Origin of the sequence: Oceanimonas sp. AH20CE76 (assembly GCF_039654065.1) — a bacterium.
Classification (GTDB): domain Bacteria; phylum Pseudomonadota; class Gammaproteobacteria; order Enterobacterales; family Aeromonadaceae; genus Oceanimonas; species Oceanimonas smirnovii.
In genome coordinates this window covers 475001-590343 of sequence record NZ_CP155481.1, presented here as the reverse complement: position 1 = coordinate 590343, position 115343 = coordinate 475001, and the positions used below count along the sequence as shown (strand labels likewise).

Sequence of the window (115343 nt, the reverse complement as noted above, 5' to 3'; positions counted from 1 at the left end):
CGCCAATAAGGTGTGAGTTCCAGCGCCTGACGGCGGGACTGCTCCAGTGCTTCCAGCAGAAATCCTCGCTTGCGGTCCAGCCACTGTTTCAGCTCGTCCGCCTCTGCCGGCTCCAGCTGCTCCACCAGTTCCGGCAGCGGCGAGAGCATATCGAGGTCTTCAATGCCCCGCAAAATATCCAGCCAGGGCATACGAAAGCCCAGCCGCTCCGGCTCTGAAAACAGCTGACTGAAACACAGCCCTATCATCAGATTGCGGCGCAGCTTACCTTTTTGCTGAATATATTGCTCAGCAGTCAGCTGCTCCGCCCCCAGGGCACTGTGGCGCAGTGTCTGCCAGCTGTCTTCCAGCAGCGGCCCGGCCAGCCCGGATACCGGGGCCATCAGGTTGGCCTGCTGTTCACGGCTGAGGCCAGCGCGCCAGTCCTGGCGATAAAGCCAGTGAGTCAGTCCCAGCACCAGGCGCGCATAGCGGGGGCTGTACAGCAGCTCCCGCAGTCGCTGCTCATCCGGCAGGCTTTGCTGCTGCTCTGTCAGCAACCGCAACAGATTTTTACGGCCGTCAAGGCGACGCAGATAATAGCCCTTGTCGGCGGTGAGATGAGCCAGCATCTGGGCCCGGTCGAGCCAGGCCAGCTGCTGCTGCAGCCACAAGAGATCATCTATCCAGCCACTGTTCACTCTCAGCGAGACCCGCTCGCCGAACATCAGCAGAATCTGGTGTACCAGGGCAGCGCCTTCCCGCAGCTGCACCAGCCAGTCAATACCGGGACGGGCCATCCAGCCCTCTTCATGGTGCTGCCAGTGGCTCAGTGCCTGATGCAACAGCGCCACCATGGCCTGCTCACAGGGCTCGTCAGGAGCTAATGGTGTGGGTTCCAGCGCACGCAGCTCGGGCATGGGACTCAAACCCGCCAGCTGATAGCCGCGCTGAGCCTTGGATACCGCCCCCAGCCGCAGTCCGCCCCCCTGCACCAGCTGCTCCGCCAGCTCAAACAACACAGAGGCATCACCGCGCACCAGCTCCAGCTCCAGTTCAAAAATAGGCTCGCGCCGCTCGCCGGCCTGTACTTCCCCTTCATCCAGCGCCAGCTCAATTTCAGTGCCATTAAGCTCTATCAGCCAGCGCTGCCGTACAAAGTCGGTACAAAACAGCGGCTGCAGTGCCTGCTGCAGGGCTTGCGGATCAGCCCCCTCAGGCCAGATGGACGCAGGAAACAACGACAGATCGGGGTTGTGCACATTCAGCGCTACGTTATATTCCGGTCGCTGATGCAGGCCGCCTACCTGACTGCCCGCCAGCTTGACCGTTTGTTCCATTTCACCGTTCTGGCTGCGAATGCGCAGACCAGCCCCGATTCGGCGCAAATCGAGCCCGGCAGTGTCGTAGTAGGTATTGGCCAGGTGGCGATGGTCATGCTGCAGAATTTGGCAGGCAGGCAGCAGCCCGGTCAGGCCGCCATTAAGTTCGCGTGAGACAAGAAACTTGATCTCGATTTCTGTATCCATAAGGAGAGTCCGGAAAAAGCAACCTTCTGTTTTAATTGTGAAAGCAAAAGCTCCCATCAGGGTAGCACGGGGGTTTTTGAAAAATGCTGTTTTCTTGCCTGTGGAGTTACGTTACCATTCGCGCCACATTAACGTATCGAGTGTTTTTTCACCGACACAGGGTTGGCTATGCCAGTTAATACTATTTTGGGACTCTTTGCCAAGTCTCCTATCAAGCCGCTGCAAAAGCATGTTGTGAAAGTTCACGAGGCTGCGCAGCAATTGGTTCCCTTCTTCGACGCCATGTGGGAGCAGGACTGGGAAAACGCCGAACGCATTCAGCGCCGCATTTCGCAGCTGGAACGGGAAGCCGACGCCCTCAAACGCGAAATTCGCCTCAAACTCCCCCGCGGCCTGTTTATGCCGGTGGAACGCACCGATATGCTGGAGCTGCTCACCCAACAGGACAAGATAGCCAACAAGGCGAAAGATATCTCCGGCCGCATTGTAGGCCGTCAGATGGCGATCCCTGTTGAGCTCAAGTCCGATTTTATGGATTACCTCCATCGTTGCATTGATGCCACCGCTCAGGCGGCCAAGGCCATTGACGAACTCGACGAATTGCTGGAAACCGGCTTTAAGGGCCGGGAAATGGATCTGGTTACCGACATGATCCATCAGCTTGACCTCATCGAGGACGATACCGATGTGATGCAGGCCAAGCTGCGCCGCCAGCTGCAGGCCATTGAAGATAAATATAATCCCATCGACGTTATGTTCCTTTACAAGATCCTTGAGTGGGTCGGCGACCTGGCAGATCAGGCCGAGCGGGTTGGTTCCCGTCTTGAGCTGATGCTGTCCCGTTCCTGAGCGAAACAACAAGGTAAATAAATGGATATCATTGCTAACTATGGCACCACGCTGATCCTGGTGGCGGCCGCGTTCGGCTTTTTTATGGCCTGGGGTATTGGTGCCAATGATGTGGCTAACGCCATGGGTACCTCTGTGGGCACGCGCTCACTGACCATCAAGCAGGCGATTATTATCGCCATGATCTTTGAATTCGCCGGTGCCTATCTGGCCGGCGGCGAAGTCACCTCCACCATTCGCAGCGGCATTATCGACTCTGCGGCGTTTAACGACACACCGGATTTGCTGGTATTCGGCATGATTGCCTCACTGCTGGCGGCCGGAACCTGGCTGCTGCTGGCTTCCTACTTTGGCTGGCCGGTTTCTACCACTCACTCCATTATTGGTGCCATTGTAGGCTTTGCCCTGGTTTCCATCGGCTCGGATGCGGTGCACTGGGGCAAGCTGAGCGGCGTGGTCGGCTCCTGGATTGTGACACCGGCGCTGTCGGGCCTGCTGGCTTACTTCACCTTTATCAGTGTGCAGAAGCTGATTTTCAATGCCGACAGTCCGCTGGCTGCCGCCAAAAAATATGTGCCGGCCTATATCTTCCTCACCGTCATGGTGATCTGTCTGGTGACCCTGAAAAAAGGCCTCAAGCACGTGGGCCTGGAGCTGTCCGATGTGCAGAGCTGGGGATTATCAGTGGTGGTTTCACTGATCAGCGCCGTATTGTGTGGCATTTACATCAAGGGCCGCAACTACAACCCCAACGATGACAAAGACATGCACTACTCCAACGTGGAGAAAGTGTTTGGCATTCTGATGGTGGTCACCGCCTGTGCCATGGCTTTTGCTCACGGCTCCAACGATGTGGCCAACGCCATCGGCCCGCTGGCAGCAGTGGTCAGTGTGGTACAAAGCGCCGGCCAGATTGGCGCCAGCTCCTCCATTGCCTGGTGGATACTGCCGCTGGGTGGCATTGGCATCGTGATTGGTCTGGCCTCGCTTGGTCATAAGGTGATGGCGACCGTCGGCACCGGCATTACTCATCTTACTCCCAGCCGGGGCTTTGCCGCCCAGCTGGCCACCGCTGCGACAGTGGTGATCGCATCGGGCACCGGCCTGCCCATTTCCACTACCCAGACCCTGGTGGGTGCGGTAATGGGGGTTGGCCTGGCTCGTGGGATTGCCGCGCTTAACCTGAACGTACTGAGAAATATCGTGGTTTCCTGGGTAGTCACCCTGCCCGCCGGTGCCATTCTGGCTATTGTATTCTTCTATATCATTCAGTGGATGTTTACCTGACAGCACTGAAACACAAGGGGCCTTGCGCCCCTTGTTCTTGTTCTTACCTTTTTGCGCTATTACCATGGCAGCATTATCAAGCGCCCCAAGGATTATCCGGTGAAAGCAAAACTCCTGCTGCTGTTATGCAGCCTGTTTTGGGTGAGCCAGGCCAATGCCGCCACCCGTTATGTTTCCGATGACGTGTATGCATTTCTGCATGCGGGCCCCAGCAACAAATACCGCATTCTCGGCTCCATTAATGCCGGCGAGAAAATCGAATTTCTGGACCGCGACGCCAACACCAAATATGTGCAGATAAAAGATGCTGAAGGCCGCACCGGCTGGATGGACGGCCGTTTTCTGCAAACCGAAGAGAGCTTTCGCTCCCGCCTGCCGGTGCTGGAAGCAGAGCTGAAGGAAACTCAGCAGCAACTGGCTACGGTGGACGAACGCCATGCTCAGGATGTGGCCGACAAGGTGAACCTGATTGAGCGCCAGCAACAGGAGCTGACCACCCTGAAAGCCGAGCTGAGCGAGATCAGCAGCAGCCATGAACAACTGACCACTGAAAATGCCCGCCTGACCAGCCTGATGGATGATAAAGAGCACCAGATGCGCCTGGACTGGCTGGTGCACGGCGGCATCGTAGCCGGCATTGGTGCTCTGGTGGGCTTTATTCTGCCCATGATTCCGCTGCGCCGGCGCAAACGCCAGGACAGATGGATGAACTGATAATCCGGGGATTAGGGATTAGGAAGTCTGCAGGTGCATCACTGTGCCTGCAGACTTTTTTGTTTTTGAAGGTTGGATAACCATATACGGCTCCGTGGCCGCGAATCGCTCAAGGCCTACAGGCATCGTCATTCCGGGCCTGACCCGGAATCCATGTAACATGTGATCCCGTAGCCCCGTGTAAAACGGGGCCTACAAAATAGCGGTCAGTCCTGATGCAAAGCAAAGTGCCGGTTGGGCTTGCGATAGACGATACCGTCCTGCTGCAGCCAGTGAAAAATGTCTTCCACCTCTTCTCTGGACTTGTTCAGCAATGCCGATACAGCACCTTTGGCACAGCGCAGCTCACCGGCTTTTAACCGTTCTACCAGCTCATGATAATAATCGGGCCTTGCTGCGGGCTCGGCAGGCAGGCTGATATTGACCGGCTCAGGCTGAGACGGCACCGGGGCATTCCCGCCCTGCTGGCGGAAACTGCGACGAAAGCGAATTTCTTCACCCAGCAGCGAGACAAAAAAGGCAGCAAAAAAGTCCAGCAGCATGGATAGCGCCGCCACTATACCAAACTGCACCCGGCTGAACGGCCAGCCCAGGCCATCCGCCAGGCTGGTCATCAGCCCCATCAGTGAGTCCTGACTATTCGCCGCTGCCTGGTCCCGTTCCCGGCGCAGCTCATCCTGCTGCTCCATCAGCGCCTGATTACGCTTGAGCATGCGAGTCATGCCGGTGGCAATGCGATCCATTTCAATATAGGCCTGGGCCGCCTGCTCATTGATCTGAATTTCCCGGTCCAGGGCAGCAATTTTGTCGTCATAGCTTTGCACCAGTGCCGCCTGGGCTTCATCGGCCTGCAGCAGCGTATTGGTAGCAGCATTAATGCCCCCCACACTGCCGGCAATGGATAACGCAGCCAGAATGCCATAAAAGCAAAACGCCTTGCCTGCACCCAGCCTGTCTTTGCGGTTCAAGCGCTCACCCATCTCATACCAGATGTAGAATTTGCCCACCTCAAACACCACCGCCAGGCTGCCGAACATCACCTTCATCAACAGGCCCTGATCCAGTGACAGAAATAACAGCAGAGAAAACACCATGGACGCAGCGATGGATGCGCCGGTAATAAGATAAATAACAAACAGGGCAAAATGCCCTTTGGGAAAGCGTTGATACTGCACAGCTGAATACCACAAACAGAATGAGCGGGCATTATAGAGACCAGCAGCGCTCAGGCAAGGGCTGAGCAGGTCCGGCCCCTGGGCTATATTCTTCTTCAGGTGTACCATCGCCATTTCGTATACAAAAATAAGAGTTAAATCACCTTAATCACTGAAGTGTGACGTAAAACTCGATGATCACCTCAAATATCGTATACATTATCTCTGTTCGGCGACCTGCCTGCAGGTCTTTTCCATTGCAACTTCAGGACTCCTTGCCATGTTTACTGTCGCCAATGTGTTTGCCTCCGATTACTCCCCTTCCGATTTGGCTGCGCTGCGCCAGGACATTACTCGCAACTATGCCGTTGATGAGAGTGCCTGGCTGGCCCGGCTGCTCGAGCAGATACCCGCGGCCGGACCGGAAATGGCACAGCTGACCGAACAAGCGCGCCGGCTGGTGACGCAGGTGCGCAAAGAAAGTGACGGCGGTGACGGCATAGACGCCTTTTTACAGCAATACAGCCTGGATACGCAGGAAGGCATCATTCTTATGTGCCTGGCCGAAGCCCTGCTGCGCATTCCCGACAGTCATACCGCCGACGAGCTGATTAAAGACAAACTCTCCGGAGCCGACTGGGCCAAACACTTTCGCCAGAGCGACTCCACTCTGGTGAACGCCTCCACCTGGGGGCTGATGCTGACCGGACGCATCGTACGCATGGACAAAAAGCTCGACGGCAATCCCGCCAATGTGCTGAGCCGCATGATCAACCGGCTGGGTGAGCCGGTGGTGCGCTCAGCCATGTACGGTGCCATGAAAATCATGGGCAAGCAGTTTGTGCTGGGTCGCACCATCAGTGAAGCGCTCAAGGCCAGCCGCAAGTCCCGGGAGCAGGGTTACACTCACTCCTACGACATGCTCGGCGAGGCCGCCATGACCGCCGCCGATGCCGAGAAATACCGGGCCGACTACGCCAGTGCCATTGCTGCCGTGGGTGCCGAAAAGCTCAATAATCCGGACGTACCCCGGCCGTCTATTTCCATCAAGCTGTCTGCGCTGCATCCGCGCTATGAAGAAGCCAGCCGGGAGCGAGTGCTGACCGAGCTGTATGCTACTGTGCTGGGGCTGCTGGAAACTGCCCGCAAACATGATGTATTTATCACCATTGACGCAGAAGAAATGGACCGGCTGGAGCTCTCCCTCGACTTGTTTGAGCAGCTTTACCGCAGCCATGTAAACAAAGGCTGGGGCGGCCTGGGGCTGGTGGTGCAGGCCTATTCCAAGCGTGCCCTGCCGGTGCTGTGCTGGCTCACCGCCCTGGCTAAAGAGCAGGGCGATGAAATTCCGCTACGGCTGGTAAAAGGCGCTTACTGGGACAGCGAAATCAAGCACAGCCAGCAGGCCGGACTGGACGGCTATCCGGTGTACACCCGCAAGGCGGGCACGGACGTGGCTTATCTGGTGTGCGCCCGCTATCTGCTGAGTGACGCAACTGACGGAGCCATTTATCCGCAGTTTGCCACCCACAATGCCCACACTGTCGTAGCCATACTCAATATGGCCGGCGAGCGGCGCTTTGAATTTCAGCGGCTGCACGGCATGGGTGAAGAGCTGTACGATGCCGTGCTGGCAGAAAACCCCGACAGGTGCTGCCGTATTTATGCTCCGGTAGGTGCTCATAAGGATCTGCTGCCCTATCTGGTGCGCCGGCTGCTGGAAAACGGGGCCAACACTTCCTTTGTGCATAAGCTGGTCGATCCGGATACCCCTGTTGATCATCTGATCACTCATCCGGTAACCAGCCTGCGTGCCTGCCAGAGTCTGGCCAATGACAACATTCCTCTGCCCCGCCATATTTTTGCCGATCGCAACAACTCCGCCGGCATCAACCTCAATATCGCCGCCAGCCGTGAACCTTTGTTTGAACGCCTGAGCGAACTGGCTGGCAAGCAGTGGCAGGCCGCGCCTTTGGTGGCCGGAAAGCCAGTGACCGGCGAAAAGCGTCCGGTATTCAGCCCGCAGAATACCGGACGGCAGGTGGGTGAGGTGGTGTTTGCTGACAAGGCTACTGTGAAGCAGGCTGTCGCCCATGCCGAAAAGGCGTTTAAAGGCTGGCGCGACACCCCGGTAGACAGCCGCGTGCAAGCACTGGAAAAGCTGGCGGACCTGCTTGAAAGCCACAGCGCCGAGTTTATTTCCCTGTGTACCAGAGAGGCGGGCAAGCTGCTGCAGGACGGCATAGACGAGGTGCGTGAGGCGGTAGACTTCTGCCGCTATTACGCCAATGAAGGCCGCAAACTCACCGGCGAGCCTACCAAACTGCCCGGTTACACCGGCGAGCTTAACCTGCTGCAGGCCCAGGGGCGCGGTCCTTTTGTGTGCATCAGCCCCTGGAACTTTCCCCTGGCGATTTTTCTCGGTCAGGTCAGTGCTGCCCTGGTAACCGGCAATACGGTGTTGGCCAAGCCTGCCGAGCAAACCAGCCTGATCGCTCATCTGGCGGTTACCCTGGCCCACCAGGCCGGCATTCCCAAAGACGTATTACAGCTGCTGCCCGGCGACGGAGCCTTGGTGGGTGCCGCGCTGACGGAAGATCCGCGCATTGCCGGGGTCTGCTTTACCGGCTCCACCGATACCGCTAGGCGCATTAACCAGACCCTGGCCAGCCGCGAAGGGGCCATAGTGCCGCTGATTGCCGAAACCGGCGGCCAAAATGCCATGATAGTGGACTCCACCGCCCTGCCCGAGCAGGTGGTGCGGGACGTGCTGCGCGCCGCCTTTCAGAGCGCCGGTCAGCGCTGCTCGGCACTGCGGGTGCTCTACCTTCAGGAAGATGTCGCCGAACGCGTACTGGACATTCTGAAAGGGGCCATGCAGGAACTGAGCGTGGCGGATCCGGCGCTCTGGTCCACCGATGTGGGTCCGGTGATCGACGCCGATGCCCAGAAAGGGCTGCAGGCTCACCTGGATGCCATGAAAGCCGCCGGCCACAAGATAATTGCCGAAGCGCCCATAAATAATGTCTGCGCCAGCGGCTTTTATATTCGCCCCACCGCCATTGAAATTGGCAGCATCAGTGAGCTGAGCAAGGAGCAGTTTGGCCCCATACTGCATGTAGTGCGCTTTAAAGCCAAAGATATCGACCGCATTATCGATGACATCAACGCCACCGGCTATGGCCTGACTCTGGGCGTGCACAGCCGCAACGAGTCGTTCGCCGCCCATGTGGCCAAGCGCATTGAAGCGGGTAACGTTTACATTAACCGGGATCAGATTGGTGCCATGGTAGGCGTGCAGCCCTTTGGCGGACGCGGCCTTTCTGGCACCGGCCCCAAAGCCGGTGGCCCCCACTACCTGACCCGCTTTATTACCGAAAAAACCATCACCAACAACACCACCGCCATTGGCGGCAATGCCACTTTGTTGTCGTTGGGTGAAGGCTGACCGTGATAATGCCCAAGAATTACAAAAATAACTGAATACACAGGAGAAAGTTAAGGTTATTGGCACTATCCTATGTAGTCTGTACAAACTGCAACTGCCGCTTCTCGTTTTGACGGGCGGCGGTTGTAATGACTGGCGACTGAGTCTTGCGTTACATAGGAGAGCGTAATGAGTAATCTGAGTCGGCGTGATTTTTTTAAAGTAACCGGGGCCACCCTGGCTACCTCGAGCATGGCATTGCTGGGCATGACCCCGGCTCCCGCCGTGGCCGCCTCGAGACAATATAAATTATCCCGCGCCACTGAAACCCGCAGCACCTGCCCTTATTGTTCGGTGGCCTGCGGCATTCTGGTTTACAGCATGGGAGACGGTGCCAAAAACGCTCGCCCCAGCGTCATGCACATTGAAGGTGACCACGACCACCCGGTAAACCGCGGCACCCTGTGCCCGAAAGGGGCCGGTCTGGTGGACTTTGTGCACAGCCCCAACCGCCTGAAATACCCTGAATACCGGGCTCCGGGCTCCGACACCTGGGAGCGCATTTCCTGGGAGCAGGCCTTTACCCGCATTTCACGGTTAATGAAAGAAGACCGTGATGCCAACCTGATCCAACAGACGTCCGACGGTAAAATCGTTAACCGCTGGGTCACCACCGGCATGCTGGCCGCATCAGCCAGCAGTAACGAAGTGGGTTACATTACCCACAAGGTGGTGCGTCCCATGGGTATGCTGGCGTTCGATAACCAGGCTCGCGTTTGACACGGTCCTACGGTGGCAGGTCTTGCCCCAACATTTGGCCGTGGCGCTATGACGAACCATTGGGTCGACATCAAAAACGCCGACATTATTCTGATCATGGGCGGCAACGCTGCTGAAGCACACCCCTGTGGGTTTAAATGGGTAACAGAAGCCAAGGCACATAACAATGCCAAGCTGATTGTGGTGGATCCGCGCTTTAACCGGTCGGCCTCGGTGGCAGACTTGTACGCGCCCATTCGCACCGGCACCGACATTGTATTCCTGGGCGGGGTTATCAAGTATTTGCTTGATACCAACCAGATCCAGCATGAATACGTGCAAAACTACACTGACATGTCGTTTATCGTGCATGAAGATTTCGACTTTGATGACGGCATCTTCTCCGGCTACGACGAGCAGAAACGCAGCTACAACAAGGAATCCTGGGACTATCAACTGGACGACAACGGCCAGGTGGTCACCGATCCCAGCCTGCAGCACCCCCGCTGTGTATTCCAGCTGCTGAAAAATCATTATCAGCGCTACACCCCGGAGATGGTGGAGCGGGTCTGTGGCACGCCGCAAGCCAAGTTCCTGCAGGTGTGTGAGCTGCTGGCCTCCACTCATACCCCGGACAGAGCCGGTACCATTCTTTACGCTCTGGGCTGGACCCAGCACTCCATCGGTTCTCAGATCATTCGTACCGGTGCCATGATGCAGCTGTTGCTGGGCAACATCGGCATTGCCGGCGGTGGCATGAACGCGTTGCGCGGTCACTCCAATATTCAGGGGTTAACCGATCTGGGCCTGATGAGTAATCTGCTGCCGGGCTACCTGACCCTGCCCAACGAGGCCGAGCAGGACTTTGACGCCTACATTGCCAAACGGGCGCAGAAACCCCTGCGGGAAAACCAGTTCAGCTACTGGCAGAACTATAAAAAGTTCTACACCAGCCTGAGCAAGGCCTGGTGGGGTGACAATGCCCATGCCGGCAATAACTTCGCCTATGACTATCTGCCCAAGCTCGACAAGGTCTACGACATGCTGCAGACCTATGAGCTGATGCATCAGGGCAAGCTGAACGGCTATATCTGCCAGGGCTTTAACCCGCTGGCCGCAGCCCCCAACAAAGCCAAAATGACGGCGGCTTTCTCGCGCCTGAAATTTATGGTGGTGATGGATCCGCTGGTAACCGAAACCTCCGAGTTCTGGCGCAATGCGGGCGAGTCGAACGACGTGAACTCAGCGGACATTCAGACCGAAGTGTTCCGTTTGCCTACCTCCTGCTTTGCCGAAGAAGACGGCACCCTGGTAAACTCAGGCCGCTGGCTGCAGTGGCACTGGAAAGCCGCCGAGCCGCCCGGAGAAGCCAAAACCGACATAGAGATAATGGCGACGCTTTATCAGCATATTCGCCGTCTCTATGAACAGGAAGGCGGTGCTCTGCCCGAGCCCATTACCCAGCTGAGCTGGCCTTATGCCAGACCGGAGCACCCCACCGCGGAAGAGCTGGCCAAGGAGCTGAACGGCCGTGCCCTGCACGATGTGCGGGATGGCAGTGGCCGCATTGTGCGCAAGGCCGGTGAGCAGCTCTCGGGCTTTGGCGAAATGCGCGATGACGGCTCCACTCTGGGTGGTTGCTGGCTTTATGCCGGCTCCTGGACCGAGGCCGGTAACATGATGGCCCGCCGGGACAGCAGTGATCCCACCGGCATTGGTCAGACCCTGAACTGGGCCTGGGCCTGGCCGGCCAACCGCCGGGTCATGTATAACCGCGCCTCCTGCGACACCGAGGGCAACCCCTTTGATCCGTCCCGAGTGCTGATTAACTGGAACGGCGAAAAATGGACCGGGGCCGACGTGCCCGACTACAAGGCCGACGAGCCACCGGAAGCCGGTATGGGCCCCTTCATCATGAACCCGGAAGGCGTAGCCCGCTTTTTTGCCCGGGATCGCATGGCGGAAGGTCCCTTCCCGACCCACTACGAGCCCTTTGAGAGCCCGTTGGGTTACAACCCGCTGTTCAAGGATAACGACAAGGCCACCAGCAATCCGGCGGCACGGCTGTTTGACGGCGACCGGGCCACTCTGGGCACGGCGGATGAGTTCCCCTATGTGGGCACCACCTACCGCCTGACCGAGCATTTCCACTACTGGAGCAAGCACGTATTGCTCAACAGCATTGTGCAGCCGCAGCAGTTTGTAGAAATTGGTGCTGAACTGGCCGATGAACTGCGCATTCGCGAAGGGGATACCGTCAAGGTGTCGTCCAACCGGGGCTACATCAAGGCCAAGGCGGTGGTGACCAAGCGGATTCGCGGGCTCGACATTGACGGCAAACGGGTGCATCACATCGGCATTCCCATTCACTGGGGCTTTGTGGGTGTGACTCAGCCGGGCTTTCTGGCCAACACCCTGACGCCCTCGGTGGGGGATGGCAACTCGCAGACCCCCGAGTTCAAGTCGTTCCTGGTTAACGTGGAAAAGGTGTAAGGAGATCTCATGGCTACACATGCAATGGATATCAAGCGTCGCTCGGCGACCACCACTCCTTCACCCGAGGTCCGGCAGTCTTCCGTGCAGGGAGGTGGCGTGGCCAAGCTGATCGACACCTCCCAGTGCATTGGCTGCAAGGCCTGCCAGGTGGCCTGCATGGAGTGGAACGATCTGCGGGACGATGTGGGTAATAACGTGGGGGTGTATGACAACCCCGCCGACATGACCGAAAACAGCTGGACCGTGATGCGCTTTGCCGAGCACGAGAAGGACGACGGCGATCTGGAGTGGCTGATCCGCAAAGACGGCTGCATGCACTGTGAAGATCCGGGCTGCCTGAAGGCATGCCCGTCTCCCGGTGCCATAGTGCAGCACGCCAACGGCATTGTGGATTTCAACCAGGAGCACTGCATTGGCTGTGGCTACTGCGTGACCGGTTGCCCCTTTGACGTGCCGCGCATTTCCAAGACCGACAAAAAGGCCTACAAGTGCAACCTGTGCGTAGACCGTGTGTCTGTGGGTCAGGAGCCCGCCTGCGTGAAAACCTGCCCTACCGGTGCCATTGTGTTTGGCTCCAAGGACGACATGAAGCACCACGCCGCCGGGCGTATTGCCGATTTGAAGTCACGGGGGTATGACAACGCCGGCCTGTATGATCCGGAGGGTGTGGGCGGCACTCATGTGATGTATGTGCTGCACCATGCCGACCGGCCCGGGCTGTACAGCGGTTTGCCCGAAGCACCTAAAATCAGTGGCATTGTCTCGGCCTGGAAAGGCCCGGCCAAGCCCATTGGGGTGGCAGCCATGGTGCTGACGGCGCTGGTGGGGGCGGCACACTACATACGCAACCGCCCGTCGGAAGTGAGCAAGGCCGATGAACAGGCAGCCGAGGAGGAAAGCAACAATGAACTCCGGTAAAGAGATTGTTCGTTACACGGCCAATCAGCGGCTCAATCACTGGCTGATTGCCCTGAGCTTTGTGCTGCTGGCCATTTCCGGACTGGCGCTGTTTCATCCGTCGCTGTTCTGGCTCAGCAACCTGCTGGGCGGCGGCACCTGGACCCGCATTCTCCATCCCTTTATCGGGTTGGTGATGTTTGTCAGTTTTGCCATCTTTGCCCTGCAGGTATGGCGGCACAATCGCATTACCGCCGAAGACAAGGAATGGCTGAAAGCCGTGCCCAAGGTCATCTCCCATCAGGAAGAAGGCGTACCCGAGGCCGACCGCTACAACGGCGGCCAGAAGGTACTGTTCTGGGCTCTGATAGTGCTGATGGCCGGGCTGCTGCTGTCGGGCATTGTGATGTGGCGGTCTTACTTCGACTTTCCGGTGGGGTTGATCCGGCTCTCATCCCTGCTGCATGCCCTGTTTGCATTTGGCCTCATTTGCGCCATTATCGTGCATATCTATGCGGGCATCTGGGTGAAAGGGTCGATACGGGCCATGACCCGCGGCACAGTGTCACCGGGCTGGGCCTGGAAGCACCACCGCAAGTGGTTCCGCCGCAAGGTGCGTAATGTATCTGAGGAATAAGCAGGCTGGCTAATTGTTATTAGCAGCGATATAGGCGCTGCCAAAGCGAAGTAGTAGCGGGGATTGCCGGAGCCGACCGTCATATGCCATGGATGGCATATGCCGAGCGTCCCACGGATGGGCTTGAAGCGTGTCGGCGGAGTGCAACCCCGCTGCTGCTTCGGCATATTGCACTTTGCCTGCTGCCGCCAAATGTTTGTGAGCATTTGGCGGCCTTTTTATAAGATGCACAAATTCAAGGAGTGGCCATGCAGCGAATTCTTACCCGTGGCGAAATAGAAACCCTGGATCGCACCAGCATAGTGCGGCTGATCCATGCCGATGCCAACACCTTTGGCCTCAGGGCTGAGCGGCTGACACAGCTGGCCAAAGACAACCCCATTCAAGACTATCTGGAGTTGATCGCCACACTGGCAGCAGCCCAGCAAACCGTGGCCGGACAAGGCTGGACACTGCCGGTGCCCGATGACGTACAGCTGGCTCAGGCACAGGCCCACGGCATGCCGTTGTTTAATGCCACCAATGATCGTGACCCGGTATGGCGCGATATGCTCAGCGCCCTGATTGCCGAGCTGCAGCAGCACGCCCTGCCCGGGCCGGTGCAGCAGATTCTGGCGGAGCTTGCCAACGCAGACGCGCCAGCGCTGGAGCAGGCCGCCGATGCCCTGCTGAACCAGCAGGACGAACACATTAACGCCGCTCAGGCCCCCTTTATCATGGCGGCGCTGCAGCTGTACTGGACCCTGAGAGTACAGACGGTAGCGCTTAAGCAGGTGCCCGCCGTCACGCCCTTTGGCGTCTGCCCCTGCTGTGGCAGCCAGCCGGTATCCAGCTCGGTGCAGGTGGGCGGCCCCAAGGAGCAGATCCGCTACGCCACCTGCAGCCTGTGCGCCAGCCAGTGGCATATAGTGCGGGTGGTGTGCACCCACTGTGAAGACACCAAAACCGTGGCTTATCACTCCCTGAACGAAGACAAGGCCATCAAGGCGGAGTCCTGCGACAAGTGCCGGCACTACCGCAAAATTTTCTATCTCGACAAAGACCCGAATGCCGATGCCTTTGCAGATGATCTGGCCAGCCTGCCGCTGGATATTCTGATGGGCGAAGCCCGCTTTTACCGGGCCAACAACAATCCTTATTTGTGGCAACCGGCAGGAGAACCATGACCGTTTCCGTTTCTTCCCAACTGAATGCCGCCCGCCCGGCGGATCTGCCCGCCATCGACAAGCTGCTGCAGCACGGCAAGACGGCCGCGCTTATGGCCGAATACGGCCAGACGCTGGTCACCGCTCAGCTGCGCCAGCTGATGGACGAGCTGCGCCAGAAGGCGCTGGCCGGGCAACTGACTCACGCCGAGCTGGCGCACGAGCCACTGCTGACCGGGCTTGCCGCCCGCTTAAGCGAGGTGACAGCCTCAAAGCTTAAAACCGTGATCAACCTGACCGGCACGGTGCTGCACACCAACCTGGGCCGGGCCCTGCTGCCCGACAGCGCAGTGCAGGCGGTGGTGAAGGTGCTCACTCAGGCCACCAATCTGGAATTTGATCTGGATACCGGCCGGCGGGGCGACAGAGACAGCCTGGTAGAAGACCTTATCTGTGAGCTGACCGGTGCCGAAGCCGCCACCGTAGTGAACAACAATGCCGCTGCCGTGCTGCTGATGCTGAACGCCCTCGCCGCTCAGCGTGAGGTCATCGTCTCCCGGGGCGAGCTGGTGGAAATTGGCGGCTCTTTTCGCATTCCCGACATCATGACCAGCGCCGGCAGCACCCTGGTGGAAGTGGGCACCACCAACCGCACTCATTACGCCGACTATGAGCGCGCCCTTGGCGAGCGCACCGCCATGATCATGAAGGTGCACTGCAGCAACTATGCGGTGGTGGGCTTTACCAAAACCACCAACATTGACGAGCTGGCCAGGCTGGGCCAGGAGCGCCGAGTGCCGGTGACGGTGGACCTGGGCAGCGGCACCCTGGTGGATCTGACTCAGTGGGGCCTGCCCCATGAGCCCACAGTAAGAGAAACCCTGGCCACAGGGGTGGACCTGGTCACCTTCAGTGGCGACAAGCTGCTCGGTGGCCCTCAGGCCGGTTTTATTGTGGGCCGCAAGTCACTGATAGACATTATTAAAAAGCATCCGCTCAAGCGCGCCTTGCGCACCGGCAAGCTCACCATGGCGGCCCTTGAAGCGGTGCTGTCACTCTATCTCAGCCCCGAGCGGCTGCCCGAACGGCTGACCACGCTGCACCTGCTGACCCGCGCCCGGAGCGACATTCAGGCTCAGGCCGGGCAACTGCAGCCGGTGCTGCAACAGGCGTTGGGCCGCAATTTTACGGTCACCGCCGAGCCCATGCTCAGCCAGATTGGCAGCGGTGCCATGCCGGTGGAGTCTTTGCCAAGCTATGGCCTGGTGATTCGCGGCACCGACAAGGCCGGCAAGCACATTATGCAGCTGGAGCGCCGGCTGCGCTGTCAGACCGAGCCGGTGATTGGCCGCATTCATAAAAACGCCCTTTATCTCGACTGCCGCTGCCTGAGCACCGGGCAGGCACAGCGGCTGCACACCCTGTGGAGTAACACCCAGTTATGATTATTGGCACAGCGGGCCATATTGATCACGGTAAAACCACGCTGGTAAAGGCCCTCACCGGCATCAATACCGACACCCTGAAAGACGAGCAAAAACGGGGCATTACCATCAGCCTGGGCTATGCCTATCAGCCGCTGAACGAGCAGCTGACCCTGGGTTTTGTGGATGTGCCGGGCCACGAAGGGCTTATTCATACCATGGTGGCCGGTGCCACCGGCATCGATTTTGCCATGCTGGTGGTGGCCGCCGATGACGGCGTGATGCCCCAGACTCTGGAGCACATTGCCATTTTGTCCTTGCTGGGGCTGTCTTGCGGCTGCGTGGTGATCACCCGCCGTGCCCTGGCACAACCCGAGCAGCTGGCCCGCACTCGGCAGCAGCTGCAACAGGCGCTGGCGGGCACCTTTCTGGCTGAGGCTCCGCAGTTTGTAACCGACAGCCTGTCCGGTGACGGCATAGCCCCGCTGCGTGAATTTTTACAGCAGCAGGCGGAACAACAGCAGGCGGTGTCTGATGCTGGTCCGTTCCGGCTGGCCATTGACCGCGCCTTTACCCTCAGCGGCCAGGGTACTGTGGTCACCGGCACGGTACACGACGGCCACTTCAGCCTGCACAGCAAGCACCAGCACCTGCGGCTGATGCCCTCCAACATACCGGTGCGGGTGCGCAGCCTGCATGCGCAAAATCAGGCCGGCACACAAGCCCGGGCCGGCCAGCGCTGCGCCTTTAACCTGGCCAATATTGCCAAGGATGCCATTGCCCGGGGCGACTGGCTGGCAGAAGCAGGCTGTTTTGAGCCCGGCCCGCGGCTGGATGTAGAGCTGCAGCTGCTGAACACCAGCGCTCCTCTCGGCACCTGGACGCCGCTGCATGTGCATATTGGTGCCGCTCATGTGATGGCCCATCTGGTGCCGCTGCAGGCAACCACAGTGCAGGCTGGCAAACCGGCGCTGGCCCAGCTGGTATTTGAGCAGCCTTTGTGTGCCCTGCCCGGGGATCGCTTTATTATTCGCAACGCTCAGGCCAAGCAAACCCTGGGCGGTGGCCGGGTGCTGGATGCCAATGGCCCGGATCGCAAGCGCCGCACACCGGCGCGGCTGACCTGGCTGAAGGCAGTGGCGGACTATCTTGATCAGAAAGACGTGCTCAGCCTGCTGCAACAGGCCCCTTACGGTATCACCCGCACCGCACTGCACCGGCTGGCCGGACAAGCGCCGGAGCAGATAATGCTGCCCAAACAGGCGCTGTGGCTTACACCCACCGGCAAAAATGAGCCGGTACTGATGCATGAAGCTCACTGGCAGCCTCTGCTGAGCCGCATTGAACGCGCCTTGCAGCAGGCCCATGAACGTTACCCCGACGAGCCCGGCATAGAAGCCGCCCGGCTGCGCCGCATGACGGATCCGACCATTCCCCAGCCTGTATGGCAATGTGCCCTGCACGCCCTGCAGCAACAACAGCGGCTGGCCCTGACCGGTGCCTGGTATCACCTGCCCGGCCACAGTGTGAGTCTGAGCGAGCCCGAGCAGGCGCTGGCCGGGCGTATTCTGGCCCTGAGTTATGACGGCCGCTACGATCCGCCCTGGGTGCGGGATCTGGCCGCCACCCTTGAGACCAGTGAAGACGATATTCGCCGGCTCGGTCGCAAGCTGGTGCGCCAGGGGCTTTTATATCAGGTGCAGCCCGACCTGCTTTACCACCATCAGCATGTGGAGCAACTGGCCACCCTGCTGCGCCAGCACGCTCCGGCCGAGGGCATCAAAGCCGCTGAACTCAGGGATCGGTTAGGACTCGGACGCAAGCGTACGCTGCAAATTCTGGAGTTTTTTCAACGCATAGGTTACAGCCGGCGACTAAAAGACCGGCATGTGATCCGCGCTGACAATATGATGTTTACAAGCCCCCCGAATGTTGGCAATGTTAACGACACTTTCGGAAAGTAATCGTATCCGGTGGTACGGCCGGGCTTCAAACCCGGTTGGGGGTGTCAGACATTCCCGGGTAGGTTCGACTCCTGCTACTTTCCGCCATCTTTCAGCTTGTGCAAGCATGGCCGGGGCAATCTAATGGACGACGCGCGCTTTGAACCTCTGCCGCCCAGCCATGGGGTTCGTACTCTGGCCGGCACCGAGCACACCCTGGCCAACGAAGTCCCCCTGGCCATTACCATCAATGGCGTAAACCACGCCGTTATGATGGTCAGCCCAGTGCAGCTGGATGCCTTTATTACCGGCTTTCTGCTGAGCGAAGGCATTATTGGCCATCACAGGGATATTCACGATCTCGAGTTCACCCAGAAAAATAACGCCCTGATTGCCGATGTGACCCTGGCCAACCGCTGCCATCAGCCCTGGCTGCAGCAAAAACGTAGCCTGGCCGGGCGCAGCGGCTGCGGCATTTGTGGCCTGGAGTCGTTGCAGGCAGCGTTGCCCGAGCTGCCCGAACTGCCTGAAACCCCTCTGCCCGATACTCACATGCTCGCCGGCCTGCGGGATCAACTGCGGCCATGGCAACCCCTCAACCGGGACTGCGGTGCCCTCCATGCTGCCTTTTTTGTGGACCACGCCGGGCAAATTTGCCATGCCAGTGAAGACGTGGGACGGCACAATGCCCTTGATAAACTGCTGGGCTGGCAGCACCAGCAGAGCGAGCGCCCGGAAGGCATGGTGCTGCTGACCAGCCGCTGCAGCATAGAGCTGGTGCAGAAAATGGTGCGCAGCCACAACCCCACCCTGCTGACCTTAAGCGCACCCACCCGGCTGGCGGTAGAACAGGCTCGGCACTACCGGCTCAACTTGATACACTTGCCCTACCAACAATCACCCAGAGTCTATGCCGCGTCTGCTCATTCTCAGCTGAAGTGAATGCGCCGGGCTGGCCCGTCTTGAGTGAGGACATTGCTTGAATATTTATCTGGTTGGCGGCGCAGTGCGCGATGCACTGCTGCAGCTGCCCGTGTACGACCGTGATTACGTAGTAGTAGGTGCCACCCCCGAGCAACTGCTGCAACAGGGCTACCAGCAGGTAGGCAAGGATTTCCCGGTGTTTCTGCACCCCGGCAACAAGCACGAATATGCCCTGGCCCGCACCGAACGCAAGGCCGGCACCGGCTACACCGGTTTTATCTGTGACTTTGGCCCGGAGGTCACTCTGGAAGAAGACCTGCGCCGGCGTGATCTCACCATCAACGCCATTGCCCGAAGCGACACCAATGAGCTGATTGACCCTTATGGTGGTGTGGCCGACATTCAGGCCCGGGTGCTGCGCCATGTGTCTGATGCCTTTGGGGAAGATCCGCTGCGAGTGCTGCGGGTAGCCCGTTTTGCCGCCCGCTTTCATCATCTGGGCTTTACTCTTGCCGAAGAAACCCAAACCCTGATGACGGCCATGGCCGCCGGCGGCGAGCTGGCCACCCTCACCCCCGAGCGAGTATGGAAAGAAACCGAAAAAGCGCTGGCCAGTGACAATCCTCAGGTGTTTTTTGAGGTGCTGCGCGAATGCGGCGCGCTGGCGGTGCTGTTTCCGGAAGTGGACGCCCTGTTTGGCGTGCCCGGCCCCAAAACCTGGCACCCGGAAATTGATACCGGCCTGCATACCATGATGGTGATCAAGCGGGCCACCGAGCTGGGAGCCGGCCTGCCCTGCCGCTTTGCAGCATTGTGCCACGATTTGGGCAAGGCGCTGACCCCGGCAGAAAAATGGCCCAGCCATCATCACCATGGCGAGCTGGGCATAGCGCCTATTCAGGCACTGAGCGCCCGGCTGAAAGTGCCCACCGAGCACAGAGAGCTGGCCGTATTAATGAGTCGCTGGCACATTTGCATGCACCGGCTGGCGTTGCCTTCGCCACAGCAGGCGCACACAGTGCTGGAGCTGCTGGATCATACCGATGCCTGGCGCAGACCCGAGCGCTTTGCCGAGCTGCTGCTGTGTGCCCAGGCCGATCTGCAGGGCAGAGCCGGCTTTCAGAGCCGGCCTTACCCGCAACGGGCATGGCTGTGGCAGTGGCTGCAGGAATTAAAGCAAATTACCGCTAAGCCCTTTGTGGCCCAAGGACTGAAAGGCCCCGCCATTGGCGAGGCCATTCGTGCAGCAAGGCTACTCCGGCTGGAGCAATTGCTGGCCGAAAAACAACAGGCTCAGTCAGACTGAGCCTTGAGGCTGCGCTGAGTAAAGCGTTCAATCTCTACGCCCACACCCGCAGCATTGGCCACAGCGGCGGGTTTGGTCAGCCGCACCTTGACCGACAACACCGGAAATTCCGCCAGGATCAGGCTGGCCACCTGCTCGGCCATGGTTTCCACCAGCTCTACCTGGTGCTGCTCGGCATAGGCCGTCACTTTGCTGGAAAGAGCCGCGTAATCCAGCGCCTTGCTGATATCATCGCCGGCGGCCGCAGGACGGTTGTCGTACCCCATTTCCAGATCAAAGCGGATTTTCTGGCGAATCCCTTTCTCCCACTCATAAACGCCAATGGTGGTGAGAACTTCAAGGCCCTGCACAAACACTTTATCCATCGTCTTCGTCTTCTGTTAAGCTGTCACTGACGCCATCATAACGGATTGGATCCGGGGTATAAACCGCGATGACCGCCCTTACGCTGTTCATGATAATACTGGCCTATCTGGGCGGATCCGTGTCCAGCGCCGTGCTGATCTCCAGGCTTTACCGGCTGCCGGATCCACGCAACCACGGCTCCGGTAACCCGGGTGCCACCAATGTGCTGCGCACCGGCAACCGCAGCGCGGCTGTGTGGGTATTATTGCTTGATATTCTCAAGGGTACCCTGCCGGTATATCTGGGCTGGTTTCTTGGCATCAGCCCGCTATATCTGGCCTTTATTGCCATGGCCGCCTGTCTGGGGCACATGTTTCCGCTGTTTTTTCACTTTCGCGGCGGCAAGGGCGTGGCCACGGCGCTGGGTGCGCTGCTGCCGCTGGGCATGGACATGGCAGGCCTGCTGCTGATCACCTGGCTGCTCAGCCTGGGGCTGTTTGGCTACTCGTCGCTGGCGTCACTGATCACCGCCCTGTTTGCTCCTTTGTTTGCCTATTTCATCAAACCGGAATACACACTGGCGGTGGCGCTGTTGTCGTGCCTGATAGTGGTGCGCCACCACGGCAATATAAGCCGGCTTTATCATCATGAAGAAAAGCCGATTATCGACCGCAGCCGGCGCAACCGGGAAGAATAAGCCTTACTCTACTGCCGGCAGTTCATCCAGCGGCCAGCGCGGCCGGGCTTTTACCCGCAGCGGCTCGGTCTGACCGGCTTTAAGACGCTGCAAACCGGCAAAGGCGATCATGGCACCGTTGTCGGTGCAGTATTCATTGCGCGGATAAAACACCTCGCCGTTCAGCTCGCTCATCATGGCTTGCAGCTGCTGGCGCAACGACACATTAGCGCTGACCCCGCCGGCCACCACCAGCCGGTTAAGTCCGGTCTGCTTTAACGCCCGCTTGCACTTGATGGCCAGAGTATCGACCACCGCCTGCTGAAAGGCATGGGCAATGTCGGCCTGAGTTTGCACATCATTACCTTCGGCGGCAATGGTGGTGGCAGTGGCGGTTTTAAGGCCGGAAAAGCTAAAATCCAGGCCGGGTCTGTCGGTCATGGGCCGGGGAAATTTAAAGCGCCCGGAGGTGCCCTGCTCGGCCAGTTTCGCCAGCCGCGGGCCGCCCGGGTAGTCGAGCCCCATCAGCTTGGCGGTTTTGTCAAAGGCCTCGCCGGCGGCATCGTCAATGGATTCACCCAGAATCTCATAACGACCAATGCCGTCTACCCGCACCAGCAGGGTATGGCCGCCGGACACCAGCAGCGCAACAAAAGGAAACGCCGGCATGCGCTCTTCCAGCATGGGGGCCAGCAGGTGCCCTTCCATATGGTGCACCGCCACCGCCGGCTTGCCCCAGGCAAACGCCAGGCTGCGGCCTATGGTGGCCCCCACCAGCAGCGCCCCCATCAGGCCCGGGCCGGCAGTGTAGGCCACGCCGTCGATGTCGTCTTTGCTGCAACCGGCCTCTTTCAGGGCCGCCTCAATCAGCGGAATGGTTTTGCGCACATGATCCCGGCTGGCCAGCTCAGGCACCACACCGCCATAATCGGCGTGCAGTTTCACCTGACTGTAAAGCTGATGAGAGAGAATGCCGAGCTTGTCATCAAAGATGGCAATGCCGGTTTCGTCGCAGGAAGTTTCGATGCCTAGTACACGCATGGGAAAATGAATAACACTGTCGAAAAATAGACAGTCATGTTACCCTGATCGGGCTTTTTTAACCAGCAAAGGGTTACCGGTCTTTACAGCCGGACCCGGTTAATAGTAGAATTTCGCACCATTTTATTGTCAGACTGGCTGGTAAACAGACCAGTTAACCGAGGTGAAAGGCACATGCCAGTAATTAAAGTACGTGAAAACGAGCCCTTCGACGTAGCTCTGCGTCGTTTCAAACGTTCCTGCGAAAAGGCCGGTATCCTGTCTGAAGTACGTCGCCGCGAGCACTACGAGAAGCCGACTACCGAGCGTAAGCGCGCCAAGGCTGCCGCTGTTAAGCGTCATGCCAAGAAACTGGCTCGCGAAAACGCACGCCGCACTCGTCTGTACTAAGCGTTGTTGATCTCATGTCTTTGAAAGACCAGCTGTCAGAGCAGCAGAAAAACGCCATGCGCGCCAAAGACAAGGCTCGCCTTGGCACCCTGCGTATGCTGATGGCCGAGATCAAGCAGAAAGAGATCGACAGCCGCGAAACCCTGGACGATGACGGCATCATTGTTGTGATTACCAAAATGGTAAAACAGCGCAAAGATGCCGCTAACCAGTTCGAGCAGGCCGGCCGCCAGGAGCTGGCTGACGGCGAACGCCAGGAAATTGCGGTGCTGCAGGAATTCCTGCCGCAACCCCTGACAGAAGACGAGCTGGATGCTTTGCTCACCCAGGCCATCGCCGACACCGGTGCTACTGGCATGCAAGATATGGGCAAGGTAATGGCGGTACTCAAGCCACAAATCCAGGGCCGTGCAGACATGGGCAGGGTCAGCGCCACCATCAAGGCCAAACTGGCCTGATAACTGCCGCTGAGCTGCCAACGGGCCGTGCTTCGCAAGAATGCACGGCTTTGTTTTTTGCTTTTACGGTGAATCATGGCTGGCAGAATTCCCCAACAATTTATTGACGATCTCCTCGCCCGCACCGACATCGTCGACTTGATCGACCAGCGGGTACGACTCAAAAAAGCCGGCAAGAACTACCAGGCCTGCTGCCCCTTTCATAACGAAAAAAGCCCGTCCTTTACGGTCAGTCCCGACAAACAGTTCTATCACTGCTTTGGCTGTGGTGCTCATGGCACTGCCCTTGGCTTTTTAATGGAATATGACGGACTGGAATTTCTTGATGCCATCGACGAAATGGCGTCTATGCATGGCCTGACCGTGCCCCGTGAAAATGCCGGCGGCAGCTCGCCCCAGCAACAGGCCGCAGCCCGGGCCGAGCGGCAGGATCTTTATAGCCTGCTGAACGACATTAACCGTTTCTATCAGCAGCAGCTGCGCAGCGCACCGGCAGCCATTGACTACCTCAAGAGCCGGGGCCTGAGCGGTGAAGTGGTCAAGCATTTCGGCATTGGCTATGTGCCCGATCAGTGGGACAGCGTAAAACGCCGCTACGCCAAAAACCGCGACACCGAACGCCAGCTGATTGACGGTGGCATGCTGCTGCAAAACGACAATGGCCGCATCTACGACCGCTTTCGTGACCGCATCATGTTCCCCATTCGGGACAGACGCGGCCGCACCATCGGCTTTGGCGGCCGGGTGCTGGGCGACGGCACCCCCAAATATCTGAACTCGCCGGAAACCCCAGTGTTCCACAAGGGCCGCGAGCTCTACGGCCTGTATGAAGTGCGCCAGACTCACCGCAACCCCGAGCGGGTACTGGTGGTAGAAGGCTATATGGACGTGGTGGCCCTGGCCCAGTTCGGCATCGATTATGCGGTGGCCAGCCTGGGCACCTCCACCACTTCCGATCAGCTGCAGCTGCTCTATCGCACCACCCGGGAAGTGATCTGCTGCTACGATGGCGACCGCGCCGGCCGCGAAGCCGCCTGGCGGGCACTGGAAAACGCCCTGCCGTTAATGCAGGACGGCCGCAGCCTGCGCTTTGTGTTTTTGCCCGACGGTGAAGACCCCGACAGCCTGGTGCGCACTCAGGGTAAGCCGGCCTTTGAGCAACTGCTTGATAGCGCGCAGGACTTTGGTGACTTTCTGTTTGAGCGGCTGGCCCAGGACAGCATGGACGGCGACGCCGGCCAGCACGAGCTGGCCCACAAGGCTGCCGAGGCCATTATGCGGGTGCCCGAGGGCTTTACCCGGGAAGGATTAATAACGCAGCTGTCGCGTCAGCTTAACTGGGGCGAGAACGAACGCCGGATTAAAGAACTGTTTCAGCGGCTTAAACCCACAGAAAAACAGGAAAAGCCCGCGCCCAACCGGCCGCAAAAACTAAAACTCACGCCGCTTCGACGGGCCATTGCCCTTGTGCTACAATATCCGGCTGTCGCAGCCCGGCTGCCGGAAATGCCGGCGCTGGAAGACCTGTCACTTCCGGGTATGGAGTTGCTGCTGGCCTTGCTGAACATGGTTCGCAAGCAGCCCGGCATGAATACCGCCCAGTTGCTGGAGCACTGGCGGGGGCACGCATCAGAAGCGGCCCTGTCGAAACTGGCCATGGCAGAAAACGCCTTTGCCGGCGACAACATAGAGCAGGAACTGCAAGATATTTTTGTGGTATTAATCAACGAATATCTGGCCAAGCGCATTGAACTGCTGCAGCAAAAAAGCAGCACGCGCGAAGGGCTGACACCATCGGAAAAACAAGAATTAGTGCTGCTGCTGACAGAAAGCAAGGGCGGCACGGTCTTATAAATTGAAAAACGGGCAAACTGCCCCAAGATTGTAATAAAGGCCCGGTGTACGGGTAAGTGAAATAACCAATGCAGGCTGCAGCACGCTTGGCCCAAGGGCGAGGTGTTGGCAAGCTCGGACCAGTTAGCCAGATTGGTCAAATTTTGTTATAATCGGCTACTTGCGCGCCAGAAAATGCCTGAGCGCCCCGGTATCCACACCCTCTCTCTTGCAACATCTAACCGGACGAGTTCTATGGAGCAAACCCCGCAGTCACAGCTTAAGCTTCTCGTAGCCAAAGGTAAAGAACAGGGCTACCTGACTTATGCCGAGGTAAATGATCATCTGCCTCAGGATATTGTCGATTCTGATCAGATTGAAGACATTATCCAGATGATCAACGACATGGGCATTCAGGTGGTAGAAAACGCCCCTGATGCCGATGATCTGATGATGACGGAAACCACTGCCGACGAAGACGCCGCCGAGGCCGCTGCTCAGGCACTGGCATCCGTTGAATCCGAAATTGGCCGCACCACAGACCCGGTGCGCATGTATATGCGCGAAATGGGTACCGTGGAGCTGCTGACCCGCGAAGGCGAAATCGACATCGCCAAGCGCATTGAAGACGGCATCAATCAGGTGCAGAGTTCGGTCTCTGAATATCCAGAGACCATTACCTCGCTGCTGGATCAGTTCGACCGCTTTGAAGCCGGCGACATCAAGCTGAGCGATATTATTTCCGGCTTTCTCGACCTTGATGAAGCCGAAGACGCCGCGCCCACTGCCACCCATATTGGCTCGGAACTGAGCGAAAAAGACCTCGACGACGAAGACGAAGAAGATAAAGAAGACGACGACGACGAGGAAGAAGAAGAAGCCGACACAGGCCCGGATCCTGAGCTGGCCCGTGAGAAATTCGGCCAGCTGCGTGAGCAGTATGAGCTGGTGCGCAGCACCATTGCCGCCAAGGGCCGCACCTCCAAAGAGGCTGCTCAGCAAATTGCTGATCTGGCCGATCTGTTCCGTCAGTTCCGCCTGGTACCCAAGCAGTTTGATCGTCTGGTTACCGCCATGCGCGACACCATGGAGCGGGTGCGGGTGCAGGAACGCATTATCATGAAGCTCTGCGTTGAGCAGTGCAAAATGCCCAAAAAGACCTTTGTGCAGGCCTTTGCCCATCACGAAAGTGAGCAGGCCTGGTTTGAGGCTCAGCTGGCCGCCGGCAAAACCTGGTCTTCGCGTCTGGAAGTGGTAGCCGAAGACGTACTGCGTGCCATCAGCAAGCTCAAGGTAGTGGAAGATGAAACCGGTCTGACCATTTCTCAGATTAAAGACATTAACCGCCGCATGAGCATTGGTGAGGCCAAGGCCCGCCGAGCCAAAAAAGAAATGGTGGAAGCCAACCTGCGTCTGGTTATTTCTATTGCCAAGAAATACACCAACCGCGGTCTGCAGTTCCTGGACTTGATCCAGGAAGGCAACATAGGTCTGATGAAAGCGGTAGACAAGTTTGAATATCGCCGTGGCTACAAGTTCTCGACCTACGCAACCTGGTGGATCCGTCAGGCCATTACCCGCTCCATTGCGGATCAGGCCCGCACCATTCGTATTCCGGTGCACATGATTGAGACCATCAACAAGCTCAACCGTATTTCCCGCCAGATGCTGCAGGAGATGGGCCGTGAGCCCACGCCGGAAGAGCTGGCACACCGCATGGCCATGCCGGAAGACAAAATCCGCAAGGTGCTCAAAATTGCCAAGGAGCCGATCTCGATGGAAACCCCCATCGGTGACGACGAAGATTCACATCTGGGCGATTTTATCGAGGACACCACCCTCTCCCTGCCGGCGGACTCCGCCACCAGCGAGAGCCTGCGTAACGCCACCCACGACGTGCTGGCCGGCCTGACCGCGCGGGAAGCCAAGGTACTGCGCATGCGCTTTGGTATCGACATGAACACCGACCACACCCTTGAGGAAGTGGGCAAGCAGTTCGACGTTACCCGTGAGCGTATTCGCCAGATTGAAGCCAAGGCCCTGCGCAAACTGCGCCACCCCAGCCGCTCCGAAGTGCTGCGCAGCTTCCTCGACGAGTAAGCACAACCGCACACAGTTCAAAGGGCACCTCGGTGCCCTTTTTATTGGCCGGGTCAACCGCTTAAAAATCAAGCGTATAAGCCGCCCAGCGCTGGACAGCCCCGCCCTCATTCCCCTATAATCAGCGCACTTTTGGCCCCTTAGCTCAGTTGGTTAGAGCACACGACTCATAATCGTTAGGTCCCCAGTTCAAGTCTGGGAGGGGCCACCATATAAACACTGAAAAAAGCCAGTAGCATCAATGCACTGGCTTTTTTTGTGCCGCCTGTGTGCCGCTTTGCAAGAGCATGGTCCTTCCCCGGGATACCCATGGGATACTTTCAGTCTGGCTGGCCGGCCAAGGACAGTTGCGGAAAACGTCGCTTGCCAGACTTCAGCCGGGCTTCAATAACAGCCGTAGGCTCTCCGGTTTCAATCGCCGTAGAGCTGGCCACAGAACGGAGGATTTTCTCCGGTGTAAGCTGATTGCGGGCTGCTGTTTTGCTTCGGCGTATCATGATAAACCTCCTGACTTGTCTTCACATTATAACAGCAGCGTTAAAGCCTTCAGCGACACAAGAGGCCCCTGGCTACCAGCCAACCTCAAACTTACATAGCGCAACCATACACTCACCGAAAAGTTCCATTTGAATTCTTCCCCGACATGGGCACAATAAGACTCTTATCACAGCCAAAGCAAAGTGGCTTGGTCGCCTGCAAGATCAGGGCGGTAGCGTGGCCGCAGTCAAGTTGCTGATGGTTGGTACGATATATTGGCATGTTTGTCGGCACAGTACGCGCTATCAACAATCCATGCGCGTGTACAGCAACCCAGGATAAAAAATATTCATGATATGAATAGGTTATAACCGACCAATGTTGAATAGTGAGCAAGAGGCTGTAAATACTGAGCATGCGCGTTTTTGCTCATCACGATAATTAGCTGATAAATAAAAATCAGTTTATTATCAATAACTTACCAGTAAAACACAAGCTTGATCATTGCATAAATATGAGCACACTCACTATTACAATGTTAGCCAAGAAAACTTTAACAATTAGGTAGCGAGGTAGATTGGGAATGGCAATACGTCGATTGTATGGAACAGCCACAGTAGATGCCGGTGTATTCTGGGATGACTGTGTAAACGAGAATGGGTGGCGCATTCAAAGCAACAGTACGTTCAAAACAACCGGAATGCTCAAGCCTTATAGGCTTTTAGACCCGAAGGGAAATTTGTGGGCATCATCCGATACCTTATCGGAAATGGCTGATGCTCTGCCGGAGCTTGCGACTACTTTTTCGGAGAAAGAGCCTCTTTTTGACAGTGATGAAGCAAAAAGTTTTGTTAAGGCAGTTTTCAGCGCAGCAGGGACTGCACTAACGACGGCAGCTGTAAGTTACATTAATAGTAAAAAGTAGCAAAGAGCGAACTTTGGCTAACAAGTGGCTGTTGGCGGACGCACCTGCGCTGGAGCTCCGGCGCGCCGCAAAACCAAAGCGTTACATAAGTCATAGGTAGTCATAAGTAATCATGGGAAACTATAGCAAAAGTATCTCTAAGAGATTTGCACACACAAAGATTAATGAAGGTTATTGTCTTATATGCGGTTCTTTCGGTCGGCTGTCGCCAGATCACGTTCCGCCTAAGGGGGCAATTACAATAACTAAGGTGCAGCAACGCCATATCACTGAACTAATGGGAATCGGAGCTTCCCAAGTAAAAGGGGTTGAGTCACCAAATGGAAGTAAGTTTAAGACTATATGCCATAAGTGCAACAATGAACATCTTGGTGGTAATGATGATGAGATCGCCAGAGTATGTAAGTCTCTTACATTAAAGGTTAAAGGCTATTTTAAGAGCTCAATCCACCAGTACAACATTATATCTACAGATGTTGACTCTATGAAATTTTCAAGAGCTATGATAGGTCATATCCTAGCTGCTACATCTGTAGAAGAATGCAAGACCCCTCAAAAACACTCACCATATTTACAGCCACTAAAAGATTTCGTTCTTGGTGATAACTCGGCACTTGATGACTCTCATGACATTTATTACTGGTTCTATCCATTTAATAAGCACTTAAGTGCTAAATGCGTTGGGTTTTATAATGAAGGCCACATTGCGACGGTCAGTCTTCTCAGTTTTTTTCCAATTGCCTTTATGGTAACTAAGAAAAATGAAGGAACATTTCCTGCACACTCAAGAAAACTATCGCTTGGGGATGAACAATTACATCTTGACTTGTCGCCTAGAGGTTATGCGTTCTCGGAGTTTCCATTTCATGGTCTTAAAGGAAATCAAATGATGGCATTCACCGACTTTCAAACAATTGTGAGTTACCCGATCGGTCAATGAATATGCGCGTAATTGCAGGCAATGCCTAACAAGAGGCTGCAATCTCAAGGGTAAACCTGATAAGTAGGAATTTGTTGGGTAGTGGTTAGAGGATCATCCGTTATCGAGTCTCATGCTTTTAGATGAAAGCGGCCTCCCAATAAAAGCGTACAGAAAGGGGACTGCTATCTCCCTCGCACCTAACGCCATGGTTATCAATCTGACTGCAATAAATGGGCGGGGTATCAGCGTAAGGATCAGGAATGCGGGATCACACGCGCACAGCTGTAACTACATATGCGCTGCTTTAATAAGCCAAAGGCAGCTCTTTCACTCGGGTGGTGTAGGCAGGTGACAGCTGTGCCCGCTTCATTTGCCATTCTTTACTGAGTCCTTCCCCCGCCAGAAATACTCTTCCCCGGCCGCTGTGGTTAATGGCATCCATTACCTGCATCAGTGCCTGGCTTTGTGGCCGCTCACTGATGCAGTCGAACAGCCCGGGCTGATAGGTGCCTGAAGGCCAGAAGTCCAGCAGCATTACTCCCGCTTTCTGGTAGCGGTAGCCAGGCCGCCAGATCTGCTCCAGCCCTTTTACCACCGCCGCCACAATATCCCGAGTGTCTGCCGTGGGCAGTGGCAGAGTAACAGCAGCATGGTTACTGTATTTGGGCTCATGGCTGGCAAAGGGGCTGGTGCGAATAAACACCTGCACCAGACGGCAATATTGCTGCTCCTGCCGTAGTTTTTCGGCAGCACGGGCGGCGTATTGGCACACTGCCTGCCTCATAACTGAGTAGTCGGTAACGTACTCTCCAAAGGAGCGGGAGTTGATGATCTGTTTCTTGGGGGCCGGCCCTTGCTCCCAGGGAATGCAGGCAACACCGTTCAGCTCCATAATGGTGCGCTCCAGCACCACCGAAAAGCGCTTGCGAGCAAGCGTTGGCGGCATGCGGGCCAGATCCAGTGCCGTGCCAATGCCCAGCGCCTCCAGCTGCTGAGTAAGCCGGCGGCCAATGCCCCACACCTCAGCCACCGGCGTAATGGCCATCAGCTTGTGCTGCCTGATGGTGGTGCCAAGATCCACCACACCACCGGTGGCAGGCCATTTCTTGGCGGCATGGTTGGCCAGCTTGGCCAGGGTTTTGGTGGGGGCCATGCCCACCCCCACAGTGATGCCAACCCACCTGGCAATGGTGGCCCTGAGCTGCTGGCCAAATTCCTCCAGCGCCACGGTATTGGCCACTCCGCTCAGCTCAAGAAAGGCTTCATCAATGCTGTATACCTCCACCGCCGGTGCCAGCATTTCCAGCACTTGCATCACTCGGCTGGAGATATCCCCATAAAGCGCATAGTTGCTGGAAAAAGCAATGCCGCCGGCCTGCTCATAGGCCTGCTTTACCTTGAAATAGGGCTCCCCCATCTTCACGCCCATGGCCCTGGCTTCTGCCGAGCGGGCCACCACACAGCCATCGTTATTGGACAGCACCACTATGGGCCGGCCCTGCAGATCGGGCCGGAACAGCCGCTCGCAGCTGGCGTAAAAGTTATTGCAGTCGACCAGGGCGTAGGTTTTCACTTTTTCGGAATGTGATGAATAACGTTGGTTACTACCCCGAACAAATCCAGGGTTTCGGCGTCGTGCAGCACAATGGGCGCATAGTGGCGATTGGCCGGCACCAGTCTTACCCTGGGGTGCAGCTCCAGATATTTACAGGTCATGTCGCCATTCACAGCGGCAATAACCACATCACCATGGGCCGCCTCCAGGCTTCGATCCACAACCAGAATATCTCCGGAATGAATGCCCGCCTCCAGCATGCTGTCTCCGGCAGCCCGCACCAGATAGGTGGCCGCAGGGTGCCTGATGCACAGATCGTTGAGATCAATGGTCTGCTCCACATAGTCCTGCGCCGGACTGGGAAAGCCACAAGGCGTGCGCTCCAGCAGCAGCGGCAACGGATAACAACTGAGCCGCCGGTGCCGGCCCATGATACTGGCAATATCCATAAACAACCTCAGCGAACACTGTATATAAAAACAGTATATGTTGAGTCGTACTGGCTAACAAGTGATCCACCCGAGGCACATACAAGCAGGCTGATGCCTCCACCGCTATGCGATTTACCTTCTCAGCACAGCGCATAAAAAAGCCAGTTGCATCAATCAATGCACTGGCTTTTTTATGTTATCTGAAGTGCGCTATCTCGCTCCCTGCTGCAGGCCCTTGAGCAGCATGCCCAGCACCAGCTGGTTGAAGCCTTTGGCCACGTCCGGGTCGGAGAGATATTGCATCGACAGATTTTGGTACGAGCCCATGCTGTCGATCATGGCCTGCTCCATGGCTTTGGGAAAATCGCCAAGCATGATCTGCTCGCTGGAGTTATTACGCACCTGAGCCATGACGGTTTCGTTCTCGCTGATCTTGGCCATGGCCCCCTGCAGCAGAGTGAGCTTGTCGCCGTCTGTGGTTTCCAGGCCGAACAGATCGTTGAGCTGCTCCAGAATGTGGGAGAGGTAATCCTTTTTCTCTTCCTTGGGCGTGGCGCTGCCCACTGCCGACACCCCTTTCAGGCCATAGCCGGCGGCGTCTTCCCTGAGCTTGAGATCCTGAGTGCGCCGGGCCTTGAGGTTGTAGTGGCTGAGCACCACGGAAGACAGGTCGATTTCGTCTTCTTCCAGCTGCTCCTGGCGCAGCAGCGGCAACAGGTGGCGAGCATACACGCACAACTGCTCCAGCTCGGCCTCGTTGAACGGGGTAATTTGAGACACAAACTCGTAGAAGCGCACATAGCTGTTGAGATCCTTCTTGAAAATATCCAGCTCGGAGCGGGCTTCTTCGGCCTCTTTCACCCGCCGCTCGGCATTGGTCTTGTCGGTGGCGCTGCCTCCTTCACGCTCAATCAGTTTGAGCATGCGCCGGCACTCCCGCAGGCTCTCGGTGGCCAGGGTATAACGCCGTTTAAAACGCTCCAGCGCCGGTCTGGCATAGCTCAGCATGGCCTCCTGGCCCCGTTTGGGGTCGAAGTAGGCATCGGCAAAGGCCACCACCTCGTTCCAGTTGAAAATGCCCGCCGCCCGCAGCTTGTGCTGCAGGTCATACACCAGGTTGGGGTCAGACACCGTATCCAGGGTGGCGGTCTCAAAGTATTTCTGAAACTCCTCCAGCACATCCTGGGGATCATTGACGAAGTCGAGCACAAAGGTGCTTTCCTTGCCGGGATAGGTGCGGTTAAGCCGGGACAGGGTCTGAATGCAGTCCACACCGGTGAGCTTTTTGTCCACATACATGGCGCACAGTTTGGGCTGGTCGAAGCCGGTCTGAAACTTGTTGGCCACCAGCATCACCTGATAATCGGGGGTGTCAAAGGCCTTGCGCATGTCCCGGCCATGAAGCTCGGGGTTCATGCTGCGTTCGGTATAGTCCACGCCCTCGTCGCTTACCTCACCGGAAAAGGCCACCATGGCGCGAATGGCGTCGTAGCCTTTTTCCGCCACGTATTTATCGAACGCCAGCTTGTAGCGCACCGCCTCCAGCCGGCTGGAAGTGACCACCATGGCCTTGGCCTGATGCCCCAGCAGGTGCGCCACGTTCTCGCGAAAGTGCTCAATGATGATCTGCACCTTCTGGCCAATGTTGTGGGGGTGCAGCCGCACCCAGCGGGACAGCCGAATGCGGGCCTTTTTGGCGTCTACCTCGCGGTCGTCCTCTTCCGCCTGCATCGCCAGTTTGTAGGCCAGGCTGTAGTTGGTGTAGTTCTTCAGTACATCAAGAATAAAGCCCTCTTCAATGGCCTGACGCATGCTGTACACATGAAAGGGCAGCGGCTTGTTGTCCGGGCCAAGGGGCATGTTGGCCTTGGGCGGGCGGCCAAACAGCTCCAGGGTTTTGCCCTTGGGAGTGGCGGTAAAGGCGAAGTAGCTGATATTGCTGCTGCCGCCCCGGGCCGACAGGGTCAGGTTCATCACGTCTTCCGCCGACAGCTCGTCATCGCCGTCGAGCTGCTCGGCCATCAGCACTTCCCGCAGTTGGCGGGCGGTGCTGCCGGTCTGGCTGGAGTGGGCCTCATCGGCAATCACCGCGAAGGTAGAAGCCTTGAGCGAGGTGGACTCCTGAATGGCCTTGAGCACATGAGGGAAGGTCTGAATGGTAACGATGATAATGGGCGTGCCGCTGGCCAGTGCCTCGGCAAGCTGGGCCGATTTACTGCCCTCGCCCTCTTCCCGGTTGATGCGGCTGACCACCCCATCGGCATGCTCAAACTGGGCAATGGTCTCCTGCAACTGGCTGTCGAGCACGGTGCGATCGGTGATCACTATCACCGACTGAAACAGCTTGTGGCCGCCTTCCTGGTACAGCGACGCCAGTTGATGGGCCAGCCAGGCGATGGAGTTGGACTTGCCGGAGCCGGCGGAGTGCTGAATAAGGTATTTCTGGCCCGGCCCTTCTTCGGTCACCGCCCCCAGCAGTTGCTGCACCGCACTCCACTGGTGATAACGGGGAAAGATCAGGGTTTCTTTTTTATTTACCCGGCCAAGGGCGTCTTCCTCGGTTTTCACCTCCAGATGCAGGTAACGGCCGAGAATGCGCAGAAAGTTGTCGGGCTGCAGTATTTCCTGCCACAGATACTCGGTGGCATAGCCGCCCTGGCTGTTTACCATCGGCGGCTGATCGTTGCCGGCCCCGCCTTCGCTTGTGCCCTTGTTAAAGGGCAGAAAGAAGGTACCTTTGCCGGCAAGCTTGGTGGTCATGGCCACTTCAAACTGATTGACCGCAAAATGCACCAGGGCCCCCCGGCGAAAGGTGAGCAACGGCTCGGCCTTGCCCAGGGTTTTGGGCTGTCTGTCGAACCGGTACTGGTTTTTGGCGTTTTCCAGCGACTGCTTGAAACAGGACTTGAGCTCCAGGGTCGCCACCGGAATGCCGTTAAGGAACAAGGTGAGATCGAGCCGGCCCTCGTAACCATGAGGGCTGTATACCAGCTCAGGTACCACCCGCAGCCGGTTGGCCCGGTAGCGCGCCAGCAGCTCGGGGTTAAGGTCGTGATCGGGCCTGAAGCTCGCCACCTTGAGCCGGTGGCCCCTGTCTTCAATCTGGTTGCGCAGCAGCCACAGCGCCCCTTTGCCCGTGTGGCCCAGCTGCCGCACAGCGGCATTGAGCAAATGCTGCTCCGGCTGCTCGCCATAGAGCCTGCAGTATTTTTGCCAGGCATCGGGCTGGGTTTGCTGCACAAAGGCCAGCAGGTCTTCCGGGTAGAGCGCCCGCTCTCTGTCGTACTTTGCCGACTCTCCCACCAGCCAGCCCTGAGCCGCCAGAGCATGAATAATATGATCCTGAAAAACCTGTTCCCGTGCTTTGTTGTCCTGCATGACTCAGGCTCCTTGTTGTTATTCCCCTGCAGCAAAGCGGACCAGCAGCAGCTGATGCAATGCCTGCATGGCGGCCAGATGCCCGGGCAAACGCCGGTAAATTTCCAGCGCCAGCTCTTCTTTATAGGTATGTGAGGTGAGGTTGCGGTCTTTAAGCATGCTCAGCCAGGCGTTTTCATCATCCAGCCATTTAGCAGCATAGGCCTGTTGCATGCACTCTCTCGGCGTGTTGGCTTCCAGCCCTTCCTGTGCGAGTGCCTTTTTCATGGTTTTCCAGGTGAGCTCAATGCAAAACTCAAAGCGCTGAATGCTGGCATCCACCACCAGAGGCTGGCTTTGATCATAAGCCAGCGATTCGGCCAGCCGCTGCAAAGCCTGGCCCATGGCATTAAGGCTGAGGGACAGCTTATTTTCAGAGGTATTATTTTGATTGGCGTTCATACAGCACCTTTTTGTCTCGCTCAATGGCGGCACGTAGCGCGCTTTGCTCAGGCTCCTGCTCCAGCCAGATGCAGTCGATTTTTAACAAGGTATCAGCCTCTGCCACTATCTCAAGCAGTTGCAGCCAGTCGGCATTGCTGGCATGGGGGCAACTGATGGCCAGATCGATATCGGAGCGCTCTCCATGATCCCCCCGCGCCCGGGAGCCGAACAGCCAAATGGCCTGCACAAAGGGCAACCCGGCCAGCTGCTGCAAAAAAGCATAATCATGAATATGCATGTTCAGCCTCTGCCGGCGGCTGCCAGCCCCGCACATCAATCTTGCCGGTAACGGCGGCGGAAATTAGCGCAGTGCGGCGTTCACTTAATAACAAAGCCTGAGTTTCAAGCTGCTCATGCAACATATTGAACTTAATCAAAGAGCTGGACATGTGGCTTAAAATATCCACAACTTCTTTCAGGGGTGGCAAGGCAACCGGCAACTCTCTAATCGATGATTGTCCAATATTCTGCATAGAGTCACTAGCTCCCGAAGCTGACAACTCGATTTGAGAACGATATAAAGGGGAGCCCAACAGGTAAGAAATAAATTCAGGCTGAACTTCTTCTGAAAACTTCAATCGATAAAGTTTATCACACAGCAATAAGTTACTGTAATCCTGATCTACAACTGCCGCACTCCCCACCAACTCCCGAGTATTTGCCCTAGATATTAACAGCTGCCCTTTTTTTAGGCTGTATTCTTTTTTAGGGGAAATAGTGCCAGGAAGAGCCTTGTGTTCTTGCGGCCGGAATACACCACCATTAACACATCCGACTTTCAGTACGCCATACTCCCCTTCTTCTGCCAGTCGGGCTTCACATTGTGGCGACCAACCTTGCTCCATGGAAATAATATGATGTTTAAGACGACAAACTTCCCAATGCGCCGGCACCTGCCCCAGCCATTCCACGCCGGAGTCCTTCATCGGCACATTCGGGTTTAGGCCCTTGGTCACGGCATGAGAGATCACTGCCTGGCGCTTTTCCTTTAGCAACTCTATCAGCCGCTGCTGCTTGGCAATCAGGGCATCAATACGGGCGGTTTCATAATCGAGGAAGGCGGCAATGGTGCGTTGATGTTCACTACTTGGCGCAGACACTTTGAGAGAGGCTACTTTTTCTTGATTTATATTGGGCTGCCCACCACCAGATGACAACCTAATAATATCTTCACGAAATGCCTGTAACCAATAATAAAGGTATTTATTATTTAAAATTTTAGACTCAGGGAAAACACAACAAGCCTGGTTTGTTGTAGCACTCACCCCCAAGATACCTACCCTACCAATCGTTGCTCCATACATAGCCATTACAATAGAGCCAGCCGGATATGTACGAAGTACAGAAAACTGAGTCAGAGCTTCTCCAGAAACGCATTTCGACGTTTCGTAGATAACACTTTCCCTTAACTCACCTGTAGTAACCCAAGGTATATCACCCTGATACCATTTTTCTTCCGTTGATGGTGGTGTAGTTCCTGAGCCTATTGAATCATAAGCATGGGAAAGCTTATTCATTGTCCAACTCACTGGAATTTCACCCAACCACTTTACACCCGACTCCTTATATTCTGAATAGGGTTGATGCTTGCCGGCGACACCACTTACAGCTTCCAGCTTATAGCTGACAGCTTTCTGTTCGCTTACGGCTTCCACCTTATAGCTCATGGCCATTGCTCCCTTCCATCGCCTTAGGGGTATAAAACTCATGCAGCTTGGCCTGCAGTAATACTGTGACCAATTGTTTTGCTTTTCGGGCAGGACGGGGGAATTGTGTCAGCACTGCTGACACAGATTGTCTCACCGCCGGTGAGACTTTTGCCGGTTGCATGCCGCCGCGCTCGAATAATGCGGCTTTCAGCAGTCGCGGCAGTGCTGCGACTTTTTCATCGAGGCGGTAGGTTTGAGCAGGAAAAGACCCGGCAAAGTGTGCATCGGGGAGAGGCATGCCGAGTGTGTGCTTTGCATCAGGAAAAGACCCGCACGATTTGAGCATAACCGGAGTCATAGGCTTGGCGGGTGTATTACAGGCTATTTTCTTGCCGCTGGTCGCCAAAGTAAACGCTTTTTTAGCAGCGGCAAGTGAATCTTTATATGGAACTTGCGTTCTGGCTATCAACAGACAGGGCTGTAAGTGTGCCAGATTCGCGCTGAACTGATCCTGATCCTTTGGCAACTGATCCAGATTCCGAGATAACTGATCCACATTACGGGTCAAATTACCGATAAAGGTAAACGCCTTTTTCACCATCACGAATGCACCTCCGCCAGCAGTTGCATAATCTCCTTGGCGACCGCATCCAGATCGGCGTCTATCTCTTCCAGCGGCCGGGGCGGCTGATACTGATAGAAGTGGCGGTTAAAGGGAATTTCGTAACCCACCAGGCCCACCTGGCCGTCGAGGGGGTCTGTCTTGCTTTCGTCTATCCAGGCATCGGGCACATGGGGCAGCACTTCCCGCTGAAAATATTCATGAATATTCTCGCCCAGGGGCACGTTTTCGTTATCCCGCAGATCCGGGTTGGCTTCCGGCATGCCCTTGGTCTTGCACACCTCGGCGTCGTCATCCTGCTCGGCCAGGTGCTTGCACAGCAGCTTGAAGGCCGGTGCAGGCAGCTTGGTGCCGGCCAGCAGTGCGGTCAGCTGCTTTTTAAAGCGGTCGCGGGACAGCAGCTTGTCTTGTTCAAACTGGCCAAGGGCGGTGAGCAGGGCGCTTTGCAGGGTGCCGTCCAGTTTTGCCCAGGCCTTGTCGTCCTGCAGGGCGGCCAGCCGCTCGGCATGGTGCGGGTAAAAGGCCAGCTTGAGCGGACGCTCCACGGTAATGCGCCGGTAGCCAAAGGCGGTGGTGGGGAACAGCTTGGCAATAGGGCTTTGCTGATAGCGGCTGTACAGCTCCACTATCTGCCTGATGGCCTCATCATTGAGGTATTTGCGCTTGGAGCCCAGCGACTTGCGCATGGGGCTGTGCAGCTCACTGGCGTTAATCAACAGCACTTTGCCTTTGCGCTCAGCCGGCTTGTGGTTGGAGAGCACCCAGATGTAGGTGGCAATGCCGGTGTTGTAGAACATGTCGGTGGGCAGAGCCACCAGGGCATCCAGCAGATCATGTTCCAGAATGTAGCGGCGAATTTCGCTTTCACCGCTGCCGGCACCACCGGTAAACAGCGGCGAGCCGTTAAGAATAATGCCAATACGCGAGCCAGCACAGTCGGCGCCGGGGGCCTGCATTTTGCTGATAAGGTGCAGCAGAAACAGTAGCGAGCCGTCGGACACCCGCGGCAGGCCGGGGCCAAAGCGGCCGTTAAAGCCGACTCGCACGTGTTCGTCGCGCACAATTTTTTCCACCTTTTTCCAGTCCACGCCAAAGGGCGGGTTGGACAGGCAGTAATCGAAACGGTTGTGCTTGAGCTGATCGTCCGACAGGGTGTTGCCAAGCTTGATGTTGCTGATGTCCTGGCCCTTGATCAGCATGTCGGCCTTGCAGATGGCGTAAGACTCGGCATTCAGCTCCTGGCCAAAGGTGGCCAGGCGGGCGTGCTCGTTAATCTCATACAGATATTCCATGCCGCAAGACAGAAAACCGCCGGTGCCGGCGGTGGGATCATAAACAGAGCGCACTATGCCGGGTTTGGTGAGGGCTTCGTCGTCGTCGGTAAACACCAGGGAGGTGGTCAGCCGCACTATGTCGCGGGGAGTAAAGTGCTCACCGGCGGTTTCGTTGGAGCTTTCCGCAAAGCGGCGGATCAGCTCTTCAAACACCAGGCCCATGTGGTAGTTGTCTACCGTCTCTGGTGAGAGATCCACATTGGCGAATTTCTGCGCCACCTTGTAGAGCAGATCGGCGTCTTCCAGCAGGTTGATGGTGCCGTCAAAGTTGAAGTGCTCAAATATCTCAAAGGCATCCCGGGAAAAAGCCCGCACATAGGCATCCAGGTTATCGCCCACATGGTTTTCACCCAGCAGGCTGAGGCTGAGTTTGGAGGTGTTGTAAAAGCTCTGGCCGCTGGTGTTGAGCAGCAGCTTTTCCCGGGCGGCTTCGGGCATGGCTTTGGTGGTTTCCACCATGGCCAGCACTCGCTCCTTGGTGGGGGCCAGCACGCATTCCAGCCGGCGCAGCACGGTAAAGGGCAGAATAATGCGGCCATACTGGGATTGCTTGAAGTCGCCGCGCAGCAGGTCGGCCACCGACCAGATAAGGCTGGCGAGAGTAGAGATATTGGATGTCATGGTTGTTATCGTGCTCTTGTGTTGGCCACTGGGGCAGCAAATTCATTGCACCGGATTCTAGCATTTTCGTTCCCCAAAGGGGGGGTGTCGGCCCACAACAGAATGTTTACATTTTGTTCGTGATGAGCATAGAGTGAATATCTCTAAAAATACTTATAAGTGAAATTGTTAACAGAGGAACCAGCTCAACAATGAAAACCCGTGAACTGCTGAAACTTGATAGCAAAACAATGGCCGATGCTATTCAGTCTATGAAGGTAAAAGAATGCGAAAAACACGCCATAAACTATGCCAAGATGCTTGGAGTGAGTCATGACAAGGCTATCATGGCAGCCGTTCACGCTGCTTTTATCAGCGATCAGGACGAACATGTGTCGATGAGGGTGCATAAAGCCGTCAGCGAGATGGCCAGTGAAGAAAGTGACTGCACAGAAGCAGAGGCGATAATATTGTCTGGTCTGTACTTAATGCTCGTTTATAAAAAGACCAATGGTTTTCAATTGATGGATACCCTCTCCTCGGTTCTGAAAGGGAAGAGCTGAAAGCCTGCATGCCTGCTTAAGAGGAGGCAGGATTCACCTTGCCTTGCGGGGAAAAAATACAGAATACTGTTACCCATGCTGAACAGGGGGAGCCTGCACCATGACCAACGCCACCGCCGCGCTGCTTGAGTTTATTGACCAATACCCTCGCCTGCTGGTGCTTACCGGTGCCGGCATCAGCACCGATTCGGGCATTCCCGATTACCGGGATCAGCAGGGCCAGTGGAAGCGTCAGCAGCCGGTGCAGCATCCGGATTTTATGGGGTGTGAGCATACTCGCCGGCGCTATTGGGGCCGCAGTCTCGTGGGCTGGCCGGTGATGCGGGATGCACAGCCCAATCCGGCCCACACTGCGCTGGCACAGCTGGAGCAGCTGGGGCATATCAGCCTGCTGGTCACTCAGAATGTAGATGGCCTGCATCAGCGCGCCGGCAGCCAAAAAGTCGTGGATTTGCACGGCCGCTCCGACAGCGTAGTATGCATGAGCTGCCATTATCGCTGCAGCCGCAATGAAACCCACCAGCGCAGTGCCGAGCTGAATCCGGACTTTATTCATTACACGGCCGCCACAGCGCCCGACGGCGATGCGGATCTGGAGGTGGATTTCAGTCGTTTTCGTGTGCCCGAGTGCCACCAGTGCGGCGGCATTCTTAAACCCGATGTGGTGTTCTTTGGCGACAATGTGCCCAGGCAGCGAGTACAGGATTCGCTGAGCGCCCTTGAAGCGGCCGACGGCCTGCTGGTGATTGGTTCGTCGCTGATGGTGTATTCCGGCTTTCGCTTCTGCCGCAAGGCGCAGGAATGGAACAAGCCCATCGCCGCGCTGACCCTTGGCAAAACCCGCGCCGATGAGCTGCTCAGCCTGAAACTGAATGCGCCCATTACGCCGCTGTTGCAGGGAGCGCTGAGCGGGCTGGCGTCTCGGAAAATAAGCCAGTGACGAAAACAAACAGGGCGGCTGATGCCGCCCTGAGTTTCTTCAGCGTTTACACGCGAAAGCGTCCTACCAGCTCCTGCAGCTGAGTGGCCAGTCGCGCCAGCTCTGCACTGGCCTGAGCAGTCTGGCCCACAGAGTGGCCGCTTTGCTCGGCAATGTCGTTAATCATGCTCATGCTGCGGTTCACGTCTTCCGCCACGGCGGACTGCTCTTCTACGGCGGCGGCCACCTGAGTGTTCATGTCGTGAATGGCATCCACGGCGGTTTTAATGTCACTCAGGCGATTGGCGACCGTGTTGGCTTCACACACGGCGGTTTCGGTTTTTTGCTGGTTGCGCTCCATCACCGCCACCACATTCTGCGTGCTTTGCTGAATGCTGGTAACCAGCTGCTCTATTTCACCCGTGCTTTGCTGAGTGCGCTGAGCCAGGCTGCGCACTTCTTCCGCCACCACCGAGAAGCCCTTGCCGGCGTCACCGGCCCGGGCCGCTTCTATGGCCGCGTTCAGCGCCAGCAGGTTGGTTTGATCGGCAATGGTGTGGATCACTTCCAGCATTTTGCCAATATCACCGTTCTGGCGGGCCAGCTCCTGGATCATGGCGGAGGCCTGGTTTACTTCACCGGCCAGCTCGTCCATGGTCTGCACATTGCGCCCTACCGCTTCACGGCCGTCTTCGGTGGTGGCCGTGGTCTGGCGGGCGGTGTCGGCGGCATTGCCGGTGTTGCCGGCAATTTCCTGAATCGACATGGTCATCTGATGCATGGCGGTCACCACCTGCGTGGTCTGATCGCGCTGATTATCCACGCCTTGGCGGGTTTCCTGCGCCACCTGAGACAGCTCTTCGGTGGCGGCGGCCATCTGGCCGGTAGCATCCGACACCCGCTGCACCAGCTCCTGCACCTTCACCACAAAACGGTTATAGGCTTTGGCCAGCTCGGTCAGCTCGTCGTTGCCGGCTTCGGCCAGGCGGCGGGTAAGGTCGCCTTCGCCTTCGGCAATGTCCTGCAAATTGAGCACGGTTTGCTGCAACGGCTGCACTATGCTGCGCGCCAGCACCAGCGCTACCAGCACAGATACCAGCAAGGCACCCGCGGCCAGCAGGCCCACAAACAGCTGAGTAGAAGCCAGGTTATCGGCATAGAAGCTGCGATCCATGGCAATTTCCACCACAGCAATGGGCTTGCCGGCATAGTCGTTCAGGGTACGGACCAGGGTGGCAAAGTGCAGCTCGCCCCGGTCTGCCCGGCCCTGCACAGGGTTACCCTGCCAGGCAGCCAGCAGCTGCTGCTGTGTGTTCAGGCTGCCACCGTTAATAGTGGACGCCAGCTGCTCCGCCCGGTTGCCGTTTATCACATGAATGGCAATACCGGCATTAAACTCGTCACTGAAGTGAACGGCAAAGTCTTGAGCCAGATTCAGCCCGAACTCTACCGAGCCCAGATGCTGGCCATATTGGCTGATAGGCGACAGGCCGCGAATGCCAATGCCGGCCACGCCGCCGTCCAGCCCGCGCACCGGTGCCCGGCTCTGATTCACGGCCACTATGGTGGCTCTCAGGCGAGAGAGATCGTCACCGTATTTTTCCGGCTTGTGCAGCCGCAGAAAGGAGGTGGCCGGCGCGGTATGAAACTGAAACTGGGCCACGCCATAGTGCTGCTGCAAACGCTGGAACACCGGCAGAAACTGCTCGCTCAGCCCGGCACGATCGGCGCTGGCAAAGCGTTGCTGCACATCAGGCTGAGCCGCTACCATGGCGCTCATGGCCTCGGCAAACAGCGCCTGAGTGTCAATCTGCGCATTTACGGCATCGAAAAGACTTTGCAGCTCACGCTTTTCGGCCTGTTCGATCAAACGGTTGGCGTTGGCAAGATAGAAGAAAGACATGGCGATAACCGTGATCACCATCAGCCCACCCACACCCACCGACAGACGGGTGCCAATATTCACTTTTCTGAACAACGGAGTTTCCTTGCTGGATTTTTTATTGAAGGTTTTGGTCGCCCTAATGAATCGGCAGAAGCAGACAAATACTTGAGTGTTTAGCTAGGTTTTTACGTTATAAGCTTGAGCTGTTTAAGGGGAAATGGTTCTAAAAACCGCATCAATCACGGCTGCCGGGCCACTTTCAATCTTAGGCGGGCACAGGCTATGATCAGTGCAGCCTTTATGTTCAGGGAGCCGCCATGTCACTGATCCTGCTGCTTATCCAGCAGATGTCCCTGTATCTGGTGATTGTTTACCTGATCAGTCGCACACCGTTATTCAGGCTCTTTACTGAAGCTGCCACCCGACTGCCCCATAAAGTATTTATTTATCTGTTCTTTTCCTGTTTTTGCATCATGGCTACCTATTTTGGTGAGCAGACCCATGGTGCCATTGCCAACACCCGGGCCATGGGCGCTGTGCTGGGTGGCCTGCTCGGTGGCCCGGTTACCGGGGCGCTGGTGGGGCTTACCGGCGGGCTGCATCGCTACAGTCTGGGCGGCTTTACCGACCTGGCCTGCGCCGTATCCACCACCCTGGAAGGGCTGCTGGCCGGTGTGGTCAGTTTGTATTTGCGCCGCACCGGCAGAAGCGAACAGGTGTTCCATCCGCTGTGGGTATTTCTGCTCACACTCGCGGCCGAGCTGATGCAGATGGCCATTATATTGCTGCTGGCCCGCCCCTTTGACGATGCCCTGGCGCTGGTGCTGCAAATCGCTCCCTCCATGCTGCTGGTGAACTCGGTGGGAGCTGCGCTGTTTATGAGCATGATTCGGGATCAGAAGGCCATGTACGACAAGCAGTCTTCCGCCTTCTCGACCAAGGCGCTGAAAATTGCCGAGCGCAGCGTGGGCCTGCTCAGCAAGGGCTTTAACCAGGAAACCAGTACCCAGGTAGCACGCATTTTGATAGAAGAAACCAAAGTCGGTGCCGTGGCCATTACCGACCGGGAAAAGCTGCTGGCCTTTATTGGCATCGGCGCTGATCATCATCTGCCCGGTGCCCCCATTTCCTCACAGATGACACTGGATGCCATTCACCACAACAGAGTGATGTTTGCCGACGGCGTGGAAACACCCTACGCCTGCTCCATGTCGCCTCACTGCACCCTTGGCTCAAGCCTGGTGATTCCTCTGAGAAGTGATAACGAGGTAGTGGGCACCATCAAACTGTACGAGCCCAAAAACAAGCTGTTCCTCAATATCAACCGAACCCTGGGGGAAGGCATTGCCCGGCTGTTATCAAACCAGATCCTGTTTGGCCGCTTTGTGCAGCAGCAAAATCTGCTGACTCAGGCGGAGCTGAAGCTGTTGCAGGCTCAGGTCAACCCGCATTTTCTGTTTAATGCGCTGAGCACCATAGGTGCCATTACCCGACGGGATCCCAACAAGGCGCGGCAGCTGTTACAGCAGCTCAGTCAGTTTCTGCGCATCAACCTCAAGCGCACTACCGGCCTGGTTACCCTGGGCGACGAACTGGAGCACATTCATGCTTACCTGACCATTGAGAAGGCCCGCTTTATTGACAAGCTGCGCGTGGATATCCAGATTCCCGAATCGCTGCATCGCGTGCGAATGCCGGCCTTTACCCTGCAGCCCATTATTGAAAACGCGGTCAAGCACGGCACTTCACACATGCTGGATACGGGTCATATTCAGGTGACCGCCAGCGTGAATAACGGAGAACTGCTGCTGACCGTCACAGACAACGCCGGCCTGTATCAGCCCAAAAAAGACTCCGACGGCCTGGGCATGAACCTGGTACATAAACGCATTCAGAACCTGTTTGGTCCCGGCTACGGCCTGAGCGTAACCTGTGACCCCGGTCAGCTAACCCAAGTTGACATTCGTCTGCCCCTTACGGAGCCTGCAACATGATCACCTGCCTGATTATCGACGATGAGCTCTTTGCCCGGGACGAACTGGCTGCCCAGCTGGCCGACGCCGGCGACATCGAGATAGTGGGCCAGTGCGGCAACGCCATTGAAGCCATGCAGGCTATCAGCCGGCTGCGGCCCGATCTGGTATTTCTGGATATTCAGATGCCCCGCATCAGCGGCATGGAGCTGCTTGCCATGCTGGATCCGGCCACCATGCCCCGGGTGGTGTTCGTCACTGCCTTTGACGAGTTTGCCGTGCAGGCCTTTGACCGCCATGCCTTTGACTATCTGCTCAAGCCGGTGGATGAACGGCGTCTGCAGCAGACCCTGGAGAAGGTGCGCCGGGATCTGCGCCCTCAAGGAGTGGAAACACTGGCGCCCGACCGGCTGGAGCACCTGCCCTGTTACAGTGGCCAGAAACTGAAAGTAGTGCCGGTGGCGGAGGTAGAATATGTGTTCAGTGATCTCTCCGGTGTGCATGTAGCCACGCCCAACGAGCAGGTACACACTCATATGACCCTCAAGGTAATAGAGGAAAAAACGCCCCTGGTGCGCTGTCACCGGCAATATCTGGTGGCACCTGATGCCATTGCTGAAATTGAAATACTGGAGGCCGGTGCCGAGCTCACCACCCGGGCTGGTGCCAGCGTGCCGGTGTCGCGCCGCTATCTCAAACCCCTGAAGCAACTGTTCGGTTTTCACTGACTCCGCAGCCGGGAGTAAATGATCGTTCACTCCCGCTATCGACCGCTGACCCCGCGTTTTCGACCGCTGACTCAAGTCTCTCTTTTCCCGTCTTTATTACTGCCTACACTGGCGGCTATCTATACAAGAGGGTGATGTTATGACCTGGTTTTTGCTCTGCGTCGGGCTGCTGCTCGGCGGTTACTTTATTTACGGAACCCTGGTGGAAAAGGTGTTTGGTATCAAGATACAACGCCAGACTCCCGCCTTCGCACAGGGCGACGGCGTTGACTATGTGCCCATGTCCAAGGGCAAGGTCTACCTCATTCAGCTGCTTAATATTGCCGGTGTCGGCCCCATCTTCGGCCCCATTCTGGGCGCACTGTACGGCCCCGCCGCCATGCTGTGGATTGTGCTGGGCTGCATTCTGGCCGGCGGTGTGCACGACTATTTCTCCGGCATGTTGTCAGTGCGCAATGGCGGTCAGTCGGTGCCCAACCTGGCGGGCAAGTATCTGGGCCGCAGCGCAAAAAACTTTATGAACGTGTTCGCCATTGTGCTGCTGCTGCTGGTGGGCGTGGTGTTCATCTCCGCTCCCGCCGGCCTGCTGGCCAAGATCACCGGCGTGAGCGTGTCGGTGTTTGTGGGCGTGATCTTCGTGTATTACCTGCTGGCCACCATAGTGCCGGTCGACAAGATTATCGGTCGTCTGTATCCCTTCTTCGGTGCCCTGCTGATCTTCATGTCGGTGGGCCTCACCGTGGCGCTGGCGTTTTCCAGCGAGCACACCATGCTGCCGGGCTTTGAAATGGGGGATTTATTTCAGAACCTGAACCCCAACGACATGCCGCTGTGGCCGGCGCTGTTTATTACCATTGCCTGTGGTGCCGTATCCGGTTTTCATGCCACTCAGTCGCCGCTGATGGCGCGCTGCGTGGAAAACGAAAGCAATGGCCGCTTTGTGTTTTATGGTGCCATGATAGGTGAAGGCATTATCGCGCTGATCTGGTGTGCCATTGCCCTGTCCTTCTTCGGTGGCGTGGAAGGTCTAAACACCGGTATGGGTGGCAACCCGGCCAACCTGGTATATGAGGCCTCTACCGGCCTGCTGGGTGCCGTAGGCGGCTTTATGGCGGTGCTGGGCGTGATTGTGCTGCCCATTACCTCCGGCGACACTGCCTTTCGCTCTGCCCGGCTGATCCTGGCGGAGTATTTCAACATGCCGCAACATCGCCTGCCCAAACGGCTGCTGCTGGCCTTGCCGCTGTTTGCGACCGGCGCAGTACTGACACAGGTGGACTTCGGCATTATCTGGCGTTACTTCGGCGTTGCCAACCAGGCTACCGCCGTCATGATGCTGTGGACTGCCTCGGCCTATCTGCTGCGCCACAACAAGCTGCACTGGATTGCTACCGTGCCGGCCATGTTCATGACCACAGTCGTCATCAGCTTTCTGCTGAACTCAGCCACCCTGGGCGCGGGTCTGCCGATGACGCTGTCTACCGTCACCGGCATTGTGCTCACCCTGGTGATCACTGCCCTGATCATTACCCGCATCAAGGGCCGTAATGAACACCTGCTGGCCGACGATGCCTGAACGCCTGATGTGAGTGACTATCGTACGCGTGCATCACTCTGCTGCCAGGCCTCAATAAAGCCGTGGTAGCAGGGCACCAGCAGATCTGCCTGATGGGCATAGTCAGGAATGGTGTCGGGAAAGTAGAGCGCACAGCGGCTGCCGGCATTTTGTGCGGTTTGCAGGTCAAACAGATAGTCACCCACATACAGAATATTGGCGGGGGCCAGCTGCCATTGCCGGCAGATAAGGTGAATACCCTCAGGATGCGGTTTGGGCTGGGCATCATGGCGGGTGAGCACCAGATCGATGTCGATGCCCAGCTTGCTGATGGTGAGCTGGGCCGCTTCGGGAATATTGCGGGTTAAAATGGCCAGGGGCAAAGCGCGGCCCCGCAGAAAGGCAATCAGCTCTTTGGCACCGTCCACCCAGCTGGAACTGTGGGATGCCCGGCATTCATACTCGTGAATAATGGCCAGGGCGCGCTCCCGCTCGGCGGCGCTGCTCAGGCTGTCTACATGGGCCAGCACGTCTTCTCCCGGGTCCATGCCCAGCTCGCGGCGCAGGCCGGGAAAGTCGGGGTTGGAATGAGCCAGGGTGCCGTCGAGATCAAAGATAACGCCCTGAATTTCATCAAAGTTAAAATCACTGAATTGCGTAATCACTGCCGCTCCTTACCGTTAATAACAAGCCTTCAGCCCAGCGTCACTTCATAACCGGTAAACTTGCGCAGGTTAATCACGCCGGTGTCGAGTATCAGATACTGACCCTTGATGCCCAGCAGGGTGCCGGCCACTTCCGGGTTTTTATCAAAGTTATGGCTGGTGATTTTGGTGGGGTACTCCAGCACCGGATAGCTCAGCTCCACCACGGGCTCATCCAGCACGGTAATGGCATTTTCGCCGTATTTGAGCGTGAGTTCGGCGAGTTTTTCCTTAATTTCCGGCAGCAGACGTTTAGCTTCGGCTTTCAGATCCAACGGTGCTTCGCCGCCCTTGAGCATGGCGCGCCAGTTGGTTTTGTCGGCCACCATGTCGGCCAGCGCCACCTCCACAAAGCCGGACAGCTGACGGGTGGCCACTTTCAGTAAGGGCAGCGCCTGAGTGGCCCCCTGATCAATCCAGCGGGTGGGCACCTGAGTGTGGCGGGTAATGCCCACCTTAAGGCCGGAGGTATTGGCCAGATAGACAATGTGCTCCACCATGCAATGGCTGTCGCCCCATTCGGGCTCGCGGCAGGTGCCTTCAAAGTAGTGGCAGGTTTCCGGCTTCATCACACACATGTCGCAGCGGGCCAGCTTTTTCATGCAGGGAAAACAGTGCCCCTGAGAGTAGCTTTTTTTGGTTTTGCGGCCACAGGCGTTGCAAAAGATATTGCCGCTGAAGGTCAGCCGAAGGGGCTTGCCCAGAAAGGCATTCAGGCTGGTGCGCTGCTCGCCCAGCGCCAGCTCATAGGCCACGGGGGCCTCACGCTGCGCCGGCATTTTGATCAGGGTTCCGGTAAGGTTGCTCATGCTTGCTTCATGGTTATGTTGTTATGAAGCCATTCTACCAGCCTGAGCCTTACTCTGCCTGCCGGCCTTGCTGCTGCAATTCCACCGGGCTGGTTTTCATGTCAGGCTCAATAAAGTCCACCACGCCTTCGGCGGTGATTTGCTGCACGCACACCGGCTCACCCTGCTCATTAAAACGTACATAGCCAATGCCGGCGCGGTTCAGCAGCCGCTCTCCCTTTGACGCTCCCACGGGTGAATGGGGACTGATGCGCAGCTTGCGCCGGCGGGTAAACCAGTTCAGCGGCGAGCGCGGCGCATAGAGCCAGCGATTAAGCCGGTCCAGCACATCCAGCAGCCGGCGCGGAAATTCATTCTTGATACCGCTGCTGGTGATCTGCCAGATATGAGGATCGCCGCCGCGCTGACGCACACGAATGTCATACATAAAGGAATAGTGCACATCACCCGAGAGGATCACATAGTTGGCCGGCGTGCGGGCATGGCGGAAAATATTGACGATCACATTGGCGGTGCCCTTGTGGGCCATCCAGTTTTCCGCATCCACCAGCAGCGGCTTGCCCAGCCAGGTAAACACCTTCTGAATTGATTCTATCAGTTTTACCCCGAACACGGGCGTGGGCGAGATCACCACTACCGACTCGCGATTAAGCATTTCACCCTGCAGCTCGGTAAGCGCTTCCCAGTCCATCAGGCCGGAAGGCCGGTTAAGGTTGGACTCGGAACGCCAGCGCCGGGTGCGGGTGTCGAGCACCAGCAGCCGGGGCTGAGTGTCGAGGTGATATTGCCAGCCGTCAAATTTAAGCAGACAGTCGATCAGTTGATCCTGCTGTTCGCTGTCCGGTTGATCGCTCCAGGCGTACAGCCGGGTTAAAGGATCACCGGCAAAGGCATCGGGATCATTCCCCCATCCCTGGCAAATCATGTAGCCGGCCAGCGCATTGCCGATGATCCGTTTAGAGAACGGATGACCATAAGCGGTTTGCTCCCAGCCGGCGGTCAGGTTCCAGTCGTCGGTCACGTCGTGATCGTCAAAGATCATCAGGGTGGGCAAATGGGCCAGCAAGCGCCGCACTGCCGGCAAGCCTTCCACAAAACCAAGCAGCCGGCCCCGCTCCCGTTCATAGCGTTCTACAAATGCTTCATCCAGCGCCGGCCGGGTGTCGGGCAGCAGCCGCCAGGGCACCGGTGACCACACCAGCAGATACATGGCCAGTACTTCCGACAGGGTTATTAAGTGGTTGGCGGCACTGCTGGTAGTAAAAATGGGCTTGCGCGCGCCTTCAAAAAAGCGCTTTTGCAGCGGCAGGTTGGCATGAGTGTCGGGCAGCAGCTGATGGCGGCGATAATAACTGAGCGGATCGGCAAACAGCTCCTGACTGTTGGCCACTGTGGCCCCTTCCAGCTGCTCATCGTAGAGCCCCAGCTCCTTTATCAGCTGATGAATGGCGGTGAGCATGGGGCCGGCCACATCATCGGCATAAATTTGATCGCCGCTCATCATCAGTAATGCCGGCCGCTGCATGGGTTGCTGCTGGCGTTCACTCAGCCAGCGTTCCGCTGCCACCAGGCCATCGGGAGCGGCATGATGGGGTTTGCGGCAGGAGCCGTGCAACATGGCATCCAGCCGGCTGCGTATCACCAGCGATGGCAAAGACTCATCATTAAAGCACAGCTCACTGCCCCACTCTGCCGTGCCATGCCAGTTATGCTCAGCGGATCTTTGCCACTGCAGATCGTAGTGAACAAGCATGTCGAGCGGCAAGGGCTCATTCAGTGGCAGATCGAGCAGCTGAATATAACAGGACTCTCCCACTCTTATCTCTTGCTGGCCCTCGTCAAACAACAGTGGCTCCCGGCCCTCAAGACACAGGCGAAAGCGCAGTGACTCGCGGCTGGCCAGCCAGAAAACCAGCCGGTCGGCGTCGGCCCGGCGCACTATGGGGCCGGCAAGAATGGTGAAATCCATGGCATATCCGCTTGTTGATCAATAACAGCATGATAACCAGCCACCGGCAGGCTTTAAAGCAAAGCCTGCTCAAGTACGGACGACTTCTGCCGTTAACCTGTTGGTAAAGGCACACAATTTTACAACTGGAATGCATGACATTGTGCCATTCAAATGATACAAAGTTGTAAACAAAACCATGGTGAGATCAAGGATGAAGCGACTTTCCATCAGACAGAAAATTCTGTTGCTGGCTCTGTTACCCCTGTTGTTACTGGCGGCGGTCAGCACCTGGGTAAATGTGGCTCAGTCAATCAGGCTAAAGGAGCTGAGCGGACAAAGCCTGCATAACTCGCTGTTTGAGTCACGCAAGCAGCAACTCGCCAACTACATGGAGCTGGCCATTACCGGCATTCAGCCGCTGCTGGCCAGGGGCAACACAGAAGGGGCCAAGGCCCAGCTGCGTGGCCTGCGTTTTGACAACGGCGGTGGTTATTTTTTTGTATACAATGACGATGGCGTACAGGTAATGAGCGCCGATAACCCCGCCCGGGAAGGTAATAACTACTTTAACTCTACCAGCCCCGACGGCCGCCATCTGGTACAGGAATATATTGAGCTGGGCCGCCAGGGCGGCGGCTATGTGGAATACAGCTGGCCCAGGCTAGATGCCAGCGAAGGCTCGCCCAAACTGGCTCATATCATGCCCGTACCGGGCACCGACTGGCTGCTTGGCACCGGCTTTTATATTGATGATTTGCTGGCTACCGTCGCCAAGCTGGAGGAAGATCTGTCTGCCTCTGTGCGTCAGGGGCTGCTCAACTCGGCGCTGTCGGCAACCCTGCTGCTGGCACTGATTGCGGCTGCCGGCCTGGTGATTGCCAGAGGCATTCATACACCTATTCGTCAGGCAGTGCACACCATGGAAGACATCGCCCGGGGCGAAGGCGATCTGACCCGCCGGCTGGATGGCAGCCAGCAAAATGAGCTGGGCACGCTGGCACGCTCCTTTAACCAGTTTGCCAGCCAGATCAGCAGTCTGGTGCAGGATACTCGTCATTCTGCCGACACGCTGCAACAGGCCAGCAGTGAGCTGCAGCGCTTTATGGCAGAAACCGAGGACGGCATCAGTCGTCAGCACCATGAAAGCGACCAGCTGGCCACCGCCATGAATCAGATGTCGGCCACCGCCCAGGAAGTGGCCAGCAGCGCCGCCAATGCAGCCCAGGCTGCCGAGCAGGCCGAAACCCTGGTACACAGTGCTCAGCAACAGCTGCAGGAAACCATCTCGGTGATTGACGGACTGGAAAACCAGGTGGCCGCCGGCGTGGAAATTATTCAGCGGCTGGGGCAGGAATCGGAACAGATTGGCACCGTGCTGGATGTGATCCGCGGCGTGGCAGAGCAAACCAACCTGCTGGCGCTGAATGCCGCCATTGAGGCAGCACGGGCCGGTGAACAGGGCCGTGGTTTTGCGGTGGTGGCCGACGAGGTTCGTACCCTGGCCGGCCGTACCCAAACCAGCACAGAAGAAATACACACCATGATCACCCAGCTGCAGCAAGGGGCCAAGGAGGCGGTACAGGCCATTGAAAGCATTCGTGACGGCAGCAGCCATACCGTCACCGAAGCGCGCCGCATTGACGAGGCCCTGCTCGACATTGGCACGGCGGTAAACACCATTAATCTGATGAACGCTCAGATAGCCAGCGCGGCAGAAGAGCAGACTCAGGTGTCGGAAAGCATCAACACCAATGTGCACGAAATTGTGGCCATTGCCGGGCAGACTGATGCCGGCTCCAGGGCGGCCAGCCAGACCAGCCGCCAGCTGGGCGAGCTGGCCAGTCACCTGCAGCAACTGGTAGGTCGTTACCGTACCAGCTGAACCTGCACATTATCTGGCCTCTTTACGCCGGCTTCTTTACACTGGGGTTCCGCTTCTTACGGAACCCTTTTTCATGCGCGAAAAACTTGAACGCCGATCGTTTCTATTCACTCTGCTGATAGTCAGCATTCTGTTCGGGCTGGTACTGCGCCCCTTCTGGGGAGCCATTTTCTGGGCCTGTGCTATAACGGTGATTTTCTATCCGCTGCAACACCGTATTCTGGCGCGTATTGGCAACAAGCCCAATCGTGCCGCTCTGCTTACTCTTACCCTGTGTGTAGTGATAGTGGTGCTGCCGATGCTGTTTATTGCAGCCTCATTTGCGCAGGAAGGGCTGGCACTGTATCAGCGCATTGATAAAGGCGAAGTGAGCCCGGGCAATTTGCTGGAGCAGGTGCGCACCGCCTTTCCGTTGCTGCCCGATTTTCTGGCCAGACTGGGGTTGGATCTCGACAGCGCCAGAGAGAATCTGTCTCAGGCCGCGGTGGCGGGCAGCAAGCTGCTGGCAGAAAAAGCCCTGACCGCCGGCCAGAGTACCTTTACCTTTATGGTGGACGTGGCCTTGATGCTGTATCTGGCGTTCTTTCTGCTGCGCGATGGCCACCAGCTCACCGAGCTGCTGGTGCGGGCACTGCCACTGGGAGATGACCGCGAGCGCATGCTGTTTGCCAAGTTTTCGGAAGTGACCCGGGCCACGGTAAAGGGCAATATTCTGGTGGCCATGGTGCAGGGTGCCCTGGGCGGCTTTATTTTCTGGGTGCTGGGCATTCCCGGGCCACTGCTGTGGGGCGTGGTGATGGCGTTTCTGTCACTGATCCCGGCCATTGGCGCGGCCCTGGTATGGCTGCCGGTGGCCATTTACCTGTTCGCTACCGGGGCCTGGATATCAGCCGTGATACTGATGGCCTTTGGTGGCCTGGTGATTGGCCTGGCCGACAATGTGCTGCGCCCGTTGCTGGTGGGCCGGGATACCAAGCTGCCCGATTATCTGGTGCTGTTCTCCACTCTTGGGGGCATCAGCCTGATGGGCGTGAACGGCTTTGTTATCGGCCCGCTGGTGGCGGCCCTGTTTCTGGTGTTCTGGGATATCTTTATGCGGGAATTTAACGGCCAGTAAACCAAAAGGCCCGCACAAATGTGCGGGCCTTTTGCATCAGCAAGCTGTGACTCAGTCCAGCTCAACGGTCAGTTGTACCGACTCGTCAAAGAAGAATTCATCACAGTTGTTGCCAGGACCACTGCGGTCAACCACCAGAAACTCGTCGTTGTTGTGCAGCGCCATGATCGGATGGTGCCATACACCGCGATGATAGTTCACACCCTGACGGCCAGTGGCACGGAAAGCACGCACAGTGGACGGGTCAATGTTCATGCTGCCGTCGCCAACAGGGGCAACGACCAGCAAAAACTCGCGACCGAACAGCGGAATGAAAGACTGGGAGCCGAAAGGATGGCGCTCCAGCATTTTAATCTGCAGCGGATATTCCAGGATTTCGGCACGGAAAATGCTGATGATGCCCTGACCCTGTTCATCCAGCTGCACTTCACCCAGTTTGTGATAACGCTGAGTGGAGCCGTTGTTGATCATGAAGTAGTCACGACCTTCGGATTCGATCACGTCGCCAAAGGGAGCAAACGCTTCCTTGGTCAGCGGCTCAATCTTGAGAGTTTTGATCATTGCTGCCTCCTGCAGAGAAGAAGATGAAAGGCGAGGCAGAACGCCTCGCCGGTCGGTATTACATATCGCTCAGACGGAACATGGCGATTTTGTTGATTTCTTTAACAGCGCGATCAAACTCGGTGTCGTAATCGTTGTGAATGCGCTCTTCAAACGCCGCCAGGATCTGATGACGGTTGGAGCCCTTCACCGCCATGATGAAAGGAAACTGGAATTTTTCCTTATAGGCATTGTTGAGGAAGGTGAAGCGCTCGAACTCTTCGGCGGTGCACTCGCTGATGCCGGCACCGGCCTGCTCGTTGGTGGAGGCTTCGGTCAGCTCGCCGCGCTGGGCAGCCTTGCCGGCCAGATCCGGGTGAGCATTAATCAGGTCGAGCTGGGCCTGTTTGTTGGCGTTGCTCATTACGCTGCTCATGCGGGCATGCAGTTGCTCAATCTCGTTGTCGGCCTCGGTCAGGCCCTGATCATAAGTTTGCTCTGCCACCCAGGGAGAGTGCTCGTAGATGTCGGCGAAAGTTTTTACGAATTCGTCGCGGCCCATGGAAGCGGGCTTGCAGGTCTTGAACAGGCTCATTTCTTGTTTCCTTTGTAGGGGTGGTGCTCATGCCAGTGCTTGGCAATGTCGATGCGGCGGGTAAACCACACCTTGTCGTGGCTGCGGGCGTACTGGATGAAACGCTGCAGGCCGGCCATACGGCCCGGACGGCCCAGCAGACGGCAGTGCATGCCAATAGACAGCATCTTGGGCGCTTCGGCACCTTCTTCATAGAGAACGTCAAAGGCATCTTTCAGATACTGATAGAATTCTTCACCGTTGTTGTAGCAACCCTGGCCAAAGCGCATGTCGTTGGTGTCCATCACATACGGAATCACCAGGTGGCCTTTGCCGTTGTTGTCTACCCAGTACGGCAGATCGTCACCGTAGGAGTCGGAATCATACAGAATGCCTTCGTCTTCCATTACGATTTTGCGGGTGTTGGGGCTGTCGCGGCCGGTGTACCAGCCCTGGGGGCGCTGGCCACAAACGCGCTCAAAAATTTCCATCGCTTTGTGGTAGTGCTCGCGCTCTTCTTCTTCGCTCATAAACTGATAAGTGATCCACTTATAAGCGTGCGAGCAGATCTCGTGACCTTCGTCCATAAACGCCTTGGCGATTTCAGGATAACGCTCAATGGCAGTGGCCACGGCAAAGATGGTGAGCGGAATGTCGTAGCGCTTGAACAGACGCAGCAAACGCCAGACGCCGGCACGGCTGCCATATTCATAAATGGATTCCATGCTCATGTGACGAGTATCAGGAAAAGCTACCGCTGCCGGCATTTCAGACAGGAAGGCTTCAGACTCACCGTCGCCGTGCAACACGTTGCGCTCACCACCCTCTTCGTAGTTCAGTACAAAGTTAATAGCAATACGGGCATCACCGGGCCATTTGGGGTGAGGCGGGTTGGCGCCATACCCGACGAGGTCGCGCGGATAGTCTTTATTTTGGCTCATCGGAAAACTCCTAAAAAACAACGGGTTACATGCCGGGCATGAAAGGCCGGGCAGTGAGAGTTTGACGGTCGTCACAATCTCCCCATTGTATACAATAAAATCAACTTATGTAAATAACTGGTTTAGTTTTTGTATCGGAAGCGCTCGGCAATTCTTGCTTTGCGGCGATAAAGCAAAGACAATCGGTAACGGATCAAGATTTTCACATTGAAAAATGTGACTCAGCGCTCACAAAAACATCTCTTGATGTTAAAACAATGTAGACGCGCTGGTTATCTTGATGTAAAAATACTTCTACCGGCGTTTATCGTTGGTAGTACCTTGGACTTTGAAGACGCAGTAATGCGCAAGGTAACTTGAAAATGGGAAGACTGACTACACACGTACTCGATACTGCCAAGGGCCTGCCCGGCTCCGATATCAAGGTTGAACTGTATAAGGTAGACGGCGAGCAAACCACGCTGATCAACACCGTATACACCAACCACGACGGCCGTACCGATGCGCCCATCCTGGAAGGTGCGGATTACGTTTCCGGCAAATACCAGCTGGTATTCCACACTTCTCCTTATTTCAAGAAACAAGGTATTGAACTGCTTGAGCCGGCATTCCTGGATGACGTTGTTATCCGCTTTGGTATTGCCGAAGGCGAAGAGCATTATCACGTACCCCTGCTGATCTCGCCCTACAGCTACTCTACCTATCGCGGTAGCTGAGTAAGCTAAAGGGTCGCAGACGGCTCCTGCCCATGCCACCGGCTCAAGGAATGACCGATGGCATGGGTAGTCTGCAAATTACCCATGAGGACTTCCGGTATGGAACACGCCAAGCACGAGCCAACCTCTCAAGCACTCCCGGCATCTTCGGGACTTCTGGACAGACTGTTTAAACTCAGCGCGCACGGCACCACAGTGAAAACCGAGCTGGTGGCTGGTCTGACCACCTTTATTACCATGGCCTACATCATTTTCGTCAACCCCAACATCATGTCTGCATCGGGCATGGATGCGGGTGCGGTGTTTGTGGCCACCTGCATCGGTGCCGCCGTGGCCACCCTGTTTATGGGACTTTATGCCAACTGGCCGGTAGGCCTGGCCCCGGGCATGGGGCTGAACGCCTTTTTTGCTTTTACCGTGGTCGGTGAAATGGGTTACAGCTGGGAAGTGGCACTGGGTGCCGTGTTCTGGTCCGGCATTATTTTTACCGCCATGAGTTTCTGGAAAATTCGTGAGTGGATTCTGGACGCCATTCCTGAGTCTCTGCGCTATGCCATGACCGCCGGTGTGGGCTTATTCCTTGGCCTGATCGGCCTGAAAACGGCAGGCATAGTGGTGCCCAGCGAAGCCACCCTGGTCACTCTGGGTGATTTTACCAATCCCAATACCTGGCTGGCCGCCGCCTGCTTTCTGATTATTGCCACCCTGGCCCATCTGCGGGTATTTGGTGCCGTATTGATCGGCGTGCTGGGTACGACCCTGATTGGTCTGGGCATGGGACTGGTGGAATATAACGGTATTTTTGCCGCCCCGCCGAGTCTGGCCCCTACCCTGTTCAAACTGGACATTATGGGGGCGCTGGATATCGGCATGATCACCGTGATTCTGGCCTTTTTGTTTGTGAACATGTTTGATACCGCCGGTACCCTGATGGGCGTGGCCGAGCGGGCACAACTGCGCCGTCCTGACGGCACCATTGAAGGCCTGAAAAAGTCACTCAAGGCCGACAGTGCTTCGTCGGTTATCGGTACCTTTGTGGGTTGTCCGCCGGTTACCAGCTATGTGGAAAGCTCAGCGGGTGTGGCTGCAGGTGGTCGTACCGGCCTGACCGCCGTGACCATAGCGGCGCTGTTTTTGCTGTCTATCTTCCTCGCCCCGCTGGCCGGCATGGTGCCCGCCTATGCTACCGCCGGTGCGCTGATTTATGTGGCCTTTGTGATGATGAGCAGCCTGGCCAACATTGACTGGAACGACTACACCGAGCTGGCTCCGGCGGCACTGACCGCCCTGATGATGCCGCTGACCTTCTCCATTGCCAACGGCATTGCCATGGGCTTTGTGGCCTATGCAGTGCTGAAATTGGCCACCGGTCAGGCCGCCAAGGTGTCCGTGGGGGTTTATGTTCTGAGCGTGATTTTCATCGCCAAATTTATTTTTATGTAAGCCCTGGTGATGGAAAGTAAAAAGCCACCGCTCGCGGTGGCTTTTTTATTGGCTTTGTTCCGTCATACCAGCCGGCTCATACGCCGGCGCAATTCATTCATTTTATCGTTCATCACCTGCTCAAAGCGGCCCAGCTCCAGCAGCAGCCGCTCTCGTGAACTTTCCTTGCCCAGCAGCTGCTCCAGCTCTTCAATGGCATTGTCCAGGGTGTGGACTACTTCCCGGTTGATCACCTTGGGAAAACGAAACTTGAGGCTGTCGGGCAGGCAGGAATCGGGGGCACGCTCAAACCAGATTTTGAGCTCTTTATGGGCGTCACCGTCGCACAGACGAAAACGGCTGATTTGCTCCAGATCTTCAATGCCCATGGCCTCCAGAGTGGAATAATTCTGTGTCATGACAACTTTCTCCACACAACTTGATCACAAAAACTTAACCTGAAGGCTATGCACTTTCTTACAGCATCAATAGAGCCAGTTATTAAAAGTGTTGAGACCAGCTGGCCCTACAGAGAAGGTGCAGCTGGTGCTAATACCGGCCTGACGCTCTTCATAGAGTGGGGCTAACAATACTGCAACAGAACAAGGAGCCGCCATGGCCGCACAACCTCTTACTCTGGAATTGAACCCAGAACTTGCTGCTCTGTTTGAGCAATATGAAGCCCTGACTCATGTCAGTGCAGAGCAATATGTGCAGCAGCTGGTGGAAAAGACCCAGCCCACTCTGGCTGCCATGGTGGCCGCATTGCAGGAAGCCGGCGACGATGAAGCCGCGGTCATGGAATTGTTTGGCAAAAAAATGGCCGAGTCCATGCTGCGCCAGCAGCAGGCTCAGGCCTGAGCATTGCTCATTTGTCACCCCCCGCTAAGGCGGGGGTCCATTGTTGCCTGTTATTTCAGTGCTTCTATCTGACGGCGCAGTTCATCCAGCTTGCTTTGCATGACCCGCTCCATATGCTCCAGATCTGCCAATAACTGCACTTTGGTGTTATCAGCCGAATCTTCAACGGGGTTATCAACCCCAAGCAACTGATGCAGTTCACACAGGGCCTGGCGCAACACCGGGCTGGTGTCTTCCAGCTGGTGCCATTGCTCGGTTTTCTGAAACTCCATCGGCCCCAATGATTTCGGACGGGCAAAGGTAAACTTCTTGCTGCGCGACAACAATGAGCCTTTGGGCCTGTGATAATAAATTTTGAGCACATCGGCACGCCCTTCACGGCGCAGCTGATAGCGGCTGATATTGTCAAAAGACGTGATGCCCATCTGGGCCAGAGTAGGATAGGAATGGCTCATTGCTGCTCGCTCAAAAGTAGATGACTCAACATCACTCTGCCGGTCAGGCAGAATACACTGTTGCTTAAACCTTTCTTCCTTGAGCAGCACCGACACAAATACGAGCGGAGCTGGCAACAGGCCGGGCATGGTAGCCCGGCCCGGCTGCAACAAACAGGGCCAGTTTTATAACCGCATTAGAACCAGTGAGCTCAGGCCGAGACCAGCACGGTTTTGGTGCGACAAAATTCCTTGAGCGCCGGTCGTTGCTCCGGCTCAGAATAAGGCGGCCAGTGCCGGCCATGATATGGATCCGGATTAACCCGGCACACATCAAAGGGCAGCGTGCGCGCCAGCTGCTCTCCCCGGGCACGATCCCTGGTCCAGATCGAGGCCACGCCATCGGTATTCAGATCATGGCAGAGCGCTGTCATGGCGGCCTCATCCGCCACCCGCAACACACCACAGAATGGCCCTGCCGGCCAGGCCGGGAACAGCGTCTGGGCTGGTTTGTCGCCCTCGATCAAGGTAGCCGGATAATACCAACCCGGCTCATCGGGCATCACGCCGCCACAACGAATGCGGCCACCTTGCCGCTCGGCCTCGCGCAGCTGACGCTCCAGCCATTCCCGCTGTCCGCTTTTGGCAAGAGGGCCGATATCGGCAGCAAGATTGCCGGGCTGCCCGGTTTCCAGCTGAGCAAGCCTGGCGGCGAGTTGTTCAAGAAACGCATCGGCCAGTGCCGGCGTAATCAACACCCCTCCCTCACTCTGACGCCAGCTGGTACGATAACGGAAACAGCTGTTGAGCACCGACTCCACCGCCGGCTCCAGCTCGGCATCATCCAGGATCAGCTGTACATTGGCCCGCGCCAGATCCAGCCTGACCGGCTTAAGCTGAGCCCCGGCCAGCGCCGCCATGGCCGCACCGCCTTTGTGCTCACCGCTGTAAGCCAGACCGGCAATGCGTGAGTCTGCCACCAGGGCAGCAACCTGCTCTTTGGAGATACGCAGGGGCGTTACCAGCCCTTGCGGCAAATCCGCATCAGACAACAGTTGTTCCAGCAGAGTAACAAGCCGGGATAAGTGCCCGGCAGGCTTGAGCAGCAGGCCATTGCCGGCCATTAACGCCGGTGCCAGCAGCCGAAAGCATTGCCACAGCGGTGCCGGCCCGGCGGTGAGCGCCAGCATCAGCCCGATGGGCAGCTGGCTTATCTGGCTGCGTGCCGCCGGCAACATGGCCTGGCCATGAGCGGCAATGTGAGTGCATTCTTCGGCGCAGCGCTCTATCTCGCGCAAGCAATCGGCCAGCAGGGTGCCGGTTTCATGGCTCAGCTCGCGGGCCAGTGACTCACGTTTTTCCGATAGTGTGGATGCCAGCCTGAACAATAAGGCTGAACGCTCGGCAGGCACCGTCTGCTGCCAGGCCTGGGTAGTCTGGAATGCCCGGCTGAGGCGATGCTCCAGCTCAGTCTCACTTAAACAGGCATGATGGGCCAGCACACGGCCAGAGCTGGGGTCAAAGGAAACAAAAGTCATCACACGGCTCCTTGTGCAGGGCTCACCGCGCCCTCGGTAATAAAATCGGCTGGTATACTAAGTGCTGCGACAGACGTTAATAAAAGGTTAACGGGCCTGCAAAGGCCAGTTGTTCGTGCGCTATGGAACCAGGGAGGATATTTATGCCCGAGCCAAAGGCCGGCAGTTTTTCACGTGTGCAGCGTTTGCTGCCTTTTCTGGGCTGGTGGCCCATGGTCAATGGGGCCAGCCTGCGGGCCGATGCTCAGTCGGGCCTGACCAATGCGATAGTGGTGCTGCCTCAGGGCGTCGCCTATGCCCTGATTGCCGGTCTGCCGCCGGAATACGGCCTGTATGCTGCCATTATTCCCGCCGTGATCGCCGCCCTGTTCGGCTCGTCCTGGCATTTGATCTCGGGCCCCACTGCGGCCATGTCGGTAGTGGTATTTACTTCGGTCAGTCCGTTGGCGGAGCCGGGCACCGCCACCTTTATTGCGCTGGCGTTAACGCTGACGCTGATGAAAGGGGTCTTTCAGCTGGTGCTGGCCCTGGCCCGCCTTGGGGTGCTGGTCAATTTTGTGTCCCAGTCGGTGGTCATTGGCTTTACCGCCGGTGCTGCCGTGGTGATCGCCTCCAGTCAACTGCCGGCGCTGCTGGGTATCAGCATAGAAAACAGCGGTAATGTCACCGGCACCTGGTGGCAGCTGCTGCAGCACGTGCAGGAAGTAGACTATTACACCCTGTCGGTGGCGCTGTTTACCGTGCTGGCCTGTGTGCTGATAAAACGCTGGCGGCCGCGCTGGCCCAATATGCTGCTGGCCCTGGCACTGGCCAGTGGCCTGGCGGTATTGATAGATCCGGGGCATGAACACATTGCCCTGGTGGGAGCCATTCCTTCCGGGCTGCCACCCCTGAGCCTGCCCGACTTCAGCCTGTCCAGCATCAGCGCGCTGGCACCGGGGGCGCTGGCCATTAGTTTGCTGGGGCTGGTGGAAGCCGCCGCCATTTCCCGCGCCATTGCCAGCCGCTCGCATCAGCGGCTGGACGATAATCAGGAATTTGTGGGTCAGGGCTTATCCAACATAGTGGGTGCCTTTTTTTCCTGTTATGCCTCGTCGGGCTCTTTCAGCCGCTCCGGCATCAACTACACCTCCGGTGCCCGCACGCCCATGGCGGCCATTTTTGCCTCGGTTTTTTTACTGCTGATTGTGCTGTTGTTTCCCGGCATTACCACCTGGCTGCCGCTGCCGGCCATGGCCGGCTTGCTGCTGGTGGTGGCCTGGAACCTGATCGACTTTCGTCATATTCGGCTGATTGTACTGGGCTCGCGCTCCGAGACAGCGGTGCTGGCCGCCACTTTTGCCGCCACCCTGCTGGTTGAGCTGGAATTCGCCATTTATACCGGGGTAATACTGTCGCTGGTGTTTTACTTAAAGCGCACGTCCACGCCGCGGGTGGTGTCCATTCTGCCGGACCCCGACAGCAAGCATCCGCTGTTTGTTAACGCGGAACGCCGGCGTCTGCCCTATTGCCCCCAGCTGCGCATTATTCGCATTGAAGGCTCGCTGTTCTTTGGCGCGGTGAACCATGTGCAGGAAGATCTGCAGGCCATTCGTGAGCCTCGCCTGCTGATTGTGGGTAACGGCATTAACTTTATCGATATGGTGGGGGTCGACATGCTGGTGCAGGAAGCCGAACGCCGCCGCGCCATGGGGGGCGATCTGTATCTGTGCAACCTGCGCGAAGGCGTCATTCGGTTTCTGCTGCGCAATAACCGGCTCGATGAAATTCGCCGGGACCATGTGTTTATTAACAAGGGCCAGGCCATTCACCGCATTTATGATCAGCTCAATGCCGAGGTGTGTCGCACCTGTACCGCCCGTATCTTCAAGGAGTGCCATATTCATCCACCGGGGCAGCCCAAAGCGGGCGACTGATCTCTCACCCTCACCTTGCGCCCGGTGCAGCACGCGCACTGGCTGCATGGCAAGACCGCAACTGGCCCTGTTCAGGCTGATGATGAAGGTTAGAGTGTGTTAACACTTTGTTATCTTCAGCCGGGGCCAGAGCCATGACCGATCTTCTTCACGACCATCCCAGCCAGCTGCGTCCGGTGCGCGAGCTGTTCAATCTCGATATAGATATGCAGGTGCCGGTATTTAAGCACAGAGACGAACATGTGCCCGAGATTGATCCTACTTATTGTTTTAATCCGGATGTGACTCTGGCCATTCTGGCCGGCTTTACCCGTAACCGCCGGGTACTGCTGCAGGGCCTGCACGGCACCGGCAAGTCGACCCACATTGAGCAGGTGGCCGCCCGCCTTAACTGGCCCTGTGTACGAGTCAACCTGGACGGCCATATCAGCCGCCTGGATCTGGTGGGCAAAGACACAATCGTGCTGGAAGAAGGCAAGCAGATCACCCGTTTTCAGGAAGGCATAGTGCCCTGGGCACTGCGCCGGCCGGTGGCGCTGATTTTTGATGAATTCGATGCCGGCCGCCCGGATGTGATGTTCGTGATCCAGCGCATTCTGGAGCAGGACGGCAAATTCACTCTGCTCGATCAGAATCAGGTGATCAGCCCCAACCCCCATTTTCGGCTGTTCGCCACCGCCAACACGGTGGGTCTGGGTAATGTGACCGGTCTGTATCACGGCACTCAGCAGATTAACCAGGCCCAGATGGACCGCTGGAATATTGTAGCCAAACTGGACTATCTGCCCCGGGAAGATGAAATCAGCATTATTCAGGGCAAGGTGCCCCGCTATAACGATGCCCGCGGCCATGAGCTGATCAGCCAAATGGTGGCGGTGGCGGAGCTGACCCGGGCCGGTTTTGCCGCCGGCGATCTGTCTACCCTGATGTCACCGCGCACCCTGATCGCCTGGGCCGAAAACACCGAGATCTTTCACGATCCGGCGCTGGCATTCCGGCTGTCGTTTCTGAATAAATGCGATGACGCCGAACGGCCGCTGGTGGCTGAATATTATCAGCGCTGCTTCGATCAGGAGCTGGCCGAGCCACAAGCCCTGCAACTGACGGCAGTCTGAACCATGGCTGATTCTACTCACACTCAGGATCCGGCGGCAGCTGCCCGCCGCCAGCAACGGCTGGAAGAGCTGTGCGCAGCACTGATACGGGCTCAGTCGGCGCAAACGGCAGTCCGCTACCGCGGGCACCGGCTGGAATGGCAGGGCAAGGCCTGTCCGTTACGCGCTCCGCACCTGCAACTGGATGCACAACAGGATGACTGGGGCTCATGCCGGGGCGTGGCTGATGCCATTGCTCTGCGCCTGCGCCATCATGATCCCGAATTGCACCGAAGCCTGCTGCCTGAGTCTCCGGTGGCCCGGCTGGTGTTTGAGCTGCTGGAGCAGCTCAGGGTCGAGTCTCTGGTACCCGCCCATCACCCCGGCAGCCGGCGCAACCTGCATTACCGTTTCAGCGTCTGGAGCAACCGCTTTCTGGCCTCGGGCCAGACCGAAAGTCACTTGGGGCTGCTGCTGTTTACCCTGTCGATGATGAGCTGGGTCCAGCTGGGCGGTGGCCCCATTGATGAAGGCACCGAGATGCTGATCGAATCGACCCGCATGTTTTTGCTGCGGGAAATCGGCCAGCCCTTTGGTCGCATGCGCCGCCATCGCGATGATCAGGCCGCCTTTGGCGAGCAGGCCCGGGCCATTGCGCTGACCGTGAACGGCCTGATTGACGATCTGCAGCAACAACTGGCCGACGATGAGCAAAGTAAAGAGGCACTGGAGGAAATCAGCCAGCGCTTTGGCCTGCTGCTGGATGTTGATGGCGACGGCGAGGAAGGAGTCAGTGTTGCCGGCACGGGATCACCCAGGAACAGTGACGCTGAGGCCGGTTATCGCATTTTTACCAGCCAGTACGACAAGGAATGGCGGGCAGACAAGAAGGTACGGCCCGAGCTGCTTATCCGGCTGCGCCATCAGCTGGATGAGCGCATTCGCGAGCAGGGTCTTAATGTTAATGGCCTGACCAAAAAACTGCGCCGGCTGCTGGCCCGGCCCGAGAATGACGGCTGGCGCTTTGGCGAGGAAGAAGGCCTGCTTGATGGCCGCCGGCTGTCGACCCTGGTCACCAGCCAGGCTGATCACCGTGTCTTCAAGCAACCCAGGAATGAATGGCGGGCCAATGCCGCTGTGACCATTCTGGTGGATAACTCCGGCTCCATGCGTAACCACATGGAGCATATCGCCATGCTGACCGATTTACTGGTGCGGGGGCTGGAACGCACCGGTGCCCGCACTGAAGTGCTGGGCTTTACTACCGGTCACTGGAACGGCGGCAAGCCTCTCAAAGACTGGCAGCGCCGGGGCCGGCCAGCCAATCCGGGTCGTCTTAACGAACGTTGCCATTTGATTTACAAAAATGCCGATACTTCCTGGCGTCGGGCCAGAGCCAGCCTGGCCGCCCTGCTCAAGGGCGATATGTTTCGTGAAGGGCTGGACGGCGAAGCCTTGCTGTGGGCAGAGCAGCGGCTGCTCGCCGAGCAGGTGAACGAGCGCATTCTGTTGGTGATCTCCGATGGCTGCCCCATGGATACCGCCACCCGCCAGAGCAACGAGCAGGATATTCTCGACAGTCACCTGATGGCGGTGGCCGGTCGTATTGATGCCGATCCGCGCATTCGGCTGTGCGCGCTGGGTGTGGGGCTGGATCTGAGCCGTTATTACCGTCACAGCCAGCTGCTGGATCTGGAGCAGGATCCGGACAACCGTACCTTTGATGAAATTCTGGCCCTGCTTGCAAGAAGCATACGGGGCTGAACATAAATACAGACAGCCTGCTGTTCATTGCATTATAATTAACAACTTTTTTACAAAGATAGTTAGTAAGCCATTGATTTATATAACCTTTATTTCTGGACCCAGCATCAAAACACAAGTGGCCCTAACCAATTTAACAGCCTCAATCAAAGATGTTGTCAGGCTTTAAGGAAAGCCGAATACCTTAACCGGCCGCTCAGCCCTTTCAGGGATAAGCGGCACACATTGAACCAGTCTGCGGAGTGCAACAACTCCGGCTATCACGGAAGGTAAACGCCCGGTCTCACCGGGCCACACAACTGGAGCAAATACCATGATATTCAAGCAGCGTTTTGTGAAATCCCTGTCTCTTGCCCTGTGCCTTGGTGCTGCCATGGCCAGCCCTCAGGTTCTGGCAAAAACCTTTCGGGTTGCAGTGGGTGATGGTGCCGGCGGCACCCAGCATGAACTCGGCAAAGCTTTTTCCGAACAGCTGAAAGAGCGCACCGGTGGCAAGCATGACACTCAGCTATTTCTGAACGGCCAGCTGGGCGATGAACAAGCCACGGTCAACGATGCCTCCATGGGTCTGCTCGACTTTTCCATTCTGGCCATCAACAACGTGACCCCCTTTTCACCTTCTGTGGGCGTGCTAACCCTGCCCTACATGGTGCACAGCCTGGACGATGCAGTCACCCTGACGCAAGGTGAAGTGGGCCAGCAGCTGGTAGACAACACCATTCGTGATGCCGGTGTGCGCATTGTGGGCTGGGCTTACTCGGGCTTTCGTGTGCTGACCAACTCCAACCGTCCGGTGTCCAGCCTGGAAGATCTCGACGGCCTCAAGATTCGGGTGCCCAATAACGAAATCATGATCGACACCTACCGTGCCTGGGGCATCAACCCCACGCCCATGGCCTGGTCCGAAACCTTTACCGGCCTGCAGATGGGCGTGGTAGACGGACAGGACAACCCCTACATTACCGTATCTGCCATGAAGTTTGATGAAGTGCAGAAATACATCACCAACATTCGCTATCTGTTCTCCATTGAGCCGTTGATCATGTCGGAAGCCGTGTTCCAGGAACAGCCAGAAGACGTGCAGCAGGCCATTCTGGCTGCCGGCAAAGCCGCCACCGAGCACAGCGCCCAATGGCTGGTGGTTCAGGAAGACCGCATTAAAGGCGAGCTGGTAAAAAGTGGCATGGAGATCAGTGAGCCCGCCAACGGCGAAAAAGAGTGGATGGATAAGGCAGTCAGCCAGGTCTGGCCCAAGTATTACGACCTGGTGGGAGGCAAAGACAAGCTGAATCAAATCCTGCAATCGCTGGGCCGAGACACCCTTTAATCACCCCGCTATCACTGCCTGCCCCCGATATTATCGGGGGCTGTGTGCATCAGGGAGGAGCCGGCCATGTCTATTGGCATCATTATCTACCGTGTTATCGACAATATAGAGCGTGTTATCTGCAGCACGCTCCTTGCCACCTTTGTGGTGATTCTGTTTATTCAGATTATTTCCCGGCAGCTGTTTAACCACTCCATTTCCTGGAGCGAAGAGCTGTCTACCTACATGTTTGTGTGGTTTGTGTATTTTGGTGCCAGCTATGCTACCAAGCTGGCCGCGCACAACCGGGTGACCTTTCAGTTCAAACTGTTTCCGCCCAGGGTCGCTGTCTACAGCGAGGCCCTGGCCGATCTTATCTGGGTGGGCTTTAACAGCTACTTTGTCTGGCTCAGCTATGACTTTGTCTTTAATAAAATGAACCTGTTCTGGAAGTCCCAGACCCTTGGATTTCCGATGAAATATGTTTACGTCATTCTGCCCATTGCCTTTGCGTTAATGACCTTTCGCATTCTGCAGGTGAACTACTACAAGCTGGTCAAGGGCATTGATATCCGCGATCCCGAGTCGCTGGAAGTAGAAAAGCTGATGGACTCGGCAGAGCAGCAGGCAAGCAGCAAACCGGTAGCTGACGAAGAATCCCGGTCCCCCACCCAAGGACGAGCCAAAGCGGGAGCGCATCATGGTTGAATCATCCGTCGTATTAATCTTGTTTGGCAGCTTTCTGGTACTGCTGCTGCTGGGTGCCCCCATCAGTGTGTCGCTGGGGGTGTCGGCGCTGGCATCCTTTCTGTATCTGGGTGAAAACCCCATCAAGTTTGTGCAAATTGCCTTTACCTCCGTGGGCTCCTTTCCATTAATGGCGCTGCCCGCCTTTATTCTGGCCGGCGCCCTGATGGAGGCGGCCGGCATCTCCAAACGGCTGGTGGATCTGGCGGAGAGCTTTGCCGGCCCCTTTACCGGCGGCATGTCGGCCGCTACCGTTATGGCCTGTATGTTCTTTGGTGCCATTTCCGGCTCCGGCCCGGCCACCACTGCCGCCGTGGGCATGCTGATGATTCCGGCCATGATCGACAGAGGCTATGGCAAGGGCTATGCCTCTGCCATTACGGCGTCTTCCGGTGGCCTTGGCGTGGTGATTCCGCCTTCCATTCCCATGGTGATCTTTGGCATTTCCGCCATTGGCCTGATGGCACCGCCGGAAGCGGTAGCTGAACATGGCCAGTTTCAGTCGGTGTCCATTCCCAAGCTGTTTATCGCCGGCTTTTTCCCCGGCCTGGTGCTGTCTTGCGGTCTGCTGATCATGAACTACTTCCTGTGCAAGAAGCAGGGTTACAAGGGCACCACCGATGGCTGGTCCGGTGCCAATATTCTGACCATGCTGCGCAAGGGTACCTGGTCGGTACTGGCGCCCATTGTTATTCTGGGTGGCATTTACAGTGGCCTGTTCACGCCCACCGAGTCGGCCATTGTGGCCATCTTCTACACCCTGTTTATCGGCTTTTTTGTGCACCGGGAGCTGAAGATAAAGGACGTGCTGCGCTCGCTGGAAACCACCACCTGGCTCACCGGCCGCGTGCTGCTGATCCTGTTTACCGCCACCGTCTTTGGCCGGCTGCTGGTAGAGAACCAGATTCCGGCCATAGTGGCGTCCTCCATGCTGGAGCTGACCAGTAATATTTATCTTATCTGGGCGCTGATTATTTTCTTCCTGCTGTTTGTGGGCATGTTTATGGAGACCCTGGCCGCCATTTTAATCCTGACGCCGGTGCTACTGCCGGTGGCCTACAGCTTAGGCATTGATCCGGTGCACTTTGGTATTGTGGTGGTGTGCTGTTTGTCGATAGGCTTTCAGACGCCGCCCCTGGGTGAAAACCTGTTTATTGCCTCGGGCGTATCAGGCACGTCCATTGAGGAAATTTCGGTGCGGGCCCTGCCCTTTGCCCTGACTTCGGTCACCGCCGTGTTTATTATTGCTTTTGTTCCGGAAATTACCCTGTTCCTGCCAAGGCTGCTTGGCTACTAGTATCCAGCAACCAAGTGCCGGCCTGATCATTATCAAGGGAATTATTCAGGCCGGCACTATCATCATGATGTCATCGATCAGCCGCTATGCTGATCGTTTTCCGTTTCAGCCAATGAGGAAATGCCCATGCTGCCGCAAGTGAACCGAATTCTGTATTGCACTGACCTGTCCAAGAACGCCTCTTATGCTTTTCAGTATGCTGTGTATCTGGCCCGGGAGACCGGTGCCGACATTCATATCCTCAAGGTGGTAGAGCAGCTGTCCGGCGATGAAAAACTGACGCTGCAGTCTTATATTCTTAACCAGAGCAGCCGGGAAGAGTTTCTGCATCAGCGCCTGAACCATGCCAAAGCTCAGCTGCAGCAACGCCAGGATTATTTCTGGGAGCAGATAGCACCGGAAGAGCAGGCCCTGCGCAGCAAGGTGATTGGTTGTGAGGTGGTAGAAGGTTACCCGGAGCAAACCATTCTGAAGCGCTCAAAAGAGCTGGAGTGCGATTTGATTATTATGGGGGCTCACGAAAAAGGCTGGTTTCATACTTTGCTGGGCAGCGTGGCCAAGAACGTGCTGCGGGAGTCGCGTATTCCCACCCTGATAGTACCCCGCCCGGAAAAGAAAGGATCCTGAACGCGCTTCAGTCTCCAATAAAAAGCCGGGCTGTTGCCCGGCTTTTTTCTGATCTACTTGGTATCACAGCGGATCAGGGCCACTGGATCCGATCCTGATCCTGAGGGCGGATCACCGCCCGCCCAAGAGGCACATGATCGTTGATCGCCTCACGGATCTGCGCTTCTTCCTCGGCGGTAAAGCCACCGCACAGTTCAATCAACTCGATGCGCCGAGTCAGCATTTCCTGAGCAGCCATGATGGCTTCTTCCAGATTACTGACACCAGACACTGCCAGATCAAAACCTTCACTCTTGATGCGGCCGTGGTGTTTGAACATTTCCAGATCCGGCGCTTTTACAATAAAACCGTAACGACTCAGACTCATCAGTTTTCTCCTTGTTCAGGCGGTGGCACGGACCGGTGCCACACCATGACGGTTATGATGCACTATGCTGGCCAGGGCACAGGATGCCAGCCTGGCTTCGGGCGGATCGGCACGAGAGGTGAGAATAACAGGCACACGGGCTCCCAGCACCAGACCGGCAGCGGTCGCCCCCATAAAATACACCATCTGCTTGAACAGAAAGTTGCCCGACTCCAGATTGGGCACCAGCAACACATCGGCATTGCCGGGTACCTGGCCGGAAATGCCCTTGATCTCGGCCGCTTCCCGAGAGACGGCATTATCAAACGCCAGCGGTCCTTCTACCACGGCACCGGGCAGGGCCCCCATGGCGGCCAGCTTGACCAGCTCGGCGGCATCCTGGCTTGAGGGCATGCTTTTGCTCACTTCTTCGGTGCCCGACAACAGCGCCACTCTGGGCTCCTCGCAGCCCAGCGCATGTAACAGCTCAATGGCATTGCGGGCAATATGCAGCTTGTCGAGCACATTGGGCTGCACATTAATGACCGCATCGGTAATGCACAGGGCCCGGCAGCTGCCCGGCACCGTCATGTAAAACACATGGCTCAGGCGGCTGTCGGTACGCAGGCCGGCGGCACGATTAAGCACAGCACGCAGCAAGATGTCGGTATGCACATGGCCCTTCATAATGGCGTCGGCCTCGCCCTGGCTGACCAGGGCCACGCCAGCTTGAGCGGCAGCCGTTTCATCGGTGGCATGCACCAGGCGCACACCGGCCAGATCCCAACCCATGGCGGTGGCTTCTGCACGCATGCGTGCTTCATCTCCTACCAGAATGGGCATGATCAGCCCCTCATCCTGCGCCAGCCGGGCGCTGGCCAGTGACACCCGGTTAACCGGGTTGATCACCACAGTGCGTACGGCCGCATATTGCCGGGCCTGCTCCAGCAAATGGGCCGGGCATTGTTTGGGGTTAGTATTGAGCATCACTGAGTTCCCTTTGATGATGGCCAGTAAACAGCCTGACAAACAAAAAAGCTGCCCCAAGGGGCAGCTTTAGCGTTGGCTATCAGCAATAGTCCTTGTACTTATCCAGATGACGCACCGGCTTGGACAGCGCATCCCGGCGGAAGGGGTCGCCCAACTCCCGGGTACACATAATCTCGATAACGGTGGTCTTGCCTTCTTCCATCTGACGGGTAATGGCTTTCTGCAGCGCCGGGCCCACGTCTTCCAGCTTGTCGACGGTGACACCTTCGGCACCCATGGAGCGGGCAATATCGGCAAAGCTCGGGTTTTCCAGATCACCGGCCACAAAGCGGCGGTTATAGAAGTCGACCTGGTTCTTCTTCTCGGCACCCCACTGACGGTTATGGAACACGATGGAGGTCACCGGAATATGCTCACGCACGCAGGTCATCACTTCCATCATGGACATGCCCCAGGCACCGTCGCCGGCATAAGACACCGCCGGACGATGAGGTGCGGCAGTTTTAGCACCAATAATGGTGGGCAGAGCGTAACCACAGTTACCAAAGCTCATGGCCGCAAAGAAAGAGCGCGGCTTTTCAAAGCGCAGATAGCTGTTGGCGACCGAGTTAATGTTGCCGATATCGGTCGATACCATCACATCTTCGGGCATGGCCTTTTCCAGCTCACGCAACACCTGACGCGGATGCAGATAGCTGCCCTCTTCTTCCGACTGCTCGGCAATCATATCGAGGGAATAGTCGTCTTTCTCGTGGATCCACTGATCCAGCTCGGCTTCCCAGGCTTCTTTTTCGTTGGCGATTTCGGTAGCACGGGCCCCCTTGTTTTCCAGACAGGAAACATTGAGGTTCTGCAGCCGATCGAGAATGGTCACGGCAGCGGCCTTGGCATCGCCACACACGCCCACGGAGATCTTCTTCACCAGGCCCAGCATTTTGGCGTCGCAGTCTACCTGAATGATCTTGGCTTCCTTCGGCCAGTAGTCCAGACCGTGCTGCGGCAGGGTGCCGAACGGCCCCAGACGGGTGCCCAGCGCAAGCACCACGTCGGCGCGGGAAAGCAGTTTCATGCCGGCCTTGGAGCCCTGATAGCCCAGTGGACCACACCACAGCGGGTGGCTGGCAGGGAAGGAATCGTTATGCAGATAGCTGTTTACCACAGGCGCACCCAGATATTCGGCCAGCGCCTTGCACTCTTCTACCGCGTCGGCCATGACCACACCGCCACCGGAAATAATCACCGGGAACTGGGCCTCGGCCAGCAGGGCTGCGGCTTGTTGCAGGCTCTGCTCGCCGCCGGCACCACGCTCAATGCGAATAGGCTCGGGGATTTCCACATTGATGTCACCGTAGAAGAAGTCCCTGGGAATATTGAGCTGAGTCGGACCATTTTCCAGCATGGCACGGTCAAAACAGCGGGCGGTAAATTCCGCCATGCGGGCCGGATTGGACACATGGCCCTGATATTTGGTGATGGTTTCAAAGAAGGGCAGCTGCTGCGCTTCCTGAAAACCGCCTAGCCCTTGGGTCATGGAGCCGGTTTCCGGAGTAATGCACACCACCGGGCTGTGGGCCCAGTAGGCGGCGGCAATGGCAGTGACAAAGTTGGTAATACCGGGGCCGTTCTGGGCAATACAGACACCGTGGCGGCCGCTGACCCGGGCATAACCGTCGGCCATGTGACCGGCCCCCTGCTCGTGCACCGTAGGGATCAGACGAATGCCGGCGGGGGCAAAAATATCCATGGCATCCATAAAGGCAGAGCCCATGATACCGAACACATCGGTCACACCGTTGGCCGCCAGGGTTTCGACCAGAGCTTCACTGGGAGTCATACGTGGCATAACTGTCTTCCTTTTGCTGTTTCCCGTTGGTGGTGGCTTGATGCCAGCCGCCTCGGTTGGGTTGAGTTCAATCTTCCGTTTTCTGTCCGGGCAATTGCGTTGGTTATGACGAGCAGGCCCTGCAGAGTAAAAGCACCTGAGTGGCTCGCTTGGGAAACAGCTTAGGAAGGGGGGGCAAGGTAACATAGGGCCAGTTTCACTCCCCATGTTACGCCAGGGTTAAAAAAATGATGCCAGCCGGTTTATTTATTCGCCAGCACGGCACTTTGCTGCCAGAACCGCTCGGCAAGCTCTGAGCGGGGCTCGCCGGCCCGGCACAGCTCAATATCAAGCTGCAGTGACGGGCTTTGCTCCAGCACCACCACCCGACCGCTGGCAAGTTCGTCGCGCACCAGACTTTCCGGCAGAAAAGCCACGCCTTCGCCTTGCAGCAGCTGGGCTTTCAGCCCTTCTCCGAGGGCATTTTCACACACCGGCTGCCAGGGCTGCTCTGCCAGTGCCGGCAGGCAATGCTGCTGTACCAGGCCCCCCAGATAGGCATCTTTCGGGTACAACAGCAGTGGCAACGGCTGTTCATGATTGAGCTGAAAGCGGGGGTTATGCTGTGGGTCGGTGGCCGATACCAGCACCAGCCGGTCCTGGCCCAGCTGCAGCCGCTCTACGTTCAGGCGTTGCAGGGCTTCGGCCTGCTGCGGCTCGGCAAAGCACAGTAAAAAATCCACCGCTCCCGCCACAAACTGCTCCATGGCCTCGTGGTAGTGGCCGGTGTTAAGCCGCACCAGCCCCTCGCCCAGCGCCGGGCGCAGCCGGTGCAGCCAGGCCGGAAAAAAGGTCACCGCCAGCGCCGGCTGGGTGATCAGACTGACGCCGGGGGTTTGTTGCTGACTAAGCCGCAGCTGACTGCGTATGCCATAAATCTGGGCCAGCAGCTGGCGGGCCTGCTCGAGAAAGCTGTCCCCGGCCGGCGTCAGCTCCAGCGGATAACGGTTACGGCATACCAATGCCACTCCCAGCCAGTTTTCCAGTGAACGAATACGGCGGCTGAACGCAGGCTGAGTGACAAACCGGCTTTCCGCCGCCCGGGAAAAGCTGCCCTGCTCACTGAGGGCAATAAAATCATGCAGCCATTTGGTTTCCATTACGCTGTCCTTGGTTTGTGAAATAACACCTATGCAAAAAAGTAACCGCAATGGCTGAAAATGGCATTGGCCTGCATCACAGCATCGTCAATAACATAACAGCAACATTGACTGGATTTGTTTCACGGAGGAAATTCCATGGCTGCCGACACCCACTCTCCGGTAATGGGCCTGCTGTACCGCCTGGACGGCACCCGCAAGCGCTATTTTCCCGGCATTTGCGTTGCTGCCACCATTGGCATTGCCGCCAGCTTTTTGTCTCAGCATTATGGTGCCCCCGCCATGCTGATGGCACTGCTGCTGGGGCTGGCGTTTAACTTTCTCAGCCACGAACCGCAATGCGCGCCGGGCCTTGAGCTGTCGGCCAAAACCGTGCTGCGCCTGGGGGTTGCCATGCTGGGCTTGCGCATCACCTTTGGCGATGTGCTAACCCTGGGCTGGCAGCCCATGCTGATGGTGTGCTCCGCGGTGGTGCTGACCATTGGCTTTGGCGTAGTCATGGCCCGCTGGCTCGGCTTTTCAAAGGAATTTGGCACCCTTACCGGCGGATCTGTGGCCATTTGCGGCGCGTCGGCGGCCATGGCCATCAGCAGTGTGTTGCCCCAGAGTGAGCAGGCCAAGCGCGATACCCTGTTCACCGTGATCAGCGTGACCACCCTCAGCACCCTGGCGATGATCTTCTACCCCATGATAAGCGAGAGCCTGGGGCTGTCGGATCAGGAAGCCGGCCTGTTTATCGGTGCCACCATTCACGATGTGGCCCAGGTGGTGGGGGCCGGCTACAGCATGTCCGCCGAAGTGGGTGATCTCAGCACCTTTGTAAAACTGCTGCGGGTGGCCATGCTGGTGCCCATCGTGATGACCATCGGCATTCTGATCCGCCGTGCCGCCAGCAAAAAAGGCGAACAAAGCCAAGGTGGCAGTGTGGCCATTCCCGGCTTTTTGATCGGCTTTGTGGTGCTGTTTGTGCTCAACAGCCTGAGCTGGATCCCTCAGAACATCGCTCAGCCTCTGGCCGGCAGCTCGTCCTGGCTGCTGCTCACCGCCATTGCCGCTCTGGGCGTGCGCACCCAGCTGAAAGACATTCTGTCGGTAGGCTGGAAGCCGGTGCTGCTGGTGGTGCTGGAAACCGCCTTTATCGCCCTGCTGGTGCTCGCTTATTTGCTGCTGATGGGCTGATGATATTGTTTTACTACCCTTGCACTTTTTGGCCCCGCACATGCGGGGCTTTTTTAATCAAGTCATATCGCGGATCAACGCCACCAGAGACTCGATGCCGGGGCGAATGCGATCCGCGGCAATGGAGGAATAACCCAGCCGAAAATAGTTGAGCGGCACTCGCTCACCCTGAAAATGAATATCGCCGGGCTCGATCAGAATGCCTCTGTCGGCGGCTTCTTTACGCAAAATACGGCTGTCGAGCCCGTCCGGGCCTTTTACCCAGTAGCAGGAGCCGCCAAAACCGGGCTGGCGGCTGGAGCAGGGCAGGAACTCATCCAGCGCCTTGCCCATCTCCTGCCAGCGCGCTTCATAGGCCTTGGCCAGATTCATGATCAGCGCATCGTGATAGCCCCGCTCCAGAAACAGCGCCACCGAACGCTGGTTGTTGGCCGCCGGGTGGCGCAACATCAGCCGGCGCAGGGCCCGAGCCTCACGGATCAGCTCCGCCGGCCCCACCAGATAACCCAGCCGTAGCCCGGGTGCCAGGGTTTTGGAGAGACTGCCTACATAAAGCACCCGGTCATTGTCATCCAGGCTCTTCAGCGCCGGCGTGGGGTTGGTCTTGAAGTTGGTTTCACTTTCATAGTCATCTTCAATAATCAGAAAATCACGCTCGCTGGCCTGCTTCAGCAGTTCAAAACGGCGCTCCAGCGGCATGGTGACCGTGGTCGGGCACTGATGGCTGGGGGTGGTATACACCAGATCGCAGCCGGCCAGCTGGTCATCGATGATCAGCCCCTGCTCATCCACCGGCAGCGGCCGCACTTTGGCCGGGTTCATGGTGGCAATATTGCGAATATCCACATAGCCGGGATCTTCAATGCCGATGGTACTGTCTTTATCCAGCAGTAAACGCGCCAGTAAATAGAGCGCCTGCTGCGCCCCTACCGTGACCAGGATCTGATCTGCCGAGGCCCAGACCCCACGACGGGGCAGCAGGCGAGTGCGGATCTGTTCGATCAGCAGCGGATCGTCGTTGTCGAAACTGTCAGAAGCCCAGTCACGAATGGCCGGAATGCTGACTGCATCACGGCAGCATTCACGCCAGTTGTTGCTGGGAAACAGGGTGGGATCAAACTGGCCGTAAATAAAGGAATAAGGGTACTTCTGCCAGTCTTTGGGCTTGCTGATGTTGTGCTGGGCACTGGGATGGATCTTGAGCTTGCGGCCCCAGTCCGGTGTGGTGCCTTCGCTGGCTGGTGCGGTTTCTGCCGGCAGCTCAGGCCGCCGGGACAAAATCTCCGGATTCACAAAATAGCCGCTGCGCTCCCGCGCCAGCAGATAGCCGTCGTCCAGCAAGTGCTCATAGGCCAGCACTACCGTATTGCGGGCAATGGTGAGCTGCTTGGCCAGCTTGCGGCTGGACGGCAGCGGGCTGTCCGCCGGAATATTGCCATTAAGAATGGCGGCAGCAATTTGTTCACGCAGCTGTTGCTGCAGACTGGTATTTTTTTCAGTGGAGAGATGAAATAAATGAAGCATGAAAAGGCTTACCTGTCAGCGAGTTGAATTCTGCTGGCGGTACAAAAAAGCCGCCCTCTGATGTAAGCCGTTGTAACTCAGAGGGCGGTAAAGTAAAAGGGTTGTTAACAATTATTTGTTCATTTACAGCACTTCGTCACGCAAATGGTACCAGTGGTACAGCATGCGCTGACCCAGCCGGCGGAAGGGGGCGAACAGGTGCCCCGGCAGCGGTGAGTTGTAAATGGGCAGTTCAAAGCCTTCGCGAATGCCGGCAATGCGCTGGGCCATGCGCCGGCCGGCATGAGCCGAGAACATGACGCCGTTACCACCGTAGCCCAGGGCGTAGAAAATCTGCTCCTTGTCGTCGGGCTGATAGATGCGCGGCATCATATCGTGGCTGACATCCACCCAGCCCCACCAGGAGTAATCGATCTGAATGCCGGTAAGCGCTGGAAATTTACGGTGCAGGCCGTTAATCAGTAATTCCAGATGCTTATGGTTGCCGGCATCGGCTCCGGTAATGGAGCTGCGGCTGCCAATCTGCACCCGGTTGTCAGGCAGCTTGCGGTAATAGTGCCGCAGGGTCCGGGTGTCGGTGATCACTTCATTGGTCTTGAAGTTGCAGGCAGCAATTTCCTGCTCGGTGAGCGGCCGGGTCACCAGTGAGTTCGACAGTATCGGCATAATCTTGCTGTTCAGGCTGGCATGCAGTCCCTGAGAGGTATAGCCACCGGTGGCCACCCCAACGGCACGGGCACGGACGGTGCCGCCCGGGGTCTTGATATGATGTACGCCATTAATGGTTTCCCAGCCCAGCACCGGACTGGACGGATGTATGGTGGCACCCAGATTGCGGGCCATACGGTGGTAGCCCTGAGCCAGCTTGAGCGGATGCACGCCAATGCCTTCCGGCTCGTGCATGGCTCCTACCGCCTCGGCTTCATTGACATAATCACGGCTCAGGGTGGGCTTGTCGAGCAGCTCGGTTTCATAGCCAAACTGTTCACGCAGCACTTTGGCTTCCGCTTCCAGCTTGCGCATGGCTTTATCACGGTGGGCAATATAAAGGTGGCCGCCATCCTGAGGATCACAGTCAATGTTGCCTTCCCGGATCAGGCCCTTGAAGGTATCAAAGCCTTCCTGCACTTCATCATGCATTTTGCGGGCAGTAGTCAGCCCCCAGCGTTTGATCCACTGAGAGCGGGTCAGCCGGCCCGAGGCGTTCTGGGCCTGGCCGCCGTTACGGCTGGTGCAGCCCCAGCTGACCTGGTTGGCTTCCAGCACGGTGGCCCTGATGCCATGCTCCTTGGCCAGATGCAGCGCCGCAGACAGGCCGGTAAAGCCGCTGCCGATGATCACGACGTCGACATCCATGTCACCGGTTACGGGGCCATCATCCTCCGGCGGCGTTCCGGCAGTGGCGACCCAGTAAGTGGGGGCATACTGCTGACCCTTCCCGGGCGTGGCCGCTACCAGGGGATCATAGCTGGGATCGTAACGATCCAGCACGGTATCGGCCTTGGCCGACTGGCGGAAGTCCGCCCGAGTGTTGTTGACCATATCCATATTCGTGATTCCCGTTAACAGAGTGAGGCTGCCGAGGCTTAGCGCGGATCCAGCAGCGGACGATCCTTACGGAAGGCCTGCTTCAGCGCCAGCTTGCCGCCTTTCAGGGTAAACAGATCCACGCCATCGGCCTCAATGCGGCGGCCATCCGGAGTGGTGGCACAGAAAGTCCACTGGGACACACCCCGATCGCCGGTGGCAAAGTGGCTGGTGTTGTTCCACTGCACATCTGGCATGGTGGTCCATACATTGATAAAGGCAGCAGCTACCGCATCGGCACCCACAAAACGGTTGCCGTGAGCCTCAGGCCCGGCCGCCCCTTCAAACACCACATCATCGGTCATGCAGGCCATCACGCCGTCAATATCGTGACGGTTAAAGGCAGCAAACAGCTGCTCCAGCAGCTCGGTGGTTTTCTGGTTATTTTCAGCAGACATATCAATTCTCCCTTAGCCAGCAAGTGGCGATGAATCAAGACCCGGCGCACCGAGTTATTTACATGTTCATAACATTAGGGGTAAAGGGGCTTAAGCCGGTAGCGCCAGTTGCACGGATTAACTTGGACCACCACACAGGAAACAAAAATCAAACCAGGGTTGGCCTTGGGCTGGCTGGCATTGATAACATTAGGGAATAACCTTATGCATTTTTAACCAGGAGGCCTGATGGCCGCGCTGCTGCGTCGTCTTGACGACACTCGAAAACGTTATTTTCCCGGTTTGTGTGTGGCCGCCACCATAGGCATTGCCGCCAGCTTTCTGTCTCAGCACTATGGTGCGCCCGCCATGCTGATGGCGCTGCTGCTGGGGCTGGCCTTTAACTTTCTCAGTGAAGAATCCCAGTGTGCGCCCGGGCTGCAATTTTCCGCCAAAACCCTGCTGCGTCTGGGGGTGGCTCTGCTGGGCCTGCGCATTACCTTTGGCGATGTGCTGACCCTGGGCTGGCAACCCATGCTGATGGTGTGCTCGGCGGTGGTGCTGACCATTGCTTTTGGCGTGGTGATGGCCCGCTGGCTCGGCTTCAGCAGTGCCTTTGGCACCCTGACCGGCGGCTCAGTGGCCATTTGCGGTGCCTCGGCGGCCATGGCCATCAGCAGCGTGCTGCCCAACAGCGAGCAGGCTAAACGCGATACGCTGTTTACCGTGATTATCGTCACCACCCTCAGTACCCTGGCGATGATTTTCTATCCCATGATCAGCCAGGCGCTGGGGCTGACCGGGCAGGAAGCCGGGCTTTTTCTCGGGGCCACCATTCATGATGTGGCTCAGGTGGTGGGGGCCGGCTACAGCATGTCGGAAGAAGTGGGCGATTTGAGCACCTTCGTCAAGCTGCTGCGGGTGGCCATGCTGGTGCCCATTGTGATGACCATTGGCATTATTATTCGCCGGGCCGCCAGCAAACAGGGCAACGGCAATGAGAGCGGAAAGGTAGCCATTCCGGGGTTTTTAATCGGCTTTGTGGTGCTGTTTATCATTAACAGCCTGGGCTGGCTGCCGCAACAGCTGGCCGGTCAGCTGGCGGACAGTTCGTCCTGGCTGCTGCTCACTGCCATTGCCGCGCTGGGCGTGCGCACTCAGCTGAAAGACATTCTCTCGGTGGGCTGGAAACCGGTTTTGCTGGTGGTGCTGGAAACTGTCTTTATCGCCCTGCTGATCCTGAGCTATCTGCTGCTGACTCACTAAAAACACAAAGGGCGGCCAGTGAGCCGCCCTTTATTATTTCCAGCCGAATTAACGGCCGCGGCGTTTTTTGGCCACGCCGGAAAAGACCACATGCAGATCCGTGGAGGCGGAGTCGCCGTCCAGATTGAGCTTGGCTTCGATATGGTCCAGGTGCTCGGCCATTTTTTGCATGGCGGTATCTTTGTCGCCGGTTTCGATGGCATTCAGCAATATTTCATGCTCGTTAAAGGAGCAGTGGGCCTGATGACCGACTTCATACTGGGCAATAATCAGTGATGTCTGTGACACCACACTGCGCTGAAAGTTAAGCAGCGGTGTATTGTTGGCCATGTGCGCCAGCTCAAGGTGAAACTCACCAGACAGGCGAATGCCGCTGCCGCGATCGCCCCGGGCAAAGGCGTCCTGCTCTTCCTGCACCATGGCACGCATACGGGCCAGGCTTTCGGGGGTGGCATTTTTTACCGCCAGCTCAATAACCGCCAGCTCAACCACGCGGCGGGCGGCGAAAATTTGCCGGGCTTCTTCCACGCTGGGTGCGGCCACCACGGCCCCCCGGTTGGGGCGAATAATCACCACCTGCTCGTGAGACAGGCGCAGCAGGGCACGGCGAATAATGGTGCGGCTGACGCCAAAAATATCGCCCAGCGCTTCTTCACTGAGCTTGGTGCCCGGTGCCAGTCGCTGCTCCAGAATGGCATCAAAAATATGTTCGTAGACGATATCGTCTTGCGTGTTTGAGCTCGACTTGACAGGTCTCGGCTCCAGTTGACTGAGTGAACTCATGTTTTTGTTTCCAGTTGCGGACTTGGCTGCAGCGACGACATCACCGCTATCCTTGCCTGTTTCAGTTAAAAAATTGTTACACTTTACGTATACAATCTAACGCGCTTTTTGCCAATTCAACAGCCACAATGTCCAAGTCTGTGACTGAGCACAAAAAACGCCCTGAGCGGGCGTTTCTTACTACTCAAATGCCTCTTAACTCTCTCAGACGCCATTTTTGCCATGCTGGCATTTGCCATAAACAAAGGTACTTTCAATGGCTCTGTCGTCTCCCAGCATCATGAGTACAAAAAGTTTTTCGTACAAAGTTTGTGCATTTTGTGTGCGGGCATGCATCAGTGCTGTGGCATTCAGATCCAGCACCAGAAAGTCGGCTTCCTTGCCCGGCAGCAGGTTACCCAGCTTGTCATCCAGACGCAGCGACTCGGCACCACCCAGGGTGGCCAGGTAAAACGCCTTGAGCGGATGCAGCTTTTGCTGCTGCAGCTGCAACACCTTGTAAGCCTCATTCATGGTCTGCAGCAGCGAGAAACTGGTACCGCCGCCCACGTCCGTACCCAGGCTCACATTGACATCAAAGCGCTCCAGCCGCGCCAGATCGAGCAGGCCCGAGCCGAGAAACAGGTTGGAGGTGGCACAGAAAGACACCCCCGAGCCGGTGGCATGGAGCCGCTCGCATTCACCGTCTTCCAGATGCACACTGTGAGCAAATATGGAGCGCTCACTGAGCAGACCGTGATGGTCATACACATCCAGATAGCCGGACCGCTCCGGAAACAGCTCCTTGACCCAGGCAATCTCTTTGCGGTTTTCCGACAGATGAGTCTGCAGATAAAGATCCTTATGCTCACGCAGCAGGCGGCCGGCGGCGTCGAGCTGTTCCGGGCTGCTGGTGGGGGCAAAGCGCGGCGTCACCGCATAAAGCTGGCGGCCTTTGTTGTGCCAGCGCTCAATCAGCGCCTTGCTGTCGGCATAGGACGACTCAGGCGTGTCCAGCAGAAATTCGGGAGCATGGCGATCCATCATCACCTTGCCGGCGATCATGCGAGTATTGCGCCGCTCGGACTCGGTAAAGAAGGCGTCCACCGCCTGGGGGTGCACAGTGCCATACACCATGGCGGTGGTGGTGCCGTTGCGCAACAGCTCATCGAGAAACAGCTTTGCCACTCGGGCAGCATGTGCGGGATCGGCAAACTTGCGTTCTTCCGGAAAGGTGTAGTTATTGAGCCAGTCCAGCAGCTGATCACCATAAGAGGCGATCATTTCGGTTTGTGGAAAATGAATATGAGTGTCGATAAAGCCCGGCGTGATCAACCGGTTTTCAAGCTCCACCACCTGGGTGCCGGCGGGCAGCCGGTTCAGTACTTCCGGGGCCGGCCCCACATCCTGAATATGGCCATCGGCCACCACCAGCACCCCATCTTCATGCCAGGCAAAAGAATTTTCCAGGCCCACTTTGGCCGGATCACCCAGGCTGTAAAAAATGGCGGCGCGATAGGCTACGGGTTGCGTCATCTCTGCGCGTCTCCTTGAAATCAATAAAATCAGGCGTGCTCGGCCTGGGCGGCGGGAATCGCCTGATTGCTGACGACCTCACCCTGATAAGCGGCAATCAGCTGGCCCGCCACCGACACGGCAATTTCCGCCGGATGTTTGCCGGTGACCTCGGCCAGGCCGATGGGGCAAATCATGTTCGCCAGGGCGGCGTCATCAAACCCCCGCTCCTTCAGCCGGTAGTCAAAACGCTTGCGCTTGGTACGCGAGCCAATCACGCCAAAGTAACGGGCATCATTGCGTTTAAGAATGCGGGCGCACAGCTCCAGATCCAGCTGATGATTGTGGGTCATCACCAGGTAGTAACTGCCGGCAGGCTGCTCATCAATCTCGTCAACGGGCTCGTCACTGACCACGGCAGTCACTCCTTCGGGCAGACTGGCGGGAAATTCCTCGGGCCGTGAGTCTATCCAGGTAATGCGAAACGGCAGGGTGGCCAGTATATGCACCAGCGCCTTGGCCACATGGCCGGCACCAAACAGCACCAGATGATGGCGGGGCCGCACCACCGGCTCCAGCATAATGGTAGTCATGCCGCCGCAGCACTGGCCCAGGCTGGCCCCCAGATTAAAACGCTCCACCCGCATGGCTTGCTCGCCTTCTGCCAGCATGTGCCGCGCCAGCTCCATGGCTTTGAATTCCAGATGGCCGCCACCAATGGTGGCGTAACAGCCGGCTTCGGTCACCAGCATTTTGGTACCGCTGTCCCGCGGGGTGGAGCCCTTGTGCTCCACTACTGTGACCATGATGCAGGGCTCACCCCGCTGCTCCAGCTCGGCCAGAACCTGAATCCAGTTGTCCTTGAACATGTTTCGCTCCCGGGCCAATGACTTATTTCATGCTGACCGCATCGGCAGCGCCTTGCTGCTGCTCTGCCAGCTCTCGCATTTGTTCCACCGCCCACAGTACCCGCTCCGGAGTGGCCGGTGCGTCTATATGCGGATAGCGCAGGTAACCGGAGACACTGGCCACGGCGTCCTTCAGTGCGCACCAGACTGCCATGCCAAGCATAAAGGGCGGCTCGCCCACGGCCTTGGAGTGAAAGACGGTGTCTTCGGGATTCTTGCGGTTTTCCACCAGCTTGATACGAAAATCCGTGGGCATGTCGGCCACTGCCGGAATCTTGTAGCTGGCCGGTCCGCTGGTCATCAGCCGGCCCTTGTCGTTCCATACCAGCTCTTCGGTGGTGAGCCAGCCGGCCCCCTGAATAAAGGCTCCTTCCACCTGACCGATGTCAATGGCCGGGTTCAGGGAGTCGCCCACATCGTGCAGTATGTCGGTGCGCAGCAGCTTGTATTCACCGGTAAGGGTATCTATGACCACTTCGGCACAGGCTGCGCCGTAGGCAAAGTAGTAGAAAGGCCGGCCCGAGCCGCTGACATGGTCGTAATAGATTTTCGGCGTTTTGTAGAAGCCGGTGCTCGACAGCGAAATCTGGTTGAAGTAGGCCAGCTGAACAAACTCCGGAAACGCCATCAGGGTATCGCGAATTTGCACCAGGTTGTTTTTGAACACCACTTCTTCCGGGCTCACCTGAAAGTGACCGGCAGCCCAGTCGATCAGCCGCTGCTTGATGGTGCGGGCCGCATTCTGGGCCGCCTTGCCATTCAGATCGGTACCGCTCGACGCCGCCGTCGGCGAGGTGTTGGGCACCTTGTCGGTATTGGTAGCGGTGATCTGAATGCGATCAATATCCACCTGAAATTCTTCCGCGACTATCTGGGCCACCTTGATATTCAGGCCCTGACCCATTTCGGTGCCGCCATGGTTAAGGTGAATGCTGCCGTCGGTGTAAACGTGGATCAGCGCCCCGGCCTGGTTGAGAAAGGTGGCCGTAAAGGAGATACCAAACTTCACCGGTGTGATGGCGATGCCCTTTTTCAGAATGGGGCTTTTGGCGTTAAAGGCCCGAATTTCTTTCCGGCGTCTGGCATATTCCGACGACAACTCAAGATCATTCACCAGCTCGTGAATAATGTTGTGCTCCACCGGCTGATGATAGTGAGTGACGTTGCGCTCGGCTTTGCCGTAAAAGTTAATCTTGCGGATCTCCAGGGGATCCTTGCCAAGATAAGAGGCAATTTCGTCCATTACGTGTTCAATGGTCATCATGCCCTGAGGGCCGCCAAAACCGCGATAGGCGGTGTTAGACGCGGTATTGGTCTTGCAGCGATGACCGATAACGGTGGCATCACCCAGGTAATAGGCGTTGTCGGAGTGGAACATGGCCCGGTCAACGATGGACGAGGACAGATCCGGCGAGTAGCCACAGTTACCGGCCACGGTAATTTCTGCCGCCTGAATGCGGCCGCTGTCGTCAAAGCCAATCTTGTACTGGTTAAAGAAGGGGTGACGCTTGCCGGTCATGATCATGTCTTCCATGCGCGGCAACCGCATTTTGGCCGGACGACCGGTGAGGCGCGCCACCACCGCCGCCATGCAGGCGGGGCCGGCGGCCTGGGTTTCCTTGCCGCCAAAGCCACCGCCCATGCGGCGCATGTCGATGACCACTTTGTTCATGGGCACGTCCAGCACACTGGCCACCAGCTTCTGTACCTCGGTGGGGTTCTGGCTGGAGGTGAATACCATCATGCCGCCGTCTTCCGTCGGCACCACAGAGCTGACCTGGGTTTCCAGATAGAAATGCTCCTGACCGCCGATATGCAGGCTGCCTTCAATGACGTGTTTGGCCTTTTTCAGACCGGCGGCGGAGTCACCTCGCTGCTGCTTGTGGCTTTCGGTGACAAACAGCTCTTTTTCCAGCGCCTCTTCCACCGACAGCACCGCCGGCAGTTCTTCGTATTCCACAATGGCGGCCATGGCAGCCTTGCGGGCGGTTTCCATATCATTGGCGGCTACCGCCAGCACCGGCTGGCCGTAATATTCCACTTTGCCGTCCGCCAGCAGTGGATCACCCGCCAGTACCGGGCCGATATCCAGCTCGCCGGGCACGTCCTCGGCGGTAATGGCAATGGCCACACCGGGAAAATCGTAGCAGGGGCTCACATCCAGCCTGGTAATGCGAGCATGGGCCTGGTCCGACAGCCGGGCATACACATGCAGCTGATTGGGAAACTCCAGGCGATCGTCTATGTACTGAGCCTCGCCGGAGACCTGCCGGGCGGCGCTGTCGTGGGGCACGCTTTTGCCTACACCGGTTTGCAGTTCCTGTTTCATTTTCGCCATCATTTCATCGATGGTCAGCGTGTTCTGAGGTTTGTTAGACATAAGACGTTACCCTGGTTTCCAGTTTCAGATCCTGTTGCTCGATAAAGCACTTATACAGCAGGTTGGCCGCGGTTCTGGTGCGGTATTCCTTGCTGGCACGGAAGTCCGACAGCGGTTCAAAGTCGGCTTCAAGGGCCTTCATGCCGGCCTTGACCGTGGCCATGTTCCAGATCTTGCCCACCAGCGCTTGCTCGCAGCCACTGGCTCGTTTGGGCGTGGCGGCCATGCCGCCAAAGCCGATGCGGGCATCGGTGATGATGCCGTTTTCAATGATCAGGTTGAAGGCACCACACACCGCAGAAATATCGTCGTCTATCCGTTTGGACAGCTTGTATACCCTGAAGTGCTGATTGGCCGACGGTTTGGGCACTATGATCTTCTCGATGAACTCCCCTTCTTCCTGAGCGGTCACCTTGTAGCTGAGGAAGTAGTCTTCCACCGGCAGTTCACGCACTCTGCTCCCTTTGCGCAGCACCAGAGTGGCGTTCAGGGCAATCAGCACCGGCGGCGCATCACCGATGGGCGAAGCGTTGCCGATGTTTCCCCCCAGGGTGCCCTGGTTGCGGATTTGCAGCGAAGCAAAGCGATGCAGCAGCTCGCCAAAGTCGGGGTAGTAGCGGCTTAACGCTTCATAGCTGTCGGTTAAAGAGCGGGCTGCCCCAATCACCAGCCCCCGCTCGGTTTCTTCCAGGGTTTTCATGTCGGCCACATTGCCCACATAAATCATGGTGGGCAGCTCGCGGTGAAACTGGGTCACTTCCAGTGCCAGATCGGTGCCGCCGGCCAGCAGCCGGGCATCCGGATGCTGCTCCAGCAGGGTGGCCAGCTCGGCACTGCTGGTGGGCGAGAAACAGACCTTGTCATCACCGGTAAGAGTGACCAGAGTATCGGTTTCAATCTTGCCCAGCTGCGCCAGCAGTTCCTGCTCATATCGAGAGAAGTCATCGGCCAGCTGTGGCTGCTCGGCTATGGCTTTGGCAGCGTCCACGATGGGGCGATAGCCGGTGCAGCGGCACAGGTTGCCGGCCAGCGCCTCAAAGATATCGTGTTTGTCAGCGGCAGGTTTGTTCTTGCTCAGAGCAAACATCGACATGATAAAGCCCGGGGTACAGAAGCCGCACTGGGAGCCATGGAAGTCCACCATGGCCTGCTGCACCGGATGCAGGCGGCCGTCTCTGGACTTAAGATCTTCCACGGTCAGCAGCTGCTTGCCGTGCAGGGCCGAGACAAAGGTAAGACAGGAATTGACCGAGCGATAGCGCATGCGATCACCATCCCGCTCGCCCAGCACCACAGTGCAGGCACCGCAGTCACCGGAGCCGCAGCCTTCCTTGGTGCCGGTTTTACCAACGCGGGTGCGCAGGTAATTGAGCACCGTCATATTAGGGGACAGGTCTTTTTCCTGTCGCAGCTCCTGGTTTAACAAAAAGGTGATCACAGCTTGCCTCCTTCAGGGTAAAACACCCGGACGAACAGATGAGTTGTTAATATCTTTACATCCAATTAAATTAAAATTTGACCTCTCGGTCAACAAAAATTTTACACATGGCTTGCGACGCTTGCCCGGTTCGTAGTTAACTGCTTGCTGAAAAAGCAGTTTTGCTCACAAATTGTGATAGCCAAGCAGCCTGATCTCTTAAAGTGTAGTGGGAGTCATTTTTATCATGTCTGAAACAATTCAGGTGCAACAAAGCCAGCAAGCACACAGAGTGTTTGCCGGCGTGGCCATGGCCATTATGCTGGGAGCGCTGGAAATTACCTTACTGATGCCGGCTATCTCCCGGCTGGGTGAGATCTTTGACTCGCCACAGCTGGCCCCGCTGCTGGTAAGCAGTTATTTGTTCACCATGACCCTGACCATGCCGGTATATGGCCGGCTGAGCGACCGCTTTGGCCGCACCCCCTGTCTGGCCGCAGCGCTGGCGCTGTTTACCTTTGGCTCACTGGCAAGCGCCCTTACCGACAGCCTGCCGGTGTTGCTGGCCACCCGGCTGCTCACCGGCCTGGGCGGCGGTGGTCTGATTGCACTGTCGTTTGCAGTGATTGCCGATGTGATACCACCCCGTCAGGTAGGCCGTTATCAGGGGCTGATTTCCACTCTGTTTGCCGTTTCCAGCGTGGCCGGCCCGCTGCTGGGCGCCTTTATGGTGGCGCATTTTGACTGGCGCTGGCTGTTTCTGTTCAAGCTGCCCCTGGGGCTGCTGGCCATGGCAGTGAGTTATTGGGCATTAAAGGATCTGGGTCATAAAGGAGCCCGCAGCAAGCCGGATAATATCGGCATTACTTTGCTGCTGCTGGCCGGCACCGGCTGGGGTTTGTCTACCAATACCGCCGAGCTGTTGCCGGCACTGGCGGCATACCAGCCTTATATGATGACCGGGGCTGCCCTGCTCAGTCTGGTGCTGCTGGTACAACAATGGCGTCATTCCAATCCGGTGTTGCCACTGCGGCTACTGGGCAACCGTTTGCTGGCCATTGCCTTTTTGTTGCTGGCGCTGTCGGAAGGTGTGCGACTGGGGCTGCTGGTTTATCTGCCACTGGCGCTGGAGCAACAGCAAGGCATGAGCCCGGACGGCACCAGCCGGGTGTTACTCTGGTTTATTCTGAGTGTGACCGCCGGTACTTTTATCAGCGGCAAGCGCATTGCTCACAGCGGCTTTTGCCGTCCTTTTCCCTGGGCGGGCGGTGTTCTGCTGGGGCTTGGCTGTGCGTTGTTACTGGCGCTGTTTGGCCGCTGGCTGAACGGCCCCTGGCTGTATGGCGGCCTGATTGCCGGTGGCGTGGGCATCGGCTTTTTGATTGTGGCCTGCTCCATTGCAGTGCAAAACGCCCTGCCTTCCCCTCAGCTGGGTGCCGGGCTGGCGCTGATGAACTTCTGTCGCTCCCTGGGCGGCACCCTGGGAGTGGTCTGGCTGAGCTGGCAATATCAGCAGCAGTTAAGCGACTGGTCGGTACCCGTTTACAGCTCGCTCACAGGATATGGGCTGGTGTGCCTGCTGTTGGGTTTCGTGATGCCCGACAAAGAGCTGGGTAATCAGGCCAAGAACCAGCCGGGCTGAAACGTTACTGAGGTAAAGGACGCACCCGGCAGCCTTCAATCACCAGCCGGGTGATCACTTCGGCGGCCTGTTCAAAGTCGCTGTCATCCAGCTCCTCCTTACCCAGGGCCATGGTGATCTGCCAATTGAAATCGGCATAAGTCTGGGTAGAGGCCCAGATGGCAAACAGCAGATGCCGTGGCTCAAACTGCTCCATCAATCCCTGCCCCATCCAGTCACTCAGCTTGCTGCTCAGCGTTTTGGTCTGCTCACTCAGGCGAGCAATCAGATCTTCTGGCAAGTGAGGAGCACCATGCATGATTTCACTGGCAAACACCTTTGAGGCATAAGGGTAGTCACGGGAAATCGTCAGCTTGGTGCGTATGTAAGCCGTCAGTGCCATTACCGGATCAGCATGCTCCTCAAAAGGAGCAGAGGCCGCCAGCAGCGGCTCGGTCACGCTTTCCAGCACAGCGCGGTAGAGATTTTCCTTGCTGCCGAAATAGTAGTAGATATTGGGCTTGGGCAACTGAGCCAGCTCGGCGATATCGGCAGTTTTGGTAGCGGCATAGCCATGCTCGGCAAATACCCGGCTGGCAGCGCGTATGATTTTTTCTTCGTTTCTGGCTCTTATCCGTGACATAGTTCTTTACGTTTGTTTGACCTACTAGTCAGCAACCATACCCTAATCGGTTACAAATTCATAAAAAAACGCCCACCACAGGGTGAGCGTGAAAAAAGAGTAACCAAGGTTACCCCTCGACCAAAACAATGGGGTGATGAGCCGCACGCAGGCGGGCGCGCACCGAATATTAGCTGCAGTCTGCCTTCAGGCCGGTTTTTTCAATGCCGGCAACGGCGCAGGCTTCATCCACATCAGACAGATCACCGGTAATGCCCACGGCACCAATGATCAGATTATTGTCGTTACGAATAAGTACGCCACCGGGAGCAGGCAACACTTTGCCCTGACCCAGCGTATTGATGGATTGCATAAAGCCCGGACGGGCTTCTGCCATTTCGGCCAGACCACGGGAGCTGCGACCCAGTGCGATGGAGCCCCAGGCCTTGGCAATGGCAATATCGGGACGCATCAGACTGGCAGTATCTTCACGCTGCAAAGATACCAGCACGCCGGCACTGTCGAGCACGGCGACGGTCAGCGGTGCGGCAGACATTTCCCTGGCGCGCTGCAGCGCACCTTCGGTGATTGATAATGCCTGCTCAAGTGAAATTGTATTCATTACTCAATGACTCCCTGTCTAGCCATACTAAAGTATTACCAACTGGACACTAATAAAACATAAAATCGCGACAAAGTTAACAGATATTTGTATACGTTTAATATAAAGACAAACCTTGCGTCACTTCTGCTCCTGTTTTGCGTAAGCCATTAACAAGTGCCGGCATTGATGTATTAACTGTCTTCTGGCCGCTGCCTGCCTGACCAATGGCACGAATATTGCTCACTACTCGGCTCAGGCATCATTCAATGGAGAAAATACAATGCCGGAGCTGCGACAGGTTTCTACGCTGAACTGGTTTATGTGCTGGCTGATGCTGAGCTGCCTACTGATCACGCTGTTGCCCGACAGTCTGTTTACCGGTGCCTTTGGACTCTGGCTTGCCGATTACCGGCTACTCTTTGTGCTTGCCCTGGTGTTGTCAGCGACTTATTTTCTGTCGATTGGTGCCATCATGCTGTTTCAGCATGTGTTTTATCGTAAACAGCGAGTGACCCGGCAAAAGCTGCTGAAAGAGCTGCTTGAATACCTGGATCCGAATGAAAAAGCCGTGCTGCGGGAGTTTGTGATCCAGCGTAAAAGCGTCATAAAACTGCCGGTCACCGAGCCCGCCGTCAAAAATTTGTTGAATCAGGGCATTCTGACCTACGCCTACGGCGAGCCGGGAGAAAACAGCCTGCAGGCCATCAAAGCACTGATGATCACGCTGGAAGCGCGCCCCCTGTTAACCTTCAGAGTACTGGGGCTGAATCCGGCCAACATGACCGAAGAGCAGAAAAGTCAGCTCCTCAGCTCTCGCCCCCGCTATGCTTACAAACAGCTGGGCCGCAGCTGACTGCTTCAACAAAAAAAGCTCCCGAAGGAGCTTTTTTTGTACCAGGCGGCCGGTGTCAGGCCACTTCGTAAAAGACGGCGTTTTTAGCGGTTTCTTCAGCCAGAATGGCCAGTGCAACCGGAATACATTTACCACACTGGGAGCCAGCTCCCAGCTCGCGCTTGAGATCCATAAAATCGGCATTGCCTTCGGCAATGGCTGCTTTTAACTGGCGTTCGGTAATACCTTTGCACAAACAAACATACATAAATGATGCCCTCCGCTATAGAGCAAATCTAAATGATATCAGTTATCAGTGCAAGTTAATTTTGACTAAAAACACGTCGATTTATGTCCGGGATCCTTTTTAACACTCACGACCCGCCCAGCTCTTGCCAGGCCTGAAACAGCGTCAGATAGACCTTGCCACTGAGTTGCTGCAACAGCTCGCTGCGCTCCAGCCGATCCATCACAGGGCCTTTTACCTCGGCCAAATGAAAACAAATACCGGCAAGCCTGAGGCGTTCATTAATCATCAGCAGGCTGTCGAGGGCTGAAGCGTCAATGCGGTTGACTGCCGTGCATTGCAGCACCAGGTGGCGCAGCCCGGGGCGCTGACTGACCAGAGTAGCAATCACCTCTTCCAATTCACCTGCGTTGGCAAAATACAGGCTTTCGTCCACCCGCAAACACAGCAGTGCTTCATTCAGCTCAACGCGATGGCGCAACCGGTTACGAAAGTGCTCGGTGCCGGCAATGCGGCCCACTTCGGCCCAGTGCGGCTTGTGGCTGTGATACAGGTGCAGCAACAATGACACCAGAATACCGCTCATCAGCCCGGCTTCTACGCCCGCCGCCAGCGTCATCACAAAGGTGGCACAGAGAGCGCTGAAGTCGGCGCGGGAATAGCCCCAGGTGTGGCCGAAATGCCGCCAGTCAAACAACCCCAGTACCGATACAACTATGGTGGCGGCCAGCACTGCCTGGGGCAGGTTACTCAGCCAGGGCGCAAACCAGAGCCCGGCCAGGGTAATGCCGAAAGCAGCATAAATACCGGCTGCCGGCGTTTGTGCGCCGGCGTCAAAGTTCACCACGGAGCGGGCAAAGCCCCCGGTTACCGGCATGCCACCGGAGACGCCTGCAGACAAGTTAGCCAGCCCCAGGCCAATCAGCTCCCTGTTGGGCCGAATGCGTTGCCGGCGGCGCGCTGCCAGAGTCTGACCGATGGATACCGACTCGACGAATCCCACCAGGCCCAGCAGTAATGAAGGCAATACCAGCTCCCGCCATGGCAAATTGTGCCACTCGGGCCAGCTCAGCACCGGCAAGCCAGCCGGAACGGATTGCACCACCGCCACGCCGGCGCTCTCCAGATCCAGCTGCACCGACAGTACAATCGCCGACATCACCACCAGGGCCGGCATCAGCCGCACCACTGCGGTGGCCGAGGCCGGGCTCATTATCCGCAACAACAGGCCTTTAAGGCCGGCCCGGGCCCATAACAGGGCGATCAGGCTGATAACCGACACCCCCAGGGTCGCCGGCGGTATGGCTTCAGACTGGGCCACCAGCACCACAGGAAGCTGCCAGAGCGCCCCTTCAAGCTGAACCCCCAGCAGGTGACGCAACTGGCTTAGCGTAATCAGCACCGCAGACGCACTGATAAAGCCCGACATCACTGAATGACTGATAAAATGCGCCACAAACCCCAGCCGGAACAGGCCAAACAGCAGCAACCAGCCACCGCTCAGCAACGCCAGCGCCAGGGCCCCGTCAGTGTAATGCACTCCCTGCAGTGAGAGCTGGCCCAGGGTAGCCGCCGTCATCAGAGACAACACCGCCACCGGCCCAACCGACAGGGTTCGGCTTGAGCCGGACAGTGCATAGATAATTAATGGCAATATGCTGGCATAAAGGCCAGCCTGAGGCGGCAGCCCCGCCAGCATGGCATAAGCCAGCGACTGAGGGATCAGCATCAGGGTAACAATCAGTGCTGCGGCTCCATCCTGAGCCAGTATGCGGCGGCTATAATCTTTCGCCCACTCGGGCAACAGACTCATGATGACAGGCGTTCCGCCATCCGGCCGGCATGGACAGAGAGATCATAACCAGCTGCAGCAGCCTGCTGCAGCAATACTTCTGCCGGCTGCCGGGCTGCCTGAGACAAGGCCCACAGCGTAATAGAGCGGGTACCGGTGCGACAAAAGGCCAGTACGGGGCCCGAGTGGCGCTTCAGGGCCGTGTCAAAGTCGGTAATGGCCTCATCGGTAAAGTTGCCTGAGCTGATAGGAATCCACTCCCAGGCAAAGCCCTGACTGCGCGCCTCGGCTGCCAGCGCCTCGGCGGCAGGCTGCCCTTCTGTTTCACCATCAGGACGGTTACAGATAAGGGTTTTGTATCCCAGCTGTTTAAGCGTCGCCAGATCGCCGGCGGTGACCTGATCCGCCACCGCAAAGCCGGAGGTTACCTGTTTGATATTCATACTGGGTTCCTTAATTGGGTTATCGGTGACGAATGATAGCATTCCCCTCACACCTTTAGATTAGAAGTTACTAACATAAAGGTGTGCAGGCAAGCTCAGAAACGAAAAAAGGAGGCCGAAGCCTCCTTTTTTGCAGCGCGGGTTGCGCAAGTCATCAATTACTTGATGATCTTGGCTACAACGCCGGCGCCCACGGTGCGGCCACCTTCACGGATAGCGAAGCGCAGACCGTCTTCCATCGCGATGGGAGCGATCAGGCTTACAACCATCTTGATGTTGTCGCCAGGCATTACCATTTCAACGCCTTCCGGCAGTTCGATGGTACCGGTCACGTCAGTAGTACGGAAGTAGAACTGAGGACGGTAGCCTTTGAAGAACGGAGTGTGACGGCCGCCTTCGTCTTTGGACAGTACGTATACTTCGGATTCGAAGTCGGTGTGCGGAGTGATGGAGCCCGGCTTGGCCAGAACCTGACCACGCTCAACGTCTTCACGCTTGGTACCACGCAGCAGAACACCTACGTTCTCACCGGCACGGCCTTCGTCCAGCAGTTTGCGGAACATTTCAACACCGGTACAGGTGGTCTTGGTGGTGTCTTTGATACCAACGATTTCGATTTCTTCACCAACCTTAACGATACCGCGCTCTACACGACCGGTAACCACGGTACCACGACCCTGGATGGAGAATACGTCTTCAATCGGCAGCAGGAAAGCACCGTCAACGGCACGCTCGGGATCCGGAATGTAAGAATCCAGGGCGTCAGCCAGTTCCAGGATTTTCTCTTCCCACTGAGGATCACCTTCCAGGCCTTTCAGAGCGGAGCCCTGAATAACCGGCGTGTCGTCGCCCGGGAATTCATACTCGGACAGCAGCTCACGCACTTCCATTTCTACCAGCTCGAGCAGCTCTTCATCGTCAACCATGTCACACTTGTTCATGAATACAACGATGTAAGGTACACCTACCTGGCGGGCCAGCAGGATGTGCTCACGGGTTTGCGGCATGGGGCCATCGGTGGCAGCCACTACCAGGATAGCGCCGTCCATCTGAGCAGCACCGGTGATCATGTTTTTCACGTAGTCAGCGTGACCGGGGCAGTCAACGTGAGCGTAGTGACGGGTTTCGGTGTCGTACTCAACGTGAGAAGCGGCGATGGTGATACCACGGGCCTTTTCTTCCGGCGCGTTATCGATCTGATCGTAACCGCGGGCAGAGCCACCCATTTTCTTGGCCAGAACGGTGGTGATGGCGGCGGTCAGAGTGGTTTTACCGTGGTCAACGTGGCCGATGGTGCCAACGTTTACGTGCGGTTTCGTACGTTCAAATTTTTCTTTAGACACGGACTAGTCCTTCCTGATTTGCTCCCGCCCGGTAGGGCGGGAAGATTTAACAAAGATTAATTAACCTCGGCGGACAGCAATCACTGCCTCGGCCATGTTCGCAGGCACTTCGGCGTACTTGGCAAACTCCATGGAGTAGGAAGCACGGCCCTGAGACTGAGAACGCAGGTCGGTAGCGTAACCGAACATTTCGGACAGCGGAACCAGGGCATTGATAATCTTGCCGGTGACACCGTCTTCCATGCCTTCAATGATGCCACGGCGACGGTTTACATCACCGATCACATCACCCATGTACTCTTCCGGCGTTTCCACTTCCACCTTCATCAGCGGCTCAAGCAAAACGGGGTTACATTTCATGAAACCCTCTTTAAACGCCATTGAGCCGGCGATTTTAAAGGCCATTTCGGAAGAGTCAACATCGTGGAAGGAGCCGTCATACAGGGTGACCTTGAGGTCCTCGATGGGATAACCCGCCAGCACGCCCTGTTTCATCTGCTCCTGAATACCCTTGTCTACGGCCGGAATGAATTCTTTGGGAATCACGCCGCCCACAATGGCATTTTCAAAGGTATAGCCGGCACCTTCTTCCTGGGGCTGGATTTTAATCCAGACATGGCCAAACTGACCACGGCCACCAGACTGGCGCACAAACTTGCCTTCCTGCTCCACAGAACCACGAATGGTTTCGCGGTAAGAAACCTGGGGTTTACCCACGTTGGCTTCTACCTTGAACTCGCGTTTCATGCGGTCCACGATGATGTCCAGATGCAGCTCACCCATACCGGCAATAATGGTCTGGCCAGACTCTTCATCCGTCCACACACGGAACGAAGGATCTTCCTGAGCCAGACGGCCCAGGGCCAGGCCCATTTTTTCCTGGTCAGCCTTGGTTCTCGGCTCAACCGCAACGGAAATAACCGGCTCGGGGAATTCCATCCGCTCCAGAATGATGGGGGCCGCCGGCGCACACAAAGTGTCACCGGTGGTTACATCTTTCAGGCCAATGGCGGCGGCAATGTCGCCGGCACAAACGGATTTGATTTCTTCCCGTTTGTTCGCATGCATCTGTACGATACGACCAACCCGCTCGCGCTTGTTCTTCACCGGGTTCAGCACCGTATCACCGGTGTTGACCACGCCGGAATAAGCGCGGAAGAAGGTCAGGTTGCCCACAAAGGGATCCGTGGCAATTTTGAATGCCAGCGCGGCAAAGGGCGCCGCATCGTCGGCAGTACGGGTATCAGGCGTTTCGCCGTCTTCCTTCACGCCGGCAATGGCAGGCACTTCCACCGGAGACGGCAGGTATTCCACCACTACGTCGAGCATGGCCTGTACACCCTTGTTCTTGAACGCGGATCCACAGGTAACCAGGATGATTTCGTTGTTGAGCACACGTTGACGCAAACCAGCTTTGATTTCCGCCTCGGTCAGCTCACCTTCTTCCAGGTATTTCTCCATCAGCTCTTCGCTGGCTTCAGCAGCGGCTTCTACCAGATTCTGGTGCCACTCTTCCGCCAGTTCCTGCATATCGGCAGGCACATCGTGGTATTCAAAGGTGGTACCGTTGTCCGCCTCGTTCCAGTCGATGCCTTTCAGCTTGACCAGGTCAACCACACCCTTGAAGCCTTCTTCGGCACCAATGGGCAGCTGCACCGGTACCGGCACACCTTTCAGACGGGTTTTGATCTGTTCGACCACCCGCAGGAAGTTGGCACCGGTACGGTCCATTTTGTTGACAAAGGCAATGCGCGGAACGTGGTATTTATTGGCCTGACGCCATACCGTCTCGGACTGCGGCTGAACACCACCCACGGCGCAATACACCATAACGGCACCGTCGAGCACCCGCATGGAACGCTCTACTTCAATGGTGAAGTCTACGTGTCCGGGGGTGTCGATGATGTTGATACGGTGCTGAGGGAACTGATGTTCCATGCCATCCCAGAAACAGGTTGTTGCTGCGGATGTAATGGTAATACCACGCTCCTGCTCCTGCTCCATCCAGTCCATGGTCGCCGCACCCTCGTGGGTTTCGCCGAGCTTATGGTTAACACCGGTATAGAACAGAACGCGCTCGGTAGTGGTGGTTTTACCGGCGTCTATATGAGCGCTGATACCGATATTACGGTAACGCTCAATCGGGGTTGTACGAGCCACAATAAGATCCTCTTGCCAAGGTCGAATGTCCTTCGTGAGCCACAGAGGGCGCGGCTTGCACCGCGCCCGCTCTCATTACCAGCGGTAGTGAGCGAAGGCCTTGTTGGCTTCGGCCATGCGGTGAACGTCTTCACGCTTCTTCACGGCAGAGCCTTTGTTTTCAGAGGCATCCATCAGCTCACCAGCCAGACGCTGGGCCATGGATTTTTCGCCACGCTTGCGCGCAGCATCTACCAGCCAGCGCATGGCCAGAGCGTTACGACGTACGGGACGCACTTCAACAGGCACCTGATAGGTAGAACCACCTACCCGGCGGGATTTAACTTCAACAGTAGGACGAACGTTGTCCAGGGCTTCTTCAAACAGAGCCAGGTGATCTTTGCTGGTTTTGGCAGCAACGATGTCCAGGGCACCGTAAACAATCTTTTCAGAAGTAGACTTCTTGCCGTCTACCATTACTACGTTTACGAATTTTGCCAGCAGCTCAGATCCGAACTTGGGATCCGGCAGAATTTTACGCTGGCCGATTACGCGACGTCTTGGCATTGCTAACTCTCCGTAGCTTCAGGATTAACCCAAAACAAAACAGGTTAAAAAAATAAATGTTTGGCCTTACTTAACGGAGAACCATTAAGCCTTGGGCTTCTTGGCACCGTACTTGGAACGGGCCTGACGACGGGCAGAAACACCGGAGGTGTCGAGCGCGCCGCGAACGGTGTGGTAACGCACACCGGGCAGATCTTTAACACGACCACCACGGATCAGAACCACGGAGTGCTCCTGCAGGTTGTGGCCTTCACCACCGATGTAGGAGTTCACTTCGAAGCCGTTGGTCAGACGAACACGGCATACTTTACGCAGTGCGGAGTTCGGCTTCTTCGGAGTGGTGGTGTATACGCGGGTGCAAACACCGCGCTTTTGCGGGCAGGCTTCCAGCGCAGGCACGTTGCTTTGAGCAACGGTTGCTTTACGCGGCTTGCGAACCAGCTGGTTAATAGTTGCCATTAACAGCTCCTGATAATGTCGTTCTACAGTTGAAAAAATCCATCCCCAAATGCGGGGACGCAAAATTCTATTCCTGCCCGCCGGGCAAGTCAAGATTTATACAGTTGCTCACTCTCATCGGCAGACAGTAACGGGGATGCCGGAGTCGACCGTCAAATGTCATGGACGACATTTGCCGAGCGTCCCATGGATGGGCTGGAAGCGTGTCGACGTAGATAACCCCGTTGCGGTCTGCTTTCACCACGCCGTGGGGCTGCCCTGGCTGGTCACCAGCTCAACAAAGCCGGCCATGGTCAGCGGTTTGCCGATAACGGACTCAAGGCCGCGGGCGGCCAGGTCTTCACTCATTACATGCAGACAGCCGGCATCGGCAAGAGGCTGCAACCGCTCCTGCCAGACCGGTACAGTGGCGGCAATCACGCCATCCTGCCACAGTAATAACTGATCACCGGGCTGCAGCAACTGCAGCGCCAGCTCAAGGCTCTGATGACTGAAAGGAGAGTGTTTAACGGTATGCAGCATACGTCCTCAGAAAGTCAGCCGGACATCATACTCGCCCAGCAGGCGGGTTAATTCTTCTTGCGTGCAGGCTTGCGCCTCAATGCACAAATCAGCCAGCGCAAGATTGCGCTTCATCAATGCGTCGGCACAGACATAGATATGCTCAATATCATACAGCTCCAGCAGGCCAAAAGTGGGCGCATAGTCCCTGCCATGAATAGCCGCCGGTGCCTGAGCCGATTTCAGCTGATAAACGCCATCACCGATAAAGAACACCGCCAGCTCTTCACTCAGGGCCGACGTGGCCAGCACCGCATCCAGTCCTTCCCGGCCTGCAGCACTGCCATGAGGTGGTGTATGGAAGATAAAAGCGACCTTGTTCATCAGAATTGCACCACCCTGTCTGCAGTCAGAGCCGCCTGCGCCAGCGCGCCCAGACCACTCAGTCGGAAAGGGGCAGCAACATTGCCGGTGCCCAGGCCGGCCTCTGCGGCACAACTATCGTCACACAGGCCCCGGCGCAGGGCTGCTGCCACACACAGGTCAAGGGTGAGCTGATGACGCTCGGCAAGCGTGACCCAGGCCCGGTGCACATCAAACTCGTCACTGGCGGGCTGTACCAGACGACTCCCGTTGTGTACCCCTTCCTGATAAAAAAACACACTGTCGAGCACATGACCCTGTTCCAGCACGGCACTGGCAAAGCGCAGGGCATCAGCGGCAGCCTGGCTGCCGTAGCAGGGCCCGGTGATCAAGAGGGCAAAGCGCAGAGAAGCTGGAGTCATAACGGGTATCCGTTGCTGAAAAAAGAGCGGCTCGAGCCGCTCTTGAAAGGTTACTCAACCAGAGCGATGGCTTCCACTTCCACCAGCACGTCTTTGGGCAGACGAGCTACTTCAACACAGGAACGAGCAGGCGCACCAGCGGCAAAATAACTGGCATACACTTCGTTAAAGGCCAGGAAGTTGTTCATGTCGGACAGGAAGCAGGTGGTTTTGACCACGCTGGTGGCGTCGGCACCGGCTTCCGCCAGCACGGCCATCAGATTGTCCATTACCTGCTTGGTCTGAGCCTCAATGCCGCCTTCCACCACATCCATGGTGGCCGGATCCAGCGGGATCTGACCTGAGGTATAGACCATGTTACCCACGCGGGCAGCCTGAATGTATGGGCCAATGGCAGCGGGAGCCTGATCGGTGGCAATTACGGTTTTAGTCATGGGTTCTCCTGGTTATTAGGCGATAACTCTTCATCATCGCGTTTTTTCTGTCTGATATAGAGATAGACAGTGTGTTTGGAAATGTTGAGCTTGTCCGACACCATGGCAATGGCGTCCTTGATATCGAAAATGCCCTTTTCAAACAGGGTAGTCACAATTTGCTTGTTCTTGGCATTATTGGCCACATGAGGATCGGCATTAATCGCATCTATGGTGCGTTCCACCGTCAGGGTGACCAGCTCTTCCACATTATTGCTGAAGTTTTCTGCCGAGGTTTGCGGCCGCTCATTTTCTGGCGGTAACAAGTCGCTCATCAGCTCATGCAAGGGGGCACTCAGATCCAGGTGCACACACAACAACATTAAAACCTCACCATCGCGCACCAGTTGCAGCAAGCTGCGCACTGGCGCACCAAGGCGCTGATGGGTCAGGCACAGACGCTCATTCCGGGTATGATACAGCTGACTCAGCAGCCGTTGCTCGGTCTCGCTCATGGCGGCACCAGGCTGGCGGCTGCTGCCGGCCAGATAGACGGCAACACCTTCCGGCTGATGCAGGCTGTACACGACGACTTCGCAGTGACGACCATAGAGTGTTGCTAACCCTTCGGCCAGCTGGGCATAACTCTCGGACACTCCTTGTGATGGCGTTGTCAGTGCCTTGGTAACTGTTGTATTCAATGCTTGAGCCATCCCCTGCTTTCACCCTGTTCTCTGGCTCTGATTTTCAATCGCTGATGGTGAATGTCAACTTTTTTTGAAACCAGACATGAGAACTGAACTCCAGGAATAAAAAAACCGCCTGCGGGCGGTTTTTTCTTCTAAGGCAACTGACGGATCAGGCGCGCAGGGATTTTTCACCCCGGGACACACCGCACACACCGCTGCGTACTACTTCCACCACTTCGGTAGTTTCGCTCATATTGCGTATAAAAGCGTCAAGCTTGTCACTGGTGCCCACCAGCTGCACCGTATACAAATGCGGAGTGACGTCCACAATCTGGCCCCGGAAGATGTCGGCGGTACGCTTGACTTCATCCCGGTTGGACCCGTCGGCGCGCACCTTGACCAGCACAATTTCACGCTCGATATGATCCCCGTCGGTCAGGTCGCTGACCTTAAGCACATCCACCAGCTTGTTGAGCTGCTTGGTGATCTGCTCGATCACCCGCTCGTCACCGCTGGTGACGATGGTCATGCGTGACAGGGTGGGATCCTCTGTAGGTGCCACTGTCAGGGTTTCAATGTTATAGGCCCGCTGGGAAAACAGCCCCACTACCCGGCTCAGGGCACCGGACTCGTTTTCCAGCAACAGGGAAATAATACGCCGCATCAGGTTCGCTCCGTTTTGCTTAACCACATTTCATCCATGGCTCCGGTCTTGATTTGCATGGGATACACATGCTCTTCCGGATCGATCTGAATATCCATGAATACCAGCTTGTCGGTCAGGGAGAAGCATTTCTCCAGGGCCGCGTCCAGCTCGGCCGGATCCGTGACCTTCATGCCCACATGGCCATAGGACTCGGCCAGCTTGACGAAGTCGGGCAACGAGTCCATGTAGGAATGACTCTGACGGCCTTCATAGAACATCTTCTGCCACTGCTTCACCATGCCCAGGGCGCTGTTGTTCATGGAAATAATTTTCACCGGTATGTTGTATTGCATACAGGTGGACAGTTCCTGAATGTTCATCTGAATGGAGCCGTCACCGGTCACACACACAGACACGGCATCGGGGCAGCCCAGCTTGGCGCCCATGGCGGCAGGCAGGCCAAAGCCCATGGTGCCCAGGCCACCGGAGTTGATCCACTGGCGCGGCTTGTCGTAGGGATAGTACAGGGCGGCAAACATCTGGTGCTGACCCACATCGGAGCTGATGATGGCCTTACCTTCAGTAATGCGGTACACCGCCTCCATCACTTCCTGAGGCTTGATGTATTTATCACTTTTTTCATAACTCAGGCACTTGCGGTCACGCCACTGCTCGATCTGCGCCCACCAGTCACTCAAGGCCTGAGTATCGGGCTTAAGTCCGAGCTCACGAATGGCGTCGAGCATCTGCGCCAGCACAGCGTCGGCTGAGCCCACGATGGGAATGTGCGCAGGAATGGTTTTGGAAATAGAGGTCGGATCCACATCCACATGCACTATGGTGGCATGCGGGCAGAACTTGGCCACGTTATTGGTTACCCTGTCGTCAAAGCGGGCACCAATGGCCAGGATAAGATCCGAGTTATGCATGGTTTTGTTGGCTTCATAGGTGCCATGCATGCCCAGCATACCCACAAACTGCTTGTGCGTGCCGGGCATGACACCCAGGCCCATCAGGGTGTTGGTGACCGGCAGATTAAACTGCTCGGCCAGCTGCACCACCAGATTGCTGGCATCGGCAGTAATAGCACCGCCCCCCACATACATCACCGGGCGCTTGGCCGCGGCCAAGGCCTTCATCGCTTTTTTGATCTGCCCCTTATGGCCTGTTCCTGTGGGATTGTAGGAACGCATATCCACGCTGTCGGGGTAAACGTAAGGATGCTTTTCCTTGGGGTTCTGAATATCTTTAGGCAGATCGACTACCACCGGGCCGGGGCGACCGGATGCGGCAATGTAATAGGCCTTTTTAATGGCCAGAGGAATATCGGACGCCTTCTTGCACAAAAAACTGTGTTTCACGATAGGGCGGGAAATACCGATCATGTCGGTTTCCTGGAAGGCATCATCACCAATATAGTGGGTTGGCACCTGGCCGGACAAGACTACCAAAGGAATAGAATCCATATAGGCAGTAGCAATACCGGTAATACAGTTGGTCGCACCCGGGCCGGACGTGACCAGCACGGTACCCACCTTGCCGGTTGCCCGTGAATAGCCATCAGCCATGTGCACGGCCGCCTGCTCGTGGCGCACCAGCACATGCTCTATTTTGCTGTTTTCAAACAAGGCATCATAGATGTCCAGTACCGAGCCTCCGGGATAACCAAACAGGTAATCTATCCCCTGATCCTCCAGCGCTCGTACGACCATTTCTGCGCCTGATAACATCTCCATGGTAAAGCCCTCCAGGCTCTGCTCCGTTCACTTTGCCTTCCTTTAGGCAGCCGCAGGCGGGCACGCTGTGCGCACTGCTAAATGAAGGTTCTTATATTTATAAAACAACAACTTACAACAGCCAGGCTGAAGATAAGCAGAAAAAGGATGAAAAATCACCTTAACCTGCTTTAAATCCGTTGTCCACGGGGGCTTTGCAATTCTGCCTGCTCCGCCTGAAACAGCCTGCCCATGCTGCTTTGCCGGTACCAGCACCAGCCCCGGGTGCATGCTGGTGCCAGTGTTTAAAGCCTGACCGAAAAGACCTGAAAGGTCACTTAAGACAACAACAAAACAACAGCCCAACATTCAAGATAAAAAGCAAAACTATAAACAAGAATAAAACTGTAAACGCAGTATAAAACACTACTTAAATGCCAATATGCCGTTTATAAAAAGAGTGAAACCATACTTTCCCGGCGCAGCCAAAGTTGACAGCACCGCTGTTAATCGTTATCTGTATAGCGTTGTTAACGGATTCTTTCTGATGTGAGTGACCATGCAAAAACAAATTCTGCTACTACTACTAACCAACAAGGTGCTTTAGCGCACGGGGTTAGGCGTAGCTGGAATTTATCATTCACACAGTTTCACACTTAAAAACCCGTGCCGTCCGCACGGGTTTTTTTATTCTGCTTCGGGCGGCACGGACACACAGAGGAAAGCGACATGTCGAACCAGGTCATTTTATTCGATACCACCTTGCGGGACGGTGAACAGGCGCTTTCCGCCAGCCTGTCCGTCAAGGAAAAACTGCAGATCGCCCAGGCTCTGGAGCGCCTCGGTGTTGACGTGATGGAAGTGGGCTTTCCCATTTCCTCTCCCGGCGATTTTGAATCAGTGCAGACCATTGCCCGTCATATCAAAAACAGCCGGGTCTGCGCCCTGTCCCGAGCCCTCAAGGCCGACATCGACGCCGCCGGCGAGGCGCTGCGGGTGGCGGATCAGTTCCGTATTCACACCTTTATCTCTACCTCCGACATACATGTGCAGAGCAAGCTGCGCAAAGACTTCGACTCTGTCGTGGAAATGAGCGTGGCGGCGGTCAAGCACGCCCGGGGCTACACCGACGACGTGGAGTTCTCTTGCGAGGATGCCGGCCGCACCCCCATCGACAATCTGTGCCGCATGGTCGAGGCCGTGATCAAGGCCGGTGCCCGCACCGTAAACATTCCCGACACCGTGGGCTACACAGTGCCCAGCGAGTTTGGCGGCATTATTCAGACCCTGTTTGAGCGGGTACCCAATATTCACGAAGCCGTGATCTCCGTGCACTGCCACGACGACCTCGGCATGTCGGTAGCCAACTCTATTGCCGCCGTACAGGCAGGTGCGCGCCAGATTGAATGTACCATCAACGGCATCGGTGAGCGGGCCGGCAACTGCTCGCTGGAAGAAGTGGCCATGATCATGAAAACCCGGGGCGAATTGCTCGGGGTACATACCAATATCAAGCACCAGGAAATCTACCGGACCAGCCAGCTGGTGCGTAACCTGTGCAATATGCCGGTACAGCCCAACAAGGCCATCGTCGGTGCCAATGCCTTCTCGCACTCTTCCGGTATTCACCAGGACGGCGTACTGAAAAACAAGAACACTTACGAGATCATCACTCCCGAAAGCATTGGTTTACCCAAGAACCAGCTTAACCTGACTTCACGCTCCGGCCGCCACGTGATCAAGCACCGCATGGCTGAGATGGGCTACTCCGAGCAGGACTATGATCTCGACACCCTTTACACCAGCTTCCTCGCGCTGGCAGACCGCAAGGGCCAGGTATTCGATTACGATCTGGAAGCCCTGGTGTTCTTCAGCCAGATCCACGAAGAGCCCGAGCAGTTCAAGCTCAAGTACCTGAGCGTGCAGTCCGGCAGCAATGTCATGTCCACCGCCAGTGTACGCATGGAAGTGGGCGGCGAGATCGTTAATGAAGCCGCCGTGGGTAATGGCCCGGTAGATGCCGTGTACCAGTGCATCAACCGGGTAACCGGCTATGACATTCGCATCGACAAATACGAACTGCAAAGCAAGGGTGAAGGCAAAGATGCACTGGGTCAGGTGGACATCGTCGCCGAGTACAAGGGCCGTAAGTTCCACGGCATGGGTCTGGCCACCGATATCGTCGAGTCCTCTGCCCAGGCATTGATTCACGTGATTAACTGCATTTACCGGGCCGAGCAGGTCGCGGAAAAGAAAGAAGAAATTCAGAAAAAAATTCGTATGGAGACAGTGTGAACATGAGCGCAAGCTACAAGGTCGCGGTATTGCCGGGTGACGGCATTGGCCCGGAAGTGATGGCCGAAGCCATTCGGGTGCTGGATAAAGTGCAGGCCGAGTTCGGCCTGCAGCTGGACTACAGCCATTATGATGTGGGCGGCATCGCCATCGACAACCACGGCAGCCCCCTGCCCGCCGCCACCCTGGCCGGCTGTGAAGCCGCCGATGCCGTACTGTTCGGCTCTGTGGGCGGCCCCAAGTGGGAAAACCTGCCGCCCAATGAGCAGCCCGAGCGCGGTGCCCTGCTGCCCCTGCGCGGTCACTTCAAGCTGTTCTGCAACATGCGCCCGGCCAAGATCTACCAGGGCCTGGAAGGCTTCTCGCCGCTGCGCGCCGACATCAGTGCCCGCGGCTTTGACATAGTGTGCATGCGCGAGCTGACCGGCGGCATCTACTTCGGTCAGCCCAAGGGTCGGGAAGGTTCAGGCCCCGAAGAAAAGGCGTTCGATACCGAGGTGTATCACCGCTATGAAATTGAGCGCATCGCCCGGCTGGCATTTGAGGCGGCCCAGGGCCGTCGTGGTGTGGTGACGTCCGTCGACAAGGCCAACGTCCTGCAGGCCTCCATTCTGTGGCGGGAAGTGGTCACCGAAATCGCCAAGGATTACCCGGACGTAACCCTGAACCACATCTACATCGACAACGCCACCATGCAGCTCATTAAGGATCCGTCCCAGTTCGACGTGCTGCTGTGCTCCAACCTGTTCGGCGACATCATCTCCGACGAAATGGCGATGATCACCGGCTCCATGGGCCTGCTGCCCTCCGTCAGCCTGAACGATCAGGGCTTTGGCCTGTACGAGCCGGCCGGCGGCTCCGCTCCGGACATCGCCGGTCAGGGCATTGCCAACCCCATCGCCCAGATTTTGTCCGCCGCGCTGATGCTGCGTTACAGCTTCAAGCAGGAAGAAGCCGCACAGGCCATTGAGCGTGCCGTGGCTGAAACCCTGGCCGCCGGTTACTTTACCGGCGACCTGTACAGCGACAAGGCCGAACACCCGGTGCAGTCCACCAGTCAAATGGGCGAGCAGATCGTATCCCGCATTCGGAGAGCAAGCTAATGGCCAAGACCCTTTATCAGAAAGTATTTGATGCCCATCTGGTGCGCAATGAAGCCGGCGAAACCCCGCTGCTCTACATTGATCGCCATCTGGTACACGAAGTGACCTCGCCCCAGGCCTTTGACGGCCTGCGTGAAAAGGGCCGCAAGCTGCGCCGCCCCGATCGCACCTGGGCGACCATGGATCACAACGTCTCCACCGAGACCAATGACATTGCCGCTTCCGGTGAAATGGCCCGCATCCAGATGGAAACCCTGGCCAAAAACTGTGAAGAGTTCGGCGTGCCGCTGTATGACCTGCACCACAAGTACCAGGGCATAGTGCACGTGATCGGCCCGGAGCTGGGTCTGACCCTGCCCGGCACCACCATCGTCTGTGGTGACTCCCATACCGCCACCCACGGTGCCTTTGGTGCCCTGGCGTTCGGCATCGGTACCTCAGAGGTGGAACACGTCATGGCTACCCAGACCCTGAAACAGGGCCGGGCCAAAACCATGAAGATTCAGGTCAACGGCACCCTCAACCCGGGCATCAGCGCCAAGGACGTGGTACTGGCCATTATCGGTGAAGTCGGCCACGCCGGCGGCACCGGTTATGTGGTGGAGTTCTGCGGCAGCGCCATCGAGGCGCTCTCCATGGAAGCGCGCATGACCATCTGTAACATGGCCATCGAGCTGGGTGCCAAGGCGGGCCTTATTGCCCCCGACCAGACCACCTTTGACTATCTCAAGAGCCGCCCCTTTGCCCCCGAAGGCGAGCAGTGGGAACAGGCCGTGGCCTACTGGAGCACCCTCAAGTCCGACGAAGGTGCCAAGTTTGACGCCGTGGTCGAACTCGATGGCAACGCCATTGCGCCGCAGGTGACCTGGGGCACCAACCCGGGGCAGGTGATGCCGGTGAACGGCACCATTCCGGCACCGGAAGACTTTGACGATGCCGTGGAGCGTCAGTCTGCGGTCAAGGCGCTGCAGTACATGGACATTCCTGCCGGTGGCAAGCTCACCGACGTCAAGGTTGACAAGGTGTTCATCGGCTCCTGTACCAACAGCCGCATTGAAGACTTGCGCGCCGCCGCCGCCATCGCTCAGGGGCGCAAGGTGGCCGCCGGGGTTCAGGCGCTGGTGGTGCCTGGTTCACAGCAGGTGAAGGCGCAGGCCGAAGCCGAAGGACTGGATAAAGTCTTTATCGAAGCCGGTTTCGAATGGCGTCTGCCCGGTTGCTCCATGTGTCTGGCCATGAACAACGACCGGCTGCAGCCGGGCGAGCGTTGTGCCGCCACCAGCAACCGCAACTTTGAAGGCCGTCAGGGCCGGGGTGGCCGCACCCATCTGGTGAGCCCGGCCATGGCCGCCGCCGCCGCCGTGTTCGGTCACTTTGTCGACATTCGGGATTTATAAGGGGAATAACATGAGCGGATTCAAGCAATTAACCGGTATCGCCGCCCCCCTGGATGCGGCCAACGTAGACACCGATCAGATCATTCCCAAGCAGTTTCTGCAAAAGGTGACCCGGTCCGGCTTTGGTAAGCACCTGTTTCACGACTGGCGCTTTCTGGATGACGCCGGTGAGCGGCCGAACCCGGAGTTTGTACTTAACCAGGTGCCTTACGACAAAGCCGTGATCCTGCTGGCCCGGGAAAACTTCGGCTGTGGTTCCAGCCGCGAACATGCGCCCTGGGCGCTGGCCGATTTCGGTTTGAAGGCCGTCATCGCCCCGAGCTTTGCCGATATCTTCTACGGCAACGCCATTAACAACGGCATGGTGCCGGTACGCCTGACCGACGAGCAGGTCGAGAGCCTGTTCCAGCATGTGGCGGCCAGTAAGGGTGCCGAGATCACCGTGGATCTGGAAGCCTGTGAAGTGCGCGCCGGCGAGCACGCCTTTCCGTTCGAGATTGACGAGTTCCGCCGCTACTGCCTGCTGAACGGCCTCGACAACATTGGCCTGACCCTGCAGCATGCAGATCAGATTGATGCCTATGAGGCGAAGCAGCCTGCCTGGCTGTAAGCCTGATGCAAAACGCCGGCACACGCCGGCGTTTTTATTGGCTGGCCTTAATGCACATCATCAAGGTATAACGCCACCAAATCCCCTTCTTCGCTCTGCTCTACCCGCAACACTCTGGCCATGGCCATTAATGGCGGTACCTGATCGCTGGCCGAGGGCAAGACCAGCTGCCATTCCTGTCCCGGCTCACAGCGGCCGCTTTCTACCCGCATCAATACGCCTTCCGAACTGAGATTAATGCAGGTTCCCTGAATACGTTCGCTGGTAGTGGCCAGGATCACGATCGTATTCAATTGCATTCGGCTGAATAACCGTTGCTCCTTGTTGGCTGATAACATGGGCTTATCCTTTCATGGCTGGTTTCATCAGATAAATCTTCCTACAATAGCGCTCTTACCCTTTGCTATCGGGCTCGCCGGCTCAGGCAGCCATTTCGCCCCGATACTGACACTATATAACCAGGGAGTGGCCCAGTGAAAAAGACGCTGTTTGCCTTGCTGCTGGCGGCCAGCACATCGCTGGCGGCACAAACGCCGACATTAACCATCTATACCTATAGCTCATTTGCATCAGACTGGGGGCCGGGGCCGGCCATTGAAAAAAGCTTTGAATCTGAATGCGACTGTGATTTGCAGTGGGTCGCGCTGGATGATGGCGTATCCATTCTTAACCGGCTGCGGCTGGAAGGCAGCAATACCAAGGCTGATGTGGTGCTGGGGCTGGACAATAACCTGCTGCAGGCAGCAACAGAAACCGGCCTGATTGAGAAACATGGCCTTACTCCCGAGGGGCTGACCCTGCCCGGTGGCTGGAACAACCCTTATTTTCTGCCCTTTGATTATGGTTATTTCGCCTTTATCTATAATGCCGACAAGCTGAGCCAGCCACCGGCCAGCTTTGCCGAATTGCTGGAGCGCCCAGAGCTGACTTTGCTATATCAGGATCCCCGTACCAGCACGCCGGGTCAGGGCCTGCTGCTATGGGTGCAAAAACTCTATGGCGATAAGGCGCCGGAGGTATGGCAAAACCTGGCAAAACGGACCATCTCGGTCACCAAAGGCTGGAGCGAGTCCTATGGCATGTTCCTGGAAGGAGAAGCAGACATGGTACTGTCTTACACCACTTCTCCTGCTTACCATATTGAAGCCGAGCAGAAGCACCAGTATCAGGCCGCCGCCTTTGAAGAAGGCCACTACCTGCAGGTAGAAGTCGCCGGCAAGGTAAAAAGTGCCAGCCAGCCCGAGCTGGCGGACCGTTTTCTGCAATTTATGACCACTCCCGGCTTTCAGCAGCATATTGCTGCCGGCAACTGGATGTATCCGGTGATCGACACTGAACTGCCCGCCGGCTTTAATGAGCTGGTTGTGCCGGAGCGGGCGCTGAGCTTTACTCCCGAAGAAATCGCCACACAACGTAAGCAATGGTTACGTCAGTGGCTGCACGCTACCACCCGCTGATGCTGCAGCGTTACTGGTGGCTGCCGGGCATACTTGCGGTAAGTGCCATTCTGTTGCTTACCGCCGCCCCCATTGCCGCGCTGATGACGCAAGGTGACAACAATACCACTCAGGTGTTTGCCGATCCTTACCTGCGCCATGTGATCTGGTTCAGCTTTTATCAGGCCGGGCTGTCTGCCCTGCTCAGCCTGGGGCTGGCTGTGCCGCTGGCCCAGGCCCTGTCGCGCCGGCGCTTTCCCGGCAGAAGCCTGCTGCTGCGGCTGTTCGGGCTGTCTTTGGTGCTGCCGGTCATTCTGGTGGTCTTTGGCATGGTAGCGGTGCATGGCCGTCAGGGCTGGAGTAACACTGTGCTGGAATGGCTGGGTTTTGAGCCGGTCAGCTACCTCTATGGCCTGACCGGTATTCTGCTGGCTCATGTGTTCTTTAATATGCCGCTGGCGGCACGTATTCTGCTGCAAAATATTGAAGCTATTCCTGCCAGCCACTGGCGGCTGGCCAGCCAGTTTGGCTTTAACAGCCGGCAACTGTTTCGCTGGCTGATCTGGCCGGCCATTCGCGGAGCCCTGCCGGGGCTGGCCAGCCTGATATTTATGCTATGTTTTACCAGTTTTGCCACCGTCATGGCACTGGGCGGCGGGCCTAAATCCACCACGCTGGAAGTGGCCATCTATCAGGCATTGCGTTTCGACTTTGATCTGCCGCTGGCTGGCAGCCTGGCACTGCTGCAACTGACGTTTTGCGGTGCCTTTCTGTTACTGCAATATGCCCTCAGCAAACCGCCGGAATACAGAGGCGACAGCGTCACCACCTGTCTGCGCCACGATACGCGCTGGTGGCATACCCGGCTGACCGACGGGGTGGTACTGACGGTAGCCTTGGGTATTTTTCTGCCGCCTCTGCTGGCCATCATCACCGCCGGCCTGAATCCTCGTCTGTTGTCCGCGCTGACCTCTGCCCGGCTCTGGTCGGCGCTGGGTCAGTCCGTCACCATAGCGTTAGGAGCGGGCGTGCTGTCAGTACTGCTGACCACGTCCCTGCTGCTGACCAGCCGCCATCTCAGAATACGCCGTAAGCAACGAATAGCCGCCGGGCTGATGGAAGCCACCGGGTCTGCCATTCTGGTGTTACCTGCAGTGGTGCTTTCTACCGGCCTGTTTATTATGCTGCGCAGTGTGGCCGATGTGTTTGCACTGGGCCCGCTGCTGGTGGTATTGGTGAATGCGCTGATGGCCATGCCCTATGGTCTGCGCGCTCTGCAACAGCCCATGGCGCGGGTGGCTCATCGCTACGACCGGCTATGTACCAGCCTGAATATAAGCGGTATGGATCGTCTGCGGCGGGTGGAGTGGCCGCTGCTGCGCCAACCCCTGGCTTTGGCACTGGCACTGGCCATGATGCTGTCACTGGGAGATCTGAGTGCCATAGCCCTGTTTGGCAGTCAGCAGCTGCAGACACTGCCTTGGTTGCTCTATCAGCAACTGGGCAGTTACCAGATGACCGATGCCGCCGCCACCGCCCTGGTGCTGCTGGTACTGAACCTGGCGCTGTTTCTGTTGATTGAGCGCGTATTGGGAGGAAAGCATGCTGACACTGACTAATCTGGCCGCCAGCTATCCGGAGCAAACCCAGTGCTTTTCATTGACTGCTGCCCCGGGCACCATCACTGCACTGATTGGCCCCAGTGGTGCCGGTAAGTCCACCCTGCTGGCCATGATTGGCGGCTTTGCCAGGGTCGGCTCCGGCACGCTGAGTTTTAATGGTAACAGCCTGCTGCCCCTTACCCCTGCCGAACGGCCCATAACCACCCTGTTTCAGGATAACAATTTGTTCTGGCACATGAGTGTGCAGCAAAATATTGCCATTGGCCTGAATGCAGGGCTGCGTCTGAACGAGCAGCAGCAACAACAGGTGCAAGATGTAGCCTTACGCCTTGGCATAGACGGACTGCTGAGCCGCAAGCCGGCACAGTTGTCCGGTGGCCAGCAACAGCGGGTAGGACTGGCACGCTGCCTGGTACGCAACCGCCCCGTCTTACTGCTGGATGAGCCATTTTCGGCGCTGGATCCGGCATTGCGCTATGAGCTGTTGCAACTGTTGCGAGAGCAAACCGACCGCATGCAACTGACGGTATTGATGGTAACCCACCACCCATCCGAAGCGGCCGGCGTGGCTAATCAGATGGCCTTTATTCATAATGGCCGTATTCTGGAGCTGGGTGACGGCGAGCTGCTGTCAGCCCCCCGCACAACAGAATTAAGGGCCTATCTGGGAACAACGGCGGTGATAAGGGAGGAGTAACCCTCCCTTATCACATTCCACCCCTCACTTTTTACAAATTCTCTTCAGCAAAGGACGCCAGCCGGCTGCGCATCACACCATTCAGGTAAATATTGGCGCTGCCTTCAAAGTCCTTAAAACGCTCGACTATGTAAGTCAGCCCGGAGGTCACCGGGGTCAGATAGTTGGAGTCAATCTGTGCCAGGTTGCCCGAGCACACCAGCTTGGTTCCTTCACCACAGCGGGTAATGATGGTCTTGAGCTGAGAAGCGGTCAGGTTCTGGCATTCATCCAGCAGCACAAAGGTATTCTGGATACTGCGCCCGCGCATGAAGTTGACAGATTTGAACTGAATATTGGCCTTGCCCATAATGTAACTGAGTGAGCCGTCCATGCATTCGTCCTGCTTGTGCAGCACTTCCAGGGTATCGGTAATGGCTGCCAGCCAGGGGGCCATTTTTTCTTCTTCCGAGCCCGGCAGAAAACCGATGCTCTCGGCGATTTCCGGCGTATTGCGCGTCACGATAACTCTGTCATAGATGCCTTTTTCGATGGTCATTTCCAGCGCCGAAGCCATGGCAAGCAGGGTCTTGCCGCAACCAGCGGGACCGGTCAGGATCACCATGTCAATATGGGGATCCAGCAGCGCATCCAGGGCCATGGCCTGATAAATATTCTTGGGCTGAATACCCCAGGCCTTACGTCCCATCATGCGTTCCCGGCCCAGATCCACAAAACGCAGCTGACCGTCAGCCTTGCTCAGCACTCTGCCCGCAAAGTCATCGGTATCATCAATCAAATACTGATTAACATGAGCGCCGGGCAGCAACTCTTCCGAAACAGTATGGATCACTTCGCGCCCATGGGTTTCACTCTGGCACTCTCCTACCCTGTCCCAGAAGCTGTTTTCCATCTGGAAAAAACCTTTGGACAGCAGGCGTATGTCGTCCACCAACTGATCGGAACGATAATCTTCAACCCGCTCAAGGCCGGCTCCCTTGGCCTTGAGCCGCATATTGATGTCTTTGGTCACCAGCACTGCTTTGCTGGTGGCATCATGTTTCTGCAGATAAAGCGCGGTATTGATGATGCGATTGTCGGCTTCATCATCAGTAAATACCGCATAGCCTTCCGGCAGATGACGATCAGAGATAATGGCGATGCGTCCCGAAGCATCATCGTCTTTCAGGCCCAGTGATACACCGGCAACAATTTCTTCCGGCGTGGCATCACGAAAGATATCTTCCAGAGTACGAATGGCTACTCTGGCGTCCCGGCTGACGTCCTTTTGTCTGTCTTTGATGCGATCCAGCTCTTCCAGCACCGTCATGGGAATGACAACATCGTGCTCTTTGAAAGAGTAAATAGAGAGAGGCTCGTGCAGCAGCACATTGGTGTCGAGAATAAAGCGTTTGCGGTCGTAGCCGTCCATAGGCGTGCTCCCCGGGCTAAGCCCTTGTCATGGTCATAACCCAGTTAAAGCACCGAGTCATGACAGCTTTATTACGATTTAACGCTATGCCTTTTTTATCGGTTCATCAAGCTCATAAAATGCGCGGATAGCTTGAGTGGCGATAAATACAACGTTTTGAGTGCAGCTTTTGGTAATGATGTGAGGTTAAACGTATTTTGCAGAAACGAAAAAAGCCCTTCACATCAGTGAAGGGCTTTCGGTATTGGGTGCCTGGCAGTGACCTACTTTCACATGGCAGCTGCCACACTATCATCGGCGCGGTTGCGTTTCACTGCTGAGTTCGGCATGGAGTCAGGTGGTTCCACAACGCTATGGCCGCCAGGCATAAAATCGTAATTCGGAAAAAACTATTTCGATGAATAGGTTGTGCTCTTGAGCCTGCAAGGCCTCACACTTCTTGGGTGTTGTATGGTTAAGCCGCACGGGTCATTAGTACAGGTTAGCTGCACGCCTCACAGCGCTTCCACACCCTGCCTATCAACGTCCTGGTCTCGGACGGCCCTTTAGAGGTATCAAGTACCTAGGGATGACTCATCTCGAGGCTCGCTTCCCGCTTAGATGCTTTCAGCGGTTATCGATTCCGAACTTAGCTACCGGGCAGTGCCACTGGCGTGACAACCCGAACACCAGAGGTTCGTCCACTCCGGTCCTCTCGTACTAGGAGCAGCCCCTCTCAATCATCCAACGCCCACGGCAGATAGGGACCGAACTGTCTCACGACGTTCTGAACCCAGCTCGCGTACCACTTTAAATGGCGAACAGCCATACCCTTGGGACCGACTTCAGCCCCAGGATGTGATGAGCCGACATCGAGGTGCCAAACACCGCCGTCGATATGAACTCTTGGGCGGTATCAGCCTGTTATCCCCGGAGTACCTTTTATCCGTTGAGCGATGGCCCTTCCATTCAGAACCACCGGATCACTATGACCTGCTTTCGCACCTGCTCGACGTGTCTGTCTCGCAGTTAAGCTGGCTTATGCCATTGCACTAACCGTACGATGTCCGACCGTACTTAGCCAACCTTCGTGCTCCTCCGTTACACTTTGGGAGGAGACCGCCCCAGTCAAACTACCCACCAGGCACTGTCCTCATCCCCGATAAGGGGACCAAGTTAGAACATCAAACATACAAGGGTGGTATTTCAAGGTCGGCTCCACGGCAACTGGCGTCACCGCTTCACAGCCTCCCACCTATCCTACACATGTAGGGTCAATGTTCAGTGCCAAGCTATAGTAAAGGTTCACGGGGTCTTTCCGTCTAGCCGCGGGTACACCGCATCTTCACGGCGATTTCAATTTCACTGAGTCTCGGGTGGAGACAGCGTGGCCATGGTTACACCATTCGTGCAGGTCGGAACTTACCCGACAAGGAATTTCGCTACCTTAGGACCGTTATAGTTACGGCCGCCGTTTACCGGGGCTTCGATCAAGAGCTTCACCTTACGGCTAACCCCATCAATTAACCTTCCGGCACCGGGCAGGTGTCACACCCTATACGTCCTCTTGCGAGTTAGCAGAGTGCTGTGTTTTTGATAAACAGTCCCAGCCACCTGGTCACTGCGACTGGCTCAGGCTCCATCCGCGAAGGACTTCACCCGCTCCAGCGTACCTTCTCCCGAAGTTACGGTACTATTTTGCCTAGTTCCTTCACCCGAGTTCTCTCAAGCGCCTTGGTATTCTCTACCCGACCACCTGTGTCGGTTTGGGGTACGGTTCACACACATCTGAAGCTTAGAGGCTTTTCCTGGAAGCAGGGCATCAATGACTTCGGTACCGTAGTACCTTCGTCTCGGGTCTCAGCGTTGCAACTCCGGATTTACCTAAAGTCACCGCCTACGCCCTTTCACCAGGACAACCAACGCCTGGCCCATCTAGCCTTCTCCGTCCCCCCATCGCAATGTGTGTCAGTACGGGAATATTAACCCGTTTCCCATCGACTACGCCTTTCGGCCTCGCCTTAGGGGCCGACTCACCCTGCCCCGATTAACGTTGGACAGGAACCCTTGGTCTTCCGGCGAGGAGGTTTTTCACCCCCTTTATCGTTACTCATGTCAGCATTCGCACTTCTGATATCTCCAGCATGCTTCACAACACACCTTCGCAGACTTACAGAACGCTCCCCTACCACTCACGCAAAGCGTGAATCCGCGGCTTCGGTGCCTGGTTTTAGCCCCGTTACATCTTCCGCGCAGGCCGACTCGACCAGTGAGCTATTACGCTTTCTTTAAATGATGGCTGCTTCTAAGCCAACATCCTGGCTGTCTGAGCCTTCCCACTTCGTTTCCCACTTAACCAGAACTTGGGGACCTTAGCCGGCGGTCTGGGTTGTTTCCCTCTTCACGACGGACGTTAGCACCCGCCGTGTGTCTCCCGGATAGTACTTACTGGTATTCGGAGTTTGCATGGGGTTGGTAAGTCGGGATGACCCCCTAGCCCAAACAGTGCTCTACCCCCAGTAGTATTCGTCCGAGGCGCTACCTAAATAGCTTTCGGGGAGAACCAGCTATCTCCCGGTTTGATTGGCCT

General features: G+C 56.9%; 100 protein-coding genes, 2 tRNA genes and 2 rRNA genes (2 of these 104 running past the window's edge). 49 read left to right on the top strand and 55 right to left on the bottom strand.

Going from position 1 to position 115343, the window contains the following annotated elements:
• A protein-coding gene (locus tag N2M06_RS02930) for a CYTH domain-containing protein (protein WP_019936099.1) crosses the window boundary here: on the bottom strand, positions 1-1508 show its 5' portion. It extends 4 nt beyond the left edge of the window; 1508 of the gene's 1512 nt are visible here — the first part of the coding sequence; the start codon lies at positions 1506-1508; its stop codon lies off the left edge, out of view.
• A gap of 168 nt (positions 1509-1676) precedes the next feature.
• Here N2M06_RS02930 and N2M06_RS02925 point away from each other — a divergent pair, with 168 nt between their 5' ends.
• The 3 genes from N2M06_RS02925 (at position 1677) to N2M06_RS02915 (ending at position 4358) form a co-directional block, all read left to right on the top strand.
• Complete coding sequence (locus N2M06_RS02925; RefSeq protein ID WP_019936098.1) at positions 1677-2357, top strand: TIGR00153 family protein; 681 nt, start codon at positions 1677-1679, stop codon at positions 2355-2357.
• 21 nt (positions 2358-2378) lie between these two features.
• Positions 2379-3644, top strand: coding sequence for an inorganic phosphate transporter (locus tag N2M06_RS02920; protein ID WP_346351533.1), 1266 nt, complete (start codon positions 2379-2381; stop codon positions 3642-3644).
• A 99-nt stretch (positions 3645-3743) separates the two neighbouring features.
• Complete coding sequence (locus N2M06_RS02915; RefSeq protein WP_317074846.1) at positions 3744-4358, top strand: TIGR04211 family SH3 domain-containing protein; 615 nt, start codon at positions 3744-3746, stop codon at positions 4356-4358.
• Between the two features lie 206 nt (positions 4359-4564).
• Here N2M06_RS02915 and N2M06_RS02910 read toward each other — a convergent pair whose 3' ends face one another.
• A complete protein-coding gene (locus N2M06_RS02910; RefSeq protein WP_346351532.1) occupies positions 4565-5647 on the bottom strand; it encodes a hypothetical protein in 1083 nt (360 codons plus the stop codon).
• Between the two features lie 145 nt (positions 5648-5792).
• On the opposite strand from N2M06_RS02910, the gene putA reads away from it, so the two are divergent.
• The 10 genes from putA (at position 5793) to N2M06_RS02860 (ending at position 20470) form a co-directional block, all read left to right on the top strand.
• Entirely contained in the window at positions 5793-8960 is a 3168-nt protein-coding gene (gene putA / locus N2M06_RS02905; RefSeq protein ID WP_346351531.1) for a bifunctional proline dehydrogenase/L-glutamate gamma-semialdehyde dehydrogenase PutA, read from the top strand.
• 168 nt (positions 8961-9128) lie between these two features.
• On the top strand, positions 9129-12191 hold the full coding sequence (gene fdnG, locus N2M06_RS02900; protein WP_346351530.1) for a formate dehydrogenase-N subunit alpha: 3063 nt from the start codon (positions 9129-9131) through the stop codon (positions 12189-12191).
• A 9-nt stretch (positions 12192-12200) separates the two neighbouring features.
• Positions 12201-13112 carry a formate dehydrogenase subunit beta gene (fdxH, locus tag N2M06_RS02895; RefSeq protein ID WP_026344956.1) on the top strand — a complete coding sequence of 304 codons (912 nt, stop codon included), beginning with the start codon at positions 12201-12203 and terminating at the stop codon, positions 13110-13112.
• Complete coding sequence (locus N2M06_RS02890; protein ID WP_346351529.1) at positions 13099-13728, top strand: formate dehydrogenase subunit gamma; 630 nt, start codon at positions 13099-13101, stop codon at positions 13726-13728. Before fdxH ends, N2M06_RS02890 begins: the two co-directional genes overlap by 14 nt.
• Positions 13729-13976: 248 nt before the next feature.
• Positions 13977-14894, top strand: coding sequence for a formate dehydrogenase accessory protein FdhE (gene fdhE, locus N2M06_RS02885; protein ID WP_346351528.1), 918 nt, complete (start codon positions 13977-13979; stop codon positions 14892-14894).
• On the top strand, positions 14891-16318 hold the full coding sequence (selA, locus tag N2M06_RS02880; protein WP_346351527.1) for an L-seryl-tRNA(Sec) selenium transferase: 1428 nt from the start codon (positions 14891-14893) through the stop codon (positions 16316-16318). Before fdhE ends, selA begins: the two co-directional genes overlap by 4 nt.
• Positions 16315-18261 carry a selenocysteine-specific translation elongation factor gene (gene selB, locus N2M06_RS02875; protein WP_346351526.1) on the top strand — a complete coding sequence of 649 codons (1947 nt, stop codon included), beginning with the start codon at positions 16315-16317 and terminating at the stop codon, positions 18259-18261. Before selA ends, selB begins: the two co-directional genes overlap by 4 nt.
• Positions 18253-18348, top strand: a tRNA-Sec gene (locus tag N2M06_RS02870). Before selB ends, N2M06_RS02870 begins: the two co-directional genes overlap by 9 nt.
• Before the next feature lie 36 nt (positions 18349-18384).
• Positions 18385-19182: a formate dehydrogenase accessory sulfurtransferase FdhD gene (fdhD, locus tag N2M06_RS02865; RefSeq protein WP_346351525.1), complete on the top strand. Its 798-nt coding sequence runs from the start codon at positions 18385-18387 to the stop codon at positions 19180-19182.
• 37 nt (positions 19183-19219) lie between these two features.
• Positions 19220-20470 (top strand): multifunctional CCA addition/repair protein, encoded by a 1251-nt coding sequence (locus N2M06_RS02860; RefSeq protein ID WP_346351524.1) that lies wholly within the window; start codon positions 19220-19222, stop codon positions 20468-20470.
• Here the strand turns inward: N2M06_RS02860 and folB are convergent.
• Positions 20458-20835 (bottom strand): dihydroneopterin aldolase, encoded by a 378-nt coding sequence (folB, locus tag N2M06_RS02855; RefSeq protein WP_019936084.1) that lies wholly within the window; start codon positions 20833-20835, stop codon positions 20458-20460. The two genes, N2M06_RS02860 and folB, sit on opposite strands and share 13 nt — an antisense overlap.
• 68 nt (positions 20836-20903) lie before the next feature.
• Between folB and plsY the strand changes: the two genes are divergently transcribed.
• On the top strand, positions 20904-21512 hold the full coding sequence (gene plsY / locus N2M06_RS02850; protein ID WP_317074856.1) for a glycerol-3-phosphate 1-O-acyltransferase PlsY: 609 nt from the start codon (positions 20904-20906) through the stop codon (positions 21510-21512).
• Between the two features lie 3 nt (positions 21513-21515).
• Here the strand turns inward: plsY and tsaD are convergent, their stop codons facing one another.
• The gene (tsaD, locus tag N2M06_RS02845) at positions 21516-22532 is read right to left on the bottom strand and encodes a tRNA (adenosine(37)-N6)-threonylcarbamoyltransferase complex transferase subunit TsaD (protein ID WP_346351523.1); all 1017 of its coding nucleotides are present in this window, start codon (positions 22530-22532) and stop codon (positions 21516-21518) included.
• A 174-nt stretch (positions 22533-22706) separates the two neighbouring features.
• Here tsaD and rpsU point away from each other — a divergent pair, with 174 nt between their 5' ends.
• The 7 genes from rpsU (at position 22707) to N2M06_RS02810 (ending at position 29655) form a co-directional block, all read left to right on the top strand.
• Complete coding sequence (gene rpsU, locus N2M06_RS02840) at positions 22707-22922, top strand: 30S ribosomal protein S21 (protein ID WP_014293599.1); 216 nt, start codon at positions 22707-22709, stop codon at positions 22920-22922.
• Between the two features lie 14 nt (positions 22923-22936).
• Positions 22937-23380: a GatB/YqeY domain-containing protein gene (locus N2M06_RS02835; protein ID WP_346351522.1), complete on the top strand. Its 444-nt coding sequence runs from the start codon at positions 22937-22939 to the stop codon at positions 23378-23380.
• Between the two features lie 75 nt (positions 23381-23455).
• Positions 23456-25234: a DNA primase gene (dnaG, locus tag N2M06_RS02830; protein ID WP_346351521.1), complete on the top strand. Its 1779-nt coding sequence runs from the start codon at positions 23456-23458 to the stop codon at positions 25232-25234.
• A 174-nt stretch (positions 25235-25408) separates the two neighbouring features.
• A complete protein-coding gene (gene rpoD, locus N2M06_RS02825; protein WP_346351520.1) occupies positions 25409-27313 on the top strand; it encodes an RNA polymerase sigma factor RpoD in 1905 nt (634 codons plus the stop codon).
• Positions 27314-27447: 134 nt separating this feature from the next.
• A tRNA-Ile gene (locus N2M06_RS02820) sits at positions 27448-27524 on the top strand.
• Positions 27525-28373: 849 nt separating this feature from the next.
• Positions 28374-28715 (top strand): hypothetical protein, encoded by a 342-nt coding sequence (locus N2M06_RS02815; RefSeq protein WP_346351519.1) that lies wholly within the window; start codon positions 28374-28376, stop codon positions 28713-28715.
• 112 nt (positions 28716-28827) lie between these two features.
• Positions 28828-29655 carry a hypothetical protein gene (locus tag N2M06_RS02810; RefSeq protein WP_346351518.1) on the top strand — a complete coding sequence of 276 codons (828 nt, stop codon included), beginning with the start codon at positions 28828-28830 and terminating at the stop codon, positions 29653-29655.
• Positions 29656-29941: 286 nt separating this feature from the next.
• On the opposite strand, the gene umuC is transcribed toward N2M06_RS02810, so the two are convergent.
• From umuC to N2M06_RS02770, 8 genes are all read right to left on the bottom strand, one after another.
• Entirely contained in the window at positions 29942-31210 is a 1269-nt protein-coding gene (gene umuC, locus N2M06_RS02805; RefSeq protein ID WP_346351517.1) for a translesion error-prone DNA polymerase V subunit UmuC, read from the bottom strand.
• The gene (umuD, locus tag N2M06_RS02800) at positions 31207-31641 is read right to left on the bottom strand and encodes a translesion error-prone DNA polymerase V autoproteolytic subunit (protein ID WP_346351516.1); all 435 of its coding nucleotides are present in this window, start codon (positions 31639-31641) and stop codon (positions 31207-31209) included. The genes umuC and umuD overlap by 4 nt, the downstream gene beginning before the upstream one ends.
• A gap of 192 nt (positions 31642-31833) precedes the next feature.
• On the bottom strand, positions 31834-35001 hold the full coding sequence (locus tag N2M06_RS02795) for a DEAD/DEAH box helicase family protein (protein WP_346351515.1): 3168 nt from the start codon (positions 34999-35001) through the stop codon (positions 31834-31836).
• An 18-nt stretch (positions 35002-35019) separates the two neighbouring features.
• Positions 35020-35442: an HI0074 family nucleotidyltransferase substrate-binding subunit gene (locus tag N2M06_RS02790; protein ID WP_346351514.1), complete on the bottom strand. Its 423-nt coding sequence runs from the start codon at positions 35440-35442 to the stop codon at positions 35020-35022.
• Positions 35423-35722 carry a nucleotidyltransferase domain-containing protein gene (locus tag N2M06_RS02785; protein ID WP_346351513.1) on the bottom strand — a complete coding sequence of 100 codons (300 nt, stop codon included), beginning with the start codon at positions 35720-35722 and terminating at the stop codon, positions 35423-35425. The genes N2M06_RS02790 and N2M06_RS02785 overlap by 20 nt, the downstream gene beginning before the upstream one ends.
• Positions 35709-37151, bottom strand: coding sequence for a restriction endonuclease subunit S (locus N2M06_RS02780; RefSeq protein WP_346351512.1), 1443 nt, complete (start codon positions 37149-37151; stop codon positions 35709-35711). Before N2M06_RS02780 ends, N2M06_RS02785 begins: the two co-directional genes overlap by 14 nt.
• A complete protein-coding gene (locus N2M06_RS02775) occupies positions 37141-37737 on the bottom strand; it encodes a hypothetical protein (protein ID WP_346351511.1) in 597 nt (198 codons plus the stop codon). The genes N2M06_RS02780 and N2M06_RS02775 overlap by 11 nt, the downstream gene beginning before the upstream one ends.
• Complete coding sequence (locus N2M06_RS02770; RefSeq protein WP_346351510.1) at positions 37734-39710, bottom strand: class I SAM-dependent DNA methyltransferase; 1977 nt, start codon at positions 39708-39710, stop codon at positions 37734-37736. The genes N2M06_RS02775 and N2M06_RS02770 overlap by 4 nt, the downstream gene beginning before the upstream one ends.
• Positions 39711-39901: 191 nt before the next feature.
• Between N2M06_RS02770 and N2M06_RS02765 the strand changes: the two genes are divergently transcribed.
• Positions 39902-40252, top strand: a complete 351-nt coding sequence (locus N2M06_RS02765; RefSeq protein WP_346351509.1) for a hypothetical protein — start codon at positions 39902-39904, stop codon at positions 40250-40252.
• 100 nt (positions 40253-40352) lie between these two features.
• Positions 40353-41192 (top strand): NAD-dependent protein deacetylase, encoded by an 840-nt coding sequence (locus N2M06_RS02760; protein WP_346351508.1) that lies wholly within the window; start codon positions 40353-40355, stop codon positions 41190-41192.
• Between the two features lie 46 nt (positions 41193-41238).
• Here the strand turns inward: N2M06_RS02760 and N2M06_RS02755 are convergent, their stop codons facing one another.
• A complete protein-coding gene (locus tag N2M06_RS02755; protein WP_346351507.1) occupies positions 41239-43149 on the bottom strand; it encodes a methyl-accepting chemotaxis protein in 1911 nt (636 codons plus the stop codon).
• Positions 43150-43373: 224 nt separating this feature from the next.
• Between N2M06_RS02755 and N2M06_RS02750 the strand changes: the two genes are divergently transcribed.
• The 3 genes from N2M06_RS02750 (at position 43374) to N2M06_RS02740 (ending at position 47333) form a co-directional block, all read left to right on the top strand.
• Positions 43374-45050 carry a sensor histidine kinase gene (locus tag N2M06_RS02750; protein WP_346351506.1) on the top strand — a complete coding sequence of 559 codons (1677 nt, stop codon included), beginning with the start codon at positions 43374-43376 and terminating at the stop codon, positions 45048-45050.
• Positions 45047-45757: a two-component system response regulator BtsR gene (gene btsR / locus N2M06_RS02745; protein ID WP_346351505.1), complete on the top strand. Its 711-nt coding sequence runs from the start codon at positions 45047-45049 to the stop codon at positions 45755-45757. Before N2M06_RS02750 ends, btsR begins: the two co-directional genes overlap by 4 nt.
• A gap of 139 nt (positions 45758-45896) precedes the next feature.
• Positions 45897-47333, top strand: coding sequence for a carbon starvation protein A (locus tag N2M06_RS02740; RefSeq protein WP_346351504.1), 1437 nt, complete (start codon positions 45897-45899; stop codon positions 47331-47333).
• 17 nt (positions 47334-47350) lie between these two features.
• On the opposite strand, the gene N2M06_RS02735 is transcribed toward N2M06_RS02740, so the two are convergent.
• From N2M06_RS02735 to N2M06_RS02725, 3 genes are read right to left on the bottom strand one after another with little or no spacing between them, the layout of a single operon-like run.
• A complete protein-coding gene (locus N2M06_RS02735) occupies positions 47351-47977 on the bottom strand; it encodes an HAD family hydrolase (protein WP_346351503.1) in 627 nt (208 codons plus the stop codon).
• 29 nt (positions 47978-48006) lie between these two features.
• Positions 48007-48825 carry a DUF2797 domain-containing protein gene (locus N2M06_RS02730; protein ID WP_317074406.1) on the bottom strand — a complete coding sequence of 273 codons (819 nt, stop codon included), beginning with the start codon at positions 48823-48825 and terminating at the stop codon, positions 48007-48009.
• Positions 48826-48874: 49 nt separating this feature from the next.
• Positions 48875-50794 (bottom strand): alkaline phosphatase D family protein, encoded by a 1920-nt coding sequence (locus N2M06_RS02725; RefSeq protein ID WP_346351502.1) that lies wholly within the window; start codon positions 50792-50794, stop codon positions 48875-48877.
• Between the two features lie 193 nt (positions 50795-50987).
• Here N2M06_RS02725 and N2M06_RS02720 point away from each other — a divergent pair, with 193 nt between their 5' ends.
• Together N2M06_RS02720 and N2M06_RS02715 are read left to right on the top strand one after the other, a co-directional pair.
• Entirely contained in the window at positions 50988-52658 is a 1671-nt protein-coding gene (locus N2M06_RS02720; RefSeq protein ID WP_346351501.1) for a methyl-accepting chemotaxis protein, read from the top strand.
• A 73-nt stretch (positions 52659-52731) separates the two neighbouring features.
• Positions 52732-53775: an AI-2E family transporter gene (locus N2M06_RS02715; RefSeq protein WP_346351500.1), complete on the top strand. Its 1044-nt coding sequence runs from the start codon at positions 52732-52734 to the stop codon at positions 53773-53775.
• 51 nt (positions 53776-53826) lie between these two features.
• On the opposite strand, the gene N2M06_RS02710 is transcribed toward N2M06_RS02715, so the two are convergent.
• The 3 genes from N2M06_RS02710 to puuE all read right to left on the bottom strand — a co-directional run bounded on the left by N2M06_RS02710 (position 53827) and on the right by puuE (position 55830).
• Positions 53827-54333: an ureidoglycolate lyase gene (locus N2M06_RS02710; RefSeq protein ID WP_317074436.1), complete on the bottom strand. Its 507-nt coding sequence runs from the start codon at positions 54331-54333 to the stop codon at positions 53827-53829.
• A 61-nt stretch (positions 54334-54394) separates the two neighbouring features.
• Positions 54395-54910 carry a 2-oxo-4-hydroxy-4-carboxy-5-ureidoimidazoline decarboxylase gene (gene uraD / locus N2M06_RS02705; protein ID WP_317074410.1) on the bottom strand — a complete coding sequence of 172 codons (516 nt, stop codon included), beginning with the start codon at positions 54908-54910 and terminating at the stop codon, positions 54395-54397.
• Positions 54907-55830, bottom strand: a complete 924-nt coding sequence (gene puuE / locus N2M06_RS02700; protein ID WP_317074411.1) for an allantoinase PuuE — start codon at positions 55828-55830, stop codon at positions 54907-54909. Before puuE ends, uraD begins: the two co-directional genes overlap by 4 nt.
• A 362-nt stretch (positions 55831-56192) precedes the next feature.
• On the opposite strand from puuE, the gene uraH reads away from it, so the two are divergent.
• The gene (gene uraH / locus N2M06_RS02695; RefSeq protein ID WP_107851834.1) at positions 56193-56546 is read left to right on the top strand and encodes a hydroxyisourate hydrolase; all 354 of its coding nucleotides are present in this window, start codon (positions 56193-56195) and stop codon (positions 56544-56546) included.
• Positions 56547-56645: 99 nt separating this feature from the next.
• Entirely contained in the window at positions 56646-57989 is a 1344-nt protein-coding gene (locus N2M06_RS02690) for an NCS2 family permease (protein WP_019936008.1), read from the top strand.
• A gap of 62 nt (positions 57990-58051) precedes the next feature.
• Here N2M06_RS02690 and N2M06_RS02685 read toward each other — a convergent pair whose 3' ends face one another.
• A complete protein-coding gene (locus N2M06_RS02685; protein WP_346351499.1) occupies positions 58052-58387 on the bottom strand; it encodes a DUF3461 family protein in 336 nt (111 codons plus the stop codon).
• 196 nt (positions 58388-58583) lie between these two features.
• On the opposite strand from N2M06_RS02685, the gene N2M06_RS02680 reads away from it, so the two are divergent.
• Complete coding sequence (locus N2M06_RS02680; protein ID WP_019936006.1) at positions 58584-58829, top strand: hypothetical protein; 246 nt, start codon at positions 58584-58586, stop codon at positions 58827-58829.
• 50 nt (positions 58830-58879) lie between these two features.
• Here N2M06_RS02680 and N2M06_RS02675 read toward each other — a convergent pair whose 3' ends face one another.
• Together N2M06_RS02675 and N2M06_RS02670 are read right to left on the bottom strand one after the other, a co-directional pair.
• Positions 58880-59284 (bottom strand): DUF3461 family protein, encoded by a 405-nt coding sequence (locus N2M06_RS02675; RefSeq protein WP_317074413.1) that lies wholly within the window; start codon positions 59282-59284, stop codon positions 58880-58882.
• Between the two features lie 191 nt (positions 59285-59475).
• Entirely contained in the window at positions 59476-60801 is a 1326-nt protein-coding gene (locus tag N2M06_RS02670) for an aldehyde dehydrogenase family protein (RefSeq protein ID WP_346351498.1), read from the bottom strand.
• Positions 60802-60944: 143 nt separating this feature from the next.
• Here N2M06_RS02670 and N2M06_RS02665 point away from each other — a divergent pair, with 143 nt between their 5' ends.
• The 7 genes from N2M06_RS02665 (at position 60945) to N2M06_RS02635 (ending at position 69552) form a co-directional block, all read left to right on the top strand.
• Positions 60945-62717 carry a SulP family inorganic anion transporter gene (locus tag N2M06_RS02665; protein ID WP_317074415.1) on the top strand — a complete coding sequence of 591 codons (1773 nt, stop codon included), beginning with the start codon at positions 60945-60947 and terminating at the stop codon, positions 62715-62717.
• A 134-nt stretch (positions 62718-62851) separates the two neighbouring features.
• Positions 62852-63832: an AAA family ATPase gene (locus N2M06_RS02660; protein ID WP_317074416.1), complete on the top strand. Its 981-nt coding sequence runs from the start codon at positions 62852-62854 to the stop codon at positions 63830-63832.
• A 3-nt stretch (positions 63833-63835) separates the two neighbouring features.
• Entirely contained in the window at positions 63836-65575 is a 1740-nt protein-coding gene (locus N2M06_RS02655) for a cobalamin biosynthesis protein CobT (RefSeq protein WP_346351497.1), read from the top strand.
• A 313-nt stretch (positions 65576-65888) separates the two neighbouring features.
• Positions 65889-66902 carry a TRAP transporter substrate-binding protein gene (locus N2M06_RS02650; protein ID WP_346351496.1) on the top strand — a complete coding sequence of 338 codons (1014 nt, stop codon included), beginning with the start codon at positions 65889-65891 and terminating at the stop codon, positions 66900-66902.
• 66 nt (positions 66903-66968) lie between these two features.
• A complete protein-coding gene (locus tag N2M06_RS02645) occupies positions 66969-67589 on the top strand; it encodes a TRAP transporter small permease (RefSeq protein WP_346351495.1) in 621 nt (206 codons plus the stop codon).
• Positions 67582-68925 carry a TRAP transporter large permease gene (locus tag N2M06_RS02640; RefSeq protein WP_346351494.1) on the top strand — a complete coding sequence of 448 codons (1344 nt, stop codon included), beginning with the start codon at positions 67582-67584 and terminating at the stop codon, positions 68923-68925. The genes N2M06_RS02645 and N2M06_RS02640 overlap by 8 nt, the downstream gene beginning before the upstream one ends.
• Positions 68926-69051: 126 nt before the next feature.
• The gene (locus tag N2M06_RS02635) at positions 69052-69552 is read left to right on the top strand and encodes a universal stress protein (RefSeq protein WP_317074420.1); all 501 of its coding nucleotides are present in this window, start codon (positions 69052-69054) and stop codon (positions 69550-69552) included.
• Between the two features lie 73 nt (positions 69553-69625).
• On the opposite strand, the gene N2M06_RS02630 is transcribed toward N2M06_RS02635, so the two are convergent.
• From N2M06_RS02630 to N2M06_RS02615, 4 genes are all read right to left on the bottom strand, one after another.
• Positions 69626-69919, bottom strand: a complete 294-nt coding sequence (locus N2M06_RS02630) for a DUF6506 family protein (protein ID WP_346351493.1) — start codon at positions 69917-69919, stop codon at positions 69626-69628.
• 15 nt (positions 69920-69934) lie between these two features.
• Positions 69935-70885 carry a bifunctional enoyl-CoA hydratase/phosphate acetyltransferase gene (locus tag N2M06_RS02625; protein ID WP_317074422.1) on the bottom strand — a complete coding sequence of 317 codons (951 nt, stop codon included), beginning with the start codon at positions 70883-70885 and terminating at the stop codon, positions 69935-69937.
• Positions 70886-70967: 82 nt separating this feature from the next.
• Positions 70968-72731, bottom strand: a complete 1764-nt coding sequence (xsc, locus tag N2M06_RS02620) for a sulfoacetaldehyde acetyltransferase (RefSeq protein ID WP_346351492.1) — start codon at positions 72729-72731, stop codon at positions 70968-70970.
• A 242-nt stretch (positions 72732-72973) separates the two neighbouring features.
• Complete coding sequence (locus N2M06_RS02615) at positions 72974-73870, bottom strand: LysR family transcriptional regulator (RefSeq protein WP_346351491.1); 897 nt, start codon at positions 73868-73870, stop codon at positions 72974-72976.
• 138 nt (positions 73871-74008) lie between these two features.
• Between N2M06_RS02615 and N2M06_RS02610 the strand changes: the two genes are divergently transcribed.
• Positions 74009-75049 carry a putative sulfate exporter family transporter gene (locus N2M06_RS02610; protein WP_317074425.1) on the top strand — a complete coding sequence of 347 codons (1041 nt, stop codon included), beginning with the start codon at positions 74009-74011 and terminating at the stop codon, positions 75047-75049.
• A gap of 57 nt (positions 75050-75106) precedes the next feature.
• On the opposite strand, the gene N2M06_RS02605 is transcribed toward N2M06_RS02610, so the two are convergent.
• The 3 genes from N2M06_RS02605 to N2M06_RS02595 all read right to left on the bottom strand — a co-directional run bounded on the left by N2M06_RS02605 (position 75107) and on the right by N2M06_RS02595 (position 78558).
• The gene (locus N2M06_RS02605) at positions 75107-76573 is read right to left on the bottom strand and encodes a PLP-dependent aminotransferase family protein (protein WP_346351490.1); all 1467 of its coding nucleotides are present in this window, start codon (positions 76571-76573) and stop codon (positions 75107-75109) included.
• Positions 76574-76696: 123 nt separating this feature from the next.
• Positions 76697-78121, bottom strand: a complete 1425-nt coding sequence (locus N2M06_RS02600; RefSeq protein ID WP_346351489.1) for an FAD-dependent oxidoreductase — start codon at positions 78119-78121, stop codon at positions 76697-76699.
• 38 nt (positions 78122-78159) lie between these two features.
• Positions 78160-78558 (bottom strand): nuclear transport factor 2 family protein, encoded by a 399-nt coding sequence (locus N2M06_RS02595; protein ID WP_019935989.1) that lies wholly within the window; start codon positions 78556-78558, stop codon positions 78160-78162.
• 228 nt (positions 78559-78786) lie between these two features.
• On the opposite strand from N2M06_RS02595, the gene N2M06_RS02590 reads away from it, so the two are divergent.
• Positions 78787-79803: a putative sulfate exporter family transporter gene (locus N2M06_RS02590; RefSeq protein WP_346351488.1), complete on the top strand. Its 1017-nt coding sequence runs from the start codon at positions 78787-78789 to the stop codon at positions 79801-79803.
• A gap of 48 nt (positions 79804-79851) precedes the next feature.
• On the opposite strand, the gene N2M06_RS02585 is transcribed toward N2M06_RS02590, so the two are convergent.
• The 5 genes from N2M06_RS02585 to xdhA all read right to left on the bottom strand — a co-directional run bounded on the left by N2M06_RS02585 (position 79852) and on the right by xdhA (position 86806).
• A complete protein-coding gene (locus tag N2M06_RS02585) occupies positions 79852-80586 on the bottom strand; it encodes a GntR family transcriptional regulator (protein ID WP_019935987.1) in 735 nt (244 codons plus the stop codon).
• Between the two features lie 204 nt (positions 80587-80790).
• Complete coding sequence (gene guaD, locus N2M06_RS02580) at positions 80791-82101, bottom strand: guanine deaminase (RefSeq protein WP_346351487.1); 1311 nt, start codon at positions 82099-82101, stop codon at positions 80791-80793.
• A 29-nt stretch (positions 82102-82130) separates the two neighbouring features.
• Positions 82131-82949: a xanthine dehydrogenase accessory protein XdhC gene (gene xdhC, locus N2M06_RS02575; RefSeq protein WP_317074430.1), complete on the bottom strand. Its 819-nt coding sequence runs from the start codon at positions 82947-82949 to the stop codon at positions 82131-82133.
• A gap of 22 nt (positions 82950-82971) precedes the next feature.
• Positions 82972-85368: a xanthine dehydrogenase molybdopterin binding subunit gene (gene xdhB / locus N2M06_RS02570; RefSeq protein ID WP_346351486.1), complete on the bottom strand. Its 2397-nt coding sequence runs from the start codon at positions 85366-85368 to the stop codon at positions 82972-82974.
• Complete coding sequence (xdhA, locus tag N2M06_RS02565; RefSeq protein ID WP_346351485.1) at positions 85361-86806, bottom strand: xanthine dehydrogenase small subunit; 1446 nt, start codon at positions 86804-86806, stop codon at positions 85361-85363. Before xdhA ends, xdhB begins: the two co-directional genes overlap by 8 nt.
• A gap of 226 nt (positions 86807-87032) precedes the next feature.
• Here xdhA and N2M06_RS02560 point away from each other — a divergent pair, with 226 nt between their 5' ends.
• A complete protein-coding gene (locus N2M06_RS02560) occupies positions 87033-88427 on the top strand; it encodes an MFS transporter (protein ID WP_317074433.1) in 1395 nt (464 codons plus the stop codon).
• Positions 88428-88431: 4 nt separating this feature from the next.
• Here the strand turns inward: N2M06_RS02560 and N2M06_RS02555 are convergent, their stop codons facing one another.
• The 3 genes from N2M06_RS02555 to N2M06_RS02545 all read right to left on the bottom strand — a co-directional run bounded on the left by N2M06_RS02555 (position 88432) and on the right by N2M06_RS02545 (position 89876).
• Positions 88432-89049 carry a TetR/AcrR family transcriptional regulator gene (locus N2M06_RS02555; protein WP_019935981.1) on the bottom strand — a complete coding sequence of 206 codons (618 nt, stop codon included), beginning with the start codon at positions 89047-89049 and terminating at the stop codon, positions 88432-88434.
• A 169-nt stretch (positions 89050-89218) separates the two neighbouring features.
• The gene (locus N2M06_RS02550; RefSeq protein WP_019935980.1) at positions 89219-89650 is read right to left on the bottom strand and encodes a heme-binding protein; all 432 of its coding nucleotides are present in this window, start codon (positions 89648-89650) and stop codon (positions 89219-89221) included.
• Between the two features lie 97 nt (positions 89651-89747).
• Positions 89748-89876, bottom strand: a complete 129-nt coding sequence (locus tag N2M06_RS02545) for a hypothetical protein (RefSeq protein WP_281163195.1) — start codon at positions 89874-89876, stop codon at positions 89748-89750.
• Positions 89877-89912: 36 nt separating this feature from the next.
• On the opposite strand from N2M06_RS02545, the gene N2M06_RS02540 reads away from it, so the two are divergent.
• On the top strand, positions 89913-90485 hold the full coding sequence (locus N2M06_RS02540; RefSeq protein ID WP_019935979.1) for a superinfection exclusion B family protein: 573 nt from the start codon (positions 89913-89915) through the stop codon (positions 90483-90485).
• A 55-nt stretch (positions 90486-90540) separates the two neighbouring features.
• Here N2M06_RS02540 and N2M06_RS02535 read toward each other — a convergent pair whose 3' ends face one another.
• The 14 genes from N2M06_RS02535 to N2M06_RS02470 form a co-directional block, all read right to left on the bottom strand.
• Positions 90541-90732, bottom strand: a complete 192-nt coding sequence (locus N2M06_RS02535; RefSeq protein WP_019935978.1) for a (2Fe-2S)-binding protein — start codon at positions 90730-90732, stop codon at positions 90541-90543.
• Positions 90733-90838: 106 nt separating this feature from the next.
• Positions 90839-92524: a SulP family inorganic anion transporter gene (locus N2M06_RS02530; RefSeq protein WP_346351484.1), complete on the bottom strand. Its 1686-nt coding sequence runs from the start codon at positions 92522-92524 to the stop codon at positions 90839-90841.
• Positions 92521-92946 (bottom strand): TIGR01244 family sulfur transferase, encoded by a 426-nt coding sequence (locus N2M06_RS02525; RefSeq protein WP_346351483.1) that lies wholly within the window; start codon positions 92944-92946, stop codon positions 92521-92523. Before N2M06_RS02525 ends, N2M06_RS02530 begins: the two co-directional genes overlap by 4 nt.
• Positions 92947-93104: 158 nt before the next feature.
• Complete coding sequence (gene tuf, locus N2M06_RS02520) at positions 93105-94289, bottom strand: elongation factor Tu (RefSeq protein WP_346351482.1); 1185 nt, start codon at positions 94287-94289, stop codon at positions 93105-93107.
• A gap of 60 nt (positions 94290-94349) precedes the next feature.
• A complete protein-coding gene (fusA, locus tag N2M06_RS02515; protein ID WP_346351481.1) occupies positions 94350-96449 on the bottom strand; it encodes an elongation factor G in 2100 nt (699 codons plus the stop codon).
• 75 nt (positions 96450-96524) lie between these two features.
• Positions 96525-96995, bottom strand: a complete 471-nt coding sequence (gene rpsG, locus N2M06_RS02510; protein WP_014293655.1) for a 30S ribosomal protein S7 — start codon at positions 96993-96995, stop codon at positions 96525-96527.
• 84 nt (positions 96996-97079) lie between these two features.
• A complete protein-coding gene (rpsL, locus tag N2M06_RS02505; protein WP_346351480.1) occupies positions 97080-97454 on the bottom strand; it encodes a 30S ribosomal protein S12 in 375 nt (124 codons plus the stop codon).
• 237 nt (positions 97455-97691) lie between these two features.
• The gene (gene tusB / locus N2M06_RS02500) at positions 97692-97976 is read right to left on the bottom strand and encodes a sulfurtransferase complex subunit TusB (RefSeq protein ID WP_317075764.1); all 285 of its coding nucleotides are present in this window, start codon (positions 97974-97976) and stop codon (positions 97692-97694) included.
• Positions 97977-97982: 6 nt separating this feature from the next.
• On the bottom strand, positions 97983-98339 hold the full coding sequence (gene tusC / locus N2M06_RS02495) for a sulfurtransferase complex subunit TusC (RefSeq protein ID WP_317075763.1): 357 nt from the start codon (positions 98337-98339) through the stop codon (positions 97983-97985).
• Entirely contained in the window at positions 98339-98740 is a 402-nt protein-coding gene (gene tusD, locus N2M06_RS02490; RefSeq protein ID WP_019935969.1) for a sulfurtransferase complex subunit TusD, read from the bottom strand. Before tusD ends, tusC begins: the two co-directional genes overlap by 1 nt.
• Positions 98741-98790: 50 nt before the next feature.
• On the bottom strand, positions 98791-99174 hold the full coding sequence (locus N2M06_RS02485) for a RidA family protein (protein ID WP_019935968.1): 384 nt from the start codon (positions 99172-99174) through the stop codon (positions 98791-98793).
• Positions 99171-99854 (bottom strand): helix-turn-helix domain-containing protein, encoded by a 684-nt coding sequence (locus tag N2M06_RS02480; protein WP_245541437.1) that lies wholly within the window; start codon positions 99852-99854, stop codon positions 99171-99173. The genes N2M06_RS02485 and N2M06_RS02480 overlap by 4 nt, the downstream gene beginning before the upstream one ends.
• A gap of 157 nt (positions 99855-100011) precedes the next feature.
• Positions 100012-100506: an acetolactate synthase small subunit gene (gene ilvN, locus N2M06_RS02475; protein ID WP_019935966.1), complete on the bottom strand. Its 495-nt coding sequence runs from the start codon at positions 100504-100506 to the stop codon at positions 100012-100014.
• Positions 100506-102224, bottom strand: a complete 1719-nt coding sequence (locus tag N2M06_RS02470; protein WP_026344937.1) for an acetolactate synthase 3 large subunit — start codon at positions 102222-102224, stop codon at positions 100506-100508. The genes ilvN and N2M06_RS02470 overlap by 1 nt, the downstream gene beginning before the upstream one ends.
• Positions 102225-102932: 708 nt before the next feature.
• Between N2M06_RS02470 and leuA the strand changes: the two genes are divergently transcribed.
• From leuA to leuD, 4 genes are read left to right on the top strand one after another with little or no spacing between them, the layout of a single operon-like run.
• Complete coding sequence (gene leuA, locus N2M06_RS02465) at positions 102933-104498, top strand: 2-isopropylmalate synthase (protein WP_019935964.1); 1566 nt, start codon at positions 102933-102935, stop codon at positions 104496-104498.
• Between the two features lie 2 nt (positions 104499-104500).
• Positions 104501-105601 carry a 3-isopropylmalate dehydrogenase gene (gene leuB, locus N2M06_RS02460; protein WP_317075762.1) on the top strand — a complete coding sequence of 367 codons (1101 nt, stop codon included), beginning with the start codon at positions 104501-104503 and terminating at the stop codon, positions 105599-105601.
• Positions 105601-106998: a 3-isopropylmalate dehydratase large subunit gene (gene leuC, locus N2M06_RS02455; RefSeq protein WP_317075761.1), complete on the top strand. Its 1398-nt coding sequence runs from the start codon at positions 105601-105603 to the stop codon at positions 106996-106998. The genes leuB and leuC overlap by 1 nt, the downstream gene beginning before the upstream one ends.
• A 10-nt stretch (positions 106999-107008) precedes the next feature.
• Positions 107009-107608 carry a 3-isopropylmalate dehydratase small subunit gene (gene leuD, locus N2M06_RS02450; protein ID WP_346351479.1) on the top strand — a complete coding sequence of 200 codons (600 nt, stop codon included), beginning with the start codon at positions 107009-107011 and terminating at the stop codon, positions 107606-107608.
• 47 nt (positions 107609-107655) lie between these two features.
• On the opposite strand, the gene N2M06_RS02445 is transcribed toward leuD, so the two are convergent.
• Positions 107656-107946 (bottom strand): PilZ domain-containing protein, encoded by a 291-nt coding sequence (locus N2M06_RS02445; RefSeq protein WP_019935960.1) that lies wholly within the window; start codon positions 107944-107946, stop codon positions 107656-107658.
• 147 nt (positions 107947-108093) lie between these two features.
• Between N2M06_RS02445 and thiB the strand changes: the two genes are divergently transcribed.
• From thiB to thiQ, 3 genes are read left to right on the top strand one after another with little or no spacing between them, the layout of a single operon-like run.
• A complete protein-coding gene (gene thiB, locus N2M06_RS02440) occupies positions 108094-109065 on the top strand; it encodes a thiamine ABC transporter substrate binding subunit (protein ID WP_317075766.1) in 972 nt (323 codons plus the stop codon).
• A complete protein-coding gene (gene thiP, locus N2M06_RS02435) occupies positions 109065-110663 on the top strand; it encodes a thiamine/thiamine pyrophosphate ABC transporter permease (protein ID WP_346352148.1) in 1599 nt (532 codons plus the stop codon). The genes thiB and thiP overlap by 1 nt, the downstream gene beginning before the upstream one ends.
• Positions 110647-111363: a thiamine ABC transporter ATP-binding protein gene (gene thiQ, locus N2M06_RS02430; protein WP_346351478.1), complete on the top strand. Its 717-nt coding sequence runs from the start codon at positions 110647-110649 to the stop codon at positions 111361-111363. The genes thiP and thiQ overlap by 17 nt, the downstream gene beginning before the upstream one ends.
• 31 nt (positions 111364-111394) lie before the next feature.
• Here the strand turns inward: thiQ and N2M06_RS02425 are convergent, their stop codons facing one another.
• The 3 genes from N2M06_RS02425 to N2M06_RS02415 all read right to left on the bottom strand — a co-directional run.
• The gene (locus N2M06_RS02425; protein ID WP_346351477.1) at positions 111395-112774 is read right to left on the bottom strand and encodes a PhoH family protein; all 1380 of its coding nucleotides are present in this window, start codon (positions 112772-112774) and stop codon (positions 111395-111397) included.
• A gap of 250 nt (positions 112775-113024) precedes the next feature.
• Positions 113025-113139, bottom strand: a 5S ribosomal RNA gene (gene rrf / locus N2M06_RS02420).
• A gap of 85 nt (positions 113140-113224) precedes the next feature.
• Positions 113225-115343: ribosomal RNA gene (locus tag N2M06_RS02415) — 23S ribosomal RNA — on the bottom strand (it continues 769 nt past the right edge of the window).

What these genes read in the sequence shown, in the direction of transcription:
- selB (WP_346351526.1), top strand. Translation starts at nt 16,315, where the DNA reads ATGATTATTGGCACAGCGGGCCATATTGATCACGGTAAAACCACGCTG.
- N2M06_RS02655 (WP_346351497.1), top strand. Translation starts at nt 63,836, where the DNA reads ATGGCTGATTCTACTCACACTCAGGATCCGGCGGCAGCTGCCCGCCGC.
- N2M06_RS02815 (WP_346351519.1), top strand. Translation starts at nt 28,374, where the DNA reads ATGGCAATACGTCGATTGTATGGAACAGCCACAGTAGATGCCGGTGTA.
- N2M06_RS02780 (WP_346351512.1), bottom strand. Translation starts at nt 37,151, where the DNA reads ATGAGCTATAAGGTGGAAGCCGTAAGCGAACAGAAAGCTGTCAGCTAT.
- N2M06_RS02560 (WP_317074433.1), top strand. Translation starts at nt 87,033, where the DNA reads ATGTCTGAAACAATTCAGGTGCAACAAAGCCAGCAAGCACACAGAGTG.
- xsc (WP_346351492.1), bottom strand. Translation starts at nt 72,731, where the DNA reads ATGCCACGTATGACTCCCAGTGAAGCTCTGGTCGAAACCCTGGCGGCC.
- btsR (WP_346351505.1), top strand. Translation starts at nt 45,047, where the DNA reads ATGATCACCTGCCTGATTATCGACGATGAGCTCTTTGCCCGGGACGAA.
- N2M06_RS02615 (WP_346351491.1), bottom strand. Translation starts at nt 73,870, where the DNA reads ATGGAAACCAAATGGCTGCATGATTTTATTGCCCTCAGTGAGCAGGGC.
- xdhC (WP_317074430.1), bottom strand. Translation starts at nt 82,949, where the DNA reads ATGTTCAAGGACAACTGGATTCAGGTTCTGGCCGAGCTGGAGCAGCGG.
- N2M06_RS02530 (WP_346351484.1), bottom strand. Translation starts at nt 92,524, where the DNA reads ATGAGTCTGTTGCCCGAGTGGGCGAAAGATTATAGCCGCCGCATACTG.
- N2M06_RS02640 (WP_346351494.1), top strand. Translation starts at nt 67,582, where the DNA reads ATGGTTGAATCATCCGTCGTATTAATCTTGTTTGGCAGCTTTCTGGTA.
- N2M06_RS02725 (WP_346351502.1), bottom strand. Translation starts at nt 50,794, where the DNA reads ATGGATTTCACCATTCTTGCCGGCCCCATAGTGCGCCGGGCCGACGCC.
- N2M06_RS02720 (WP_346351501.1), top strand. Translation starts at nt 50,988, where the DNA reads ATGAAGCGACTTTCCATCAGACAGAAAATTCTGTTGCTGGCTCTGTTA.
- N2M06_RS02670 (WP_346351498.1), bottom strand. Translation starts at nt 60,801, where the DNA reads ATGACTTTTGTTTCCTTTGACCCCAGCTCTGGCCGTGTGCTGGCCCAT.
- N2M06_RS02790 (WP_346351514.1), bottom strand. Translation starts at nt 35,442, where the DNA reads ATGAACGCCAATCAAAATAATACCTCTGAAAATAAGCTGTCCCTCAGC.
- N2M06_RS02740 (WP_346351504.1), top strand. Translation starts at nt 45,897, where the DNA reads ATGACCTGGTTTTTGCTCTGCGTCGGGCTGCTGCTCGGCGGTTACTTT.
- N2M06_RS02890 (WP_346351529.1), top strand. Translation starts at nt 13,099, where the DNA reads ATGAACTCCGGTAAAGAGATTGTTCGTTACACGGCCAATCAGCGGCTC.
- N2M06_RS02680 (WP_019936006.1), top strand. Translation starts at nt 58,584, where the DNA reads ATGGCCGCACAACCTCTTACTCTGGAATTGAACCCAGAACTTGCTGCT.
- N2M06_RS02555 (WP_019935981.1), bottom strand. Translation starts at nt 89,049, where the DNA reads ATGTCACGGATAAGAGCCAGAAACGAAGAAAAAATCATACGCGCTGCC.
- N2M06_RS02600 (WP_346351489.1), bottom strand. Translation starts at nt 78,121, where the DNA reads ATGGATATGGTCAACAACACTCGGGCGGACTTCCGCCAGTCGGCCAAG.
- leuD (WP_346351479.1), top strand. Translation starts at nt 107,009, where the DNA reads ATGAGCGGATTCAAGCAATTAACCGGTATCGCCGCCCCCCTGGATGCG.
- N2M06_RS02920 (WP_346351533.1), top strand. Translation starts at nt 2,379, where the DNA reads ATGGATATCATTGCTAACTATGGCACCACGCTGATCCTGGTGGCGGCC.
- N2M06_RS02525 (WP_346351483.1), bottom strand. Translation starts at nt 92,946, where the DNA reads ATGAATATCAAACAGGTAACCTCCGGCTTTGCGGTGGCGGATCAGGTC.
- N2M06_RS02685 (WP_346351499.1), bottom strand. Translation starts at nt 58,387, where the DNA reads ATGACACAGAATTATTCCACTCTGGAGGCCATGGGCATTGAAGATCTG.
- folB (WP_019936084.1), bottom strand. Translation starts at nt 20,835, where the DNA reads ATGGATAAAGTGTTTGTGCAGGGCCTTGAAGTTCTCACCACCATTGGC.
- N2M06_RS02910 (WP_346351532.1), bottom strand. Translation starts at nt 5,647, where the DNA reads ATGGCGATGGTACACCTGAAGAAGAATATAGCCCAGGGGCCGGACCTG.
- N2M06_RS02485 (WP_019935968.1), bottom strand. Translation starts at nt 99,174, where the DNA reads ATGACTAAAACCGTAATTGCCACCGATCAGGCTCCCGCTGCCATTGGC.
- N2M06_RS02770 (WP_346351510.1), bottom strand. Translation starts at nt 39,710, where the DNA reads ATGACATCCAATATCTCTACTCTCGCCAGCCTTATCTGGTCGGTGGCC.
- N2M06_RS02750 (WP_346351506.1), top strand. Translation starts at nt 43,374, where the DNA reads ATGTCACTGATCCTGCTGCTTATCCAGCAGATGTCCCTGTATCTGGTG.
- N2M06_RS02445 (WP_019935960.1), bottom strand. Translation starts at nt 107,946, where the DNA reads ATGTTATCAGCCAACAAGGAGCAACGGTTATTCAGCCGAATGCAATTG.
- fdhD (WP_346351525.1), top strand. Translation starts at nt 18,385, where the DNA reads ATGGACGACGCGCGCTTTGAACCTCTGCCGCCCAGCCATGGGGTTCGT.
- xdhB (WP_346351486.1), bottom strand. Translation starts at nt 85,368, where the DNA reads ATGTCTAACAAACCTCAGAACACGCTGACCATCGATGAAATGATGGCG.
- tusC (WP_317075763.1), bottom strand. Translation starts at nt 98,339, where the DNA reads ATGAACAAGGTCGCTTTTATCTTCCATACACCACCTCATGGCAGTGCT.
- rpoD (WP_346351520.1), top strand. Translation starts at nt 25,409, where the DNA reads ATGCCTGAGCGCCCCGGTATCCACACCCTCTCTCTTGCAACATCTAAC.
- N2M06_RS02690 (WP_019936008.1), top strand. Translation starts at nt 56,646, where the DNA reads ATGGAACACGCCAAGCACGAGCCAACCTCTCAAGCACTCCCGGCATCT.
- N2M06_RS02925 (WP_019936098.1), top strand. Translation starts at nt 1,677, where the DNA reads ATGCCAGTTAATACTATTTTGGGACTCTTTGCCAAGTCTCCTATCAAG.
- N2M06_RS02715 (WP_346351500.1), top strand. Translation starts at nt 52,732, where the DNA reads ATGCGCGAAAAACTTGAACGCCGATCGTTTCTATTCACTCTGCTGATA.
- N2M06_RS02645 (WP_346351495.1), top strand. Translation starts at nt 66,969, where the DNA reads ATGTCTATTGGCATCATTATCTACCGTGTTATCGACAATATAGAGCGT.
- rpsU (WP_014293599.1), top strand. Translation starts at nt 22,707, where the DNA reads ATGCCAGTAATTAAAGTACGTGAAAACGAGCCCTTCGACGTAGCTCTG.
- tusD (WP_019935969.1), bottom strand. Translation starts at nt 98,740, where the DNA reads ATGACTCCAGCTTCTCTGCGCTTTGCCCTCTTGATCACCGGGCCCTGC.
- guaD (WP_346351487.1), bottom strand. Translation starts at nt 82,101, where the DNA reads ATGACGCAACCCGTAGCCTATCGCGCCGCCATTTTTTACAGCCTGGGT.
- N2M06_RS02550 (WP_019935980.1), bottom strand. Translation starts at nt 89,650, where the DNA reads ATGAATACAATTTCACTTGAGCAGGCATTATCAATCACCGAAGGTGCG.
- N2M06_RS02785 (WP_346351513.1), bottom strand. Translation starts at nt 35,722, where the DNA reads ATGCATATTCATGATTATGCTTTTTTGCAGCAGCTGGCCGGGTTGCCC.
- rpsL (WP_346351480.1), bottom strand. Translation starts at nt 97,454, where the DNA reads ATGGCAACTATTAACCAGCTGGTTCGCAAGCCGCGTAAAGCAACCGTT.
- N2M06_RS02425 (WP_346351477.1), bottom strand. Translation starts at nt 112,774, where the DNA reads ATGGACGGCTACGACCGCAAACGCTTTATTCTCGACACCAATGTGCTG.
- N2M06_RS02765 (WP_346351509.1), top strand. Translation starts at nt 39,902, where the DNA reads ATGAAAACCCGTGAACTGCTGAAACTTGATAGCAAAACAATGGCCGAT.
- N2M06_RS02605 (WP_346351490.1), bottom strand. Translation starts at nt 76,573, where the DNA reads ATGCTTCATTTATTTCATCTCTCCACTGAAAAAAATACCAGTCTGCAG.
- N2M06_RS02630 (WP_346351493.1), bottom strand. Translation starts at nt 69,919, where the DNA reads ATGAGTCTGAGTCGTTACGGTTTTATTGTAAAAGCGCCGGATCTGGAA.
- putA (WP_346351531.1), top strand. Translation starts at nt 5,793, where the DNA reads ATGTTTACTGTCGCCAATGTGTTTGCCTCCGATTACTCCCCTTCCGAT.
- dnaG (WP_346351521.1), top strand. Translation starts at nt 23,456, where the DNA reads ATGGCTGGCAGAATTCCCCAACAATTTATTGACGATCTCCTCGCCCGC.
- rpsG (WP_014293655.1), bottom strand. Translation starts at nt 96,995, where the DNA reads ATGCCAAGACGTCGCGTAATCGGCCAGCGTAAAATTCTGCCGGATCCC.
- N2M06_RS02730 (WP_317074406.1), bottom strand. Translation starts at nt 48,825, where the DNA reads ATGAGCAACCTTACCGGAACCCTGATCAAAATGCCGGCGCAGCGTGAG.
- N2M06_RS02590 (WP_346351488.1), top strand. Translation starts at nt 78,787, where the DNA reads ATGGCCGCGCTGCTGCGTCGTCTTGACGACACTCGAAAACGTTATTTT.
- fdxH (WP_026344956.1), top strand. Translation starts at nt 12,201, where the DNA reads ATGGCTACACATGCAATGGATATCAAGCGTCGCTCGGCGACCACCACT.
- leuB (WP_317075762.1), top strand. Translation starts at nt 104,501, where the DNA reads ATGAGCGCAAGCTACAAGGTCGCGGTATTGCCGGGTGACGGCATTGGC.
- N2M06_RS02470 (WP_026344937.1), bottom strand. Translation starts at nt 102,224, where the DNA reads ATGGAGATGTTATCAGGCGCAGAAATGGTCGTACGAGCGCTGGAGGAT.
- N2M06_RS02835 (WP_346351522.1), top strand. Translation starts at nt 22,937, where the DNA reads ATGTCTTTGAAAGACCAGCTGTCAGAGCAGCAGAAAAACGCCATGCGC.
- N2M06_RS02810 (WP_346351518.1), top strand. Translation starts at nt 28,828, where the DNA reads ATGGGAAACTATAGCAAAAGTATCTCTAAGAGATTTGCACACACAAAG.
- uraD (WP_317074410.1), bottom strand. Translation starts at nt 54,910, where the DNA reads ATGAGCCTGTTCAAGACCTGCAAGCCCGCTTCCATGGGCCGCGACGAA.
- N2M06_RS02635 (WP_317074420.1), top strand. Translation starts at nt 69,052, where the DNA reads ATGCTGCCGCAAGTGAACCGAATTCTGTATTGCACTGACCTGTCCAAG.
- N2M06_RS02650 (WP_346351496.1), top strand. Translation starts at nt 65,889, where the DNA reads ATGATATTCAAGCAGCGTTTTGTGAAATCCCTGTCTCTTGCCCTGTGC.
- plsY (WP_317074856.1), top strand. Translation starts at nt 20,904, where the DNA reads ATGACCGCCCTTACGCTGTTCATGATAATACTGGCCTATCTGGGCGGA.
- fdhE (WP_346351528.1), top strand. Translation starts at nt 13,977, where the DNA reads ATGCAGCGAATTCTTACCCGTGGCGAAATAGAAACCCTGGATCGCACC.
- N2M06_RS02660 (WP_317074416.1), top strand. Translation starts at nt 62,852, where the DNA reads ATGACCGATCTTCTTCACGACCATCCCAGCCAGCTGCGTCCGGTGCGC.
- N2M06_RS02585 (WP_019935987.1), bottom strand. Translation starts at nt 80,586, where the DNA reads ATGAGTTCACTCAGTCAACTGGAGCCGAGACCTGTCAAGTCGAGCTCA.
- N2M06_RS02675 (WP_317074413.1), bottom strand. Translation starts at nt 59,284, where the DNA reads ATGAGCCATTCCTATCCTACTCTGGCCCAGATGGGCATCACGTCTTTT.
- uraH (WP_107851834.1), top strand. Translation starts at nt 56,193, where the DNA reads ATGGGAAGACTGACTACACACGTACTCGATACTGCCAAGGGCCTGCCC.
- umuD (WP_346351516.1), bottom strand. Translation starts at nt 31,641, where the DNA reads ATGGATATTGCCAGTATCATGGGCCGGCACCGGCGGCTCAGTTGTTAT.
- thiP (WP_346352148.1), top strand. Translation starts at nt 109,065, where the DNA reads ATGCTGCAGCGTTACTGGTGGCTGCCGGGCATACTTGCGGTAAGTGCC.
- tsaD (WP_346351523.1), bottom strand. Translation starts at nt 22,532, where the DNA reads ATGCGTGTACTAGGCATCGAAACTTCCTGCGACGAAACCGGCATTGCC.
- puuE (WP_317074411.1), bottom strand. Translation starts at nt 55,830, where the DNA reads ATGAGCCAAAATAAAGACTATCCGCGCGACCTCGTCGGGTATGGCGCC.
- leuA (WP_019935964.1), top strand. Translation starts at nt 102,933, where the DNA reads ATGTCGAACCAGGTCATTTTATTCGATACCACCTTGCGGGACGGTGAA.
- N2M06_RS02665 (WP_317074415.1), top strand. Translation starts at nt 60,945, where the DNA reads ATGCCCGAGCCAAAGGCCGGCAGTTTTTCACGTGTGCAGCGTTTGCTG.
- N2M06_RS02535 (WP_019935978.1), bottom strand. Translation starts at nt 90,732, where the DNA reads ATGTATGTTTGTTTGTGCAAAGGTATTACCGAACGCCAGTTAAAAGCA.
- tusB (WP_317075764.1), bottom strand. Translation starts at nt 97,976, where the DNA reads ATGCTGCATACCGTTAAACACTCTCCTTTCAGTCATCAGAGCCTTGAG.
- N2M06_RS02595 (WP_019935989.1), bottom strand. Translation starts at nt 78,558, where the DNA reads ATGTCTGCTGAAAATAACCAGAAAACCACCGAGCTGCTGGAGCAGCTG.
- thiQ (WP_346351478.1), top strand. Translation starts at nt 110,647, where the DNA reads ATGCTGACACTGACTAATCTGGCCGCCAGCTATCCGGAGCAAACCCAG.
- N2M06_RS02760 (WP_346351508.1), top strand. Translation starts at nt 40,353, where the DNA reads ATGACCAACGCCACCGCCGCGCTGCTTGAGTTTATTGACCAATACCCT.
- N2M06_RS02795 (WP_346351515.1), bottom strand. Translation starts at nt 35,001, where the DNA reads ATGCAGGACAACAAAGCACGGGAACAGGTTTTTCAGGATCATATTATT.
- ilvN (WP_019935966.1), bottom strand. Translation starts at nt 100,506, where the DNA reads ATGCGGCGTATTATTTCCCTGTTGCTGGAAAACGAGTCCGGTGCCCTG.
- N2M06_RS02610 (WP_317074425.1), top strand. Translation starts at nt 74,009, where the DNA reads ATGGCTGCCGACACCCACTCTCCGGTAATGGGCCTGCTGTACCGCCTG.
- selA (WP_346351527.1), top strand. Translation starts at nt 14,891, where the DNA reads ATGACCGTTTCCGTTTCTTCCCAACTGAATGCCGCCCGCCCGGCGGAT.
- N2M06_RS02540 (WP_019935979.1), top strand. Translation starts at nt 89,913, where the DNA reads ATGCCGGAGCTGCGACAGGTTTCTACGCTGAACTGGTTTATGTGCTGG.
- leuC (WP_317075761.1), top strand. Translation starts at nt 105,601, where the DNA reads ATGGCCAAGACCCTTTATCAGAAAGTATTTGATGCCCATCTGGTGCGC.
- N2M06_RS02625 (WP_317074422.1), bottom strand. Translation starts at nt 70,885, where the DNA reads ATGCTCAATACTAACCCCAAACAATGCCCGGCCCATTTGCTGGAGCAG.